General features: G+C 53.7%; 83 protein-coding genes and 3 pseudogenes (2 of these 86 cut by a window edge). 45 read left to right on the top strand and 41 right to left on the bottom strand.

All coding sequences use genetic code 11. The annotated features are described in order from the left end of the window. Positions 1 to 1,142: the 3' portion of a hypothetical protein gene (locus MK110_11465; protein ID MCH2211912.1), read on the top strand. The gene continues 1,927 nt to the left of window position 1, outside the view; 1,142 of the gene's 3,069 nt are visible here — the last part of the coding sequence; its start codon lies off the left edge, out of view; it ends in the stop codon at positions 1,140 to 1,142. 96 nt (positions 1,143 to 1,238) lie between these two features. Here MK110_11465 and MK110_11460 read toward each other — a convergent pair whose 3' ends face one another. Beyond that, positions 1,239 to 2,390 carry a glycosyltransferase family 4 protein gene (locus MK110_11460; GenBank protein MCH2211911.1) on the bottom strand — a complete coding sequence of 384 codons (1,152 nt, stop codon included), beginning with the start codon at positions 2,388 to 2,390 and terminating at the stop codon, positions 1,239 to 1,241. A 207-nt stretch (positions 2,391 to 2,597) separates the two neighbouring features. On the opposite strand from MK110_11460, the gene MK110_11455 reads away from it, so the two are divergent. The 4 genes from MK110_11455 (at position 2,598) to MK110_11440 (ending at position 6,039) form a co-directional block, all read left to right on the top strand. Next, positions 2,598 to 3,218, top strand: coding sequence for a DUF1080 domain-containing protein (locus tag MK110_11455; protein MCH2211910.1), 621 nt, complete (start codon positions 2,598 to 2,600; stop codon positions 3,216 to 3,218). Positions 3,219 to 3,368: 150 nt separating this feature from the next. Continuing rightward, positions 3,369 to 3,767 (top strand): bifunctional nuclease family protein, encoded by a 399-nt coding sequence (locus tag MK110_11450; GenBank protein ID MCH2211909.1) that lies wholly within the window; start codon positions 3,369 to 3,371, stop codon positions 3,765 to 3,767. A 92-nt stretch (positions 3,768 to 3,859) separates the two neighbouring features. Next, the gene (locus MK110_11445; protein ID MCH2211908.1) at positions 3,860 to 4,894 is read left to right on the top strand and encodes a hypothetical protein; all 1,035 of its coding nucleotides are present in this window, start codon (positions 3,860 to 3,862) and stop codon (positions 4,892 to 4,894) included. A gap of 251 nt (positions 4,895 to 5,145) precedes the next feature. Further along, positions 5,146 to 6,039: a GNAT family N-acetyltransferase gene (locus MK110_11440; GenBank protein ID MCH2211907.1), complete on the top strand. Its 894-nt coding sequence runs from the start codon at positions 5,146 to 5,148 to the stop codon at positions 6,037 to 6,039. A gap of 336 nt (positions 6,040 to 6,375) precedes the next feature. On the opposite strand, the gene MK110_11435 is transcribed toward MK110_11440, so the two are convergent. The 3 genes from MK110_11435 to MK110_11425 all read right to left on the bottom strand — a co-directional run bounded on the left by MK110_11435 (position 6,376) and on the right by MK110_11425 (position 10,248). Beyond that, the gene (locus tag MK110_11435; protein ID MCH2211906.1) at positions 6,376 to 7,998 is read right to left on the bottom strand and encodes a long-chain-fatty-acid--CoA ligase; all 1,623 of its coding nucleotides are present in this window, start codon (positions 7,996 to 7,998) and stop codon (positions 6,376 to 6,378) included. 29 nt (positions 7,999 to 8,027) lie between these two features. Continuing rightward, positions 8,028 to 8,525: a thioesterase family protein gene (locus MK110_11430; GenBank protein ID MCH2211905.1), complete on the bottom strand. Its 498-nt coding sequence runs from the start codon at positions 8,523 to 8,525 to the stop codon at positions 8,028 to 8,030. Between the two features lie 193 nt (positions 8,526 to 8,718). Beyond that, positions 8,719 to 10,248 carry a long-chain-fatty-acid--CoA ligase gene (locus tag MK110_11425; protein ID MCH2211904.1) on the bottom strand — a complete coding sequence of 510 codons (1,530 nt, stop codon included), beginning with the start codon at positions 10,246 to 10,248 and terminating at the stop codon, positions 8,719 to 8,721. Positions 10,249 to 10,431: 183 nt separating this feature from the next. Between MK110_11425 and MK110_11420 the strand changes: the two genes are divergently transcribed. After that, positions 10,432 to 10,752 carry a hypothetical protein gene (locus MK110_11420; protein MCH2211903.1) on the top strand — a complete coding sequence of 107 codons (321 nt, stop codon included), beginning with the start codon at positions 10,432 to 10,434 and terminating at the stop codon, positions 10,750 to 10,752. 301 nt (positions 10,753 to 11,053) lie between these two features. Then, complete coding sequence (locus MK110_11415) at positions 11,054 to 12,463, top strand: DUF1501 domain-containing protein (protein ID MCH2211902.1); 1,410 nt, start codon at positions 11,054 to 11,056, stop codon at positions 12,461 to 12,463. Positions 12,464 to 12,488: 25 nt separating this feature from the next. Here the strand turns inward: MK110_11415 and MK110_11410 are convergent, their stop codons facing one another. Continuing rightward, positions 12,489 to 13,877 (bottom strand): hypothetical protein, encoded by a 1,389-nt coding sequence (locus MK110_11410; GenBank protein ID MCH2211901.1) that lies wholly within the window; start codon positions 13,875 to 13,877, stop codon positions 12,489 to 12,491. A gap of 216 nt (positions 13,878 to 14,093) precedes the next feature. On the opposite strand from MK110_11410, the gene MK110_11405 reads away from it, so the two are divergent. From MK110_11405 to MK110_11350, 12 genes are all read left to right on the top strand, one after another. Continuing rightward, on the top strand, positions 14,094 to 14,249 hold the full coding sequence (locus MK110_11405) for a hypothetical protein (protein ID MCH2211900.1): 156 nt from the start codon (positions 14,094 to 14,096) through the stop codon (positions 14,247 to 14,249). Between the two features lie 291 nt (positions 14,250 to 14,540). Then, complete coding sequence (locus MK110_11400) at positions 14,541 to 15,494, top strand: hypothetical protein (GenBank protein MCH2211899.1); 954 nt, start codon at positions 14,541 to 14,543, stop codon at positions 15,492 to 15,494. Between the two features lie 285 nt (positions 15,495 to 15,779). Further along, complete coding sequence (gene rpmA / locus MK110_11395) at positions 15,780 to 16,034, top strand: 50S ribosomal protein L27 (protein MCH2211898.1); 255 nt, start codon at positions 15,780 to 15,782, stop codon at positions 16,032 to 16,034. A gap of 1,480 nt (positions 16,035 to 17,514) precedes the next feature. Beyond that, the gene (locus tag MK110_11390) at positions 17,515 to 18,372 is read left to right on the top strand and encodes a carbon-nitrogen hydrolase family protein (GenBank protein MCH2211897.1); all 858 of its coding nucleotides are present in this window, start codon (positions 17,515 to 17,517) and stop codon (positions 18,370 to 18,372) included. 675 nt (positions 18,373 to 19,047) lie between these two features. Continuing rightward, entirely contained in the window at positions 19,048 to 19,758 is a 711-nt protein-coding gene (locus MK110_11385; GenBank protein MCH2211896.1) for a DUF6268 family outer membrane beta-barrel protein, read from the top strand. A 294-nt stretch (positions 19,759 to 20,052) separates the two neighbouring features. Further along, the gene (locus tag MK110_11380; GenBank protein MCH2211895.1) at positions 20,053 to 21,642 is read left to right on the top strand and encodes a DUF3604 domain-containing protein; all 1,590 of its coding nucleotides are present in this window, start codon (positions 20,053 to 20,055) and stop codon (positions 21,640 to 21,642) included. Between the two features lie 875 nt (positions 21,643 to 22,517). Further along, positions 22,518 to 23,645 (top strand): Gfo/Idh/MocA family oxidoreductase, encoded by a 1,128-nt coding sequence (locus MK110_11375; GenBank protein ID MCH2211894.1) that lies wholly within the window; start codon positions 22,518 to 22,520, stop codon positions 23,643 to 23,645. A gap of 17 nt (positions 23,646 to 23,662) precedes the next feature. After that, on the top strand, positions 23,663 to 27,142 hold the full coding sequence (locus tag MK110_11370; protein ID MCH2211893.1) for a c-type cytochrome: 3,480 nt from the start codon (positions 23,663 to 23,665) through the stop codon (positions 27,140 to 27,142). 117 nt (positions 27,143 to 27,259) lie between these two features. Further along, positions 27,260 to 28,027, top strand: a complete 768-nt coding sequence (locus tag MK110_11365; protein ID MCH2211892.1) for a ThuA domain-containing protein — start codon at positions 27,260 to 27,262, stop codon at positions 28,025 to 28,027. A gap of 9 nt (positions 28,028 to 28,036) precedes the next feature. Further along, entirely contained in the window at positions 28,037 to 28,261 is a 225-nt protein-coding gene (locus MK110_11360; GenBank protein MCH2211891.1) for a hypothetical protein, read from the top strand. 141 nt (positions 28,262 to 28,402) lie between these two features. Continuing rightward, entirely contained in the window at positions 28,403 to 29,302 is a 900-nt protein-coding gene (locus MK110_11355) for a hypothetical protein (protein ID MCH2211890.1), read from the top strand. 142 nt (positions 29,303 to 29,444) lie between these two features. Continuing rightward, positions 29,445 to 29,906, top strand: coding sequence for a hypothetical protein (locus MK110_11350; GenBank protein ID MCH2211889.1), 462 nt, complete (start codon positions 29,445 to 29,447; stop codon positions 29,904 to 29,906). Here MK110_11350 and MK110_11345 read toward each other — a convergent pair. Next, positions 29,888 to 30,109: pseudogene (locus tag MK110_11345) on the bottom strand (DUF1501 domain-containing protein). The gene MK110_11350 and the pseudogene MK110_11345 overlap by 19 nt on opposite strands. Positions 30,110 to 30,826: 717 nt before the next feature. Between MK110_11345 and MK110_11340 the strand changes: the two are divergent. Beyond that, positions 30,827 to 33,052: an SUMF1/EgtB/PvdO family nonheme iron enzyme gene (locus tag MK110_11340; GenBank protein MCH2211888.1), complete on the top strand. Its 2,226-nt coding sequence runs from the start codon at positions 30,827 to 30,829 to the stop codon at positions 33,050 to 33,052. A 75-nt stretch (positions 33,053 to 33,127) separates the two neighbouring features. Here MK110_11340 and MK110_11335 read toward each other — a convergent pair whose 3' ends face one another. The 3 genes from MK110_11335 to MK110_11325 all read right to left on the bottom strand — a co-directional run bounded on the left by MK110_11335 (position 33,128) and on the right by MK110_11325 (position 38,869). Continuing rightward, positions 33,128 to 34,567, bottom strand: coding sequence for a DUF1501 domain-containing protein (locus tag MK110_11335; protein MCH2211887.1), 1,440 nt, complete (start codon positions 34,565 to 34,567; stop codon positions 33,128 to 33,130). Between the two features lie 11 nt (positions 34,568 to 34,578). Continuing rightward, entirely contained in the window at positions 34,579 to 37,245 is a 2,667-nt protein-coding gene (locus MK110_11330) for a PSD1 and planctomycete cytochrome C domain-containing protein (protein MCH2211886.1), read from the bottom strand. 493 nt (positions 37,246 to 37,738) lie between these two features. Next, positions 37,739 to 38,869, bottom strand: coding sequence for a lactonase family protein (locus tag MK110_11325; protein ID MCH2211885.1), 1,131 nt, complete (start codon positions 38,867 to 38,869; stop codon positions 37,739 to 37,741). A 204-nt stretch (positions 38,870 to 39,073) separates the two neighbouring features. On the opposite strand from MK110_11325, the gene MK110_11320 reads away from it, so the two are divergent. Continuing rightward, positions 39,074 to 40,018: a DMT family transporter gene (locus tag MK110_11320; GenBank protein ID MCH2211884.1), complete on the top strand. Its 945-nt coding sequence runs from the start codon at positions 39,074 to 39,076 to the stop codon at positions 40,016 to 40,018. A 111-nt stretch (positions 40,019 to 40,129) separates the two neighbouring features. On the opposite strand, the gene MK110_11315 is transcribed toward MK110_11320, so the two are convergent. Further along, positions 40,130 to 43,396, bottom strand: a complete 3,267-nt coding sequence (locus MK110_11315) for a PQQ-dependent sugar dehydrogenase (protein ID MCH2211883.1) — start codon at positions 43,394 to 43,396, stop codon at positions 40,130 to 40,132. Positions 43,397 to 43,989: 593 nt separating this feature from the next. Here MK110_11315 and MK110_11310 point away from each other — a divergent pair. From MK110_11310 to MK110_11285, 6 genes are all read left to right on the top strand, one after another. Next, the gene (locus tag MK110_11310) at positions 43,990 to 45,702 is read left to right on the top strand and encodes an Nramp family divalent metal transporter (GenBank protein MCH2211882.1); all 1,713 of its coding nucleotides are present in this window, start codon (positions 43,990 to 43,992) and stop codon (positions 45,700 to 45,702) included. Positions 45,703 to 45,828: 126 nt separating this feature from the next. Then, positions 45,829 to 46,968: an LLM class flavin-dependent oxidoreductase gene (locus tag MK110_11305; GenBank protein MCH2211881.1), complete on the top strand. Its 1,140-nt coding sequence runs from the start codon at positions 45,829 to 45,831 to the stop codon at positions 46,966 to 46,968. Then, a complete protein-coding gene (locus tag MK110_11300) occupies positions 46,965 to 48,032 on the top strand; it encodes an Ldh family oxidoreductase (GenBank protein ID MCH2211880.1) in 1,068 nt (355 codons plus the stop codon). Before MK110_11305 ends, MK110_11300 begins: the two co-directional genes overlap by 4 nt. After that, the gene (locus MK110_11295) at positions 48,029 to 49,138 is read left to right on the top strand and encodes an LLM class flavin-dependent oxidoreductase (protein MCH2211879.1); all 1,110 of its coding nucleotides are present in this window, start codon (positions 48,029 to 48,031) and stop codon (positions 49,136 to 49,138) included. The genes MK110_11300 and MK110_11295 overlap by 4 nt, the downstream gene beginning before the upstream one ends. A gap of 315 nt (positions 49,139 to 49,453) precedes the next feature. Next, positions 49,454 to 50,233, top strand: coding sequence for an aldolase/citrate lyase family protein (locus MK110_11290; protein ID MCH2211878.1), 780 nt, complete (start codon positions 49,454 to 49,456; stop codon positions 50,231 to 50,233). A 248-nt stretch (positions 50,234 to 50,481) separates the two neighbouring features. Further along, entirely contained in the window at positions 50,482 to 51,552 is a 1,071-nt protein-coding gene (locus tag MK110_11285; protein MCH2211877.1) for a glycoside hydrolase, read from the top strand. A 477-nt stretch (positions 51,553 to 52,029) separates the two neighbouring features. On the opposite strand, the gene MK110_11280 is transcribed toward MK110_11285, so the two are convergent. The 5 genes from MK110_11280 to MK110_11260 all read right to left on the bottom strand — a co-directional run bounded on the left by MK110_11280 (position 52,030) and on the right by MK110_11260 (position 58,644). Continuing rightward, complete coding sequence (locus MK110_11280) at positions 52,030 to 53,379, bottom strand: SAF domain-containing protein (protein ID MCH2211876.1); 1,350 nt, start codon at positions 53,377 to 53,379, stop codon at positions 52,030 to 52,032. Positions 53,380 to 53,385: 6 nt separating this feature from the next. Then, complete coding sequence (locus MK110_11275) at positions 53,386 to 54,186, bottom strand: phytanoyl-CoA dioxygenase family protein (protein ID MCH2211875.1); 801 nt, start codon at positions 54,184 to 54,186, stop codon at positions 53,386 to 53,388. 187 nt (positions 54,187 to 54,373) lie between these two features. Further along, positions 54,374 to 55,786: a DUF1501 domain-containing protein gene (locus MK110_11270; GenBank protein ID MCH2211874.1), complete on the bottom strand. Its 1,413-nt coding sequence runs from the start codon at positions 55,784 to 55,786 to the stop codon at positions 54,374 to 54,376. A gap of 611 nt (positions 55,787 to 56,397) precedes the next feature. Then, on the bottom strand, positions 56,398 to 57,231 hold the full coding sequence (locus MK110_11265; GenBank protein MCH2211873.1) for a glycosyltransferase family 2 protein: 834 nt from the start codon (positions 57,229 to 57,231) through the stop codon (positions 56,398 to 56,400). Positions 57,232 to 57,288: 57 nt separating this feature from the next. Then, positions 57,289 to 58,644: a hypothetical protein gene (locus tag MK110_11260; GenBank protein MCH2211872.1), complete on the bottom strand. Its 1,356-nt coding sequence runs from the start codon at positions 58,642 to 58,644 to the stop codon at positions 57,289 to 57,291. Between the two features lie 84 nt (positions 58,645 to 58,728). On the opposite strand from MK110_11260, the gene MK110_11255 reads away from it, so the two are divergent. The 5 genes and pseudogenes from MK110_11255 (at position 58,729) to MK110_11235 (ending at position 65,149) form a co-directional block, all read left to right on the top strand. Continuing rightward, positions 58,729 to 60,555, top strand: a complete 1,827-nt coding sequence (locus MK110_11255; protein ID MCH2211871.1) for a redoxin family protein — start codon at positions 58,729 to 58,731, stop codon at positions 60,553 to 60,555. Between the two features lie 13 nt (positions 60,556 to 60,568). Further along, on the top strand, positions 60,569 to 60,709 hold the full coding sequence (locus tag MK110_11250) for a hypothetical protein (protein MCH2211870.1): 141 nt from the start codon (positions 60,569 to 60,571) through the stop codon (positions 60,707 to 60,709). 128 nt (positions 60,710 to 60,837) lie between these two features. Further along, on the top strand, positions 60,838 to 61,449 hold the full coding sequence (locus MK110_11245) for a superoxide dismutase (GenBank protein ID MCH2211869.1): 612 nt from the start codon (positions 60,838 to 60,840) through the stop codon (positions 61,447 to 61,449). Positions 61,450 to 62,858: 1,409 nt separating this feature from the next. Beyond that, positions 62,859 to 62,987 (top strand): annotated as a pseudogene (locus tag MK110_11240) (sulfur globule protein CV1). A 1,097-nt stretch (positions 62,988 to 64,084) separates the two neighbouring features. Beyond that, positions 64,085 to 65,149, top strand: coding sequence for a hypothetical protein (locus MK110_11235; GenBank protein MCH2211868.1), 1,065 nt, complete (start codon positions 64,085 to 64,087; stop codon positions 65,147 to 65,149). 7 nt (positions 65,150 to 65,156) lie between these two features. Here the strand turns inward: MK110_11235 and xseB are convergent, their stop codons facing one another. The 8 genes and pseudogenes from xseB to MK110_11195 form a co-directional block, all read right to left on the bottom strand. After that, positions 65,157 to 65,480, bottom strand: coding sequence for an exodeoxyribonuclease VII small subunit (xseB, locus tag MK110_11230; protein MCH2211867.1), 324 nt, complete (start codon positions 65,478 to 65,480; stop codon positions 65,157 to 65,159). A gap of 28 nt (positions 65,481 to 65,508) precedes the next feature. Next, entirely contained in the window at positions 65,509 to 66,252 is a 744-nt protein-coding gene (locus MK110_11225) for a hypothetical protein (GenBank protein ID MCH2211866.1), read from the bottom strand. A gap of 167 nt (positions 66,253 to 66,419) precedes the next feature. After that, on the bottom strand, positions 66,420 to 67,409 hold the full coding sequence (gene epmA / locus MK110_11220) for an EF-P lysine aminoacylase EpmA (GenBank protein MCH2211865.1): 990 nt from the start codon (positions 67,407 to 67,409) through the stop codon (positions 66,420 to 66,422). Then, complete coding sequence (locus MK110_11215; protein MCH2211864.1) at positions 67,409 to 68,689, bottom strand: PLP-dependent aminotransferase family protein; 1,281 nt, start codon at positions 68,687 to 68,689, stop codon at positions 67,409 to 67,411. Before MK110_11215 ends, epmA begins: the two co-directional genes overlap by 1 nt. A gap of 318 nt (positions 68,690 to 69,007) precedes the next feature. Next, on the bottom strand, positions 69,008 to 69,829 hold the full coding sequence (gene map / locus MK110_11210) for a type I methionyl aminopeptidase (GenBank protein ID MCH2211863.1): 822 nt from the start codon (positions 69,827 to 69,829) through the stop codon (positions 69,008 to 69,010). Positions 69,830 to 70,475: 646 nt separating this feature from the next. Further along, positions 70,476 to 72,350 carry an acyl-CoA dehydrogenase family protein gene (locus MK110_11205; GenBank protein MCH2211862.1) on the bottom strand — a complete coding sequence of 625 codons (1,875 nt, stop codon included), beginning with the start codon at positions 72,348 to 72,350 and terminating at the stop codon, positions 70,476 to 70,478. A 293-nt stretch (positions 72,351 to 72,643) separates the two neighbouring features. Beyond that, positions 72,644 to 72,841, bottom strand: coding sequence for a hypothetical protein (locus tag MK110_11200; GenBank protein MCH2211861.1), 198 nt, complete (start codon positions 72,839 to 72,841; stop codon positions 72,644 to 72,646). A gap of 132 nt (positions 72,842 to 72,973) precedes the next feature. Continuing rightward, positions 72,974 to 73,490 (bottom strand): annotated as a pseudogene (locus MK110_11195) (AMP-binding protein). A 693-nt stretch (positions 73,491 to 74,183) separates the two neighbouring features. Here MK110_11195 and MK110_11190 point away from each other — a divergent pair. Next, entirely contained in the window at positions 74,184 to 75,569 is a 1,386-nt protein-coding gene (locus tag MK110_11190; GenBank protein MCH2211860.1) for a hypothetical protein, read from the top strand. Positions 75,570 to 76,142: 573 nt separating this feature from the next. Then, positions 76,143 to 76,703 carry a ribosome recycling factor gene (frr, locus tag MK110_11185; protein MCH2211859.1) on the top strand — a complete coding sequence of 187 codons (561 nt, stop codon included), beginning with the start codon at positions 76,143 to 76,145 and terminating at the stop codon, positions 76,701 to 76,703. 280 nt (positions 76,704 to 76,983) lie between these two features. On the opposite strand, the gene MK110_11180 is transcribed toward frr, so the two are convergent. The 4 genes from MK110_11180 to argB all read right to left on the bottom strand — a co-directional run bounded on the left by MK110_11180 (position 76,984) and on the right by argB (position 84,441). Next, positions 76,984 to 80,289, bottom strand: coding sequence for a UTP--glucose-1-phosphate uridylyltransferase (locus MK110_11180; protein MCH2211858.1), 3,306 nt, complete (start codon positions 80,287 to 80,289; stop codon positions 76,984 to 76,986). A gap of 128 nt (positions 80,290 to 80,417) precedes the next feature. Next, the gene (locus MK110_11175) at positions 80,418 to 81,257 is read right to left on the bottom strand and encodes a hypothetical protein (GenBank protein MCH2211857.1); all 840 of its coding nucleotides are present in this window, start codon (positions 81,255 to 81,257) and stop codon (positions 80,418 to 80,420) included. Between the two features lie 1,023 nt (positions 81,258 to 82,280). Then, the gene (locus MK110_11170) at positions 82,281 to 83,495 is read right to left on the bottom strand and encodes an aspartate aminotransferase family protein (GenBank protein ID MCH2211856.1); all 1,215 of its coding nucleotides are present in this window, start codon (positions 83,493 to 83,495) and stop codon (positions 82,281 to 82,283) included. A 70-nt stretch (positions 83,496 to 83,565) separates the two neighbouring features. After that, positions 83,566 to 84,441 (bottom strand): acetylglutamate kinase, encoded by an 876-nt coding sequence (gene argB, locus MK110_11165; protein ID MCH2211855.1) that lies wholly within the window; start codon positions 84,439 to 84,441, stop codon positions 83,566 to 83,568. A gap of 315 nt (positions 84,442 to 84,756) precedes the next feature. Between argB and MK110_11160 the strand changes: the two genes are divergently transcribed. The 6 genes from MK110_11160 (at position 84,757) to MK110_11135 (ending at position 93,513) form a co-directional block, all read left to right on the top strand. Further along, the gene (locus MK110_11160) at positions 84,757 to 85,662 is read left to right on the top strand and encodes a DUF1559 domain-containing protein (protein MCH2211854.1); all 906 of its coding nucleotides are present in this window, start codon (positions 84,757 to 84,759) and stop codon (positions 85,660 to 85,662) included. A 68-nt stretch (positions 85,663 to 85,730) separates the two neighbouring features. Continuing rightward, on the top strand, positions 85,731 to 86,459 hold the full coding sequence (locus MK110_11155) for a MotA/TolQ/ExbB proton channel family protein (GenBank protein MCH2211853.1): 729 nt from the start codon (positions 85,731 to 85,733) through the stop codon (positions 86,457 to 86,459). After that, entirely contained in the window at positions 86,459 to 87,280 is an 822-nt protein-coding gene (locus tag MK110_11150; GenBank protein ID MCH2211852.1) for a hypothetical protein, read from the top strand. Before MK110_11155 ends, MK110_11150 begins: the two co-directional genes overlap by 1 nt. Continuing rightward, positions 87,277 to 89,775, top strand: coding sequence for a CehA/McbA family metallohydrolase (locus MK110_11145; GenBank protein MCH2211851.1), 2,499 nt, complete (start codon positions 87,277 to 87,279; stop codon positions 89,773 to 89,775). The genes MK110_11150 and MK110_11145 overlap by 4 nt, the downstream gene beginning before the upstream one ends. A 157-nt stretch (positions 89,776 to 89,932) precedes the next feature. Further along, a complete protein-coding gene (locus MK110_11140) occupies positions 89,933 to 90,865 on the top strand; it encodes a metallophosphoesterase (GenBank protein ID MCH2211850.1) in 933 nt (310 codons plus the stop codon). An 86-nt stretch (positions 90,866 to 90,951) separates the two neighbouring features. Then, positions 90,952 to 93,513 (top strand): excinuclease ABC subunit UvrA, encoded by a 2,562-nt coding sequence (locus MK110_11135; protein ID MCH2211849.1) that lies wholly within the window; start codon positions 90,952 to 90,954, stop codon positions 93,511 to 93,513. Positions 93,514 to 93,630: 117 nt separating this feature from the next. On the opposite strand, the gene MK110_11130 is transcribed toward MK110_11135, so the two are convergent. From MK110_11130 to eboE, 5 genes are all read right to left on the bottom strand, one after another. Further along, positions 93,631 to 94,284 carry an RNA pseudouridine synthase gene (locus MK110_11130; protein ID MCH2211848.1) on the bottom strand — a complete coding sequence of 218 codons (654 nt, stop codon included), beginning with the start codon at positions 94,282 to 94,284 and terminating at the stop codon, positions 93,631 to 93,633. A gap of 8 nt (positions 94,285 to 94,292) precedes the next feature. Beyond that, entirely contained in the window at positions 94,293 to 95,459 is a 1,167-nt protein-coding gene (truD, locus tag MK110_11125) for a tRNA pseudouridine(13) synthase TruD (protein MCH2211847.1), read from the bottom strand. A gap of 168 nt (positions 95,460 to 95,627) precedes the next feature. After that, positions 95,628 to 96,155 (bottom strand): hypothetical protein, encoded by a 528-nt coding sequence (locus tag MK110_11120; protein MCH2211846.1) that lies wholly within the window; start codon positions 96,153 to 96,155, stop codon positions 95,628 to 95,630. Between the two features lie 96 nt (positions 96,156 to 96,251). Continuing rightward, a complete protein-coding gene (locus tag MK110_11115) occupies positions 96,252 to 98,174 on the bottom strand; it encodes a type IIA DNA topoisomerase subunit B (protein MCH2211845.1) in 1,923 nt (640 codons plus the stop codon). 73 nt (positions 98,175 to 98,247) lie between these two features. Continuing rightward, positions 98,248 to 99,438, bottom strand: coding sequence for a metabolite traffic protein EboE (gene eboE, locus MK110_11110; protein MCH2211844.1), 1,191 nt, complete (start codon positions 99,436 to 99,438; stop codon positions 98,248 to 98,250). 306 nt (positions 99,439 to 99,744) lie between these two features. Here eboE and MK110_11105 point away from each other — a divergent pair, with 306 nt between their 5' ends. Then, the gene (locus MK110_11105; protein ID MCH2211843.1) at positions 99,745 to 102,639 is read left to right on the top strand and encodes an isochorismatase family protein; all 2,895 of its coding nucleotides are present in this window, start codon (positions 99,745 to 99,747) and stop codon (positions 102,637 to 102,639) included. On the opposite strand, the gene MK110_11100 is transcribed toward MK110_11105, so the two are convergent. After that, entirely contained in the window at positions 102,640 to 102,921 is a 282-nt protein-coding gene (locus tag MK110_11100) for a DUF493 domain-containing protein (GenBank protein ID MCH2211842.1), read from the bottom strand. Positions 102,922 to 103,144: 223 nt separating this feature from the next. Here MK110_11100 and MK110_11095 point away from each other — a divergent pair, with 223 nt between their 5' ends. Continuing rightward, positions 103,145 to 104,290, top strand: coding sequence for a hypothetical protein (locus MK110_11095; protein ID MCH2211841.1), 1,146 nt, complete (start codon positions 103,145 to 103,147; stop codon positions 104,288 to 104,290). Positions 104,291 to 104,322: 32 nt separating this feature from the next. Here the strand turns inward: MK110_11095 and MK110_11090 are convergent, their stop codons facing one another. Then, positions 104,323 to 105,426 (bottom strand): hypothetical protein, encoded by a 1,104-nt coding sequence (locus MK110_11090; GenBank protein MCH2211840.1) that lies wholly within the window; start codon positions 105,424 to 105,426, stop codon positions 104,323 to 104,325. A 182-nt stretch (positions 105,427 to 105,608) separates the two neighbouring features. After that, the gene (locus tag MK110_11085; protein MCH2211839.1) at positions 105,609 to 106,079 is read right to left on the bottom strand and encodes a RidA family protein; all 471 of its coding nucleotides are present in this window, start codon (positions 106,077 to 106,079) and stop codon (positions 105,609 to 105,611) included. Positions 106,080 to 107,383: 1,304 nt separating this feature from the next. On the opposite strand from MK110_11085, the gene MK110_11080 reads away from it, so the two are divergent. From MK110_11080 to MK110_11070, 3 genes are all read left to right on the top strand, one after another. Further along, on the top strand, positions 107,384 to 108,745 hold the full coding sequence (locus tag MK110_11080; protein ID MCH2211838.1) for a DUF1501 domain-containing protein: 1,362 nt from the start codon (positions 107,384 to 107,386) through the stop codon (positions 108,743 to 108,745). Positions 108,746 to 109,033: 288 nt separating this feature from the next. Continuing rightward, positions 109,034 to 109,408: a cupin domain-containing protein gene (locus MK110_11075; protein ID MCH2211837.1), complete on the top strand. Its 375-nt coding sequence runs from the start codon at positions 109,034 to 109,036 to the stop codon at positions 109,406 to 109,408. 147 nt (positions 109,409 to 109,555) lie between these two features. Further along, positions 109,556 to 109,972 carry a hypothetical protein gene (locus MK110_11070; GenBank protein ID MCH2211836.1) on the top strand — a complete coding sequence of 139 codons (417 nt, stop codon included), beginning with the start codon at positions 109,556 to 109,558 and terminating at the stop codon, positions 109,970 to 109,972. Between the two features lie 454 nt (positions 109,973 to 110,426). On the opposite strand, the gene nqrF is transcribed toward MK110_11070, so the two are convergent. The 6 genes from nqrF to MK110_11040 form a co-directional block, all read right to left on the bottom strand. Next, the gene (gene nqrF / locus MK110_11065; GenBank protein ID MCH2211835.1) at positions 110,427 to 111,650 is read right to left on the bottom strand and encodes an NADH:ubiquinone reductase (Na(+)-transporting) subunit F; all 1,224 of its coding nucleotides are present in this window, start codon (positions 111,648 to 111,650) and stop codon (positions 110,427 to 110,429) included. Between the two features lie 103 nt (positions 111,651 to 111,753). Beyond that, entirely contained in the window at positions 111,754 to 112,371 is a 618-nt protein-coding gene (gene nqrE / locus MK110_11060; protein ID MCH2211834.1) for an NADH:ubiquinone reductase (Na(+)-transporting) subunit E, read from the bottom strand. A gap of 10 nt (positions 112,372 to 112,381) precedes the next feature. Then, a complete protein-coding gene (locus MK110_11055) occupies positions 112,382 to 113,005 on the bottom strand; it encodes an NADH:ubiquinone reductase (Na(+)-transporting) subunit D (protein MCH2211833.1) in 624 nt (207 codons plus the stop codon). Positions 113,006 to 113,023: 18 nt separating this feature from the next. Next, positions 113,024 to 113,905 carry a Na(+)-translocating NADH-quinone reductase subunit C gene (locus MK110_11050; protein ID MCH2211832.1) on the bottom strand — a complete coding sequence of 294 codons (882 nt, stop codon included), beginning with the start codon at positions 113,903 to 113,905 and terminating at the stop codon, positions 113,024 to 113,026. Further along, positions 113,895 to 115,160 (bottom strand): NADH:ubiquinone reductase (Na(+)-transporting) subunit B, encoded by a 1,266-nt coding sequence (locus tag MK110_11045; protein MCH2211831.1) that lies wholly within the window; start codon positions 115,158 to 115,160, stop codon positions 113,895 to 113,897. Before MK110_11045 ends, MK110_11050 begins: the two co-directional genes overlap by 11 nt. 68 nt (positions 115,161 to 115,228) lie before the next feature. Next, positions 115,229 to 115,343 carry the 3' end of a Na(+)-translocating NADH-quinone reductase subunit A gene (locus MK110_11040; GenBank protein MCH2211830.1) on the bottom strand. It continues 1,337 nt past the right edge of the window, so 115 of the gene's 1,452 nt are visible here — the last part of the coding sequence; its start codon lies beyond the right edge, outside the window; its stop codon occupies positions 115,229 to 115,231.

Here is a 115,343-nt window from a genome sequence, read left to right as displayed (position 1 = left end):
GTGGGGTACTGATGCGCATGTCGCGGAGGCACGTGCAGCGCGAGTTGAGTCGCTGCGGGTGGGATTGGTGTCAGCTGGCAGCATTACCTGTGGTTGATTCCGCCGATCCGATCGGACTGTGGAACCACTATGATCTTTCGCCGGGTTCCGCCGTCAACACCGGGTCATTAAGTCTGCGTCTGGGCTGGGAGACGGTGCAGTCGGTGAATCATGCAGGAAACGTTCACAAATTGCTGGCGCCGCATCAAATGAGAATCGCTCAGGCGGTGCCGTCGGGGCCGACTCACGAAGAATTTCGCCGCAGGATCAGTGCTTATGCTCAGCAGGTTGAGATACTGACCGCTTTTCCCGATCAACCAGGTGTGTATCGTAAATCACTGAAATCAGAGATGCAGCGAAATCCGCGACGACCAGTGGAGGTGTTTCGTGACGGTAAACTGCACCGTCTGCCGCATCCGCTGGATGAGCATCGCAAAGCTTACCTGACGACCCTCGGGGAAGTGCTGAAACAGGTTCGTTCCGGCCCGGTGTCGCTGTCGGAACTGCAACGTCTCAGTGATTTTTCAGTGGATTATGAGCCTTTGATCTCGGATTTTGTTCATCATGAACTGGTGAGCATCCATGAACGGGCAGGACATCCTGAACCCCGGGTCGAATTTCAGCATCGTCTGCACACGATCCATTACACACAGCCTGGCGACTATTCCGTTCGGAACGTGGTCGCAGCACTGAAACAGCTCACTGAACAACCTGAAATTGTGGACAATGATGTGGAACGGTTTGATCACCTGAATGATCTTGTTCAGGAGTTGATTCTGCGATGGGAGGCTCGTACGGAATTTGAGCCGACATCCGCTGTTCGCATGCAGCGTGACGTTGAATTGTCGATTCAGGTCACGCAGATCGCTCTGCAGCAAATGGAGAAAATTTTCGCTGTCGCAGGAAAGAAACGGGAGAGATTTCTGACTCGCCGACAGTTTGTTTCCAAAGCCCTGATTGGTCCGCTGCGGGACTATGAACAGCAGGTACTTGCACACCGGGCAAAGCATGAACCACTGGTGCGGTCCCGGGAGGAACCAGGTGAAACTCTGATGCGGGACGATGAACTGCCCGCGATGCTGGACCAGACTTTCACCAATTGACTTCGCGTTGACCAGACGATTGGTCAATGACGCGTGAGATACGTTGCGGCCGTCGTGTCGTGTCGTGTTCGGTGAGTTCGGGGGCTGTTTTTAAACTCAATTCAGAATGGTGCGGTACACGTCCCGAATCCGCTCTGTCATGTATTCGTGGCGAAACTGTTCGGTAAACCGACGGCGGCCTTCTTGCCCAAGTCGTTGCCTCAGACGCTCGTCTGAGGCAAGGCGGATAATCGCATCCGCGAGAAGTTTGACATCGCGTGTCGGCACCAGAAGTCCGGTTTCCTCATCGATGCAGACTTCGGGGGCGCCGTCGATATCGAAACTGACCACTGGTTTTCCTGCGATCAGACCCTGTGGTAACACACGGGCCAGGCCCTCCCAGACGCTGGTGTGGGCCACCAGTTCCGCCGCGTGAATGTAGTTCGTTACTTCAGCGGGCGGTACCAGTCCGGCATACACAAAATGATTTGACAGTCCCAGGGCGGCAATGCGGGACTCAAATTCGCTCCGTAAAATTCCATCACCAACAAGTAAGAACTTCACTTTGGGAATCGCTGCCGTAATCTGTGAAGCAGCGTCAATCAGATAATCATGGCCTTTCAGATTAAAAAGCCGGGCGACCTTAACAATAACGATGTCGTCATCGGCAATCCCCAAACGTGTTCGAACTGCTTCTCTCGATTCAGTCGGATTGAGGAAACGGTCAACATCCATTCCGCTGTAGACTGTCGTGTATTTTGACCGAGTCCCGATACCTGCATCGAGGTATTGCTGAATCATCGCGTCGCAGACGGTGATGAAATGCTGGCACCAGCCATTAGCCACATTCTCTGCGCGTCGATAGGCCCAGTGCAACATACGTGGCTGGCCGTAGTGAAAGGAAGCGCCATGAATTGTGTGCACACATGGAATTCCCAGGTCGTATGCGGCCCGACGCCCGATGATTCCCGCCTTGGAACTGTGCGTATGAACCAGATCCGGTTGGTAGTCACGGAGTTGTTTTCTGACGGCAAAATAAGCCTGCAGATCACTCAGTGGATTTAGATTCCTGTGAAGCTGAGGCACCAGTCGAACATCCAGCTGTCGCTCGCGGGCACGGTCTGCCAGAGTGCCTTCGGGCCCGGTTGCCGGACCGGTAATCAGGCATACCTGGTCTCCGTGCAGATGGTGCTGATCATCAACACTGAACAGTGTGTTCTCCTGAGCACCGCCAATGATCAGTCGGGTGATGAGATGGGCGATTCGCATGAAAAATTCGGTTGCCGCCAGTCAGCCCGACGCACAGAATTGTCGGCCGATTCAAAATGAATGAGTGGAAAGTGCGGAAAGATTTTCGTAGAAACAACAAACAACGGTGCAACCGTCGACGTGAAGGGACGGACGATGTATTCCGTCAGTATTCCCAGTGCGGAACTTCACTCAAATGCCACACCTGTACCTACCGGAGAACGACGAATGTATCGAATATCCATCCTGATGTTGACTGCTTTGCTTTCCGCGCAAGGTGCTGCCGAGGAAACCGGCGAGTGGAAATCAATTTTTGACGGAACCATGACCGGCTGGAAGGTTGGCGAAAACGCAGATTCCTGGGGCATCGAAGACGGGAAACTGGTGTGCAGCGGACCCAAGGCACATCTGTTCTACGTTGGAAACGATGAACCGTTTACCAATTTTGAATTTGAGTGTGAAACGATGACAACTCCGGGCAGCAATTCCGGAATTTACTTCCATACAGATTATCAGATCGAAGATTGGCCTCGGTGGGGTCATGAATGCCAGGTCAATATTTCGCACCGGGATCCGATTAAATCCGGCAGTATCTATGGCGTTGTCAAAGTGACGGAACCACCCGCCAAAGACAATGAATGGTATACGACAAACATTCGCGTCCAGGGTCAGCAGATTGTGATCACCGTGAATGGTACCGTTGTCGTCGACTACACAGAACCTGAAAATAAGCCCGCATTTTCAGAAAAGTTTGAGCGACGGCTTGGGCGCGGCACATTTGCACTTCAGGCTCATGATCCAAAGAGCACGGTCTATTACCGCGGGATAAAAGTTCGTCGCCTGCCGTAGACCAGGCTTTCTGGTTTGCCCCTCCTTTCGTCAATTCCGGTTTGGATTTGAGCCGGAGGGAACCTGCCGTACTCCTGGTACGTCCGGCAGGTTACCCGGTAGATCTGCGTGTGTCCTGGTGCTGTAGAGGCCAGGGTGATAGGAGTTTTTATGCTGGTTCCGATGCAGCTGAGTCGTGTGATTGTTTCTGACCTCAACGATCAAAGAGCCATCTATCTCAGAGAAGTCGATGGGTATCGAGTGTTTCCGATTTTGATCGGCGATTTTGAGGCGTCGGTAATCAATCGTCGGTTACTTGAAGAATCACCGTACCGCCCGATGACACACGATCTGCTGCACAACTGCATTGCAGCGATGGGTGGTGTGATTCAGGAAGTTGTGGTGACTCGAATTGAAGATCACACCTATTATGCGCTGCTGCGCGTCAGCCAGGGTGACGAGATTCACGAGATCGACTGCCGTCCCAGCGACGCAGTGGCTCTGGCTATTCATGATAACCCGGCAACTCCAATTTTGGTCGACGACAGTGTTCTTGAGCAGGTGAGCTGATGCGCTCGGCGTTCCGGATTGCTCCCGTTATTTTTAACCGCCCGCTGTTTAGGTTTTGTTGCCGGCCTGTTGTCAGGAATGCCGGCCGTTTGATGGTCACCCTGATGTTGCCGGCGATTGTGTGTTGTCCTGGCCTGTTGGCAGAGGACGCCATCCCCCTTTGGCAGTTGTCAGACGGACAGAAATTTGCCGTCGAGGTTGCGACTCATCGGGTTACAGAAATCAGTATCGGCGATCACACAACCGACAGCGATATCACAGATCGAGCTTTACTTCATTACCAGATGTCCGGATACGACCGGTCCGGCAGAGCCCGGCTGCAGGTGCAGATTCAGTCACTGGACCGGACCACCATCGACAAACATGGTGAAAAGAGCATTCGATCACTTGATGTACCTAAGGCTTTCAGGTTTCCGGCTGTGCTGATGCTGGTATCTGACCAGGGAAACGCAGTGAACGTGGTTGCCGAAGAATCTGTTTTTCGTCGTGACACCGGGCCGTCGCATCATGTGCTCACGCAGGTCTGCAGCGATGTTGTGTTTCGGTCGTGGTTTGATCTGCCGTTTTGTGTTCCGGTGACAGTCGGTCGTCCGCCGTTCAGACCTTTTCCCGCAAGAAATGTCGGCAAACCGCCCACCAGTTCCGACTCACAGAATCCACCGAGGCAAAAGGCCGATGACGATTCCGGACTGACATTGGACAGCGAGTGGACCAGAACGCTGGTTGTGTCGCTTGGACTGCCCGGGAACGTACGTTGCGATTATGTCTGTTCTGTGGATTCGATCGAAAAACCGGAAGTACGGTTTTCCATGCAGGGGCCGGTCGGCCTGGTGTCGCATCAGTTCAATGACGACCTGCCTCTGACATTTCAGGATTTTCAGCTGACCGGATCGGCGTTCACGGGATCGGGGCGAATACTGCTGGATGAAATGACCCGGGTGCCGAAGTCGATTCAACTTGATCAAAACCTGACATTGGCAGGACAGGCCATCGTATCTTCCGGGGGACGGTCTCGTGAGTTTCGGTTCAAACAGTCATTGACGCAGACGTTGAATACGTCAGAATTGGGGCTGACGGATCTGCCTGACGGGGTTCCACTCAAGCCCGCGTCTGCAGACCAGAGATAATCCGGTTTCTTTTCTGTTTTTTGTCCGATTCTTCAGGGCAAATGTCTGAGCCGTCCCATGCCGATCTTTGAATACTCCTGCACTCAATGCGACTCTGAATTTGAACTGCTGGTCGCAGTTCGAGAGACACCGGAATGCCCGCAGTGCGGTTCGCAAACGCTTGAAAAACTTATGAGTGTTGCGTCCGGCCGTGTGGCGAATGCCTCGCCTCTGCCGATCAATGCAGGCTGTCCACCGCCCGAAGCGGGGCCATGCAGTCCCGGTTGCTGCCGTCTGCCACAGTGAAAGACGGGTTCCGGATCGTTGCCGATCATCAGGACGGTTATTGCTGGACGGCGTTGCATGGAAATTACGCAGTACTGCAGATCCGCGGGCTGCTGAATCCTGACGGTCCGGTGGACCTTGTTTGTGCTCAAAACGCCGAACTGTCATCTGATGCCATTCAGGACATTTGGGATCAAGTACTCGTGGAAACGTTGATTGTCGCGAGTGACAGTCGACGCAACTCCGTGCGGTGCCTGGTAGAAGCCGGGTGTCCGGTGGTGTCAACGGTCAGTCTGGCGGCTCATGGATTTGAGCCGACTGTCCGTTTACAGGCCTTGAGGCATCGGAGCGAATTGAGCGGGAAGGAAGATCCTGGAATTCACTGTCAGCCACTTGCAGACGCGATAACGGGCTACGGCACCAAAAATATCGAGGAATTGATCGCAGGTTGCCTGGATGGATCGCAAGACCTGCAGGCGCTTGATCCAGTGACACCTCATGGGCTGCTTTCCGGATGGATCTCGTTGCCGGATTCCGAATTACTGGTGGCACAGGATCAGAACAGGCTGGCAGGTCTGGCCGTCGTCACCCGGGACACTGATGCTTGTTTGGTGACCGTGGAGTATCTCGGGGTTGTCCGACATTTTCGACGACAGGGAATTGCCGGACGTCTTCTGAAACAGGTGAGTTCGGGCTGTGTTTCCGATCTTCAGCAGTCAAAGAGTAATGACATCGTGGCGTATTGCGACCGGGAGAACGAGCCGGCAGTGCAGCTTTACAGGGCCGGTGGATTCAGTCCCGGTGAGACTCACACAATCTGGCAACATGATCTTCGGGACAGTGGACTGAAAAATGTTCAGCAGCAGCGCATCAAACGATAGGTTTTCACTTTGAGTACTGTTGTCGCCAGGGCCGGATGCCCGGGCGCGCCACTGTGATCTGAAGCCGGAGATGCCTTCGTTCGGCAGCAGAGCACTCATGCCGAAGTTGCTCGGGGCGGTGTGTTTCGGTTCAACAGTGTTCGCGTGGGTTCACGCGATGGGCCGTTTCCTGCCGACTTCAGCTGCCGTACCAAAAAACAGGCTTTGATTACGCCGCCGTTCAGACAGAAATAAAAGAAACCTGTGTGTAACAACTTTGTCGTGTCCCCGGAACGGCTGATGAAACGGTCTGTCAGCCGTCTTTACCATCCGTTGCGGTACGGGGGGAGCCCTTCGTCACGTCGGTTGATTCGGCAGTCTGTAGTCTGAGAGCTGTTCCCGTAAACGTAGTTTGCTTATTTTTCCGGTTGCGGTCATTGGAATTTCGTCCACGAACACCACATCGTCGGGCAGCCACCACCGGGCAACTTTGTCGCTCAGATACGTTAGTATCTCGTCTCTGGAAAGATCGGAATCCTCTTTGCGTATCACCACGAGAAGAGGACGTTCTTCCCATTTGGGGTGAGAAACGCCAATCACCGCCGCCAGCTGGACTTCGGTGTGGCCCATTGCTTCGTTTTCAAGGTCAACAGAACTGATCCATTCTCCTCCGGACTTGATGAGATCCTTGGCACGATCGGTGATCTGCAGATATCCATACTGGTCGATGTTGGCGATGTCGCCGGTATCGAACCACCCGTCTGCGTCGACAGCATCATGCTCGTCTTTGTAGTAACGACGAACAACCCAAGGGCCTTTCACCAGCAGTCTGCCCACTGCCTGACCATCGTGCGGGAGCTGCTTGTTGTCGTCGTCAACAATTTTCAGATTGCAACCGAAGATGGGTTTTCCCTGTTTCAGTCGTACTGCGATCTGCCGTTCGTACGACCAGTCGATCATGTCGGCTTTCAGGCGACAGACCGTGCCCAGCGGGCTAAGCTCCGTCATTCCCCACGCCTGCAGTACGGTGACACCGTAGTCTTTGTCGAATGTTTCGATCAGGTGTCGAGGGACCGCCGAGCCGCCGATTAAAACTTCGCTGAGATACGGCAGGTGCAGTTCATTTGTCTTCATGTACGACAGCAGCATATTCCAAACCGTCGGTACCGCAGCGGAAAATGTGACCTTTTCACTGTCCAGTAGCTCGTGGATGCTTTCGCCGTCCAGCCGGGCTCCCGGAAGGATCAGCGGTGCGCCGGCCATGGGACATGCGTAGGCCAGTCCCCAGCTGTTCGCGTGGAACATCGGGACAACCATCAGAACAGTCTCTGTTGAACTGATTCCTGCTCCATCGGCACCACTCACGCCATAAGCGTGGAGTAAGTTAGAGCGATGTGTGTACTGAACTCCTTTGGGGTTGCCGGTCGTGCCGGAGGTGTAGCACAGTCCGGCCGGTGTCTCATAGGAAAGTGTTGGCCAGTGGTAGTCAGCAGACTCGGCGGAGATCAGTGATTCACTGGGAACGGCATTTCGCAGATTTGTGTCTGGCATATGCTCATTGTCGGTGAGCACAATGTATCGCTCCACAGTTGGCAGCCGTTCCTGAAGCTGTTCAAGCAGAGGGACAAACGGCGGGTCGATCAGCAGAATACGGTCCCCGGCATGGTTGACAATGTATTCGATCTGTTCCACGAAAAGTCGCGGGTTGATCGTGTGACAGATCGCGCCCTGGCCGGAGATTGCGTACCAGGCTTCCAGATGTCGCTGTGTGTTCCAGGCCAGTGTGCCAATTCGATCACCTGTCCGGATATTCATCCGTTTCAGTGCGTTGGCCAGCTGTCGCGTTCGTGCTGCTGCTTCTCCGTAATTCGAACGCTGAATCGAATCGTCTTCCACACACCGGGTAACAATTTCCACCTGCGCATGAAACCGGCCTGCGTGTTCCAGAATCTGTACAAGATTAAACGGATCATTCTGCAATTTGAATCTCCTGGTGACTGGTCAAAAGATTACGCCGACATGATCCCGCACACCGGAGCCTCCCAGGTAAGTTGTCTGCTTTGAGTGAGCAGACTGTCCATGGGGTCAGCCATCTCAGGCGGAATAGGAGCCGTACGCCGCTGTGACAGATTTACGTAACTGCTGACGATTTCCTGAGTGGCTGACACATCCTGCTTCTGGTCATTGGTCATGAAATGCAGCACATGAAACCGTTTTTCGGACCGGCCAATTATCCGTGAATAAATCCGTATTGTGTGTCCCGCGCGCACTTCTGACAGATACCGGATGTGTGACTCCAGGGCAAATGTGCCTCCATCATTTCGGCCGTCGAATACGTCCGTCATTCCCACGAGTTTCATGAGCCCCATGAAACTCATCGAGAACAAATGTGTGTACCACATCACATTCATGTGTCCCATCGAATCCAGGTAATCTTCCGCTATGGTGTGACGGTACGTTTCAGGCAACTGGCTCACAGTCGCCGGGTCAAGTTTTATTCTGGTCATAGTCCAGCCGGCTGCTTTCCTGCACGTTCTTGGGTCTGAATCGGGCCTGCATATGATGCTGTGTTATCCACCCGCTCCCATGTTTACAGACCTGCTGACAGGACCTTGGTTCTGACAACGATCAGTTCGGGTTCCGATAACACTGTTACTTCCGGGCGAATCTCAGCCATGCGAAGCAGCCACGTTGATGATCCTATTTTACCGGGGTCCGTCTCTCCAGCCACATTTCGCGCAGAGTGCGTTTCACAATTTTTCCGTTGGCATTCCGAGGAAGTGTATTTGTGAACTGTATGTATTTCGGGATTTTAAATCTGTTGATTCGGGTCGCAGTCGCTGTGCGGATTTGATCCTCCGTCAGCTCTGCACCGGGCAGCAGAACGACCGAGACCGCGATCTCTTCCTGGAATTTTTCATCGGGTACCGCGTAGACGGCTGCCTCAGCCACCTGAGGCATGCTTGAAATGACTTCTTCAATTTCGCGAGGAGAGATATTCTCACCCCCCTTGATGATGATGTCTCTGATGCGGTCAGTTATGTAAATGTAACCCCGCTCATCAGTATGCCCCGTGTCACCGGAATGCAGCCATCCGTCAACCACCGTTGAGGCTGTTGCCTTTTCATTGTTCCAGTAGCCTTTCATGACGTTGGGACCGCGAATACAGATTTCTCCGGTACGGTAGGGGCCCAGATGATTGTTGTTTTCATCCTGGACGCAAACATCCACGCCGGGCAGCGGCCGGCCGACGGATCCGGGTACCGGCTCTTCGGCATCGGCGTAACCGGAAACCACACAGGTCGCTTCCGACTGTCCGTATCCGTCGACCACACGACAGTCGTAAAGTTTTGCAAAGGTGGTCCGGACTTCTTCGGAAAGAGGCGCCGATCCGGCAGTCACTGTCTTCAGGCTGGACACGTCGCAGTGTTCGCGGGCCGGATGATGAATCATCGCCACCTGCATGGCCGGAACCAGTGAGCAACGTTCAATCCTGAACTCCTCAATTGCCTGCAGCACTTTTTCCGGATCAAACCGCCGCATCAGTACGTTTTGTCCGCCAAGAACGACACTAATATTCATCAGCATCATGCCATAGACGTGACTCATCGGCAGCACCATCAGTGAGCGATCAGATGCTCCCGATGAAAACAGAGTTGCGGTTGCCTGGATATTGCCTGCAAGGTTGCCGTGAGACAACATGACTCCTTTGGGATGGCCTGTGGTTCCTGACGTGTAGATGATCACAGCCGTGTCATTATCACTCGCATCGTACATTTCGGCCCGCGGAGCCGCCGACGCCGCCATTGAGGAAATGTTTTCGGCACCGTCAGTATCTGTCTCACCAAAGACAAGAATCTGTCGAAATCCATCGATGGTCCCGGTTGCCTCAGTAACCTTCTGAGTCAGGTCAGCTGCCGTAATCACTGTGGCGGCACCTGAGTTTTCCACGATGTAACGGACTTCTTCGGGAACCAGCTGAGGCATAATCGGTACGGCCACGGCACCGACTCGGGCAATCGCCTGAAAAGCCTGTGGAACTTCGAGACAGGATTCCATCATTACCACGACGCGGTCGCCGGCCTGAATCCCTCGTTCAGTCAGTACTGTCGCCAGCCGGCAGCCATGTTCAAGCAGTTCACGATTTGTGTGCCAGCGGTTTTCAAAATGCCAGGACTCGTATTCTCCAAATTCTGTAAGCCCGTCGACCGCAAGTTGCGCGATATTCATGCCGAACCTCCGAACGACGTTTTCAGGTCGCTCATAAGCAAGCACACTGAAGAGGCAGGGAACCTAACGTGCGCGTTGCACAGTGTCCAGCAAATGTATCGATTGCGACCGGCACCTTGTATCAGAACAGGGACAACTGGAGTCGCCTCCTGTTCCTGGCATGATGCCGGACCTTATTGTGCCGTGACAGGGGAGATTGATACAGGGGAGATTGATACAGGGGAGATTGATACAGGGGAGATTGATACAGGGGAGATTGATACAGGGGAGATTGATGAGGTGTCTGTTCTTCGAGGGGACTTTTTCGGGAGGAGAGGCTTGGTGATTTTCAGTTTCACGTTAAGCCGCAGCGTTCGTGGTTGGTGTCGTTGGAGCGTCGATAAATTTCCCGGCGGAGTTGAGTCCGACGTTGAGACGCATGAAAACCACCATGTACTTTTGGACAGTGGTGGAAAAACGATGACCGGAAAATGGCCGGTCGTTACTAATTCCCTCTCCTTCTGAATACCTCGAGAGAAGGTGAGTGGTCAGTATTTTTTGATTCTGCATGCCTTCTTATGCAGGGTGAACTGTATATGGTATAATTAGGCAGTCTTTTGACCTGCACCCGGGAAATCAAATGTGTGCTGAGAAAGTATGGTCAGGAAACACGCGTTCAGGAATACTGAGGTTGGATAAGACTGGTTTTTCTGACGCTGCACCTGATTGAGCTGTTTTGTGTTTCAACAGTTATTGTCAGTAGTTTACGAGTTGGTTAATATGAAGTTTTGGTGTGGATTTGATCAATAAACCGTCGGAGTTCCTGATGGCCCCCAAGACCGGATATGACGTGCAGCCCCCACGACGTTCACGTCGTGGATTTCTGCAGTCCAGTCTTCTGGCTGGTGGTGCCGGTCTGGCACTGGACGATGTGCTGAGACTTAGATCACAGGCCGTGGCGGAGACTCAGGGCAAATCCGATACGGCGGTTATTCAGATCTGGCTTGGGGGCGGGCCCAGTCAGTTTGAAACGTTTGATCCCAAACCACAGGCTCCGTCCGAAATTCGGGGGCCGTACTCGCCAATCGCCACAAAAATTCCCGGGATTTCATTTTGTGAAATGATCCCCAAAATGGCTCAGATTGTTGATCGTGCTTCGATTATTCGAAGCGTGACACATACAACCAACGGCCATTTTACCGGGGCACACTGGTGTTCAACGGGATATCCGGGAACCGCAGAACGGGCGACGCATCCGTCGGCAGGAGCAGTCACTTCGCGTTTTCGCGGTTCGAATCGGCCCGGGCTTCCCGGATACGTCCTGCTTGCTGATGAACAGACAAAAAACCTCCAGATCGGCGAAGTCATGGGGCCTGGTCATCTGGGGGGGCAGTATTCCCCGTTTACCGTTCTACAGGATCCGTTTTTTGACGAGTTTAATCCTCAAAAGATTCGTCAGGCCACAGCAAGTCTGCAACTGGCTGATGACATGACTGTAGGGCGGGCCGAGGACCGCAGGTCACTGCTGGCCGGAGTCGATCGTCTGGCACGCAGCGCCGATATCGGCGGATCGTTCGAGGGGGTTGACCAGTTCACCCGCGCGGCGCTCGAAATGGTTGCGACGGGTGAAGCGCGTCAGGCGTTTGATCTCAATCGGGAATCTCCGGAAACGCGTGACATGTATGGGCGCCATCGCTGGGGACAAATGGCGCTGCTGGCACGGCGTCTGGTGGAAGCCGGTGTCACGTTTGTTACCCTCAATACGGCGCCGGACTCGTTGTCGTGGGACTGGCATCGCAATATCGTTAATGATCATCGACCGTCAGACGGCTCGCAGGGGCCCAACCGTGGAATGGAAGTGACCGGTCCGCCGATGGATCAGATGGTGTCTGCACTGGTGACGGACCTGTATGAACGCGGACTGGATCGCAGGGTACTGCTGGTTGTGTGGGGAGAATTTGGTCGCACTCCCCGAGTGAACAAAACCGGAGGTCGCGATCACTGGGGGTCACTGATGAGCATTTTGCTGGCAGGTGGCGGCCTGAAAACCGGTCAGGTTCTGGGGGCGTCGAACGACAAGGGTGAGGTGCCGGTTGAACGTCCGGTGAGTCCCGGCGACGTGCTGGCAACGATTTATCGTCACCTTGGAATCAATCCGACTCAGGAGACGATCACGCCAGCCGGTCGCCCGGTTCCGGTTCTGCCGGAAGGTTCTCCGATTTACGAATTGATCTGAACCACCGCCACCGGACGGATCGCTTTCATATCAGAACGTATTTTTGGTTCTCAGTTGCGGTCCATGCCTTTTGCCAGGCCGGGTCACTGGTGTCGTCCCACCAGTCTGTTCGGACTTCGTTCATGTATCCGGGAACCGGACCAGGCAGATTCGTTTTTTGCCCAAGGAGCCTCGTAAGCATTCTCATGTCGTCAGTATGACCCTCAGTGCCTGGAATGTGCCGGGCGACAATTGTGGGACCGTGCTTGTAGACAATTCTCACCAGATAGGGCGCCAGACTCGGTTTTGGCCGACTTGCTACCTGCTTCAACTTTTCAACATCGACGGTGACCCCCAGTCCCGGACCGTCCGGTACTGAGATGCTGCCGTTTTCAATAGGCATGGTTTCGTTGGTGACATGATCGTCCCAGAGTTCTGCCAGATTGACCTGATCCATTGTCGCGGTCGGGAAAACGGATGTTTCGTGTGCCTGAAAGGCCTGGTTGATATAGGTGCCGGCCTGCTGCAGCATGATCGGTTTGTTGACGTGTTCCGCCACACTGGCCACGTTCATGGCCTGGCCAATCGGAGCGTGTCCTGCCATATAACCGTCTGCTGATCCGTTGACCATAAAGTTGACCGGCGCATGATGTCCGACAATCGGAAAATCATACTTGTCACAGAAATATTGCCAGTCCTCGGGCTTCGCAGTGCTGATGGGATCCTCAATGCGTCCAACAATTGGAAACTCCCGGAGAGCGTCGAGTACCGGTTCAATGGCCGCCCGATGTGAATTGACGTTGAAATCGTAATGGACCCTGAAGTCCGGCGGGGCCACCGCCTGCATAGCCCGCGTTTGATCAACGACATTCTGTGTTTCGTCGATGTGATACTTTAGCCACTTGTATCCCATGGATGCAGCGTGCCTGACTTCTTCGGCCATCTTCTCGGGAGCAAACGAAGCCGTCCACGCTGACACCGGCATTCGATCACGAACCTGTTCACCGATGAGTTTCCAAACCGGAATGTCCAGATATTTGCCCATGAGATCGTACATTGCCATGTTGAACGGCAGATCGGAACGCGAAGCCAGCCAGTCAAACGGACTTGTTCCAATGTACTTCTTCCGCTGTTCATCGGAGACGTTGTAGATCCCCCACGACTGTCCCGCACCAACAAGGCCTTTGTCTGTCCTGACCAGTATCACAGTGTTGGCCTGAAGCCGGTAACTATGGTACCGCAACACATCTGTTGAATTGAATTTGTGATAGGGAAGGTAGAATGTGTAGCTCTCGATTTCGGTGATCCGCAGCCTGTTGCGAACCCGTTCCGCAGCCATCAGCCATGGATTGTCACGGAATCGCGGTAAGAGCATCGCGGCGCCGGCTCCCGCAAGCTTCGTCAGAAATGTTCGACGATGTTGACGGTGAAACATGAGATTCCTCTGCGTGGTTTCCGGATCATTCGAAGATCAGTCAGCAACAGCATGCTAAGCGATGATTCCGGGAGATTGACCCTTCACGCCGTCGGAATATGGGTGTATTCGCGGAATACCAGGGAACCATATTGTGGTTGACATTGTTACCTGGTTCAAAACGCTGTGAGCATTATCCGTGGTAGAATAAATAGTCTGTCATAGAAATCACGCCGGATGATCGCCTGGAACGGTGACGAGAGAGACCATGCTTCGCTTGATCTCAAAGAGTTACGGTACTTTGGGGAGCGAGGCACTCGGGTTGTCACCGCGACTGCGAAGTGGATGACTCTGTCCCAGCTGAGATCGGATGACACCCGCAATCTGATCTGAAACATGATGTCCGGGAAAGGTGAGACCCGGCAGGCGACGACAAATTCCCACCGGTAATCCATTGTCGAAACAAAATCTGGTTGATGTACACGCTTCGTCGCTGGTAATTTCCTTGCTTTTGCAGAGCTTGCGCAGACGATAGAGCAACCTCCATCCGGTATCCGGTCGATAACTTCTATGGGACCGTCGCAGAATTTCGACTGACCGGCATAATGTGCCGGTTCTGCCGGTAAAATTAGGTGACGGACGTTTTTAAGTTCGCGACCAGTTCAAGTCATCAGGATCTGTTCAATGTTTGGCCGAACCTGTCATTTCTGTTTGGTGCTGCTCACGTTTTTTGCGGGAATCAGCCAGCAGGCTGCATACAGTCAAACGATTCGGGCCGAACTGAATCGAGGCTTTGCTCGCAGCAGTTCGATTGTTGTCAACGTGCAGGAAATGCTCGGGACACAGCTAAACCGTACGGCAAACGATGCGATCCTTGGCCCGGGATTTCCAGCTTTGTGGATTGCCGAAGTTCAGTACAAACCGGTTCGGCTGCTGCGACTGCCGGTCACAGATCCACAGACTCAGCAGACAAAGCGTGAGCTTGTCTGGTACATGGTGTACCGCGTCATACCACGGGACTACACGGAATTGGCAGGGTCTGAAGAATCCCGGTCGAACCTGCTGAATCGTCTCCGGAATGAAGCTGTGGATCCCCAAAATAAACCGGATGAATTCCGTACTGACAGCCTGGTGATGCCACGTTTCGTGCTGCAAACAACTGATGAGGGTGCGGAAAACACCTACGTTGATGAAGTCAACCACGGCATTCAGCAGGCGGTCTTGAGGCGGGAATTTCGTGATAACGCCAAAGATCGGCAGCTTCTCAACAGCATCGAGGCCATTTCTGCTGTTGGGACTCAGGTTTCTGTAGATGACCCCGACGCTCTGGATCACGCACTCTACGGAGTTGCCATCTGGCGCAATGTTAATCCTGATACAGACTTCTTTAGAGTGATCATGTCCGGGTTCAGCAATGCTTATCGGCTCACTTCGCATGATGACGGAAAAATCATGGTTGAGGACAAGTGTATTGTGCAGGAATTTGGCAGGCCTGGAGATCGCTTTGAACAAAGTGATCGAGAGTTTCGTGTTGTCGGTGAACCAAAATGGATCTATGTGCCACGCGAAGCAACTCTGGATTTTCCCGGTGTGCTTTCTGTTCTCGGCAACAGAACGAAGGATGCGACTGTCAGGTAATCACCCAGGCCGGACGTTCACCCTGTGGACCTTGTCAATCGTCTATTCGCCGGTGGATTGTTATGTGCGTAACGGCCGTGATGTCCGTTTAACGCTCCCTGAACATGCTGCTTCCTCCGGGAATCCATGCGAGAGGTAGTGAGAGATCTCTTGCATATTTAGCTCCGGACGTCAAAATAGGGAATTAACCTATTCGGAGATCGCTTGTCCGCGAACTCAAAGGCTTGTCCGAGAGACTCCATTGCTGCGTCTCTCCGCGAATATCATAGTAAATGGAACGGTAATATGGCTCACAAGAAAGGACAGGGATCGACCCGTAACGGACGTGATTCGCAGGCTCAGCGACGGGGCATCAAGAAGTACAGCGGCGAGAGTGTGGCTCCTGGTAACATTCTGGTTCGACAGTGTGGCACCAAATGGCATCCGGGCCGCAACGTAGGTATCGGTAACGATTACACGCTGTTCTCGCTGGTTGAAGGCGAAGTGTACTTTGACCGCAAGGGGCGAAGAATCAATGTTGCTTTAGCTGAGAACAATTAGCTCTCGTGAACCGTGCAAGGCTATTCGACGCCTGTTCGAAGCTCCTCAGTTGGGTTTGAACAGGCGTTTTTTATGCGCGGGGATTGTCGTTTCGGCTGAGATAAGTGAATTTTGTGGCGGGGCAGGTAGTGTTGAGTTGTTCAGATGCCGATCTTCTGTGTCCTGCCGCAGGCCGTGAACGTGATGACGATCGGCCAGCGAAGTTGAGGTCTCTGTCAGTTCGACAGTCTGCCCCGGGGGACAAGCTGGTCTGATCTGGTCGGTATCAACTTGATTTGTTGCAGCTGCATCCAAAATGACGATGACCACGGGATATACGCCCCTGGGCAGCTTTTGGAAAAGAGACGGGAATGAACAGTCTGTTCGGGAGCACATGGCCATGAATGGAGACGGCCCGACAGGTCTCCGGCGGTTTGTTTTTCGTGGTTGAATTCCCCTCAGTGCCGGATTGATCCTGAGAGTTCTTAATCTGTTCGATGGCGAATTTGAACGGGCCTCTCAGGGAATTGGAACGCTGGAGTTCCTGATGCGATCCAACGAGTGTAACCGGCCTGATAAACAGTGCCGGACGAATAAGCGATACTGATGCATAAATATGCAGCTGTTTCCATCCAGTTATGCCTGCGTGCAGAATTGTGTGAAACGTTCCGGTCCATGGACTGCTAAATTCGCTGACCATTTGAGAAAAACACTCAATGAGATTGTGTCTCTGCTGTCGATTTGGCGCGCGTGTTGCCTAGTCAGCGGTGGAAGGCCTATCCGCACACAAGTTGGGCGTTGTTCAAAACTCGCGTAGTTAAGTGAGCGGATGAAGGATAAGTTCACACGCCATGAATGCATGGCCGGATCAAGGCCTGTCTGAGAAATTGTGAGCAAAAAGAGGAGATGGCAGGACCGGAAGTGGTTGAGCACGGACGTGGTCTATCCACCAGGACTCGTCGAAGGAGCACCGGTTTCCGGACCAACATCGGGAGCAGTAACCCCTGGGCTGTCTGGTTCGCCTGTTCCCACTCATAAAAGGGCTCGTTGCCCGAGTGGGAGCTCCTGTCGTGTTGTCTGTCTGGCAGACGCTCGGCGGAAAGAGGGAAGGATTTTTCCTTCCCTCTTTTCATTTGTACCGCCGTGAACACACACGAGGGTTGTGATTGCAGAAGACCGGGTTGTAACAGGAGAATATCGGACCCTGCCGCACATGCGGCAGGACTAAAAGGTTCGTGCCGGACTCAACAGCATTCTCCATGTTTCGGATATCATCCTGCCTTGATGAACGTGTTTGAGTTCACGGTACAGTTCATTTCTGTCATGAGACCGGATTTTCCCCGCTGACGTGTTAAACCGACTTTTGTGTTGCCGGACAGGACTCCTTTGTAAGACACTGTGTGTGCGTCTGACATACGGTAGACCAAACCGTGTGCGATCAGCTCTGCAGTCGGAGGTACACGCATCCTTGTGTGTTTTGTGATTCAAGTGAGGCTTTGGCGTGACCACATTAAGAATCGGGCTGGCTCAGACCCGACAGACGTCCGATTTTGATCAAAATTCCGAGACGATTCTGCGATTCCTGGACGAAGCGGCTCGTGAGAGTGTGCAGATCGTTTGTTTCCCGGAAACACAGACGGTTGGCTATCGTGTTGATATTGCCGAAACCCGTGCACCGTGTCCCGTCGCGAAGTTGAATGAACTGCACGAAGAAGTGGCGCGGCGTTGCGCCCGCGCACACATGGCCTGCATTTTGGGAACGGAGACTCCTGTTGCCGGTCAGCCAGATGCCAGACCGTACAATTCAGCGCTGGTGATCAGTGAGCAGGGTCAAGTATTGGGTGTTCACCACAAGACGAAGCTGACACCCCTCGATGCCGTAGCGTACTCATCCGGGAACACGATGCAGACGTTTGAACTGTGCAACGTGTGTGTGGGCGTGGTGATTTGCTTTGAGGGATTCCGTTTTGCGGAAACAACGGCCGAATGCGTCCGTCAGGGAGCACGCCTTGTCTTTCACCCACAGAATAACACCACGCGTCCCAATGCCTGGAAGATTCCCCTTCATCATTCCATGATCACGACCCGAGCGGCCGAAAACACGATTTGGTTTGCATCGTGCAACGCGTGCCTGGATCCGCATCAGAACTGTCGTTCAATGGTCGTTGCTCCCGATGGTCAGGTGCATGCTGAATCTGAACTCCGGCAGGAACAACTACTCGTGACTGAAATTGATCTCAGTCTGGCGACACAGGCGATGTTCCACTTCGACATGGAAGACTGTGCCCCGTTGCTGTTTTCAGACACCGTGGATCCTGACGAATATGCGTCAATACCGGACGATGCCGGAACCAGTTAAGCAGGGTTGTGCTGGATCGATATTGCCATGATGCCGGTTGTTTAACACGTCAGCACACTCGCCGGCGTGACCGGACACATTTCGGACAGGCATCGCCGATAACACCAGTGGATTAGAAACTCGTGGAGCGGAGACGAGTTCTCATCTTTTGTTCATGAAGTCCGGCTGAATTGTTCGTTGTTTCTGAATGCGATGAACGTGGAATCCTGTGGGGAACGGCACAGACACGCGTGATTGGTGATGTTAACCGCAGGTGACGACATTGCAGGCTATGGCCGTTCGTTTCCTGTTTCAACCTGCCAGACCCACTCCACAATCAGTCAGAAGTTCTGAAACTTATTCAGCACGATCGGCAACTTCTGCTATTGGGCATGACGATCCCAACAATTGACCTGGAAGTCTCACCAAAATCGAATTCTTAACGCAGGTCAGTCTCCATGAGATGACTAAGATTCCATCGTGAAACCTGTCCACTGTCTTATCCTAATGTTGACGTCGTGCGTTCAAGCGCAGCATGCGTCTATTGAGCAGTCTTCCCTGCAATGTGTTCCCCACGGATTGGATTCCACACCGCACGTAAACATCACCGAGATTCCTGTCAGACGGTTCAAGAAACAAGCGGTTCAAAACATCAAGTTTTCTGCCGGTTGGTTAGAAGCCATTGGCCACGACGATTTGAACACACGTTTTGTTGAAACATCTGTTGATTTGGGCATCCCACTCGGTAGTTTCCAAAATATTCTCGGAGTCACTCCTTCCTTTCGAGCTGATGTTTTTGACGTGGCACCAACGCTGGACGTTCCCGCTGAACTGTTTGAAACCGGGTTGAGTTTTTTCTACCGCAGGCCAATTCATAATCAGCTAAGCGCGATGGCTATCCTGCGTCCTTCAATCCGCAGTGATTTTACGACGAGTGATCAGGCGTTTCGTGTTTTTGGGCTCGGTTTACTGAACTGGGATTATCAACCGGAGCTTCTGTCACTGTCGTTTGGTGCCGTCTATCTCGACCGTGCCGATCTACCGCTGCTCCCGGCAGTCGGCCTGACATGGACTCCGAAGCCGACGGTCAAACTCGACCTTCGCTTTCCGGAATCGAAGCTTGCATGGCGACTGGACAAAAACGGCAGCCGGTATGAAACGTGGAGTTATCTCACAGCCGGTATCGGCGGTAATACCTGGGCAGTGACGCGGAACTCAGGACTCACAGACGAATTGTCTCTGCGGGATATCCGAGTGATCTTTGGAATTGATCACGTCACCGATGGCGGAGGCGGCTGGTTCGCTGAATGTGGCTATGCATTCAACCGGCGCATTGAATATGAAGTGACGGCCACAGAAATACGGCTCAGCGACGGTGTTCTGTTACAGGCGGGCTGGCGTTATTGATTGATGCACGCAAAGCCGCTACTGAACATGTTGTCTGCCCGCAGGATTTGTGCGCGACCTGGCGCTGGACTTTTCGTTCCGATTCGTCAGATCCGCGTTTTGCATTGAACCTGCCAGGCCTTTCCGTGGTTGATACGCCGTCGCCACGTTTGGTCTGCTCCCAAAATCCTGACACATGTGTTATGAGTTTTCACAGCATGAGGAGACTTGAACGATGACACAACGACCTCGGTGTCATCCGCAACAGACAGTTGAGTTACCGCAGGGAGGCGAAGGCATACTTTCGGCCTGTCGGTGCCCGAACGGGGCGAATCGGAAGACGGAGACCAGTGGGACGAGAAGATGAACGGTGACCCCTACAGCGGTTTGCGCCCTTTGTTTGGTGATATTCACAATCATTGCGGGATTTCCTACGGCCACGGTTCATTGGAAGACGCATTGTCCAACGCACGCGAGCAACTGGATTTCGTGTCGATCACCGGTCACGCGCACTGGCCCGATATGCCTCAGCCCGAGGAACGAATTCAGTATCTCATCGACTTTCACGAAGAAGGGTTTTCCCGTTTGAAATCGGCCTGGCCACAAATGATGGAGACGCTGCGGACCAGGAACGTGGAGGGTGAATTTGTGATTTTTCCGGGCTTCGAAGTTCACTTCAGTGCCACCGGGGATCGTAACATGCTCTACAAGACTCTGGATGGAGAAATTCTGTATCCCGACGATCTCAACGATCTGCAGCGGTTGTTACAGGACCTTCGTGACAATGGGAAAGACAGCATTGCGCAGCCACATCATGTTGGTTACCGCGCCGGTACCCGCGGGATCGACTGGAGTACGTTCGACCCGACGTTTGCCCCGTTCGTCGAGTTGTTGTCGATGCACGGCTGTTCGGAAAACAGTGAAAATACGCGTCCGTTTCTGCATTCGATGGGGCCGTCGGACTGGGAGAGTACGATCGCCTGCGGTTTGCGCCACGGACACGTATTTGGCTTTTCGGGCAGTACCGATCATCACAGTGGACATCCCGGAAGTTATGGACATGGTTGTACTGGTTTGTGGGCGGAGGCCTGTACACGGGAAGCGATCTGGGATGCGTTTTACGCGCGGCGCATGTACGCGTTGACCGGTGATCGGATACTGCTGGAATTCGCGGTCAATGACGCAGCGATGGGCGATGTGATACCTGTCACGACACGTCGGAAAATCGCGGTCAACGTTGCGGCCGGCGGCGCGATTGACTGTGTGGATGTGATCAGGAACGGCAAACTCATACGGCGGCTGTCGCAAATGGATGTCGCTCCGGTATCCGGGGCGAGCGACTGTGTGAGGACAAAACTCCACCTCGAACTTGGCTGGGGCGAGAAGCACAGAACGACCGACTGGTGTGTCGAATTTGGAATTCACTCCGGTCGTGTTTTGAACGTCGAGCCACGCTTTCGTGGTCTGGAAGTCGTGGCGCCGACGGAACGTGAATCAGACAAAGGAGAGTCATTTTATTGCTCCAGAATCCTTGAGAAAACGGAGCGGGCCGTTCTTTTCGAAACGCAGTCCGTTGGCAATCCAACGAACTCAACGTGCACGACTCAGGGGATGTGCCTGGAAGTTGAAATGCAGCGAGACGCGCGGGTATTCGCGGTGATGAACGGTGTTCGCGCCGAGCATACGCTTGAGGAACTGATGCTCGGGGCGCGATCGGGTTCACTCGAGCACACGGTCGCGCCGAGTTGGCGTTTCAATCGTGCGCCCCAGCCCGGGGAGCTGAATTGGCGCTGCGAGTTTGTCGACGTGGATGACAGCGGGGAGGAAGGGTTTTATTACGTCAGGGTGAGACAGACCAATGGACAATGGGCATGGAGCTCGCCCGTGTTTTTAAGAAAGTTCTGACGTTCCTGCGTAAAGTCAAGATGTGAACCAGCGGTCTTCCGAAGATCCGGAGAACGTCGGGAATCTCCAACAAATCGGCGAACCACCCGCGTCCGACTTACCGGGTTGTGTCCGCGGATGCTTCGTTGAGGATCAGGCCATACGATCGTTCCGGCTGCACGGCAGCCGGCAGTCAATCATGAGTAGGCCAGGACGCTGAGGACATTTGTAAGTTATGTTTCAGGTCGGATCCAGGGCTGTCGAATGTTTCGGCTGGCGAACAGGACGCGCTGGAACGTTTGCGGAAGGATGTTGGTTGCGTTTTCAGGAGACGGGATGTCTATGCAAACCGACAGCCGTGTTTGCGGAAAAAAGACTCAGTGGTCAGCTCATCGGACCGTGCGGGGGAGGGGGGAGAACAGGAGGTGACAGTCCTCGTGCTATGCGGTCGGTGAGTCGAACGGGGTTCTGTATGCTGAACGGACTCATCGTTTTGGAATGTTGGAAATTCAGGTATGTCGTATTCGGACGTTTTATCCGGAGTCGGGAATCTAAATCAAGCAATGATTGCAATGAATGGCGGGTCACGCATGATGAGGAAGACGAATCCGGCTAACGTGTTTCACGAATAGCATCAGGATCGACTATACGATCATTGTGTTGGGAACGCGCTGAGACGAGTGAATGGTGACGACAGCAGTTGACGGTTCGCCTGTCCTGAAAAAACTCATTGGTCAAGGCATACCTATACGTGCGCAAGGGCGTGATTTGTCGAAACGTTTGTTATATTAAGCGAATCCCTGCATCCGTGCAGTTTCCGCCGGTACCACCGCAGGGTGGTGATCTGCCGGTCAATCGAACGGCCTGGACCGTTCGCAAATAAAATAGGTGATGGAATGAATAAGATCCCTCAGGGGGCGATGATTGGACTGGGTTTTGGTGCTGAGTTTATCCCGATTTATCAGGCGCATCCCCAGGTCGAGATCAGCGCGATCTGTCGTCGGGACGAGGCGGCGCTGAATAAGTGTGGCGATCGATTCGGGATTTCCAGGCGGTATACCAGTTACGATGACGTGCTGGCCGACAGTGAAATTGACTTTGTGCATATCAACAGTCCGATCCCGGATCATGCCTGGATGTCGTTGCAGGCTCTGGACGCGGGCAAGCATGTGATGTGTACGGTACCGATGGCGACCACCATCGACGAATGCCGACAGATTGTCGAAAAGGTACAACAGACCGGTTTGAAATACATGATGGCCGAAACGGTCGTGTACAGCCGGGAATTCCTGTTTATCAAGGAGCTCTACCGGAAAGGGGAACTCGGAAAAATTCAGCATCTGGCAGCTTCACACCCACAGGATATGGACGGCTGGCCGAGTTACTGGGAAGAGATGATCCCGATGCACTACGCGACCCACGTGGTCAGCCCCTGTCTTGGTTTACTCGACGGGCTTGCTTCGCGGGTCAGTTGTTTTGGCAGCGGAACAGTGAGGGATGATATTGCCAAAAAATCGGGCAATTCTTTCGCGGTCGAATCGTGTCACATCCAGATCAAGGACTCCGACGTGACCGCCCATATCTGGCGATTTCTGTACGATGTTGCTCGCCAGTACCGTGAGAGTTTCGACGTGTACGGAACCAGGCAAAGTTTCGAGTGGACCCTGGTTGAAAACGAACCACACGTTCTGCATACGGCAAAAAAACAGGAACATGAGATTCCCCAAAAGATCGAAGTGCCTGACTTTGCCCACCTTTTGCCCGAACCAATCCGGCGGTTTACACTTCCCGCAGAAATCCATGATGCGGATCACCTGTCCTTTATTCAGGGCGGCGGCCACGGTGGCTCCCATCCACATTTGGTCCACGAATTTGTCAGCGCCTTACTGGAGGATCGGGATCCGTGGCCAAATGCGGTCACCAGCGCCAACTGGACCTGCGTTGGGCTTTGCGCTCATGAATCGGCTCTGAAACAGGGTCAAGTGGTTCCTCTACCGGAATTTACCCTGCAAACTTCGTCTTAATCAGCGGACTGATCGGAATGAAAATTTTTGCGACCTGCGCGTGGGGTCGAACGCTTTGTCATGGTCTGTTGTGGTGCTGGGCAGCGACTGCCTGGGCTGTGCAGGATGGTGAACCGGACGGCTCGTTGCCGATGCTTATACAGGCGATTGACAGGACGGACGATCCGCTGGTCCAGGCCGCTCTGCTACAGGGCGTTCTGGAAGGTCTGGAAGGCAGACGAAATATTCCTGAACCGGACGCCTGGAACCGATTGAACGGCCGTTTGACCTCAAGTTCCGATTCGCAGGTCCGACAGCGTGCGCTGCAGCTGTCTCAGATGTTTGGTGATGAACTGGCGGTTCAGCGGGCGCTGGACAGGATTGCGGATCCGGCCACTGATCCCGGTCGGCGCCGAACGGCGCTGGACCGGTTGTTGAACCAGCAAAATCAGCAAGCCTCCCGGCAATTGGAAACTTTGATCGATGAACCGGTGATGGCGCTCGACGCGATTCGTGGCTTCGCGATTGTGGAAAATCTCAAAGCGCCCGACATTTTGCTTCAACGTTATTCCGGGTTTGATGTGTTGCAACGTCGCGCCGTACTAGACACATTAGCTTCACGCAGGGTTTATGCCCGGGCATTACTGGAGGCAGTTCGGGAGGGGCAGATCCCGCGTGACGAAGTCCCGTCCCAGGTTTCTCGTTCTCTGCACGGCATTCTCGGACAGGAATGGGTCAATGTGTTCGGCCAAAACAATCAACCGATTGCCGAACAACGGGAACAGCTGCTGAAAAAATACCGCCAAATCTGCAATCCGGAAGCAATGCAACAGGCCAGTCCGTCGCGGGGTCGGGTCGTTTATGAGAAAACGTGTGCCGCCTGTCATCTGTTGTACGGCCAGGGTGGAAAAGTTGGTCCTGATCTGACCGGTTCCAATCGTGCCAATCTGGATTACATCCTGCTCAACAGTGTTGATCCGAGTTTCGACGTTGCCGACGGGTACAGAACCGTGGTGGTTGGAACGGTGGACGGTCGGGTCGTGACCGGAGTGTTGGATCAGGAAGATGAAACTCGACTTGTATTGAGAACGCCCGACCAGCCCAGGATCGTGATTGCCAGAGCCGATATCGAATTTCAGCGGACTTCTGAAAAATCAATCATGCCTGACGGGCAACTGGACCGGTTAACCGATCGGCAGGTGGTCGATCTGGTTAAATACCTGCAAACATCGGAACAGGTTGGTCGGGAAGCCGAACAACAGCGAAACGAACTGCCCCAGAAAAAACACAAAATCAGTGATGCACCCTTCCTGGATCCCCAGCGGGCGGTTGCCAAAATGTCGATCCCTCCCGGTTTCGACGTATCAGTGTTTGCCTCCGAGCCTGACATTGCGGAACCGATCGCGTTTTGTTTCGATCATCGGGGCCGAATTTGGGTGGCCGAGAATTTCAATTACCGGACTCGCCGCAAACACACTGACGATCCGGTCAGTCGTATCCAGATCCTGGAGGACACTGACAGCGATGGTGTTTTTGACAAAAAGCAGACGTTCATCGATACACTGACGTTTACCTCCGGCATCGCCGTTGGCATGGGGGGCGTTTTCGTCGGATCGCCGCCTCACCTGACATTTATTCCCGACAAAAACGGGGATGACCAGCCTGACGGCCCGCCTCAGGTACTGCTGGACGGCTGGGGAATGAATGATCGACATGAGACGCTGAACAGTTTTATCTGGGGGCCGGACGGTTGGCTTTACGGATGTCACGGTGTGTTTACGATGTCGAAAGTCGGTAAACCGGGCGACCCGGACGGCGACCGGCAATTGATTGACGGAGGAATCTGGCGTTACCATCCCACGCGGCAGACTTTTGAAATTTTTGCCCGCGGTCTTTCCAATCCCTGGGGATTTGATTTTGACGATCAGGGCCAGGGGTTTGCCACTTGTTGTGTGATTCCGCATCTATTCCACGTGGTGCAGGGAGGCGTGTATCACAAACAGAGCCGACCGCACTTCAATCCGCACATTTACGACGACATTAAAACGATCCGGGACCATACCCACCTGTCTGCGCACGGGGGGGCCCGTTTTTACCTGGCCGATGTTTTTCCGGAAAAGTATCGGGGCCGTTTGTTCATGTGTAATATCCATGAACATGCCGTACTGACCGATGTGATGGTCCCCAGTGGATCGAGCTTTATCGGACAGCATGGTGACGACTTCCTTCCCACCAACGACATGGCTTGGGTTGGGTTCAGTGTGGAGATCGGTCCGGACGGGGGTGTTTACATCCTGGACTGGCACGATCAGGACGTGTGCGGGAATTCGGTTCAATTCCCGGATTCCGGTCGTGTCTATCGAATCATGCCGACCGATGCGCAGGCGGTCAATCGGCCAGATTTGCGGGCGTTGTCTGACAGCGAGCTGGTCGATCTGCAAACGGATCGCAATGACTGGTTCGTCCGCCAGGCGCGGACCGAACTGCAGTATCGTGCGTCCGAAGGGACACTGGATCGTTCGCGTGTGCATGCAAAATTAAAACAGCTGCTAAAAACGGAAACTGGTTCTGCGAAGCAACTGCGGGCGCTGTGGGCTCTGCACGTGAGCGGAGGGACCGAACAAGCGTATTTGACCGGGCTGCTGAACCATTCCAATGAACATGTTCGGGCCTGGTCGATTCAATTACTGGGCGACGCCAGTTCCATGAATGCGTTCCTGCCTCTCTCGCCGTCTGCCGGCGATTCGCCCGTGATCTTCCCGCAGTCGGTTCGGAATCGTTTTGCATTGCTGGCCCGGATTGATCCGTCACCCGTAGTTCGCCTGTACCTCGCCTCGGCCGTTCAGCGGATGCCGTTCAAACATCGCTGGCCGATTCTGGAAGGTCTGTTGACGCATGGAGAGGATGCTGACGATAACAACCTTCCCCGCATGTACTGGTTTGCTCTGGAGCCGATGGTCCCAAACTTTGCGCCTCAAGCGATCGATCTGGTGACTTCCGGTTCGATTCCGACGCTCAACCGGTTTGTAGCCCGACGTCTGATTACGGGTGACGGAAGTTTGGACGAAATTGAGTATTCGAAGACCGCCGACCGATACAAAAGAACACTTCAAAAAGTGGCGAAGGGATTCAACGTCAGGTCGGTCGGTGAACTGGGAGTCGTGTTTCACCGCGAATTTCGAAATCGAACGGCCGTTCAGACGCACCCTCAGGATCGCCACATCCCCTGTCAGCTCAAACGTCGGGTTGAGATTCCGAAAGAGAAGCGAACCACGTTGAATCTGTGTGTGAGTCATCACCCTCACGGTGACTGGCAACTGCGGGTTCTGGCCGATGACCAGCTGATTGCCGACACCATGGTTGGCCGGCGGACGGTGGCCGGAAACGAGTGGCTGGATGTCGAAGTCGATCTCACCCGGTTTGCCGGGCAGAGCGTTTCACTGGTCATTGAGAATCGGGCCAACAACTGGCGCAATGAATGGGCGTACTGGAACCGGGTCGAAATTGTTAGCGAGTAGGTTATGACATTCAAAGGTGGTTTCGTCTTCTGGGGCCTGATGTTATGCGCCGCCCTATGTTCTGCTCAGGACAGGGCACAGGTTGTTTTCATCCATGGTTCACCGAGTCACGGTACGATGAAACACGAACACCGTGCCGGCTGCCTGCTGCTGGCCGACGGATTAGAACGTTCGGGACTGCCGGTCGATACGTATGTTGTGCCCCATGACGGATATCCCAAAGAGACCACCTGCCTGGAAAACGCTGACAGTGTTGTCATTTTTTGCACCGGTCACCGTCGTCACCTGTTGAATCCTCACCTGGATGAATTCGATGAATGGATGAAGAAAGGGACAGGAGTGGTCATGATCCATTGGGCGACCGAAGCGGAAAAGGGGAGGCCGGGTGAAAAGTTTCTCGAATGGATGGGAGGTTTTTGTGATCTCGACTGGTCGGTCAATCCTCACTGGAAACCGACGTTTTACAGGTTTCCCGATCATCCGATCTGCCATGGTGTACAGCCTTTCAGCGTACAGGATGAATGGTATTACCACATGCGGTTTGTGGACGGCTTAAAGGGTGTCACTCCGATCCTGTCTGATGTGCCACCCCCCGAAAGCCTGGAACGTCCCGATGGTCCGCGCAGCGGGAACGCGACGGTCCGTGAGGCAGTTGCCCGCAGGGAACCGCAGCATGTGGCTTGGGCCTACCAACGCCCGGGCGGAGGACGGGGATTCGGTTTCACCGGCGCCCATAACCATGTCAGCTGGCAGGATGACAATTTTCGAAAAATCGTGCTCAACGCGATCCTGTGGACCGCGAACGTGGAAGTTCCGACAATGGGCTGTCCGTCAGCTTCAGTCACGGATCACCGAATTAAACAAAATCTGGACGAGGAACGATAAGCGTTCGGAATGCCTCGCCTGGTTCCAGGGGCCTGTTTGCCGGGAACCGGTACGGTTGTTTTCACTTTGCCGGTGGTGTACCTGAAACAGGCGAAGTTTTGGGACGCGGAGTCGGACCGTTTGAGACAGTCATTCTGTGGTGGAAAACTAATCAAGGAGGATTTACCTTTGTCGCAGCTGGTCCACGATGAATTCACATCTGCCGTGTGTGATGACAATGACCTGCCGAATTGACGGCCAGGGCGGTAGCATTGTGGTAACTTCCCCGGCGGCCGCGCAGTAGACATTGTTTTTGCTATTATTCTTCGGGCAGTCATTTCAACACGAACTGCGTATGCGTTTGGCAAGCTCAGGAGAAACAGAGGAGCCGGATCCATGAAGCACATCTTAATCGCCGTCAACATGATCGTCGTGCTGCAATTGACGGCCCACAGTTCGGAGCCTCGCGTAATCAGTGTTGGCGAGAAACCGGAAAGTGTCTGCCGCGGGTTTGATGACAAACTGTTTGTTTCCATTATTGACGGTGATGAACCTGGTGATGGCGGCGTGAATGTTGTTGATGGCGACAGTGTGAAAGAATTTTGTCGGGGCATGAATTCACCGAAGGGAATTGTATTCGTCGGTGGAGTTCTCGTGACGGCCGACGAAACCACGATTTGGCAAGTGAATGCCAAAGGGGAAATTCAGGCAATTGTGACCAGGGAGGACTTTCCGGGGCCGATCGAGTTTTTAAACGACGTGGCCGTGACGCCGGATGGTACCGGTGTTTATGTGACCGAGATGAGCCATCCCAGGTGGATGTTCGATCCGGACGGTGAAAGGAAGCTTTGGCCGGCGGACAGTACTCGGGCAAAATGCCCCAAAACCGGCTGTGTTTATCGAGTCGGACTGGATGGCACGGTGACTCAGGTCGTTCCGCCCGGCGGCAAACTGACCGGTCCCAACGGGGTTGCGGTCGCGGGCACCGGTGACCGCGACCGAATTGTACTGGGCGATTTCTTTACCGGAAATATTCTGTCGTGGGACGGTCAGCAGCATACGATCATGGCTGATGGCATGCGCGGGGCCGACGGGATCGAATTTGGTCAGGGCGTCATGTACGTTTCCAGTTGGCCGCTGGGTAAAGTCTGGAAGTACGATTACAGGAAACAGTCATTGACCGTACTGTCCGACAGGTTCACTACGGCCGCCGACCTGTTCTTCGACCGGAAAAACGAGCAGCTGATCGTTCCTGACATGATTGAGGGAACATTGACGTTCCTGCGAACGGACTGACAGCATAAAGCAAACCAGGACGGGCACGATAAGCGTTCGGATTGTCGAGCACGTTGGTTTCCAAAGATCTGATCTTTGGAGAACCCGCCGGTCATGGTCTGACGGGGCTCAAAGTTAGCTTGTACGAATCAGGATCACACTGATGGCTGACGTACAACCCGAACCGGAAAAACGCTCCAGGCTGCCGACCGTTTGTGTCGTGCTCGTCATACTTTGTCTTGCTGGTGGATACTGTCTGCACCGCCTCAACCAAGGAGTCCGCAACGCCTATGCGGTTTGGTGGGTCGCTGACCTGGTCGTGGAACACATGAAAGCTAACAACAATCAATGGCCGACAGGCTGGGATGATCTTCGGGACGATTATCAAACTTGTACCGAACGGTCGCAACCATTCTCCTTCGACGAGTTGTCAGGTCGCACACAAATTGATTGGCAAGCCATCCCGAGTGTGCTGGTGGCTGAGTCAAAAGGCCATCAGATCGCGAAATTCCGTGTCATCACGCTGACCGATGGTACTGAGAGTCACTGGGAAAAAAGCGAACCCAATCAAATTGTCCTGGATTACCTGCGTTCGCAGATGTCGGGTCAGGTCAGGATACCCTGAGCAACTGTGCCTTCGACGTCGGTCAGGCGAAAGTCGCGACCGGAATGGCGGAAGGTGAGACGCTCGTGGTCGAGGCCCATCAGATGCAGAATCGTGGCGTGCAGGTCGTGAACATGCATGCGGTTTTCGATGGCACGCATGCCGAATTCATCAGTGGCTCCCCAAGTCATGCCGCCTTTGACCCCTCCGCCGGCCAGCCACATGGCAGCGAATACGATCTTGGGTGGTACTGTCTTCATTGATCGTCCAATGTCGCAGACCGCTGCTGAGTGGTTGTTTTGTGGTTCCTGCGGGGCACGCCGATGAATCGCCGACCCGGTAAAAGGGAAGTGTGTGACGAGGATACTTAGAGGACGAGAAGCACAGGCACCGTCTCGCCGAGACGATGTGAACCTGCCACGATTCCAGGCTGAGGCAGCCTGAGAGTATCGATCATCAGACCCCGATACACAACATCTTTGGGAAATGACCTCGGTTCGAGTGTCCGTATGGGAGTCGTCGGGATTCTTCAATACCTTAATTTCTGAAACGATTTCAAATCGAAATCGCTTTGAAATGTTTACCGCAGAAGTTCGTCAAACGAGGTGCCGCAGGCAAGTTTTCCTGGCTGAGTATATATCTGTGAGTGTCAGTCCCCGGTTTTTGCGACAGTAAAAACGAATAATTGGCAGGCATCAGACCCGGTCGGTGCCGGCGGGCAGTTCTGCGGACATGGTCGAAACATGGGTTTTACGAATTTCGGTGTACATTTGGTGTGCAAGCATCCGGGATTGCGAAACAAAACGATCGCCCGGGATTGGATTGAAGACTCAGCATCGAGTTAGAATCATAGCGAGAAATGTTTGTTTCACGTGCCGTATCTGAGACTGACAGTGAAACCTCACCTGAGCACTCAACAGATTTTCAGCCGGACATGCAGGATGCCCAACTCTTTCCATATCGCGTGGATCATTTCAGTCGGAATGGTTTTGACCGTGGCCGGCTGTGACGACATCAGTGCCCCATCGGAAAATACCTCGGAGACTTCAGAGCCGGCGACGCCTCGGAAGGAAGAATTCAACGAAGAAGTGGTCACAACGATCACAAATTCGATCGGTATGAAGCTCACCCGTATTCCCGCAGGTGAGTATCTTATGGGATCGGCCGAAGCCGACCCCGGTGCTCGCGAAGACGAACAGCCACAACATCAGGTGCGAATCAGTAAGCCGTTTTATATGGGTGTCTATGAAGTCACCCAGCCGGAATTCGAGGGGTTGATGGAGATCAATCCCAGTTCGTTCACCAGAAGTGAGCAGCCGAATGATGCATCGGACGAGGCTTCACAGGTTCCGGTTGATGGTCTCACGTGGTATCAGGCCATTGAGTTCTGCCGGCGACTGTCAGACCTGCCTGCGGAAAAAACGGCCGGCCGTGTGTATCGGCTGCCCACGGAAGCGGAATGGGAATATGCCTGCCGTGCTGGGACGACCACCGTTTTTCATCTGGGTGAGACACTGTCTTCCACACAGGCCAATTTCAATGGGGAACATCCGTTTGGAGATGCGGAGCCTGGTCCCTTTCTGAAACGCACCACGGTCATTGGTTCGTATGAACCCAACGGGTTCGGACTGTATGACATGCACGGCAATCTGCATGAGTGGTGTATGGACCGTTTTGACCGTGATTATTACCGGGTGTCACCTGAGACAGATCCGCTCGGTTCGGAACAGGGAACATCTCGTGTGATTCGCGGCGGCGACTGGTACAGTGACGGTCGTGACTGCCGCAGTGCATTTCGGTATGCGGATATTCCGGATGGTCGCTTCTACGCGCTGGGGATGCGGGTGGTTTGCGAACTGACTTCGGAGGGGGCCACACTGAATCCGGTCATCGCAGCCTCCGGGTTGTCGGATGCAGATGTTTCGGCTCGAGCCATGACAGCAGATCCAGCCGATGTGCCGCTGCCTGAAAACGGTGTGGACTGGCCGCGCTGGCGGGGCCGCCTTGGCGACGGAACGTGGCAGGCTCCCCGGCTGCCTGCCGTATGGCCGGAGGACGGACTGAAACGCGTTTGGCAGCGGGAACTTGGTGGTGGCTATGGAGGGATTGCTGTTGCAGACGGTCGTACTTATGTCATGGATCGACAGCTCGAACCCGAAGACACTGAACGGGTGTTGTGCTTCGATGCGGTGACAGGTGAACCGTTGTGGTCCCACGTATATCCGGTCGACTACAGTGGAGTGAGTTACGATAATGGTCCGCGTACCACTCCGACCGTTTTTCAGGACCGAGTGTATACTCTGGGGGCAGTCGGACATTTGTGTTGTTTTGAGGCTGTCGACGGGACACTGGTGTGGTCACGCGATCTTGTTGAAGAGGCTGGAGCTCGTGTGCCGCTGTGGGGACTCAGTGCGTCACCGCTGATCTATGAGGACCTGCTGATCGTGCATCCCGGCGCCGATCCTAACGGCTGTCTGATGGCCTTTGACCGGGAGACCGGCGAGGAACGCTGGAGGAGTCTGTCAGATTCTGCGGGATACTCGACACCAATTCTGATTGAACAGCAGGGGAAACAACAGCTGGTCGCATGGACTCCCACAAACGTCCAGGGGCTGGTCCCCTCTACTGGCGAACTGTTGTGGACGGTCCCGTTCCAGGTGGTGAATGGTTCGTCAGTCTCCTGTCCGATTTTTCAGGAAGGCTTAGTGGTGGTCTGCAGTTACTACGACGGCAGCAAGGCGATTCGCCCCGGCACTGACTCCCTGTCGGCAGAAGTGGTGTGGCACGATCGACGTAATCTGCGTGGTTTGATGATGCAGCCACTGTACCGCGACGGGTACGGGTACATGCTCGACAAACGACACGGACTAACCTGTTTTGAACTTGCCACCGGGACGAAGGTCTGGGATGACGACAATCGTCTGACTCCCAAGGGACGGAATCCTCAGGCGACACTGGTCTGGCTGGGAGACGGGAATCGGGCGATCGCATTGAATTCCGATGGGGATCTGATCCTGGTTCGTCTGAACCCTCAGGGGTATCAGGAAGAGACTCGCACGAACATCATTGGCAGAACCTGGGCTCATCCGGCTTATGCCGGCAATTGCGTTTACGCCCGCAGTGATACAGAGATCATCTGTATCGTGCTGCCGACTGCAGACGACTGACAGCCCGGTCCTGTACCGGGGCCGGACGCCAGTCTGAGCAGAAGATTCAATCGGCCCCGTCGGCTTACATGTGTTTTAAACGACTGTCGGTGCCTGACTAAGCAATTCGCCGACGACTCTCGCCTGAGTGACTTTTGCGTCAGTCAGTGTTTCTTCGATGTTGTTGTGGCGGTATGACAGCTGATTCTGGTCCAGCCCAACCTGATGCAGGATTGTCGACAACAGGTCCAGGACACTGACTTTATCGACAACGGAACGATGCCCCAGTTCGTCGGTGGCGCCGTGAATGTGACCCGATTTGAATCCGCCTCCCGCAATCAACGCCGTGAACGCATGCATATTGTGGTCTCGTCCCGTACCTCCCTGCGACGTCGGCAGGCGGCCGAATTCTCCAATCCAGACGACGATTGTCTGGTCGAGCAGACCCCGCTGTTTGAGATCTGCGATCAGGGCTGCAGACGGCCGGTCGATCGATGCACACTCCTGCGGCAGCCGCGAACGCAGATTGCCGTGGTGATCCCACGGATTGTGCGGCTTGTTCATGATCTGCACGAAGCGAACTCCCGCTTCGATTAGCCGACGAGCCATCAGGCACTGTGTTGCGTATGCTTTGGTGACAGGATCATCAATACCGTATTGCTCTCGTGTTTTCGCCGTTTCCTGCGTCAGGTCCAGGTGTTTTTCGGCGGCTATCTGCATCCGTGCCGCCAATTCATAATTTCGGATCCGCGACTCAAGCTCCAGGGCCCGGGGATAACGCCGACGGTATTTTTCATTTAGTCTGCCGATCAGCGTGAGATCATTGACGTCGGCGCCTTTCGGCATCCCGCGCGCGGAATGCAGATTAACCACAGGTGAACCGATCGGTCGGAACTCTGTGCCGCCGTACAAAGCCGGAAGCCACCCGTTGTCCCACAACGCAGAACCTGCCGTGTTATGTCCGGCGATATCCGGAAGTACGACATATGCGGGCAGATCCTGATTCTCTGTTCCCAGTGCATAGCTGACCCACGCGCCTAGGGTCGGGCGTCCGAATTCCAGTTTGCCTGTGAAGAGAATCAGGGGGGCACCGGCATGGCACGGGTCAAAGGTATGCATCGAACGAATCATGCACAGGTCGTCTGCCAGGGCGCCAAGGTGCGGAACCAGCTCGGAGAATTCCATTCCCGATTGGCCTCGCCTGGAGAAACGAAACGGGCTGGCCATCAGAGGCTCACGCGGCCGTCCCTGCAGACTGTTGATTGCAACGGTGGTCCCGTGACGCTTCTGCAGTTCGGGTTTCGGGTCAAACAGGTCCATATGACTCGGCCCGCCGGACTGCATCAGGACCACAACATTTTTTGCACGTGCCGGGAAGTGTCCCTGCCTGGGCTGCAGACTGAGGGCAGGCCGCGAGATCTGATCGGCTGCCAGCAACCCATCCTGTTTCAGCAGAGCCGCCAGTGCCAGCGTGCCAAATCCAAGACCGGACTGCTCGAGAAAACTTCGCCGGCAAAAATCGAGATTGTTATTCATAAGAGGAGGAGTCACTCGATGTAGAGGAACTCAGTTGAATTGAACAGGACGCGACCGAGGTGCATGAGCGACTTTTGAGTCGCCTGTTCGGGGATGGTCGGTTTGGAACCGCTTTGTGGATCTTTTTTGTACAGTTGCAGCTGGTGACCAAGCAGCTGTTTGCTCCACTCACGTTCTTCAGGTTGGGGCGAACGGCCCAGAGCAAGGAGAAATGCCGTGTTGATCTGCAGTTCACGGGAGTCTCCGGCAAGTTGATACACACGTTTACCAAACTGTTCTGCTAGCTCCAGAGCCAGATCGTCGTTCAGCAGAGTCAGAGACTGAAGTGCAACGGCGGAAGAGGCGCGTCGACAAGTCGGTCCGGCAACACTCGGCTGGTCAAAGACGGTCATCAGCGTCAGGTGGTAGACCCGCCGCTGAAACAAATACACACTTCGTCGCCATCCTGCCGTTGGTGACGGAAATTTCTCCACATCAAAAGCGGCCAGTCCGTCTTTCCTGTACTGAAGCGGTACGGGCGGGCCGCCGGGGGTGGCGTCAAACACGCCGGCTGCCACGAGCATGGAATCGCGAATCGCCTCTGATTCGAGCCGTCGTAAACGGCTGTGCCACAAAAAACGGTTTTCCGGATCAACATCCAGCGGGTTGACCTCACCGGCCTGAGTGGTCTGAAGCTGTGTGTTCGGTCGCGATGTCTGTCGGTAAACAGAGGAAGTTACAATCTGCCGAATGACAGGTTTGATCTGCCAGTCTCCGTCTACCAATTCGGCCGCCAGCCACTCCAGCAGTTCGGGATGTGTGGGCCGGGAACCGGACATCCCGAGGTTTTCTGACGAGGCCACAAGGCCGACTCCGGTCAGGTGTTGCCAGATACGGTTAACGAAAACGCGTGCGACGAGTCCGACAGCCGGCGTCGAGGGTTCCGTGAGCCACCGGGCCAGTGCTGTTCTGCGTCCACTGCTTGCGTTGAGCGGTTTGAATTCGGGTTTCCGGTCCGGGTCCGCCAGAACGCTCAAAAAACCGGGAGTGACTTCTCGTCCACGACGTGTGTAATCGCCACGTTTCAGCAGGTATGCTGCCGGTGGCTGACCCACATCGTAGACCGCCTGGATCCAGCCGTGTGTGCGGAGTTGAGTTTCTATTTCCGCACTTTGCGCTTTTAGATCTGCTATCTTCTTTTTTTCTGCATCGGTCAGTGCTGATTCAACGGTGTCCTCTGTGACATTGAGCCGGTCCGTGTATTGCTGAACAAGTGTTTGCTGTTCAGGTGTCCGGGCCTGGACCTCGATGTCAAATGCTGCACGTACCGCCTCACGTACCTTTACAGGAATGCGACCGAAGTTCTGCTCCCGAAGACGGTTTCGACATGCGTCACGGAGTTCCGTCACCTGACGCGTCAGTTCCTCTGTCTGTTTGTTGATTTCCGCGTTGTGTGCATCAATCTGTGTTTTTTCGGCTGCCGACAGGGCCGGCAGCGCACGTTCCTCCGGTGACTTCCAGTCCTGGATATTGAACGCCGGAGTAATCAGCGACAACATCCGATAATAGTCTTCCTGCGGAATCGGCTCGTGCTTATGACTGTGGCATCTCGCGCAGCGGAGAGTCAGTCCCAGGACACTGGTTCCAAACGTCTGCATGGTGTCGTGGAGCAGCGACCACTTGTAGACGATTTCTTTCGCGGCACCGCTTCGGTCTTCACTGTTTCGCCAAAAACCGGTGGCGGCCAGGGTGCTGATCACATTTGCGTCAAAGGATGCATCGTCACGCCAGTCAACAAGTTCGTCACCCGCAATTTGCTCCCGGAGGAATTCATCGTACGGTTTATCGCTGTTGAGTGAATCGATTACGTAGTCGCGATAACGCCAGCGCCCCTTGATGAAACCCGGAATAAAGTTGGTGTCTCCATCGTAAGAAACCGTGTCGGTATATCCCACGGTGTCCAGCCAGTGCCGCGCCCAGCGTTCACCAAAATGTTCGGAAGCCAGCAGGCGGTCGACCAGTCTCTGGTAGGCGTTTGGCGTGGTGTCGCTGAGAAAAGTCTCCAGCTGTGCGGGGGTCGGGGGGAGTCCCAGCAGATCGAAGTAAAGCCGTCGGACAAGACGACGGGGCTCCGAGTCCCCCGAAAGCGTCAGTCGGTGTTTGTGGAGCTGTTCCATAACGAACGAGTCGATTGGCGTCTGCGGCAGACCGTTCACGTCCGGTACGGCGGGACGCTTCAGTCGCTGAAATGACCAGAATTCACGATCGGTACTACTGATGACTGACGTTTCTGCGTCAGGTGAGTCAGGCAGGGGCTGTTCGTCGGCAGGCAGGCCGGCTTCGATCCAGTCGCGGATCAGTGTGACTTCAGCGGCCGTTAATTTTCCTTCGTTCTCCGGCGGCATTTCCTCATCGTAGATTCGTCGGAGCAGCAGGCTTTCGTCAGGCAGGCCTTCTGTCACCACGTCTCCACTGGCGCCGCCTCTGCGAATGGCAGCCATGGAGCGGAGATCGAGCTCGCCGGTGCGTTTTCTGCTTCCGTGACACCGAACACACTTGGCGTCGAGAATTGGCACAATGTCTCGTTCGAAACGAGGTTCCTCTGCGGTGACAGTTGCAGGAACACGGAACAGCAGAACACACAGTCCGAAGATAAGCCTTGTTCCGTCAAGTTGGCTTCGTCGATTGAGATCGTGCATCACCGAATATCTCCACTCGTAACCCGAGTCGGGCTTATGACTGATGATGTTCCAGCGCTAAGTTGGGTATCCCGTTCCCGTGTTGAGGGCATTGGATTGGTAATCTGTCTGATATCAGCGCGAACCTGTGCAGAGACATACCTGGAGATGGTTGCGAAACATTCCACAGGGCACAACACGGTCTGTCAAGTACGGACGGTGTTTCGGAGTTCGGTGAGACACAGAACCGGTTCAGTATCCGGACATCTGTTGTGATGGACCATTCCTGGACATGTTTTGCGAATGAACGAGTATGCCTGGTTGTTCACCCCGCCGAGTCGTGTTTTTTGACAGTGGAACAGGATCGTGCGGCGCCTGGCAGGTGATTTCGGTGTTGGTTCGGCGGGAGTGAGAGGTTGATGCCATCAGTGTTGGGTAACACGGCTCATCTCTGTGGTTGTTCGGACACCGATGATCTGCGGACGCGTCATGGATAATCACTGATGACTTGAGATCAGTCAGCCTGCACAGAACCACACATCACCCAGATCGTCCTGCCGTCGGATTCGTATTTTTTCAGCAAACTGAGTTCGCCGGTTGTCTGGTCGATTCGATACGCAAATAACTCCCTGGTCTGCTGTCCGCCGGCAAAGAGAAAGTTGCCTGTAGTGTCAATACAAAACGATCTTGGAAGCTCCACTGTTGCGATGTGTCCGGTCAGTTTCATTCGGCCGGTTGTTTCATCGAGGGCAAATCCCGCCAGTGTATCCTGCTGAGGGTCTCCTTCGCCGCGCTGAGTCACGTCACGATTGGAAACGTAGGCGAACCGACCGTCGGGAGTGATGTGAATGTCGGCTCCGGCACTTTGCCCGTCGAATCCGGGAGGAAGTGACGACAAGGTCTGCACAAGTTTGAGTGTGCCGGTTTTGGGATCGAACTTCCATGCAGAAATCCCTCCTCCGTTTTCATTCGCTGTGTAGGCCATGTTCAGTCGGGGATGATGAGCGTAGTGTCGAGGTTCATGATACAAATGGTTTTCATCGGGGCCTTTGACATGCGGCGGGGTATTGGGTGTCAGCACACCGGAGTTCGAATCAAGTCGAAACTGATCAACCCGATTTGGTCTCGTATGAGGTACGAACACAAACTGACCTGACGGATCCAGTTCAATGCAGTGTGCAGTCCTCGCGGTCATTCTGTGATCCAGCAGCTGTTCTGTGCAGACGCCGTCGGTGATACGATAAACGGTGACCTCACCTGCCCCGTAATGAGCTGCCAGCAGACATCGTCCGTCCAGGCTGCAGCAGATATAAGGGGACCCTCCCATGACGGCGGCCGTTCCCTTCAGGGTCAATGAACCGTGTTGATCACGTGCGACTGTCGCGGCGGCCGCACCGCCGTTTTCAAGCCCCGACAGCAGGACGTAAATCATGGATTCATCGGGGGAATACGTCATCGCGCCCGGAGTGCCTTCCATGTCAAACTGGAAACGTCGTGTCAGTTCACCGCTGTCGTTACTGATCTCATAGGCAACGATGGCCTTCTGCTGCTGTGACGCCAGGTACAGTAACTGTTTGTCGCCCGCGCGGGTGACGGAGCAGCTCATGATGACCACCGGAATCAGAATCATTTTGAGGTAGTTCATGCTGTTTTTCCGTTTCCTTAATTTGATGAATCCACTGATCGTGGATGCCGGTCAGGTGGTGACTTTGACATCGTGGAGTATTCACGCTATTCCCAGCGTACGGATTCACTGACGAAGACGCGAATCGCAGCGAAAATTGGCAGCCGTTTCAGACAGTCAAGTCCCTGAACCGACACAGTCTTTTTCGTTTTTCGGAATCCACCGATGGATCAAACGCAGCCGCTGAATGCACGAGCCGTCCTGCTCATCCTGCTGACAGTCGTGTTATGGGCCGCTACACCGGTGGCTATTCGTTATTCGACCGATCTGCTGCGGCCAATGACGGTGTCCGGTTTGCGGTTTTTACTGGCCGGAATTTTTATGCTGGGCTGGGTGAGGGTCCATAAAACTTCACTGCGTCTGCGGGCTGGTCAGTGGAAGCTGCCATGCATTGGTGGAATTCTTCTGTTCTTCCAGATCGGAACCTTCACGGCAGGTGTGGATTTGTCCAATGCGTCGCACGGTTCGATTTTCGTGAACACCTTCATCTTCTGGATTGTGGCCATCGAGCACTTTGTGACTCGAGTCCATCGAATCACTCCGCTGCGATTTACGGGGCTTTTCCTGGCTGCTTTCGGGGTGACCCTGATCCTGTTTCCTGATTCGGATCAGCCGGTTGATTTGCTGGAGCGGGCCTCACTGGAGGGAGATCTGTTGCTGTTGCTCAGCGCATTCATTCTGGCCGTCAAGCTGACCTACACCAAATACGCGGTACGGAATCTTCATCCGGATTCGTTCATCTTCTGGCACGGAGTGTTCGGAACATCACTGATGCTGGGCTGGGCGTTTCTGTTTGAAGATTTTCGGCCCGGGGTGCTGATGCAGTTCGAAGATTTACGGACTCAGCATGCAGTCTGGTCACTGCTTTATCAGGGGTTTGCTGTTGCGGGACTGTGTTTTGCGATTCAGGCTCGGCTTCTGGAAAAGCACTCAGCGTCGTCGGTTGCTGTCTTCAGTTTTGCAACCCCGCTGTTTGGAATTCTGTTTGCTGTTCTGTTTCGCGGCGACCCGCTTTCACCCTGGTTGTTCGTATCCGGAATCGCGGTTGCCACGGGGATTCTGCTGGTCAACCTTCGTTTGACCCCGCAACCTCTGACGCACCGTCGATAATCCCGGGACAGAGTCTTGGATGATCCGATGCCGTGGCAGACTGGAAAATAAAATTCCCGTCGATCGCGTGCAGAACACGAATTGGAACTCGTGTTTCTCGGGTCTGCACGACTACTCCGATGGTTCCTGGTTCAATGAACTCAGAAACGCCAGCAGGTCGGCGGCCTGCTGCGGGGTGAGGTCACGAAGCATTCCCTCCGGCATCAGCGACGTTTGCTGTGGAACCAGTTCCTCCACGTCTTCGGTCAGTACCCGGACTTCGACCGACCTTCCGTTTTTTAGAACTTTCAAAACCACGTGCTGTGCAGAATTTTCGGTAAGAATGCCGGTATAGCTTTGTCCCTGAGTGGTCACCAGAACATGTGTTCTGTATTTCGGATCGATCCTGCGCGACGGTGCAAGCAGTTCTTCCAGAAGTTCGCGCTGCTTGTATTTCCGACCAACCTGACTGAGATCGGGACCAATCGTTCCGCCCTTCCCTTCCAGTCGGTGGCAGCCGCTGCACTGCAACGCGGTTGCCGTGAAGAAAAACTCCCGTCCATGTTCGGCATTACCGTCCAGTGCCAGGATCTCGGCCGGGGCGATCACATTTCCCAGCCGCCGGGTTCGCTGGTTTTCGGGTAGAAACCGCTCGAACAGATCACGCACATTGGTATCGGAGTGAGCAGCGCCCCGGGCGATCAGCTGACGGCGGACACCATCAGACGTCATGTGTTGCTGAACAAGTTGGACGAGTTCCAAAGCCGTTCGGGGTGACGACAGCAGTTTGTCGAGTTCTTCAGTCTGGTGTTCCGCGGTGAGTTGTTCGGCTCGCTGCAGTTCTGCCGTCACGGAACGCAGTTCGTTGTCCACCGATTTTCTTCGCACCGCTGCCTCGGCAATACGATCTTTGCTGATCAGTTTGTTCCGGATCCGCAGTTGCTGTGCTTCTTCCGCGTCCGGTGTTTGCGATGTTGGAGGCGGATTGGCTGATGCACGTCCGGGATCGTCTGATACATCCGGAAGGTGCGTGATCCAGTTGTGAATCAGATGCAGTCCCTGTTCATCATGCAGATTTGAGCCGACATGCGGCATTCGTCCGCGACCCCACTTGGCGAGGCGGTAGAATAATACAGATGCGTAAGGGTCACCGGGGACGACGAGTCGGGCATTGCTCAGACCAAACGTGCCGTGCATCGGTGAGTCGGTCAGGCCGGTGTCCTGCAGTGGTTGATGGTATTTCATGTCCATTTTTGCATTGCCTCCGCCGTCAGCCACATGGCAACCGGAACAGTTGACGTGCAGGTAAGCCCGAGCCCGGTCGTTCAGGTCAGCTGTCGGATCGTACGCATCAGCAAGAGACTCGAAATCTTCCGGGGGCTTGTTTAGCGGCTCGGCAAACAGACCGATGTGATTCAATGTCCGCAGTTGGTTGTCGGTGCCCCGGAGGTAATCATGGTCACGGTTCATCTGTACCGTCCTCGGGCCCAGTACAAATCCGGCCGCTCGTGAGTGGCAGACCATGCACTCATTACGACCTGGAACGTGCCATGTCTGCTGTCGAGTTCCCTCAGCAGCCAGTGAATCGATGATGATGAGGGGAATGTCCCGGCCGTTGGCTTCGACAAGAGCGGCATCCGTCTGTTCGTCATTCCACAGATACGAATAACCAAGCCAGAATTCTTCCTTTCCGGACTGTTTGACCATGATGCGCGTCTCAATCCTGCGTTTTGATGCGGGATTGCCGGACTCCATTTCAACTGAGATGGTTTCAAGGTTCACGGTGCCATCCGGCAAGACCCACGTCTGAGCATCTTTACTTCTTTCGACGAATTCGATTTTTGAGTCACCCGGGATTGCCATGAACCGTTCCTTGGTTGCGCCATCGATCCATTGTGGTGTGTTTACCGAATAACCTATGACTCCTGGAGCGACCTGGTGATTGCTGAGCGAGGTGAAAAGACCTGTTTCACTGAGCTTGCGGGGAAAATGAGGACTTTCATCGTTATGCTCAGCGGGCATGAGTTCATAGATCGAAGAAGTGAGGTAGTCGAGCATATAGATGTCTCCTGCCCGACTCATTGTGAAACTGGAAATCTGCAGCGGCGTGCTGGCCAGCACCTCATGCCAGGTTACCCGCTGACCGTTGAGACGAATCCCCCAGAGCATGCCGTATTGATAGTCACCATAGAAATAGGTGCCGTTGAGTTTCGGGAATTTTTTACCGTAGTACACATAGCCACCGGTAATCGATCGACATTCCACATGGTGATGTTCGACGACAGGCGGCAAAATCGGACCAGGACCGGTTTGCTGATTCGGATGGAATGGATGGGACCCCTCCTGAACGCTCCAGCCGTAGTTGCCGCCTCGTTGCACACGCCAGATCATCTCCCACAAATCCTGACCGACGTCGCCGACCCACAGGTCACCCGTTTTCCGGTCGAAACTCATCCGCCACGGGTTGCGGAAACCGAAGGCCCAGATTTCCGGTCGGGCTCCCGGGTAATCGATAAAGGGATTGTCGGAAGGGACAGAATAGGCTTTGCCTTCGGCAGGATGATCCACATCGAGCCGCAGGATCACGGCCAGCAGGTCGTTCACGCCCTGTCCGGTTACCTTTGCGTCTGACCCTGACGAACCGTCACCGGTGGAAACATATAAGTATCCATCCGGTCCAATAATCGCTTCGCCGCCGTTATGTCCCCCTGACGGCCATTCGATGATGATCTTTTCACTTTCCGGCAGGCAGCGGCGGGATGTGGTGCCCACCGCCTGAAAACGTGACACGCGACTCCGGCGATGAGGTGGCAGATCTTCCGGTTGAGGGACCGGAGGGTCTTGTTTTTCGGTTTCCGGTTCCCGGCTGGTGTGTTCAGTTTGCCCGCTGTCTGAATTGTCGTTTTCGGTACTGTCTCCACTGCTTTCGTTTTCCGTTGAGGAACCCGGTAGGTCATCCGGCTGCGGTTCAGCGGGTTTTGTTCCGTTTGGACTGTGTGTGAAGACAAAGCCGTTTTGTTCGTAGTTGGGGTGAAAGGAGAAGGCGTACAGATTGCGTCCGGCGTCAAGGAACAGTTCACGAGACGCCGTGTCGGCCGTGTCTTTGGTGAACGCATAGATTCGGCCGCCGTTTTCGGCAACCATGAAGCGGTTGGTGCCAGGCTCCTGTGCGATGCAGACCGGGTTTTCAAATGTCAGGTTAGGGAAAGCCCGACTGACCGTATAAGGTGGAGGTGGTTCGGGCGTGCCGGCAATACGTGAAGTGGTCCACGGTATGCGGTTTGTAAGGCCAAACGGCGTGGTATCCGATTCGGCGGCTTCAGATGTTTCCTCATTCGCCATGATCTGGCAGGCCGGCAGAGCCATGATCAGGACATTCAGCAGGGACAGTGCTCGCATCAGGACTTCCTGTTGGCCGGGACAGCTTGTGCAGACCGGCAGAACGTTCGGATCAGGTTGCAGAGTACTCCACTATACCGGGTCTTCCGTCAGAATGTTGTCCTTTTGCACAGACGTCGAACGCTTTGGCATCACCGATGCGGTGTCTTCCCGTCGAGAGTGTGGAAGTTCTTCATGCGGGTACCGTCAGCTTTACTCAATATCCAGTGTGTTTGGATTCAGGAACCGGGCCCGGTTCGAACTGACCGTGTTTTGCAGATTCGGTATCGTGTCTGCAATCTGACAGCAGTCGGATCACACCAATTGCGGTCCGGAGTCGCTTCTGTGGATGTCTGAACAGATCTGAATTGTCGGTCCAGCTTGATTGTCTGTTTCGGGCGTTGTGAGGCACGACCGAAGTGTGGCAGAGCTGAAACCGTTTCGACCTGGATCGGAACTGCGTTACGGAGAGTGAACAGTTTGTAAGTCTTTGATGGTGCAAAGAAGACTGGTGAATCAGGGAAAACGATCGATGTGGGAGGCGGTCGTCAACGGGTTACGTTAGCATGAGCTGACTCCACCGTATGTGTCCTTTTGAAGTGATAGAGACGCACATGTCACAAGTGGCGAACGACGATGCGGCTGACCGTAACGAATCACTGCCGGACCTGCCCAGAGCATTGACCTCCAGAAGTCCGCTGGCTTGGTTAACGTTGTTTGGTCCGGGGGCCGTCGTTGCCAGCGTAACGATTGGTACGGGCGAACTCATTTTCTCAACCCGCGGTGGAGTTCTGTTCGGCTACAACATCCTGTTTCTGTTTCTTTTTATCTCAATGTTGAAGTGGGTCCTCGTATTCGGGACTTCCAAACATTTGCTTCTGACAGGTGTTCACCCGTTTCAACGCATGATGGAGTTGCCAGGGCCTCGCGGGTGGCTCCCGATGATGCTGTTGCTGATGATTTGTGTTGTTCAGCCGATCTGGGTGAGCTTTCACAGCAGCACACTCGGAAATTACGTAGCTCTGCTCAGTGGTACGACTGACAGCCTTTTCGGTGGTGCACAGTTTATGTGGGCCCTTTTGCTGGTTGGTCTGGTCGTTGCGCTCTGTTTCAGTGGCGGTTACACGTTCATGGAACGCATCCAGATTGTGGTGGTGTTCGCGTTGATGGTTGCGGCGGTTGTCTCTCTGGTGATGTACGATCCGAATTACACTGAAATGATGCGCGGTTTTATCTCGCCCCGGTTCGGTGATTATCCGGCATGGATCGAACACAAATATCAGACGATCTGGGAAACCCCTAAATGGGTTGAACTCACAACATATGTCGGAGTTATCGGAGGAGCGGCGTTTGATTACATGGCCTATACAACCTGGCTGAGAGAAAAACGTTGGGGCTATGCGGGGGTGACACCTCCAACCCAGGTTGATCTGAAGAATATGGCGGATGACCCGCATCATCCTGCCAGGAAATGGTTAAAAGCTCCCGTCATCGACTGTGGCATTAGTTTCACTCTTATCGTGGCGTTCAGTGCGGTGTTTGTGGCGTCAGGTGTGGAACTGCTTGCTCCGGCAGAAGAGATTCCGGACAGTGGTGATATGCTCGGACAACAGGCCCGGATTCTTACCGAAGTTCATCCCTGGCTGTATCCGCTGTATGTGATTGGTGCGATTCTGACTATGTTCGGAACGCTGTACGGGACCGTCGAGATCGGGGTTGCAGTGGTAACGGAGCTTCTCCGTTCGTTCAATCGGGACTGGGTCAATGTGCGTCGTCAGTCCATCGCCCGAGTGGTGCTGATCTGGCATGCCGTTTTTTCTGCCTTTGTGATTCTGCTGATGTTCAACCATGTGTTTGCTGCGGGGCGTGAAAATGCCAGGACCGTATCCGCACAACAGACGGTGCCGTTGAATTCAGAGAGCAGTGACGCAGCAGACCGTCCGGGCAGCGTGGAGGAGCAGATGCCGGCTCAGGAAACCGAGTCCCGGTCACCGAGTCCAAAAGAAGTGATTCTGATTGTTTTACGACCGGTGAACCTGTTCACGGGGGTACTTGCGTGTGGCATCTTTTGTCTTTCGAACCTGTGGATCGAAATGAACCACGTGCCGGCAGGCCTCAGGTCATCTCTCCTGATAAGAGTACTGTACGTTAGTTCCGGCTTGTTGTTTTTGGGCCTGGGGCTGAAAGGTTACTGGGACAATCACGATCCGGACGGCGGTCTGTTGCAGTCCAGATGGTTTTCGATGTCAGGAATTTTCGCCGTTACGTTGTTCAGTCTCATTGTCGTCAGGCCGTTTCGTCAGTGGATGGAAAACAGGGGCACGTAGTTCCGCGGATATGAACGACCCGTTACCATCTGTGGCCGATGTCAATTTTGATTAATGCAGATTAGTGGGTGTCTCCGATCGGTCGATACGACCGACTCAGTTATCAGGAAACGAGGACCCGGGAAAATGGCTCAGAGCGTTCAGCAGATCGATTACGGCATGTTCATTATGCCGTTTCACGTACCCGAAAAACCACTTTCGCAGGGTTATGACGAAGATCTTGAACTGATCATTCGCGCTGAGGAACTGGGCTTCAGTGAGTTCTGGATCGGTGAGCATCACACGATGAAATATGAAACGATCGTGATGCCCGAGATGTTCATTGCGCGGGCCCTCGGTGAAACCAGCAGCATTCGTATGGGGCCCGCGCCTCTGTGTTTGAATCAGCATCATCCGGCCATGGTTGCCGGTCGTCTGGCAATGCTGGACCATCTTGCAAAGGGACGGCTTAATCTGTGCATGGGAAACGGCAGCGTCACAGCTGATCATGAATTGTTCGGAATCGAACCCAAAGACGGCGGACGTATGGCACTTGAGGCGATTGATGTGATACTTGATCTGTGGTCGCATGGTCCCCCCTATGAATACAACGGTGAATTCTGGAAATTTCGGCTGGCGGACACGGTGGATGAGGAATCTTTGATTGGGTACATCCACCAGCCGTTTCAAAAACCGCATCCGCCGATATCGATGCCGGGTACAAGCCGCAATTCGTACAGTATGACAGTGGCGGGGCAGCGGGGTTTTCAGCCGTTTGCCCATTGTCTGGTGACCGGAAATGTGGTTGCCGATCAGTGGAATACTTATGCGGCCGGAGCGAACGAAGTTGGACGCACGCCCTGCCGCTCTGATTTCAAAGTCGCAAGATCGATACTGCTGGCGGATACAACCCGGGAAGCAGTTGAACTTGCCCGGACAAATTCAATGGGAAGAAATTACGAATACATCGGCGGGCTTTTTGACAAAGGCTTGGGGCGTCAGATTTACAAACGTGATCTGGACATGCCCGATTCGGAATGCAATCTGGACTTTTTGATGACCGAACAGATCATTGCCGGCGATGTGGATGAGGTTCTGCGGCGGTTGCTGATGCTGGTGGAAGAAACCGGTGAGTTTGGGACGCTGATCCTGATGAGTTACGACTGGGATGACAAAGACGTCTGGATTCGCAGTATGGAACTGTTTGCCAATGAACTGATGCCCGCCCTCAACAAAGCCGTTTGTGGAAGTGACGTAAGGGAATCAACATCACTGGAGTCAGTATGAGTCAGCTTTATCAGTCAGAGGCCGTTTCACATGCCGGAATGGAGCTGTTTGCTGCGGCCGGTGTTGAAGAGTCTAAAGCCCAGGCAACGGTTGGAGCACTGGTTACCAGCAGTCTGATGGGGCATGACTCGCATGGAGTGATGCGAATTCCCGAATATCTGGGATTTGTAGCCGATGGTTCGATTGATATTGAAGCGCCGGTATCGATTCAGCAAACGGGGCCGACCACTGCCGTTGTCGACTGTGGTCAGGGATTCGGTGCCGTGGGAGCGGAACGTGCTGTAAATGAGGCCGTTCGTATGGCGCGTGAGCAGCGAACGGCCTGTGTGATTACAAAACGCTGTAACCATATCGGACGCATCGGTGCGTGGGTTCAGCTTGCAGCCGACAGCGGTATGATAGCGCTGTCGACATGCAACTCCCCGGTTTACGGACACTTTGTTCTTCCGTTTGGCGGGCGGGAAGGTCGACTGGCAACCAATCCCATCGCCTGGGCGGCCCCGACGGGAGCAGATCCGATTGTGGCCGATTTTTCCACCTCGGTAGCGCCGGAAGGAAAAATTCGATTCCATCGCAATGAGGGGCAGTCAGTTCCGGATGGCTGGATCCTGGATGCCGGCGGAAACCCAACCAATGATCCGAATGAGTTTTACGGGCCACCACGTGGAGGCATTATGCCACTGGGCGGTGGCGTGGGACACAAAGGATTCGCACTCAGTCTTCTGGTCGAAATTCTTGGCAGCGCACTTGCCGGAATCAGTTGTCAGGACACGGAAGTGTTTGGCAACGGAGTCTGCTTCATCGTCATCGATCCTTCCGCGTTTTGTCCGATCGAGACATTTAAGCAACTGATGGACGAGACCGTGGCGTATATGAAATCCTCTCCACCCGCCCCCGGGTTCGATGAAGTCCTGGTTCCTGGCGAAATCGAGTTTCGTGTCCGGAGGAGACGTGAGATCGAGGGCATTCCGGTTGACGACAGGACTCTGCAGGAATTCTACGCTCACGGAGATCGCCTGGATATTGACCTCTCCGGCATTCTGAACGGAGGAGTAACGCAATGAACCAGGTGACACCGCTGCGACTTGGAATGTTCGTGATGCCGATTCACGATCCAGGCAAGCCTCTGGCGCAATGTATCGATGAGGACCTTGAACTGGCAGTCAAGTGTGAGGAACTCGGGTTTGACGATTTCTGGGTTGGCGAACATCATTCTTCGTCGATTGAGAACATCGTTATGCCGGAAATATTTCTGGGAAAAGTACTTGGCCTGACGGAACGAATTCGAATCGGTCCTGCGCCGGTCTGCCTGCAGTATCACCATCCTATGCACGTAGCGGGGAGGCTCGCATTTCTGGATCACATGTCACGTGGACGCCTGAACGTCTGTTTTGGACCGGGTGCGATCCCGACCGATATGGAGGTTTTCGGATCGGCCCCAGGTGAAATGGGAGCGAGAGTTTCTGAGTCAATTGGCATGATCATGCGACTGTGGGAGGAGGAGCTGCCCGTTGATATGGAAGGCCGGTTCTGGAACGTCAGGATGAAGGACAATCTTCATACTGAGCTTGGGGTTGGGCATCTCCACAAACCGTTTCAGCAGCCGCATCCGCCGATCTACGTTCCAAGTATCAGCCGCAGTTCGGTCGGACTGCAAAAAGCGGCGGAACGAGGATTTCGTTTTATTAGTCACCACATGCTCCACACCGACTGCCTGCAGGCACAGTGGCAGACCTATGCTGAGGCGGCAGCCGGCGCCGGTCGAATGGCAGACCCTTCCGACTGGGCGGTTGCGAGAAATGTGCTGGTGGCAGATTCGACTGAGGATGCGCAGCGACTGGCGCGAAAGAATTCGCTGGGATCGTGTATTCAGTACATCCTTGATCTGACCCAGGCAACAGCCCCCGACGGTGTGGCTATGTGGAAACGCGACGAACAACAGGCGGATTCGGACTGTACAATCGATTACTTCATGGAAGATGTCATCATATCGGGAGATCCCGAATGCGTGACCGATCAGTTGCTTCGGCTGCGCGAACAAATTGGTCCGTTCGGTACACTGATTCTGACTGCTCACGACTGGGATGATCGGGAGCAATGGATTCACAGTCTCGAATTGTTTGCGCAGGTGGTTGTTCCGGCATTTAATCGGGCCATTGGTGCCCAATAAATGTCCACAGCGGACAACAATGGCAGGAGCTTAAACGTCAGGTTCAGGAAATGTTTTCGTTCAGGGTTATGTCCCCGCGGTCCTGTGTGACACGGGGATCGCTGAGTGGTCACTGGCTGCTTCAGCGAGGCCAAGTTTTGGCCGTCCTGGTGCTAAACACGGCAATACAGCGTTTTCGGGCCTCGAAGTCCTTAACGGCGTCGCCAGGGCCGGTTAGCCTGTGTCAAACTTCGGATTTTGCCGGTGGCAGACTGTGATCAAACTTTTTGCCGGAACATCCGGCGCGTTAGGTAAACGAAAGAGAATTCCAAAGCAATGATCAGCACAAACATCAATCGGATGCGCGAAAAAATTCGTGCCGGACAAACTGTTCTCGGTGCCGGGATCACACACACCGATCCCACCGTGACGGAGGCTCTGGCCCCCAGTGTCGACTTTTTCTGGTTCGACATGGAGCACAATCCTGCAACGACGGAGTCAATGCTGGGACATTTGATTGCCGCACGGGCGGGCGGGGCTCCTGCAATCGTTCGTATCCCCTCCAATGATGTCGGGTGGGTGAAACGTGTGCTTGATTCGGGTGCGGAAGGGATCATTCTTCCCAGAGCCTATTCAGCAGCTGATGCCGCGAAATTTGTTTCTGCGTGCCGCTATCCCCCCATGGGCACTCGTGGCTTCGGACCGCGTCGACCGATGCAGTATGGACGTCTGCAGCAGCAGGAATACCTGCAGCAGGCCAATCGTGACGTCTTTGTGACGGTCCAGGTAGAAACAATGGAACTGGTCGAGGAGTTGGATGAGGTATTGAAAATCGAAGGTCTCGATTCGCTGGTACTTGGCCCTCAGGATCTGTCCGGTTCGATGGGGCGGCTCGGTGATACAACACATCCCGAAGTTGTCGAAGTCATGACAACGGTTGCATCCAAAGCAAAAGCGGCCGGAAAGTTCATTGGTTCGGGACTGGATGCGGATCCGGAGTTTGCAAAACTGCTGATCAGCTGTGGTGTGCAGTGGCTGCAGGCTGGAAACGATTTCCAGTTCATGATCAACGGTTGTGAATCTGCATATTCAGAAATTCGTAAAGCGGTTTCCTGAACACGATCGAGAGGGTGCGTCACGACGGTCCGCCGTGAGGCACCCTCTCATAGAACCGTATTTGCGAGGTCATACACGGCTCCTGTGTTATCGTGCGAAATAACATCGGGAAGCGGTCCGGTATCGACCGCGTCAGGCCCTGACTTCGAAGAAGGTCCGAACTTTACGGTGTCAGATGCAATGGTTGGGTTGAGTGAAAAATATCATTATTTCAATCGATCGCGCATCGCATTATGAAACAAAACGCGATGTGTACAATTGAAATACTGGCTAGTGGGATCATTGATGATCGCGATTCCGCATTTCCGATGACGGTACAACTTGGCAATGACGAACTACTCTGTTCCTTTAGTGTTGGTAGCGGCGCACTGGTTACCGGGCAAACAGAGTGTGCCCGTTCAGCAGACGGAGGCAACAATTGGACACCTGCCGGAGTTGTCCTTGAAAAAGATCACGCGCAGGGGCGAGCTAATTTTCTGAAGCTTACGACCAATGCCAAGGCGACTACCATCTATGCCTACGGTGCCTGGATCGAAGACTGTGTCGATCACCAGTTTGGTCAAAGACCAACGACGGCAGTACTATGTCGTAGTAATGACCAGGGGCGGTCGTGGTCACCGGCCGTCGATGTTCTTTTTCCGATGGATTGTCCGTTAGAGGTGTCACACGGATTGCTTGTTCTGCAATCCGGCAGGCTATTGGCTCCGGCCGCAGCCTTGTCCGGAAAAGATACGTTGGGCGAACGAGTCTATTTGGCCGTGTCAGATGACGATGGACAGACATGGCAATATACGATTGCGTTTGAGGATGCGGTGGGATTGAACGGCCGCCGGGGGTTCTTTGAACACAAGTTTGTGGAACTCGCACCGGACGTTGTCATGGGCGTTTGTTGGACCGTAACCCTGGGTGATTACGTTGACCAGCAGAATACGTATGTCATTTCACGAGATGGTGGCCGCACATTTGGTCCAATGACGTCGACGAAAATACAAGGTCAAACGATGACGCCGATTTCACTCGGTGATGACCGATTACTTGTGCTTTATAACAAACGTCATGGGCAGCAGGAAATCCGCATGTGCCTTGTGACCTGGACTGACCAAACCTGGACCGTCCATCATGAATCCACCATGTACAATGCCGCGTCTTTTGTCGAACGTGATAGTAGTGTCGAATCGAGAATCGACGAATTCGATGATTTTGCGTTTGGTTATCCAACGGCCATCAAACTTAGTGATGGTACATTCCTGGCGACACATTGGTGTCATGAGCAGGGGCATTCTGTCATCCGCTGGACTCGACTAAATGTCGCCTGGTAATTCTTGACGATTATTATTACAGGGCATTTGGATACGAGAACAGGTCTGCCATTTGTTGTTTAGTATTCTGCTTTTCAAGACCTGCGGGTATCAATATCGATCCAGTGCATGGTCGGATCTCAGTCTCCGTCCGTAGAATCGTTGTGGTGTGTGCAACGCCTCGACGCAGTCGTCGGCCTACAGCCGGAACTCCACGGTACCGCACCACCCGTCGTCAGCGGACTGACATCCATTGCCATTGATGAAACGGATCGAGAATCCGGAAAGAACTTCAGACGGATCGTAAACAGTGGGGATGTTTATGTTTTTTTCCGGCAACGCTGGACCGTCGTATGAAAGTGGAGTGAGGGAACTTGTGACGTGGTGAGAGCAACGGAGACTGGATCGGTCTCGTGTTTTTGGCTTTTGTGATTGATGATCCGGCAGATGCGTCAAAAGTCCCGAGCGATGTGATGGTGTTTGCTGTTTTGAAAATCGTTACGCCGGCGGTACAGCAACGACAGATTCACAGATGTTCCACTCGGCACGACAGGACTGCTCCATTGACTGCCGCAGACGCACAATTTTGTTCGCGTCGTCGATTGAAATGTCAGGCCAGCACAGCGGCTGGCCTTCGGCCACATCACGTGTCAGCTGCACACCGTGTGCGAGTCCGATCGGCAATCCTCGTAATTGCAAACTGTCATAGGCGGGCATCAACCTGCCGCGGACGGTGAAGCCTCCTTCGCCGTCCAGGATCTCACCCGCGGTCAGGTCTCGCTTAGCAGTGGCCACGACATCGGCTCGAAAATCAGTCATGCAGCCAGTGGGCTCCTGCCGCAGTACGGCCGAGAGAATCGAAATATTCAACTCCAGTCCAATGAGGTGATACGGTTTGTACATCGCGGCATAACGCCCGGTGTCGTCGGTCAGCAGGCCGTATTGTCGGAAACAATCGGCTGCATAGTCGTTTGGAGCTTCCAGTACCACATAGACACCCCAACGCAGATCGCGATGCACCGGTTGACCGTCTCGTTCCAGTGAGGAGACCACTTCCACCTGTCCCTTATGGTGCAGGAGTCCTCCCCTGTCGCGCGGTTTCAACACATGCGGCAAATCATCCGTTCCACAGGGAGGGAAAGTGAGGCCGTGGGGGGCGGGTGTCAACCCGGTTGCGTCAGCCGTTGCCGCCATCTCGATTGCCGATTTGGTTCCGTCGAGAAATGAGTTGAACATCTGCGAATTCATTCGGGCGCCGGCGGCCTGTTCTGCTGTGATGCCGTAGTGATCCCAGACCGTGTCCGGAGTGGAGTCATGATAGGATGGTAGATATTTTGTTCCCTTGCCCGCTGCCACCACGTCAAAACCGCATGACCGGGCCCAGTCCACCAGTTCACAAATAAGGGCCGGCTGATCACCATAGGCCATCGAGTAAACGATGCCTGCTGATTCGGCCTGTCGGGCGAGCAGCGGTCCGGCCAGAACGTCCGCCTCAACATTGACCATGATGATATGTTTGCCCTCATTCACAGCGGCCTGTGCGTGTGCGACACCGGCTGCAGGGTGTCCCGTGGCTTCAACGACAACATCGACATCATCGGCCTTTGCGAGCACCGTGCCGTCTTCGATAAACCGAGTCCGGGAAAGTGTTTCGGCGTCCCAGCCTGCGACACCGCAGGTTACTTGAGCCTGCGGTGGATCGAGATCAGCAATCACTGTTACTTCGATGCCCGGTGTTGTCGGAACCTGAGACAAAAACATAGAACCAAATTTACCGGCACCGATCAGCCCCACTCGGATCGGTCCGATGGATTCCATTCGACGCTGCAGAAGCTGCATCAGGCTCATCAGAGATTACTCCTGCGTCGTGTCGAAAGAGGGGGACAGATTCAGCAGGCAGTCATCGTCCAGTGGTTCAATGGGTGTGAAATCCCGGTGAGCGATCCACTCTTCACGCTGAAAACGACGAATGTGGTTGCTGACTTCACATAAGCTGAGGTAGACAATACTGCGGTGCCACGGACTGATATTTGACGGACTCGCGTGAACGAGATTGCTGTGGAACAGGATGACGGAACCAGGCGGACCCGTCGGGACTTCGATTCCTCCAGCGTCCGCCAGTCGCTTTACGGTCGTACGATCAAGGGTCCACAGTGGATAGCTGGTGGTTTGCAGATCATGCCCGGCATTAAAAACGCCGTCCCGGTGGCTTCCGGGAATAAACATGAGCGGGCCGTTGGCGGCAGTTACCGGATCAAGGAACACAGCGATGTTCATCGCATGGGGGGTCGGCATCTCGTCATCCCGCTGCCAGGTACCGTAATCCTGGTGCCACTGCCACACATCACCGTCAAATGCCGCTTTGGCGTTGACTTTGTACTGGTGCATGTAGATCTGACCGCCGAGGAGCTGCATGACCGGGTTGATCAGTCGCGGATGACGTCCCAGTCGGCGAAAGCCTTCGCTGTATTTGTGTGCAGCAAATGCCGTGCGTGCAGCACCATTTGATTCCCGCCACACTTCTTTGCGATCCAGCTGGTAGATGCGGTCCGCTTCCGCACGCAGTAACGCCGCTTCCCCTGGTGTGAACTGCTCGGGCAGAAACAAAAGACCAAACTTTTTGAATTCGTTGATTTGTGCTTCGGTAAGCTGCATAACCCCGGTTTCCGGATTTCGCCGGGATAATCCGAGTCAGCACACGTTCGGGACTAGGCGAATGCAGCTGGAAATCGGATTCGGCCCAACAGTAACGGAAAGAACAACAGAAGACGTGCCGCATTCAATGGCCGGAGTACGCCTGTGTCACACGGTCTGCTGTGAATCATTCCACAGAGGTGCTGATCTATCCCGTGAGTTCGGGCATTGGTTTGTGGCCGTCGACCAGATACTGAGGTCGACCCGCCAGATCGACGAGCTGCGTGGTTGCGACATCGATCCCCAGCTGTTTGTAGAGTGTTGCAAATACTTCCTGAAAGTGCACAGGGCGTGTAAGCGGCTCTTCGCCCCAGCGTGTGGTTGACCCGATGACCTGACCTGTTTTTAATCCGCCACCGGCCAGCAGGCCTCCTGCCACTTTCGGCCAGTGGTCACGTCCCGCGTTTGCATTGATCTTTGGAGTTCGACCGAATTCACCCCAGACAACGACCATTGTCTCGTCCAGTAAGCCTCGCTCGGACAGATCTTCAATCAGTGTGGACAGGCCCAGATCAAAAAGTGGCAGCGCACCGCGGGCTTCGTTGAAGTTGTCTTCGTGCCAGTCCCAGTTGTAATCACCCTGCAGCATACGACCAAACGGCCAGCGACTGAACGAAAGTGTCACGCAGCGGGCACCGGCCTCAATGACCCGTCGTGCCAGCAGGAACTGATCCAGGTGTGTTTTGCCGTCGCGTTCACCGGAATAGTTCCTGTCCAGTCCGTAACGCGCTCTTGTCGCCGGATCTTCGCGGCTTAAGTCAAGAGCCTCTGCCAGACGCGGGGTTGTCAGAACCTCAAACGCTCGCTGATTGAATTCGTCGAGGCCGTCTGAAAAATCGGGTTGATCAAGTTTGCGACGCCACTGGTCAAAGCTGGACAGCAGAGCCCGTCGATTTGATAGCCGGTCCAGGCTGGCACCGTTGAGCACCAGGTTTCCGCGTTCCACTGCCTTTGCTTTAAATCCGGCGTGACCGGGACCAAGGAAACCTGGCTGTCCGGGGTCTGTCCGAATAATGAAACGCGCGTCAGGGTAAACCGGGATCAGGTCCACGCAGGCGGGGACGCCGCTGACTTTTGGGCCGAACTGTTTGGAGAGTACTGCGCCCAGCGAAGGCCAGTCACCCGGAGGAAAACCCGGCTCAATGGGTGAAGACGGCATCGGTGGATGAGATCTCCACCCTGTCGAACACCAGTGAGTATTGTGGTCGTCTTTGAAGCCCATCAGCGAACGCAGAAACGTGAGTTTATCGGCGTTGCCCGCAAGACGGGGCAAAAGTTCGCAGATGTCGATTCCAGGCACGTTTGTTGAGATCGGCTGAAATTCTCCTCGAATCTCAGAAGGCGCCTCCGGTTTGAGATCGTACATGTCCAGGTGGGAAGGACCGCCCGGCAGTAGCACCATGATGATGCTTTTGGCCTTTGCGTTTCGACTTCCGGAGGACTCTGCACGCAGGACTTCCGGCAGAGCCATACCACCCAGTCCCAAAGAACCGATCTGCATCCATGTCCGTCTGGAGATGCCGTCGCAGTAACGCGATTTTGGACCTGCAATTTTCAGCATCATCGAGTGCCTTGCTGTTGCAGGCGGTCTCCGAGCCAAACCCTGGGGCATTCGGAAACTGCGTGCACGATAAGCAGATGACTATCTGTTAATGAAAATGACCAGGAACGAAGCTGCATCATATCCTGTTGATCGTCGATTCCCAAACGTTTCCGCTGGGTTCGTCATGGAGAGAAAAAAACGGGGGATTGCAGAAAAACAGCAGGAAAAGATGAGTGGAACACGGGAATTGAATTCTCTTATCAGCTTGAGGAATCACGTCGATATTGCCGGATATTAGGAAGTTCGATGACGAGCCAGTTTGGACATCCGCCCGGACTGCCGGCACAACAGTCAATGGTGATTAACTCCATCACCGTCATTGATCGGCGTGCAACACCGGGTCAGCTTCAGTCATCCTGAGTCTGCAGACGTTTTCTGTCAGTCGGGGCGAGGTTAATGCATTCCCTGCAAACACTTGTCCTTGAAGTTAAAAAAATTCTGGATCCGTTGTCCGGTCGCACATTTAAAACTCAGTTATGCCGGTGTCTTTACCATCGTGAGTTGGCATTCGGTAAACACTCCAAAAATCAGGTATGCATCAGCTGTGAACTGTGATGCCCGACGAGGCATTAGTCTTTCAGACCGTAGCGTACAATGCACCAGAGGGCAGAGATTCCGTCCCGCCAGCCGATTTTCTTGCCTTCTGCGTAGGTTCGTCCTGAATAGCTGACAGACATTTCAAAGATGCGGTAGCGACCTCGAGCCAGACGAGCGGTCACTTCCGGTTCGAAACCAAATCGGTTTTGCTTCAGTCGAGGTACGAGATCGTCAATGACGGATCTTCGGAAGACCTTGTAGCAGGTTTCCATATCGGTCAGATTCAGATTAGTGAACCAGTTTGATATCATTGTGAGGAAACGGTTGCCGACATAGTGCCAGTAGTACAGGACTCGGTGTGCCTGATCGCCCAGAAAACGACTGCCGTAAACCACGTCAGCCCGGTCCTCAATGATCGGGCGCAGCAGACGAGGGTACTCTGACGGATCGTACTCCAGGTCTGCGTCCTGAATGATGACAATATCACCCGACACATTAGCAAATCCAGTCCGAAGTGCGGCCCCTTTCCCCTGATTGATGTCGTGGTGTAACGTACGAATCCGGTTAAAGTCATCACCTGTTGACTCTTCTTCGAGATCCTTCATGACGTTACGTGAGTTGTCAGCACTGCAATCGTCTATCAGTACGATTTCTTTCCGCACGGGAACCTCGCGCACACGCTCAACCAGATTTCGCAGAGTTTCCTCCTCGTTGTATACCGGAATCACAACCGACAGTCTGAGTTCATCCGGAATCACGTAGAATCCGACATGGCGGCAGGCAGCTTCACCCATATGCTGCTTTTGAGTCTTAAACCATTCGAAAGACCAGGGGCGAAACTGGTCCGGATTTGTAGGGAGATTCATAGTCAGGTTCCTGGCGTCCGCAACAAATGTATTTGTTCTGCATCGTCAACCACTGTGCTACTTCTGCATGCCAACGTGCCTTCGGAGAGAGAGAACCAGCTTTGCTGCTTCTTCATGACCGCTTGTAACATACAATTTTGAATCAACTGCTGTTGGCAGACCTCCGATTATTCGGGGGCTCACGTTGATTACGTCTACGACGTCTGCACCATCGAATGTCGGGTGTTTTTCGGTTGTTGTGTGATGTTCCTGTACAGATGAGGCGGATGAATGGAGCCAGACGCCGGCATGTTTTCCGTGAAGTCGCGGGCTTAGCTGCATGGCCAGACGACCCATCGTGAATCGGGCATTGATGTCGTGGCACAACCGAAGCAGCAGTTGTCCGTCCGGTAACCTGACCTGCATACAGTCGATGCCAAGCGGCCCGAAGTAACCGAGTTCTGATGCCCGAAGTCCAATCAAGGCCGCGTGGTCAATGGCCGGAGACCACAACGGGTCGAGGTGATCGGTAATCATGCTGCCAAGATAACTTCCGCGGCGATCTGTGACGAGTTCAGTGGCCCCCAGCAGGTTCACACGAGAGCCTTTCGATACGAGGGATGAGATTTCCAGCTGGATCCCGCATTCCCGCACAACGGGCAACCAGGGTTCCAGGTAGACATAGCCTGCCCGGTCCAGCTGTTTGACCAGCCAGCCCCGCTGCTGTTCGCTGAGTTCGCTCGAGTTTCCGGTGATTCGATTTCGGCCGGAGGCACTCCACGCGGATTTGGCGATCCATCGGTTGATTCCCTGGTGTGACAGCTTTTCAATGGCGTCCTGAAGTACGGAAGTTTCATTGCAGACAATGCCGAATCCACTGTCAAATAATGTGATGCGGGTCTCACCGATTGTTCTGTCAAAACCAGCGAGAAACCGTCGACTGTTGAGCACCTGAACCGATTCCGCGGATGGCACAGGATCCGCCGTCCCGACTGACTTCGCCAACTGTCGTGCAGCCGTGTCCCAGCCCCAGGGCGTCACGCTGACACGGAAGGGGGCGCTGTCGATTTCCTCAGAAATTCGGTCTTTTGTGATGTAACGTATGTTTGTCAGTGGTTCAGGAATGGCTGACGGGATTCCGTCAGCTGCGACGAGAACCATATCTCCGTATTTGCCAATCAGACCAGTCAGCGGCGCGAGTGAATCCATCACTCGCCGGAGTGCGGAAGTTCTTCTGACGTTTTGTCCGGAAAGCGTGTCGTCAAAGAGGAGATTGGGAAGAATCAGACGCAAATGATCACCAACGAGTTCAGTTGAGAGCCGGGTTTTGTGAATCCGAGAGTTGTCGAGTGATAAGGTTTCCTGTTGGTGTGCGGCAGTTGATACCGGGTGAAAACGTGGTTCGGGCAGACAGCAGTGTTGTTTTGTACACACAATACTACGACACTTGAGGACATAAAACCGGTTCATACAACTTCGATTTGCCGGAAACGCACCCGTCTGTTACTGGAGTTGGGAATGAAGATGGTGTTGACACCGTTCGTGGTGCTATTGGTAATGCTGCCGGTGTCCGGATGTCAGAACACTGCTGAACAGCCGACTGTCACTAAAACGGCGGCAGAATCATCAGGGGTTGAGCAGCTGCCTGAGACGAATGGCGACGAACAACGGGCGTTCGAATCCCCTTTGGCAATGCTCTCCGCAGACAACGTCGCAGCTGATGAGTTTGCACCAGGCAGCGATGCACCTGCAATCGAACTGTCAGCCGTTGTTCACGGTCCCGATGTCAAATCGTTTTCCGGCGATCACGTGACTGTTGTGGACTTTTGGGCGACCCGGTGTGTGCCGTGTGTTCGCAATATGTCCCACCTTAGTGCTTTGCAGCAGCAGTACGGGACTCAAGTTCAATTCATCGGTGTAACCGATGAGGATCAGACAACAGTTGAAGCATTTCTTGAGTCCCGCACCGATGGTGGTGAGACATGGAAGCAAGTTCTTTCGTATTCCATCGTCCTGGACCGTGATCGGCAAACGTACAGAAGTTTCATAGAGGCAGCTGATCTCAGTGTGATTCCGCGTGCATTTATTGTTGACAGGAATGGCAAAGTGGCCTGGATTGGTCATCCCGCCTTCATTGATCGCCCGCTTGCCCAAATTGCCGGTGACGAATGGGATCTCAGTGAGGCTCGGACACAGTTCCTTGCCCGAACGCACGAAGAAACGTCAGCGAGTCTGCAAAAACGGGAACTTGACGTGACAACGCTGGGTCCGGGGATGTCGGCTCCGCCGCTTCAGATCGAATCAGTGGTCCACGGGACACCGTTTAACGGTGAATTCGTCGAAGGCATAACATATGTGCTTCATTTCTGGACCACATGGAGCGGGCCGTCGCAGAGGAGTCTGAGCCAGTTAAGTTCAGTTCGTGAGTTGTACGGAGACCATGTTCACCTGGTAGGGATTGCTGCCGAGCCTTCAGAAACGGTCACTTCGTTTGTTGTCGCGCGTGAGCGACAAAAACGCTGGACTGTACAACGTCGAAGATGGTGGCGTCGACGTCAAAGACAGTCGACCGGTGGAAATCCAACGGAGGATTTTGAAGACGTGAAGTATACCGTTGCTCTGGATGATGATCGTTCCACGACAACTCGATACATGGAAGCAGCCGGTCAGAAACGACTGCCATGTGTGTTCATTATCAATCAGACCGGTCACATAGCGTGGATTGGTCGTCCATCGGACAGTCAGGGGCCGCTAAGAAAAATCCTCGCAAAACAATATGACATTGAACAGGCCGCACGCCTGTTTAAGACAGAACGCGATTTACGCAATGCGGTTTTCGAAAATGACATTGAGACCACTCTGGAACTTTTGTCGGACACTGCAAGAAGTCAGACTGACAGTCAAAAGTTCGTAATCATGCAGCTGGAGCTTCTGCTGTCTTTAAACAGGCAGGCCGAGTACAGTCAAATTGCGGCAGAACTTGTTGAAGCGAACCTCGAAAATAACGAACTGCTGAACCGGATTGCCTGGGAACTTGCTGCCGTAATGTCTGGCGACATACGGGATCTTGATGTTGCCATGAAAGCAGCAAAACGGGCCAATGAGGGTACAGGGCATTCCAATGCTGCGTATCTCGACACCCTGGCTCGCGTCTACTACGAACAGGGAGATATAGAACAGGCACTGATTTGGCAGCAGAAGGCTGTTGATATCGGTAGGGGAAGTGTACACATGCCTGGTTTGATCGAAGTTCTCAGGCACTACCAGCATGAGTTGTCGGAATCCGGTGCTGAATCAGGGAATCCGGCCAGAGACCGGTTGAACACCACAGACGACTCAGTTTGACACGAGATGCGAAATGAACCATCCCCCAGGTTTTGCCGGTAATCGACTTGCAGATCGTCAGTCACTGCAGGAGTCCGTAGGTTTTTCGTTCATTGAATGTCTGATCTCGATGATTCCGTTTGAGACCAGTGCTGACATGGTTGTGGTGTCGTGAAGGACATCTAGAATGTGTCACATAAATGTACTCAGCCAGGTGATCCCGCGTTATACGTTGATGTTAATGTGCAGGTCACAGATTTAACCGAACACCCAGATCAGGTTACGATTGCAGGAGTCAAACTGATGCCGTATTCATTGCCGGAACTGCCCTACGCCTACGACGCGCTCGAACCACATTTCGACGCACAAACGATGGAAATCCACCACACAAAACATCACCAGGCTTACATTAGCAAAGCAAATGCGGCTCTGGAGGGTTCTGATCTGGCTGATAAATGTATTGTGGAACAGATGAAAGATCTTTCATCTGTGCCGTCCGCCATTCAGGGGGCGGTTCGGAACAACGGCGGTGGCCATGCCAATCACTCGTTATTCTGGACTGTGCTTTCGCCGAATGGAGGTGGCGATCCTTCCGGAAAACTGGCTGATGCCGTTAATAACGCTTTTGGCAGTGCTGATTCCATGCGTGAGGAATTCAACAATGCTGCTGCGACCAGGTTTGGCAGCGGCTGGGCGTGGCTTAGTGTTGCATCAGACGGCACACTGCTCATTGAGAGTACAGCAAATCAGGATACACCACTGTCGGAAGGACGAACGCCAATTTTGGGGCTGGACGTTTGGGAACATGCCTATTACCTCAATTACCAAAACCGTCGCCCTGACTACATCGCTGCATTCTGGAATGTAGTCAACTGGGAGGAAGTCGCTCGCCGATATGATCAGGCGGTTGCCTGACGAAGTACATCAACTGTCACAGTTGTTCTTAGCAGTTCCGGAGCTCTTCACGGAGGAAGTGCTTTGTGAAGATGGTACTTGTGTGCCGTCACGGTCGGGATTATTTTGTGGGATATCGGTGGACGGTTCGGGAGTCCAAATCTCTCCGTCTGCGTTACTATGGTTTTCGGGACCCTGGCCAGATGCAAAACTCGAATCGCGTTGTCCTGGTGGGGCTGACGATCTGCGTCCTGTGTGGTTGGGACGGAAGCGAAGGCTTTTCCTCCTTTGTTGTGGCTGCCGAGCCTTTCAAAAAAAAAACGGAGTCTGCGAAGGCTGCAGCTGACGTCAGAGAGGAAGGTCCGTCAGCGAAATCTTATGCAGGGAATTCTGTTACGAACGGGCGAAGTCGCTTGTTCCGAGGTTCGTTCCTGGATCCCGGGTTGTTTGCCGCGGTGATTCCTGGACTGGGGGCAGGTAAAACACCGTCTTACCTGCGTTGGCAGGATCAGCACTTCGAGATGGCCGTGCGGATGCGCAGTCCGCTGTTCACCGAAGCCATCAACGCGCGGGCTGAATTGGCGGGACGCGAAGTTGAGTTTGTCCGACTGTTGCGGAAACTTCTGGAGGTGTCGCTGGAGCCGCCAATCGCAGTTCAGGTGTCCGAGAGGGCACCAGTGAATGGAAGCCGCGGAAACTCAAACTACGAAGATTACGATGAGGAAGAGGAGGAGGAAGAGGAAGAGGAGGAGGAGAGTTCTGTTGCTCTCGGTGCTCGTCCTGTCCAACCGGGGCAAAAGTTCCCTTGGGGTAATAATCCGAATGCCATGGCCAAGGACCAAATGCTTGCGCCACCGGTCGAAAAACCGTCCTCTTCTGATCCTAAAATCAAGTTGCCTGTGATCGCAAAACGTGTAATCAGGCCTCGTCTCAATGATCGACAGGTGCTGCGGGTGATCGTTCGGGGACTTTTGGCCGGTGGTTCGGAAGAAGCCGGAAAAGTGCTGCAGGCAGTCGTGAAGGATCAACAAAAAACGCCGTTGGGTCTGAAACAGGCGTCTGTCGTGGTTTTTGAAGAAGTGTTTGGAGGCCCGTCGGTCAATACGGAGATGGCGCAGGGACTAGCCGTTTGTGTCGTCGACAATGCAGACCAGAAGTCTCCATCGATGGATCTTCTCTTGGCGTTGGGCACTCGTGTTACACGGAGTGACCTGAACCTGAAAGACGTTGCGTTTGATGTGAGTCCTCCACCATCACGGCGCACCTCAAGCAGGAACTATGATCGTGATTATGATGATGAGGAAGAGGAAGAGGAAGAAGAGGAGGAGGAAGAGGGTTACAGCTACCGTTCTCGGTCTGGTTCATCGAGGGGTGCTCCGACTGGTTATGGCGCGGGTGCTCCAACCGGTATGGTTCAGGGTGCTCCGACTGGTTATGGCGCGGGTGCTCCAACCGGTATGGTTCAGGGTGCTCCGACTGGTTATGGCGCAGGTGCTCCAACCGGCATGGTTCAGGGTGCTCCGACTGGTTATGGCGCAGGTGCTCCGACCGGTATGGTTCAGGGTGCTCCATTACCGGGACAGGTCACAGGGGTGCAGAGCGGTGCTGCTTCATCGGGTGCAGCCGGTTTATCATCACGGACACGCAGGGGAATGCACCTTCCACCCGGTGCGATCGAACGTGTGATACCGGTGTTTCGGGACAGGACTCTGATTGCGGCCGTTCAACAGCAGCTGAAATCTGTCACAGATCTGTCAACCGGCCAGTCTGTGTTGTTGCTCGCCAGCGTGTTACCTAATCGCGCGTTGCGACATTCAACATTTCAGCTTTTTACGGAGTACCACGACAAAGGCGCATACGCCCTGCAAAATTCAGGGTTCTATGGAATGCGAACGCGTGACCCTGGACATTTGCTTGTCCTGAAGTCGTTGCCGCGCCTGCGAAAACCAACGCCAGGAAAAAGGAAGACACAGTCGCCTGATCCGGCCCATGTATCCTGGGTCGAAGCGACATGGGACGTGGTTCGTGGTTTGCGTGAACAGTTGAGCGAATCTTCATCCGATCGCGAAATTGCCAGAGATGCTGCGTCGGAACCGAGACTCTACCGGGATGCAAGGCCTCAGTTAGCGACTGAGTTGGTGATCAGAGATGAAGTTGGAGAGAGTCAGGATACTGATGTTGGAACACGGGTCTACTATACGCTTTCCACGGTCACACCCAGGGATGAACGTGAGAAGAAGGCAATCAGTGACCACTATCGCAGAGCCGCACGGGCCATCCCTCGTAAAATACCGGGCCAAGATATTTGGTGGTTTGACGGAGTCCGTACTAACTCGGACGGACTTCGAACCTCGCTTGATGTGATCATTAGCAGTTCCGGTACTTTCAGACGTCAGGTAAATAGCGGAAACAGGAGTTACCCTGTCAGTAGTACTCCCGACCGTCCTGGACAGACGTTTACCGTCGAGACCATCGCCGTCGTGGCCGCTGATCCCCGGAACCCCGCCAATGTGGTGGGAGAGGTGGCGCAGTCCAATTGAGCCAGCGGCAGATCGGGAGACGTTCAACAAAACGTCCAAAGGAACGGGGCGGTGGACTGACGTTTTTATGAAATCAGCCGTGTTTTTGTTCATTATCCCCGGTTACACTTTTACGGATGTATCCCACACAGAGCATTTTGAGCCTTTCACTGTCACTCGGTGAACCGCGCGGTGTCCGGGTTCGTCTAAGTCTGCTGATGTTCGTCGTGATCGCTGCGATGATATGGCGTCTGGGCAGTGTGACGCTGGGACTTCTAGCCGGCGCCGTTCTTCTGTCGAGTGTCGTGATCCACCAGTTGGCACAGATCTTCGTTGCTCAGGTGAACGGTATCAAGATTACAGATGTGGTGTTGTGGCCGCTTGGCACTCTGACAGGTCAGGCCAGCGGTGCAGCCCCTGCCGTCCGGGCACGGGTCCAGATGATCGGTCCGCTGGTTAATCTTGTGATTGCCCTGATCTGCCTGTTGCTGCTCCGACATATCGGAGCTCAAGCAGAAGTGTTTGGCTATTTCTCAGGTACGAATCTGCGGCTGGTACCGGAAACGGATTCTCTGTCTGTGACCGTCGTACAAATGATCTATTCTGCCAGCCTGCTTTTGCTGTGTGTGAATCTCCTGCCGATCGTCCCCTTTGATGCCGGACGCGTTTTGCAGTCGTTCCTTTCGGCGCGGTACGATTCCGTTGATGTCAACGCTGTTCTGCTGAGGCTGGGACTTGTGTTCAGCCTGTTTGGTTTGATGGGGGGATTCATTTTCGATCAGAGTGCCATCGTTGCTTTGGCCAGCTTTGTCATCATCATTCATCTGCAAGAGATTGGTCTGAACTCGGCCCCGGCTGGCTATTTTCGGTCTGGATCCGAAGAAGATGATCATGATGGATACTCAGAGATGGAGACAGAAATCGAATATTTCGAATCATTTCGAAGTCACAGCCAAGATACCGATACAGACGAATTGATTGCTCGATCCAGCATGCTGGATCGAAAGGAATCTGAGCGGCAGCGACAGCAGGCAGCAGATCGCGAAGATGAAGAAAAACAGGTGGACGCGATTCTGGAACGTATTCATCGTGATGGTGAGAAGTCGCTTAACCCGACGGAATTGCAACTGCTCCGCACGGTGAGTCAGCGTTACCGGAAACAAACGCGGCCGCGCGAGCACAACACCGAAACCGGACGCTGATCGGATTCTAAAACAGATTTCCGGAGCCTGCAGTGTCGGTGGATTCTGACGGCTTTTGATCAGCTGTGGCGGCTGCGTCGAATGGTTCGACGTTCACCCCGTCCTCATCCATACGGCGGACGATTTCAATGCGACGGACCGCATTTTCCAGCTGACAGTCGCAGTCTTTGAGTAATCGCATCCCACGTTCAAATCTGTCCAGTGCGTTACTCAGCGGTTGCTGTCCTGATTCCAGTTCATTAACAATCCCGTTCAGTTCGTCCAGGGCGGTTTCCAGAGAAACCGGGTGTTTATCCGCAGAATTGTCGGCCTTCTTTTTTCGCGACGGCATTTAATCAGTATTCAGCTTGAGGGTGTGCTTACGAGTGATCGTGGTCGTGACGAACACGTACCTGCAGTGCTCCCAGCATGCGCGTAATCCGTTCTTCTTTCTGACTGATGAACATTACGTTTTCAAGCACGATGGCCCGCCGCTCCTGACTGGGATGCAGAATTAATCGACCGGACCGCAGCAGCAGATACTCAAAGACGTCATTGATTTCCTTGTCGATTCGCAGATTGGGTGATGAAAAACGTTCCAGGTCGCTGAGTATCCCGTGATGATGCAGTAGCTCGTTACCACGGACTTCCCAATAGTCAAACCGACGACTCACCATTACACACAGGAACAGGAATATGATGCTGAGCGTAAAGATGACATAAAATGCGGCATTAGCCCCGGGAGTGATCCGTGCAAGTTGTTTGCTGACCCAGGGAGCGATTTCGGCGTTGAGATGGAACATGGTCCACAGTCCCACGCACATCGCGAGTATTGCAAAAAACCACGTCAGCGAGGTGGTTCTGGGGAAGTCGAAACTAATGACCACAAGGTTGACTGAAAGAGTGATCAGGAAAATTCGAGCAGGCAGGGTCGCGTATTCGGCAGCAGGATCGTTGCCTTTTGCCCACATGTAAATCACGCCGAAAATCGCTGCAAACACTGTCGGGTAAAGGAAGACGATTTTGGGATAACTGACCAGGAACACCGGTTCAGGATTCGTGCCGGTGGCGACACGCATGTGTTCGGGACGGGTTTCGCCGCCGGATGTGTGCTCATCAGCCATGAATGATGTTCCAGTTCTGAGGCTCTGCCGTTTGAATCTTTCGATCCGTCCATCGGCAAATGAGATCTTTTTCCGTACGCAGGGTAACGATCACGGAAGTGACACGCCAGAGAGCAAACGACCGGTCAGGCGTGACGGATCATTGAAATTCAGGAATGAATGACCGGTCATGCCCGTTCTATCGGAAATGGCAGGCATTCATCCAGTGAGTTGCATCCGGACAGGACCATCAGCAGTCGGTCAAACCCGAGTGCAACGCCCGAACAGTGTGGCAGACCGGATAACATGGCGGACATCAGGCCTGGGGCACCGGACAGCGGCGTCAGATTGAGCTGCCTGCGCCGGGCCATTGCACGGATGTTCCTCCAATGTAATTCTTCGGGATTGGTGAGCTCCTGGTATCCGTTACAGATTTCGGTTCCCGAGACATAAAGTTCGAACCGGCGGGCCACGCGAGGATCATCCTCGGAGGTTTCGGCAAGTGCCGCCTGCGAAACTGGATAATCGATCAGGAATTCCGGACCGCGTCGTCCCAATCGGGGTTCAATTTTAGCTGCAAGCAGGAGATTCAGCAGGTCATCCCGATCGTCCGGCATCGCAGAACCGGGCTGAATATCGGCCACATATTTCTGCAGTTGACCGGTCGGGGCCGTCAACGCATCAATGTTCAGAATCGTTGCAAATGCCTGTTGGTAGGTGGTGACTTCAAATTGATTGGGGCTGAGTTGAGTAGGGAACTGCTCCGAAATGCAGTCGGCTGCTCTGCGGATCAGCTGTTCTGTAATCGCGATCTGATCCCGCCAAGAGGTCTCCAGTCCGTACCATTCAACCATTGTGAATTCCGGATTGTGCAGGACTCCCCGTTCTGCCGCACGGAACGATTTTGTGATTTGAAAGATGCTGCCACTCCCGGCCGCCAGCAGACGTTTCATTGCCGCTTCCGGAGAGGTCTGCAGATACATTCTTTCTCCGGCGACCGACAGTTCGAACGGATCCAGATTTGCATCAATAATGACGTCATGTGAAAGCAGAGGTGTCTCGACTTCCATGTACGCATGATCGCTGAAGAAATCACGAATGCACTGCTGCAGACAGGCACGAAGCTGAATCATTTCGATTGAGCAGCCTGGTTTCCAGTTTGTGGCACCGAGTGACATCACGAATGATCCGTCACATGGCGAACGGCACAGGCCAGACGCCGCAGACCGTCTCGAATAGCTGCCGGAGACTCCACACCAAAACTCAGTCGCATCTGGTTGCGAGGGCGGCCTTCCCACGATGTCGGATAGCACAGTTCGCCGGGAACATAGATTACCTTAGCTGTTTGGGTGGCGTATTCGAATAATCGGCTGTCGAAGCCGGTGCGAATTTTCGGCGAAAGTGTCATCCAGAGGTAGAGTCCCCCGGAAGGACGGAACCAGTCGACATCAGGAATATCAGAAAAAAATTCTGCGGCTGCGGACAGCATGGCATTACGTTTAAGCTCATAACCGGCAATGACCTGCTTCAGATGAGCAGCGTAGGAACCGGATTGCAGAACATCGGCGATGAGATGCTGATTGAATCGTGACGATCCGAAATCTTCATTTCCCTTGAGGTCACAGACCGGTTTGATCAGGGTTTCCGGCAGCACACTGAAGCCGACTCGAAGTCCCGGGGAAAAGGATTTGGAAAACGTCTGAGTCAGGATCACTGTTTCCGCACTGTCATCGAATGACCAGAGACTTGGCAGTACGGGGCCCTCATAGCGTAACTCGCGGTACGCTGCGTCTTCCAGAAGGAACAGTGGCTGTTGGGGCGATGACCACTTCTGCACCATTTGTACCAGTTGTTGACGTCGGTCACCGGAAATACTGATTCCCGACGGGTTGTCGTAATAACTCACTGCATAGACCAGCTTGACACGATGGCGTCGTCCCTGATCCGTGAGATTGCGGAGAATGGATTCGAGTCCGTCCGGCTTCATTCCTTTGTGATCTGTCGGAACAGGAATAACTTCGGCTCCTGTACCTTCCAGGACGCTGAGATAGACAAAATACGTTGGAGCTGCGACGAGACAGATGTCACCGGGTTCGAACAGCGCCTGAGTCAGTAGACACAGCAACTGCTGTGATCCTGTGGTCAGCACAATGCGGTCCAGTGGCAGACTGTTGATGTCTGGATTGTTTTCGAGTTCCGACAGGTGACTGCGAAAGATGGCACGCAGAGACTCGACACCCGGTGTGGTGCCGTATTGCAGTTTCGATCTGCCGTCCGCATCCTGTGTTAAAATTCGCTGTGTCGAATCAATCACGAGTTGTGTCGGCAGGGTCGACTCATCGACGAAACCGGCCGCCAGGGAGATACAGTCCGAGTGCTGAAAGAGGGCCTGCATCAGGTAGCTGATTGCCTGGCCTGACGCTCGTTTTGCGACGGTGCTCAGTCCTGGATTGTTCATCAGGGGTACGCGCCTGGCAGGTGTCCGGTAAACAAACGGAGGTGGGGATTACGCCGAGTGTCGGCGTAGCGGATCGAGCCGGCATCAGCGGTGGTGCAGTGTGTTTTAAGATCTGGGCTTTTCATTCCGCGTAAGCCACGATCGACTGCCATAACAGGAGTCATGTACAAACAATACAGCGGTGCTGTGCCTCGTGCACCACGGTCAAACTAAAAACTGAACTGAATCAATAAACAGGCCTGTCGCATTTCGACAAGCCTGAATGCAAAAACTTTGATGTGAATGAAAGAGGAAACATGTTTTTATTTATTCTCGGGTCTAACGGACACTCGGTTTGCCTGTGATGTCGCCCTCCTGAGGGCCACCCTGTGTCAGTGTCAGAATTTCCGGTCCGTCTTCAGTCATCAGGATTGTGTGTTCAAACTGAGCCGACAGCGAACCATCCATGGTTCGTACCGTCCAGTTGTCGGATTTATCCACACGTGTCTTCCATCGACCCGTATTCAGCATGGGTTCGATGGTGAAGCATGTTCCCGGATTAAGAAGATTCCGACTGGATGCCAGGTCAAAGAAGTGCGGAATTCCAGGATCCTGATGGAACTCTCGACCGATTCCGTGTCCCTGGTATTCACGTACAACCGAGTATCCGGCCTTCTGTGCGAACGTCTGAATAGTTCGCCCGATATCGGACACCCGGCATCCAGGAGTACAGGCACGAATTCCTCTAAACAAAGCCTCAAACGTCGTTTGTACAAGGCGACTGGCCTTTTCAGATACAGGCCCGATCATGAACATTTCTGACTGATCGCCGTACCAGCCGTCAACGATCGTTGTGAGATCGACGTTGACGATGTCGCCCTCCTTCAGTGGAATGTCATTCGGGATCCCGTGGCACACGACTTCGTTGATACTTGTGCAAATCGTATTGGGATAACCATGATAGCCGAGACAGGCCGGCGTATGACCATGGTCCCGCGTGTAGTGATAGGCCATTTTATCGAGCTGGAGCGTCGTTGTTCCCGGCACGACGTGCGGTCGAAGAGAATCCATCAGTTCTGCATTGAATCGGCCTGCAGCGCGCAGTCCATCACGTTCGTGGTCCTGCAGGTACAGAGGAATGCGTTTCCTGAGTCGAGTCAACGGCTGCTCCGGTGCTTACTTTATTTCTGAAAATCCTTCGGTTGCTGCTGGATTATTGCGCCCCGCTCACCCTTGTCAATCGGCCGGCTTTAAAGAGCGTCCTGGAGGCGGTCCCGTTCATTCCCCGCCACGAACAGCATCGTTAAAACCACGGCCATGATTAGCGGTTCTGGAGAGGGGTGAACCAGCAAACTAATTGGAACCGCTGAGGTTGCCTGGGTCTCCGGTTCCGATGACACGCTTAAGAAAGTAACTTGTCTTCTGCGCTGCTTCAAATCCCAGTCACACCCTGATATTCATAATTGTGTCGGCTGTACCGAAACTCCTCGGGGCATCGACCTCCCCGGCGAGCACCGCATTTGAGTTTGGTTTCTCGGACAGTAGCCTGGACTCCTTTTGGAGATGACGAGCTGTGCGATGCGTCTTTGTGATGAAACGGAGCCGGAAATGTCCGACGCTGCACCACACATGCGTTACCTGAATCTCACGGCCGCCGTGTAAGAGTTGCTGGTCAATTGTGTTCCGGAAATACACTCTTCAGATTGTGATTGAAGTGTCCGGAAGACGCACATAATCAGCGTCATCATGCCCTGATTGAGTAGGCGTCGCAAAAAATGAAGTCTATGACCGGAAACCTGTTTCGGTTTCAGGCTCGGTGTGTGTCCTCTTCCAGGGTTTCGGGCATGGACTCCATGAATCGGTATGAGCCGTCCAGAACTTTGCGACTAACGGCTACTTTTGTCGCGTCATCATTGTTCCAGAGTTCCTTAAACCGGCGTTTAACGACGCGCCGACTGCTGCGGCAGAACGCGTCAGCCAGTTCAGCCGCCTGTTTAGCTTCTGCAGCCCCTCGTTGCTCCAGGGTGATTGCTCGCGAAATTGTCGCGGACATGGCGAACAACTCATTGACGACATCGACCAGACGGAACAGGAACATCTGGCGACGTTCCAGCTTTTCCCGGAACAGGGCCATCCCGTGGAAGCTTTCCCTGGCCAGTTTTGCCGCCGATCGGTGGATGAACCGCAGATGTCCGCTCCAGCGTCCGTATGCTCCGTACCATGGTGTGAACACGCCTTTCAACCATCGAGTGGTATACCAGCCGGAGTAAAAAGCACCGATTGAAGGCAGGGCCTTCAATCGGTCGGCCGCGGTTGATTTTGGATCGATCATGGCTCCGGCCACCGACAGATGCTTGTCGACTGCTTCTCTTGCCATCAGCAGATGCATGATCTCGGAGGATCCTTCGAAGATCAGATTGATGCGGGAATCCCTCATCATGCGTTCCACGGGAATCGGCTCTTCGCCCCGATCACGAAGACTGGTTGCGGTTTCGTAACCGCGTCCACCACGAATCTGCATCGTATCGTCGATTATCTTCCAGGCTTGTACGGTATTCCATTCCTTGCAGGCAGCGCTTTCAAGGCGAAGGTCCAGCTTCTTGTCGTTTGCCAGGTAGCTTGTCAGCTTGACGATTGATTCCATCGCGAATGTCGTTGCAGCAATTTCACTGATTTTGTGTGCAATGCTTTCGTGCTTACCGATGGGAACACCCCACTGAACACGGGTGCTTGCCCACTCACGAACGATTTTTAGAGCGCTTTTGGACAGTCCAACACAGGTGTTTGGAATAGACAGGCGACCGTCATTGAGTGTCGTCAGGGCGATCTTAAGTCCGCGTCCCTCTTCCCCGATGATGTTTCCGGCGGGAACTCTGACGTCTTCAAATGTGATGACCGCGTTCCCCAGTGCTTTGAGTCCCATAAACCGGCATCTGTGCTGAACCGACACACCGTCCCAGTCCGTTTCCACAACGAATGCAGAAATTCGGCCGGACTCTTCATGCTTTGCCATGACGACCAGCAGCTTTGCAAGCGTACCGTTTGTACACCAGAGTTTAACTCCGTTGAGAATGAACTCATTACCGTCCTCGTTCATGCGGACACTGGTCGTCAGTCTGGCAGGATCAGATCCCACATCCGGTTCGGTCAAAGCGAATGCAGATATGTCTCCGGCCGCACAACGTGGCAGGTATTTTTGTTTGAGCTCATTGGATCCAAATAGTTTAAGAGGCTGCGGTACTCCGATAGACTGATGTGCCGAAAGCAGAGCTGTCAGGTTTCCGTCGTAACAGCCCAGCAGTTCCATAATCTGTGCGTACTCAAGCTGATCGAAACCCAGTCCACCGTACTCTTTTGGGATTTTCATGCCGAAGGCGCCGAGCTTTGCCAGTTCGGCCAGATGTTCCGTGTTGTATTCACCGCTGGCGTCCGTCTGAACAGGATCCCACGAGTCCCGCAGAAAGGAGCTGAATTTCTCGAAGTACTCTTCGAATTCAGGACGCCATTCAGTCCGTTCAGGATACGGGGCAATCAGGTTAAACCGGAAATTGCCCAGAAACAGTTCCTTCATGAAACTTGGATGAACCCATTCAGTCTCCCGTGATGCTTCTGCAAGAGCCCGGGACTGCTGTTCTGTGACTTCCGGAGCTGTCGACGTGCTTTCTTCAACAACGGTGCTCATCAGGCTCATCTCCGGCTTGTAAGTCAGTGAGGCATTTTATTTCAGTGTAACAGACACACCTGGATGCATCGGTGTGCGTCACGGTCCACAACTATAGAGCATAGAAGTAATAACATGAACATCAGGTGAGGGTCGGAGATCCGTGAGCAATGTAACGGTTGTTGAGCAGCATTTATGCTGTGACCATACCGGTGTATCAATTGTAGCAATCCTGCTTGTAATGATGTTTTTATTTGTTGTGAGTGACCCTGTTTTCAGATTTCGGTGCTGGCTGTGTACTCTACTTTCCGCAGTTAACGCCGCAGGAGTTTGCCAAGGGATTTTGGGGGCAGGCCGTTCGGAAAATGTTCGATGACACGAGGCCTCTTCTGAGCGGACAGGTTTTCTCTGCACCATGCGTGGATCTCCTCCGGTTTCCACTGTTTGTTTGATTCCATGAGGAAGCAGGCATTGAGGATTTCACCGCGTTCCTGATCGGGAATTCCTACCACGGCAACCTCCTTTACACCGGGGTACGTGAGCAGGGCTTCTTCGACTTCCTGTGGATACACGTTGATGCCGGATGTGATAATCAGGTCTTTTTTGCGTTGGACAATCCTGTAGAAACCGTTTGGGAGCTGTTGTGCCAGATCACCTGTATACAGCCATCCGTCGCGAACAGCATGTGCGGTGGCACTGTCGTTGTTCCAGTACCCCAACATGACCTGTGGCCCTTTGATCAGCAGTTCACCGGTCTCCCCTGGCAAAACGTGCGTTTCTTCGTCATCAGTGCACACGATCGGGCATTGGCAGTCCGATGGTTCCGTTTTCGGATGGGATGTTCAGCGGGCCCGCGTGTGTGACAGGAGAAGCTTCTGAAAGTCCGTAACCTTCCACGACCATACCACCGGTATGCGATGCGAATTCTTCAGCGACTTCAACCGGCAGACCTGCACCACCGCTCATGACCCATTTGACGGAAATGAGATCCGCCGAATGTTTTCGGAGGTGATTGTTCATGGCAATCAACATCGTCGGGACGGCATGGAAAATGGTTGGACGTTGTTTCTCGATTCTTCGAATCACCTGACGAACATTGAATCTGTGATCGATGTACAGTGACGCGACACAGGCCGCACCACTGAGGACCGTGGCCGACATTCCGTAACTGTGGTAAAAAGGAAGAACGGCCAGCATTGTTTCCCGGCCGATCACGCCTCCGGATTTTTGTAGTGGCACGCCAAACGCCCGGGAATCAAAGTTGCTGCGCGGTTCAGGAGTCCCCATGCAGGTATTTCCGGGTACTCAATTGATTGCGGTACTTCAAAATCGGGCTGCATGGATTCTGTGGCACCATCGGGCACGTGCGAATAGGCGGTCGACTCAATTTACCCCACTTCCACAGTTGCCCTGGCAATTGTGCAACAGGGGACAGTTGAAACGCCTGTCTGCATTCTGTCGCTGTTCGTCGAAGGACAAACAGTTGGTAATCAACAGATTGCCGGGTGAAAGCCGGTCGCATCTTTTACTGTTCCGTCAGAGGTCAGTCCTTGACAGGTCCTGAAGTGCCTTAATTATGAAAAAAAACGGTGTTTTCGTGACTTGAAGGGACCGTTAATCATTCCTGGCCAACTCGCCAAAATCCTCCGTCAGTCTTAATTCCGGGACCGTTCAATTCAATCGTCTGACAACAAAGACCCCTTGTTGTTCCGTGGGATTGCAACCGACCGGACGGGAAACTCCGGATGGTCCGGTCCGTACAGGGATTGTCGGTTGGAGGAATGATCTTGTCGAAATCAGCGTCCCAGGGCTAAAACTCAGGTGCCTGAAGGTTCTGTGGGCAGGAACAATCTTATGAAATGCTGGCAATGCAGCACGGATGCTCCGGCTGAGACCGACCCCAAGAGTGGACGGTTGCGCTGTGCCAGGTGCCACGCTTTGGTTGGCTCCGGGACAACGGAATCGACCGCTGTACGCCAGGCACGCGACATTCTGCAGAAGTGGTCAACGACCGATCTGTTGGATCAGATTTCCAGTTTTCCACCGGTGCCACCTCTCCCGGAACCGACACGTTCTGCAGAAACCGTAGAAGACTCAGCGGTCGCAGATTCGGCGTCCGGGGACTTGGAGCAGATCGGGCAGTCGCAGTTGCACCCACCGGGGGTGTCTGCGGTTGCAACGACCGGGACCACGGAATCTGTTCCTGATGACGGAACTAATTCGGAGACTGCCGACGAACCTGCGCACATCATCCGTATGGAACCTGCCAATCGACAGTCGGAATCGGCTGCATCTGTGCCGGAACAGGAGCTGAAAACTTCCGGCGATGATCCCGAAACGCAGAACATTCCTCGACTTTCAATGCTGCGTACTGACCAATCAGTTGAATCGGCAAACTCTCAGGAGCAGGGTTCCTTTGCAGAATCAGAAAAGGCTGATTTTACCGGTTCTGCTGAGTCTCAGGATCGTAAACAGTCGATTAAACAGAGAAGGCGGCGGCAGATCAGACCCACACTGAATCGTCGGTATGCGTCTTCAGCGTTACCGACCGTTCAGCTGCAGTCGGAAACTCCACAGCAAGGAAGTGACCTCGTGCAGAAACACCTTCGTGTTGACCGTCCAGGCAAAGCGAAGCCGGACAGTGACATACGCATACCCACAGAAGAGACTTCCGTTCACGATCAGCGGATACAGGGTGCACCGGTGACTCGTCGAGTTCGTATTGATTCTGCCGAGGAATTATCTGATTTGACACATGTCGGCGGTCGTATACGGGCTGAGGGCCGCAATCGACAGCGTTACGTTGATGAATCACACGGGCCTGAAGAACTCCGTGGACCACACTTCGATATCTCACCTCCGCAACGGTCAAGTCTTACGTCACTAACAGGACAGTTTCTGGCATATGTCGGAGTCCTGGGACTGACGGTTGGCACTGCGATTGTTATCTACGGCCATTTTGGGGGCTATTCGGAATACACACCTACAGGCTGGTTGGTCACGACTGTGGCCCAGATGATGCTGTTCCTCGGTATTATCAACCTGGTTTCCGGCGGCATTGAGCAGAACAACAACGATGTGTCTCGCCGCATCAACGTGCTGGGTGATCAGTTGATGCGTATTGAGCAGGTGACCGAGTCAGCCATGCGCGGACCGAAAATTCCGGTCGATCGTTACTCCGAGGAAATATCGTCGGAGCAAATGTCTCAGAATGAAACGGTGCAAGTGGACGACAGGTGACAAACGGTTCTTCGGGACTCTGGAAACGTGACCTGTGTTTGTCCCGCGGTGACAAACCGGTGAAGCCTGGCTTCGACTGATGAAATCTGACTTGTCCGCCTTTGAGGTTTCAGCTCAGGATTCAGCAGGGGCTGTTGAGCATGTCGTGCACTGGAATGAGTCATTCCCGGGGTACTGCGGTTGCGCAGCAAACAGACCGGCAGATATATCGGGTGTGTGGATTTGTTCGGGCACGCTCCGGGGACTCATTTAGCTTTGGGGATGTTATCCAGGCCGGCCGGAGCAGACTTCGTCAAAACATCCTGCTGTTCAATTTCAGACAGTGCAGTAGCGAGCTTCTGCTGTGAAAACCATGTAACAACCCGGCTGTTAATCTATGTGGTGTCTGTACCGGGGATGTTGTGATCAGGAACACTGCGCAAATATGGATTGGGGCCGTTACGCACGACGTGTTTGGAGCTGGCGTTCGCTGAGTCGGAAACTGCTTCGAATTGAATCTCAGGCTCTGTCGGATACGATAGTTATCGGGTACAGCAGGTGTCTGGAATACTTTGGGTAAAGAGGAAGATATCAATGGACCAGGATGAGATATTACTGGATGCAGAAGACCGGATGGAGAAGGCGGTGGACCATCTGGCTGCCGCGCTCACTGGTATTCGCACAGGACGTGCCAACCCTGGGCTGGTGGATTCTGTTAAAGTCGACTACTACGGATCTTCCACACCGTTGAAGCAGATAGCAAATATTAGTGTTCCTGAACCTCAGCAGATCATGATTCGGCCTTTTGATACGTCCTCGCTCGACAGCATCGCAAAGGCGATTCAGGGAAGTGATCTGGGGCTGGCTCCAAATAACGACGGGCGTGTCATCCGTTTGAATATTCCCCCGTTGTCCGGGGATCGCCGGAAGCAGCTGGCAGGTCGTATTAAAGAACTGGCCGAAGAGGCGCGCATTTCGATTCGCAATATCCGACGCGATTCAAACAAGCAGGCTGACCAGGCACAAAAGGACAAGTCCATGACCGAAGATGAGCGTGATCAAACGAAAGAAAAAGTCCAGGATTTGACCAAAAAGCATGAGGGTCTGGTGAACACCCGGGCGGAGGCAAAGGAAAAAGAAATTCTGGACGAGTAATATTTGTCCGTTGTTGTCGGGCATATGCAATCTGCCGGTTCCGGGATTGCTGCTTTGTTGATTCGTTCAAACACCGAAGGCGTGTGAGAGGTTATCCGGCGGTTGCATAAAGGCAGTCATGTGTTTCTGTGTCCGTAGTCGAGCGGTCAATGGACACTTCCATCCTGCCGCAATGTCCTCAAACGGGATTTTTCATATTTCCTTTTGCGGAACAAAGCCGGAAAATGCTGCGGCGGTGCGGCATAGGGAGGACGTCATGCAGGGTATGTGCGCATCGGAATCACTCCCATACGGCGAGTGATTCGACATGGGCTGCCGTGCCGTCTCGCAGCCAGCCGTCGAGTTGAGCAGGATCCTTCAGCTGTTGTCCGCGCATTGTCGGTACAACCAGAAACTGACAGTTCACGTCATTCAACGCGGTCATGTCGCCCCAGAGTTTTTCGAACTGAGAGACGAGGAAGACATCTTCCTGACCGCGTCCCCAGCGTTTTTTGACTTCTTTAAGGGTGATGTAGGTAGGGATCCGATCTGCTACCTCAGCAACGGCATGACTGATTCGATCGGGACTGTTCAGATCTTTCCGTGAGAGACCAAAAATATTCAGCAAACGATCGATCGTGATCCAGGTCGTCAGTGAGTTGTAGTACGACAGACTGAATTCATCCTGTTCACGCGGCATAGCAAGACCTTCCACCAGTCGAACCTTTCCGTCGACCCGCGCCAGACCGCCACCTCGATCTTCCAGTCTGCGACTGATAACTTCAAACGACAAATCACAGTCCGCACTGATGTGCTGACCCAAACAGCCTGGATCAAGATTTGCGCCCAGTGTGTCGACGTTGTGCAGCATGAGATACTGCAGTTCCGGCTGCCGTATCAGCATTCTGTGCAGTGTTCCGTTCAGCAGGAGGTTTGGAATTTCGTACCAGTGTCCCACCGGATGCAGACGCTGCAGCGGGAGATTATCGGTGTAATCCGATGCTTCGCCTGAGATGCGGGCCCAGCTGATAAGTGCCGAACGAATACTTGAACGCATTTTCTCCTGTCGTTCATCCAGAACCTGCTGCGGCATTTCTTCCCAGGCAAACTGCAGATCCCGAACGGTAGGAATCATGCGGTGTCCTACGGACACACCTTTTGAGACAAACACCTGACTGTCCGTAGCGTTGTTTTGAACCCAGCGGCGGATCGACATGTCGGTGAGATATCCGGTAGTAATTACGTGCAGTGGCGTTGCAGAGTAGTCACCGGCGGTTTGGCGTGATTTTGCTAGATGAATGTCGAGAAAAGATCGAAATCGACCGCCAAGTCGACAGAACGGGTTCAGGGCTTTGACCACTCCGGCTCCCTGGGTCCAGCGACTTCCCACGCCTGCGGCGAGGGTAATGACACCGGCCTGTCCCTGACGAAGTGCCTGACGCCCCGCAGCAATGACGGATTCGGACTGAGTTTTTCGAACATCAACAACGTCTTCATCCCGGACATCTTCGATAGTCACAGCTGTTGATAGTCGATTTTGTGCGAGACCCAGCCTGCCTGACCTGATGTCGTCCCGGATTTTTTCATGAGTCACCCGGTCAAATCCATTCTTTTGCAAAAGTTGTTCAATGGACACCGTGGTGCCGGATTCTGTTGCGGAACCAGGCAGGATTCGGTTGATCAGACGCATCGGCAGACCGGCGTGATTTTGTCCCTGGCGGCAACGGTCTCCGGCGCGTTCCAGCAATCGTCGGGTCATTGGGGTAAGAGAGTTGATGTCCTGTCTCAGCAGTTCCGGAATCATCAGTGCGGAGTAACCGTCCGGCATCTCATCACACGAGCACAGCTCAGCCGATGTGCCGCGGTCGTTGATCGAAAAATCATACACGACCGGGTCCATTGCAAACGGCACGGATTCCTGCATGGATGTTTTCACCTCCATCATTGTTTGATGCAGCCATGTGCAGGCCTGATCACGGACAGCAGGGTCAAAAATGAATCCCATGCCCCCCCCTGCCATTCCGCCCAGCATCCAGAATCCATGGAACTGTTTGCCATACTCCGTTTGACACCGTGCGATGATTTCCTCGGTGTAGGCGTTTGAACACCACGGAATAATCTTTTGGAGCGGATCGTGAAAATTTCGATGAGTCGCATGTCCGACAGCGGGGATATCTCCCGTTCGCAGCGCCGAATCAATCTGATTCAGCAGTTCGACGGCCTGGTGTCGTGCCTGCCATTCCGTTCTGCTCCTCAGCAGATACTTTTCGGTTACCATTTCGAGGATCGGTCCGACGTTTTGGGCCATTCCGCCGTGCACAAGTACCAGACTTTTTTGGAGCTTATTTCTGGCGGCTTTACTGACTTCCGATTCATCGTAGACCGAGTGTTGAGGCATCAGACGACCTCTGCTGATGCCGAATTCCGGATCACCCTGTCGGGCAACGGCTCCTTCAATCAGTTTGATGCCTGGCCAGACGCCCCCGGAATCCTGCCAGCCGCCGCCGGAACCGCCCAGCCATTCGCCAAGTATGGCGCGAGCGGCCACGATGCGCCGATCTGATTCGGTCAAAGCGCCTGTCAACCTGGAAACCTGACCAGTGGCCCGCATACAGATTGAGATCAGCGAACCCAGTAAATTTGTACTGACAGCCAGACGCGATCCCTTGGGGATGTCATTGACGCGGCTGACGATTTCCAGCCCCCTGCCGGGACCGGTGATTCGGGTGAAAACGTCAGAGACCCGGGCTCCACCACTTTCCATACCAGGAGGGATCAGGCCAGATGCGATCACGGCAGCTTTCAGCAGTCCGAGGTGATCCCGTGCGAAGTCGAAGATCTCATTGACATCGTGGATGTCTGCCTTTGAGTTAAGATCAATGCTGACCAGTCTCAGCAGCGGTTCGTCGATGACGCGAAGACAGCAGTCGATGGGAGGTTCGGGAGTTGCGTGGCGTCCCTGTACGGCCAGATCGACACTGGCATTGATGACTCGTGCTCCTTCGGGAAAATCCATGCCCAGAAAAAAAATATCGCTCCAGCCTCCATGGGTAAAATCCATGCGAACGGCGGTTCGTTCCTGCAGGACCGGGAACATGCCGGTTGAAGCGTTGATTTGGAGTAACTCCGGACGGATTCTCAACGGGACATCGTCCGGGTGTCCGCAGCGAAACATCCACTGATTTCCCCGGAAAGTCCTTACGCTTCTTCTCACCTGGTCTGCAAGAGTCTGGAACGCCAGACGGCGGTATGCTTCTGCCAGAGCACTGGCCAGCGTCGTCGTCAGCCCTTCTTTCGACTGCCACGCCGTCAAGGTGTCAATTGCTTCCGGATAACGCCGGTTGAGCATCTGCTCGTAACCACGGAAGGGGATATGTCCTGTTTCGCGGTCTGTTAATTTCGGTGGAACATGAAACCGATAGATCGCATACAAAAAAAACAGAGCCCGTACCCGCTGATAAAGATTGTGGCAGCGGCGACGAAACTGATCGAGCTCTTCGCAGCCGCTTAGAAGTTCGTGCTCCCCAAGATGCTCACAAATCACGTCCAGTGAGCGGTTCCGGACATCCGGATCGGAAGACGTAATGACCTTCAGGAATTCAGACATAGTGTATTTCTGTCAGACTCTTACCGGACTGCTGAAAGTGAGAGGGACACCACGGACACCGGGTTGAGCTGAAGTAGTGAATCCTGATCGAACCAGTGTAACCGTACTGAATGGTTAGGAATCACCGTTCACCTGCGGGCCATCAGTCTGACCAGTTCAGTCAGTATCAGATCCCGATCGACCCCTCCCAGTGAAATGGCCAGCTGTGCCAGCATCAGACCGTACTTATAGCCGGTATTGAAACGGGATCCTTCCACTTCAAACGCAAGGTAACGCTCCGTCTGAGCCAGTTGATCAAGTGATTGTGAAAGGTCAACAGGTTCTTCGGCGGGGGCATCTCTGAGATTTGATTCGAGGATTCGAAACAGCGTCGGTGTGAGAACATGCATTCCGAACAGACACAAATAATAACCGGAACGCTGACCGGCAACGATGAGTTCCTGTTCCGCAATCGTCGGTGTCGGCTTTTCGACGACCGTGGTGACCTCGTAAAGGTGACTCTGCTGAGCAACCGGCCGGCCACCAACGGTGCCAAAATGAATGATTTCATTTTCTCGGGTGGCCTGAATCGCGGAAATCGAACATTCATGAACGGCTGCGACCTCACACAACTGAGCCGCACAGCTTTTCTGAGTGCTGCTGACATACAGATGATCAGATACCAGGTGCAAAATTGCTTCGTTGCCGACGAAATCGGCCGTTCTCAGGATCGCATCGCCATAACCGCGAGGACTGTCCTGCTCAAAGAATACGAGGCGGGCGGCGTGAGAGCCTGCTGCTGAGAGATATCGATCGGACTGTCCCGGACGGACGACGATGGCGATCTGCTCAATGCCGGCTTCAACCACTTCGTCGAGAGTTCGATGCAGAACAGTGCCAGGCTGGCCTTCACGGTCGACGACACTCTGCAGCGGCAAATTCGAATGATATTCTCCGGCTGCCGTAATTACTGCTTTTCGAATTTTCATCTGGTTTGGCCTGGGACACGTTGTTTAGTGCTGTGTGTTCAAAGCAGATCGTCGCTGACCTGATCATCGACTGCCTCGCGAATGTACTCGATGTCGCAATTCATGGAATGATCAGCGAAGTGGTGGATTTTGAACTTCTACAGCCATTCCGAAAAATTCATGGCGCGGTCGTGAAACCGTCGGACTCCGGTCCAGGGACAGTTTCCGACCGGAATGCCGATCACCCATCCATGCAGGCGGAACGCAGTTCACGATGTCGTTGTTATTTACCCGGCATGTAGGGTTGGGTGCAACAAAATTCACGAAACGGTGGTTACCCACCCGGGGACTTCCATACGTGTAAAGAGTCCTGGGCAATGAATCAATTTCCGAGAGATAGCATCGACCGGCACAGATTGTTGCCATGGAACCGTCCTGTTAATGGCCGGTCAGCCACAATGTTCGCTGATCAGCTTTTAGGGGATTTTCCAGACGAGGCAGGAGATCGTGGACTTGGTTATTGAATCCACGACGAACTGTTCCAAAGGGACGGGTGATGACTGCGACAGCATTTACACCGGATTTAGTGTCATTCCAGTCAGGGAGTTCAGTCACCAGACAGGTAACGACGCAGGCGTGTTTATTGCCAAAAATCCACGCCTAAGTACCTCTCGGTCGAAAAAATAAAGGGCGTTCAACGAATCCTGGGCCGATCAGGGGGCGTTCAACGACATTGGGGCCATACTATGACAGCGAGGCCGGTTCGGAAAACAGCCGTGACTGTTGCATGAATGACCTGTTTTCGATCGGCCCGTGAATCCGGGAGTGGATCAGGATTGCGTCAGCCGGATTGATCTGCGTATTTCGATCAGTCGTTACAAACACTTCGCGGATGAGCGACCGCTCGGAACAGATCCGCATGCAGCGACTGTACGAGCGTCAGACATCCCGTACGGAAAATAACTGTTCTCCCCCCGTTTTGTTGGCAGAACGGATTGCTCCGTCAGAGTCTCTGTGAGACAGGTCACTGAGAATTTGCTGTTATCATTCTCCCTGCTGTTCGGCCATTAGCTGCAGAACTTCGGTGACAGTATCAAGGCCTTGATCGAATTCTTCACGTTCGATATTCAGCGCGGGCAGCAAACGAACGACAGTTTCCTGAGTTGCATTGATCAGGACCCCCCGTTCCATACACAAACCGACAGCCGGACCGGACGGAATGTTCAGATCGATTCCGATCATCATTCCGCAGACACGAACTTCACGTATGATGGGCAATTCTGCTTTCAAATTCGTCAGTCGCTCTCGGGCATGAGACGCATTGTCGGTGACATGTTGAAGGATGTTTTCCTGTTCAATGATTTCCCCGGTTGCCAGTCCGGCGGCCATTGCCAGTGAATTTCCGCCGAATGTACTGGCATGCATTCCAGGTCGCAGATCGGCAGCAATACTTTCGTGCGCAATCAATGCTCCGCAGGCCACACCACCTGCGATGCCCTTGGCCATGGTGATGATGTCGGGCGTGACGCCGGTCTGCTGATATCCGAACCAGGTCCCGGTACGTCCCATGCCTGTCTGGACCTCGTCGAAGATCAGAAGGATCTCGTTTTCGTCACAGATCGTTCGCAGTCCCTGCAGGAAATCTCGATCCGGAATTCGGACACCTCCCTCACCCTGGACCGGTTCAATCATGATGGCGCAGGTCTCTTTATCGACCAGTGATCGCACCGCATCCAGGTCATTGAGGGCCGCGTAGCGAAAACCGGACATGAGGGGGCCCAGGCCTTCGTGGTGTTTGGGCTGAGCTGTCGCCGTGAGTGCACCCAGAGTTCGGCCATGGAAACCCCGTTCGAACGTAATCATCCTGTAGCGGCCCCTGGACGATCCATGTAGTCGAGCAAGTTTGATGGCTGCTTCACTGGCTTCTGCTCCGCTATTGCAGAAGAACGCTTTTCCAAAGCTGCGCGAACAAAGAAACTCAGCGAAACGGCCCTGTTGTTCGATGTACCATGTGTTGGGAACGTGAATCAGCCGGGCGGCCTGTTCCTGAATCGCCTCCACAACGGCCGGCGGAGAGTATCCGAGGATATTGCACCCCCAGCCCGGAAAAAGATCCAGAAAACGCTGACCCTCGGCATCGGTTACCCAGGAACCGGTGCCTTCGACCAGAGACACCGGATATCGGGTGTAATTGGGGATGACAAACTGATCGAAAAGTTCGATGGTGTCTTTGCTGCTGCGGGGCGTCACGGTTGCCATTTTAGATCTTTCCGATTCTGTGTTTTGTGTTTGGTGTCGCCAGCATTCGTTCCGGACCGTTCAACGAACACTAACCAACGATCTCAGTTCCCACTCCTGTGTCAGAATAGATTTCCAGCAGGACGGAATGGGGCATGCCTGCATCAACAATGTGGATTTTTCTGACCCCCGCCGTCAGCGCATCGAGCGCCGCCTGAACTTTGGGAACCATTCCTCCGGCGATTGTACCGTCAGAAATCAAATCACGTACCTCTGTCGCGGTGACGTGGGAAAGTCGGGTATTTGGGTCATGAATGTTCGTCAGGATGCCAGGAATGTCACTTAGAAAAACGAGTTTTTCGGCATCGAGTTCCTGAGCCACGGCAGCTGCTGCGGTATCGGCGTTGACGTTGAGCCGATGGCCGCGTCGGTCCAAAGCAATACTCGGAATGACGGGAATTGTGCCTGTTGAGCAGACCCGCGACAGCAGGTCGTGGTCGACGTGGCTGATTTGGCCGACATGGCCAAGATCAGTCATGCCGCCGTCCGCTGTGGAAACCTTCAGCCGGTCGGCAGTGAGTGCATTCTCAGATCCGAAGTGAAGACCTGTTGCCTGGGCGCCCCGACTGCTGATTTTTTCAACAATTGACGGACAGATTTCATGGACGAGTACCCGTGTAGCGATATCAAGTGTGGCTTTGTCGGTGTAACGGCGTCCTTCGACAAACTGTGGTTCGATTCCGGCATCGCCCATCGCACGGCTGATGGCGTTACCTCCACCGTGAACCAGAACAGGACGCATTCCCACAGTTGCCATAAATACAAGGTCAGTCAACAGGCTGTCGACAGCATCACTGTCACTGAGCGTACTGCCGCCCAGCTTGATGACGATATATCGATTTCGAAACCTCTGGATCCAGCCCAGAGCTTCGATCAGTGTTGATGCCTTTCGAATGGCTTCCTGCATGAGTGTGTCAAATATGTTGGCGGATTTGAAACAGGGTGCTTACGACAGGCTGCAATTCTATGGTGCGAAATCTCTGAATCAAAACCAGAAGCTCATTGCAAACGGATTCGCGACAGGTAGGCTGCGCCGTAAACACGTCCGATGTGCTGTTGCGGGACTGGCATTCTTACCCCCCCCCTCTCCCCCCGCGGATTTTTACTTAGCTGACGATCTGCTGCGTCAGATGTTTAAACTCGGACGTTGGGCCATGGTGGCGACGAAGTGTATCGGGGCGTTGTTAAGTTTCAGGTGAAGGTGTTGAACAGGTCCAGATTTATGGTACAGCGATTTACCGGAATATCAGTCCGTCGCCCAGCATTTACACTGGTGGAAGTACTCGTTGTCATGGCTGTTATCGGCATACTGATCAGTCTGATGCTGCCGGCCGTTCAACAGGCCCGTGAAGCGGCACGTCGAACCCAGTGCCGCAGCCGGTTGAAACAAATGACTTTGGCACTTCACAATTACGCAGAAGTCTACCAGGAAAACTTCATACCCTATGTTGTGGAAGATCAGACACGTCTGAGCTTTTTGAATACATTTTCCGGAAGCAGAGGAACATCCCGTTTTTGGTTTGGGGTCCTTGACTACGACGAACCCGACCCGTTTCAACAGCTTAATTTTTCGGAGGGGCCACTGGCTCCTTACATGGAAACCAACTGGCAGGCTTTTCAGTGTCCAAATTTTGGTCCGGCACAGATGGATAACGTAGCTTATGGACGTCCGGTTTCCGGGTTTGGCTACAACGGCTATTTCCTGTCTCGGTCCAGTGGAATTGATTATCCGCCGCCAACGTATATCCCCGTACCCAGTTCAGAACGGCTCACTCGCCGGTTTCGGGATCTGAGCTCAATGTCTCAGACAATTGCCTTCGCCGATGCCGCTCAGGTTAAGACGGTTACTCTGACTCCCCCCACATTCAGTTTCGAAGAAACCTGGCTGCTTGAGCCTCCTTCCAATAATTTTCCAAATGTCCATTTTCGACACAGTGACAGTGCAAATGTTGCCTTTATGGATGGAAGCGTCAGGTCATTTGGATATATGTCCACGATCGATGTTCCCGGGCCGAATTTTATCAATCCGGACCAGGCTGCTCGTATGAATCAAGAACGCCTGGGATATGTGAGTGAGGGAACTCTGGATGATCCCGATCGCCGAGACGAACTCTACGATCGACGGTAGCAGACGTTCAGTACCCCGGCGCACTGGACGAGATCGCATGATTCCCATTAAGGTTCATTGTCGGCATCGTGACAGCTTTCGATCAGGCCGGATGGATGAACATCGATTTCACGAAACTGCTACCGCTGCTGGAGTCTCTATCCGGGTTCATGGTCCTCATTATTCTGTGTGCTGCTGCGCTCCATCTGTGTGCGTACATGGTGTTGTGGGTCTGGTATCGTCGGGATCTTAAAGGTATTGCCGGATGTCTGGATGATTTTACCCGAGGGCTGCAGCACCGCAGTGTACTGGGAAGGACATCGCCACTGATCAATCAAATCGATGCGTTTGTGGCCGACGTTAACGATGTTATTAATGATCCGTCTCGGGACAAGGACCGTCGGACGTGTCTTCAGAGAATGCACATTCTTGATGAACGCCGCAGTTATCTGGAATCCCTGTCGTTCGAAACTGCCGGAAATGTGACACGGACAATGATCGAGGCTTATCCTCTGGCCGGAGTTCTCGGAACGATTCTGGCCATTGGAGCCGCACTGCAGAGTCCCGAAACAGCAGATATCTCCGAAACAATGTCGGGCATTGTGTCACGGTTCGGAGATGCGATTTGGTCTACGTTTTGCGGACTGTCTGCAGCGATCGTGCTCATGTTCGTTAACAGCATACTGGAAACACGGTTCGAACGATTGACGCAAATTCGGAGTCATGTACGTGACATCGTCGCCGGAGCCAAACGGGAACTTGCCATGGTGGGCAGCCGTTCGGAAGATGTTCACTGTGCTGAGCAGGAACCTGAGTGATGGGAATTCCAAGGCGACTTACGTTTCAGTTGACTCCACTGCTCGATCTGCTTTTGATCGTGATATTTGCTCAATACATGGAAGTTCAGCAGGCAGCACAGTCCGGTGAATCCCGGATCGATGATCAAATGGCCCAAATGGAGAAAGAGTATCGACAACGTCGACAGGAACTGGAATCGACCCACGCGTCGTCCATCAAAGCCCTCGAAGCGGGGCGCCGGCGAGATTTAGAGCAGTTGCAGAGCATTATCGATCAGCACCAACAGGCCGGAATCGTGCTGTCAGAAACATTTGATCTGCCTGCCCGAATGATGGACGAAGTTCTCAGGTTACAGGTGACAGGGCGGTCCGGAGACGCTGATCGCGTGTTTCAGGCCGCAAATCATCTGAAGAAACTGCTGAACTCGCGAAGCTCCGAATTGTTCCGGTTTGTTGTGGGATACGATGAAATGCGAAAGCACGTATCCGTGTGGGAACTGCACCTGCTGGACAACGGTCAGGCACTGTTCACCGACGGAGCTGTGGCGCAGCGATTTTCATTCGAATCCTCCGACGAGTTTGCGAGTCAGTGTTTCGAAGCCAGCAACGCGTTTGAGGAGCCGCGTCCTCTGACGTTGATTCTCATGACGTACGCGGATACGCAGGCCGGGTTTCGCCGAAGTGCCGTAAATGGACTTCCGGTGGCCGTTCAGAAACTCCGCGATGGTGCCGGCGGGACACGATGGTACGATTATTCTTTGATAGGTTTTCGTCCGGATGGTCCGGTCATTCATTCGGGTGAAACCCGCGATGCAGAAGCCGTATTGAGCCACGAGCCATGAACCATGTCCAAAACAAGCGAAGAAGTGTTCTGTGCCTGGCGTTGTGCGCGGCTGTTGTGTGCGGCAATGCTGTGGCAGATCAGCCGCTCGCAGCGAATGCAAAGCGTCTGATATTGGGCATGCGAAGCCTGGGGTCACCGCTTCCGAAAGAAACCACAGTTGCGCTGCAGGCGGCGATTGTGGCTGAGGATGGGACGAGGATTCATGAATTATTGAAGCCGCTGACTCTGTTTGAAGTGACGATCAATCCGGAACTCCGGGTGAGGACCGTGCGCGGAGTTGCTGATCCGAAACTTCAGCAGTTCGGTTTTATGCCGTTTCTGGTACGGATCACGAATGATGCAACCGTTACCCGCAAACTTCGAATTTCAAGTCCGCAGGCGGGACCTGTCTATGCGGGGACGTCGCTCGGGTCTCTTAAACGACAGGTTCAGGAGGAACTGCAGGAGAATGAGAACGTCGAAAGTCAGCGTCGGTTTCTGAGTGTTGAAATGATGGATCGTTCCCCGATGTCATCACGTCTCAGTGGCCACCGGTCGGAATATCAGATTGCGTTGGTTTCAAGCAGTCAGGCGGGCACGCACGAAGCAACTGTCGCGTTTGATATCGGCCAGGGAACGCAGGATCTCGGGTTTCGCAGTGAGGTTCCGGTTCTGTTCAGCACGGCTCAGGCTGTTCCGACGGTGATGCGCATTCGGGATTTTGACGGGCGTCCAACAACAGCAAGGCTGGAGTTTCGTGATTCCGCGGGAGGAATTTACCCACCGCAGGCAAAACGACTTGCTCCGGATTTCTTTTTTCAGCCTCAGATCTACCGAGCTGATGGCGACACCGTGTTTCTACCTCCGGGCGATCTGGTTTTGACTTCCAGTCGAGGTCCTGAGTACCTGCGACAGCGGCAAGCTGTCTCGATTCCGGTGGCTGAAAATCATGAGATACTGGTGCAGCTTGAACGCTGGATCAACCCCGCTGAGTACGGTTTCTTCAGCGGGGATCATCACATTCATGGTGCCGGCTGTTCGCACTACACGAACCCCACGGAGGGGGTGACACCGCAGGATATGTTTGCTCAGGTCAAGGGGGAGGGGCTTAACGTGGGATGCGTCCTCACCTGGGGGCCATGCTTCGACCATCAGCGTCAGTATTTTTCACCTCTCGCCGCAGATGTCAGTGAAGATCTTACGCTGCTGAAATATGATCTGGAGGTCAGTGGATTCGGGTCGGCAGCTCTGGGACATGTCTGCCTGTTGAATCTCAGCAACCAGACCTATCCCGGGTCGGAAGGTACCAGCACTCGTGGATGGCCAACATGGACGGTCCCCGTACTTCGCTGGACACGCGAGCAGGGTGGCGTAACGGGCTACCCGCATTCATCACTGCGCGTTGTGCCTGAATCTGCAGCAGACTGGCTGTTTGACATGCTGGACGATGATCAGGACGGAACACTGGCGTTCAGAGAGTGTCGCGGACAGTTACTGCCCGATGATTTCCGTGAGGTTGATACGGATGATTCGGGTGTTCTGACACATCGCGAACTCGTACGCAGTGCGAAACAGGCAGCCGGAGAACTTCCAAATACAGTCATTCCGGCAATGGATGGCGGGGGAGCGATGGAAATTTTTGTCAGCACAGCCGAAGGTGTCTGCGATTTTATTAGTGCGATGGATACACCTCGAATCGGAGAATGGAATCCCTGGTATCACCTTCTCAACTGCGGTTTTCCACTGAAGCTTAGCGGCGAAACTGATTTTCCCTGTATGAGCAGTCGACGAGTCGGACAGGGGCGAGTGTATGTCGATCTTGGACAAACTCCGAAAGTCAGCTTTCCGGAGTGGTGTCGGGGAATTGCCGACGGCAGATCCTACGTTTCAGACGGATTTGCACACGCGGTTCACTTCGAAGTCAACGGTACAGCTCCAGGAACTGTTCCGGTCAGCCTGAAAACGGGCGGAGTCGTGTCAGTTTCTGCAACAGTGGCGTTTGCTCCCACGGTGCCGCGAGCGGTTGCTTATGGAACACATGCATTTGACACGGCAAGGGAAGTTGTGGGTGATACAAGAGTTCTGCATGCGGAGCGAAACAGTGACTGGGTTAACGGCGGAGACCGGAACGTGGAAATTGTGGTCAACGGGACAGTTGTGTCTCATGCAGCCGTGCCGGCGGACGGTGAACCTCATGATTTACAGTTTTCTGTACCGGTCGATGTCAGCAGCTGGATTGCCTTGCGCCAGTTTCCTCAGCTGCACACGAATCCCGTGACCGTTGTGGTCGGCGAACAGTCCGTTCGGGCATCACGGGCGAGTGCATTATGGTGTGCCAGGGCAACAGAATTGCTTTGGCACAACCGGCAACGATTCATTGCGTCTGCCGAACGTCCGACTGCGAAAAAGTCGTATGAACGTGCGGTGGCACGGTTTTTGACGATAGCGGAGTCATCTCCGGATGACGGATTGCGGATACCTGTGATTGAACTGGATCCGATTCTGACGGAATAGTCCGACATGTGCAGGCAGAGGATTCAGCTGCAGCAGCAAATGTGCGTGGCTGCTTCCGCACCGTGAACCGGATCGGTTCTGTGCCGTTTTGTTGATGGTTCTTCGGAAAATGAATTAAGACGCTGACAGCTGTAAAGAGGTATCTGCTATCTACGACGTGATTGGTGACATCCACGGCTACGCAGACGAACTGGTACAACTGCTGGAAATGCTTGGTTATACGGAGACTCGCGGATGTTTTCGTCATCAGACACGTCGCGCCGTGTTTTGCGGTGACCTGATTGATCGTGGTCCGCAGATTCGCGACACCGTCAAGATCATCCGTAATATGGTCGGACATGAGTCGGCCTGTGCGGTCATGGGCAATCACGAGTTTAATGCGATCGCTTATCACACACCCCATCCGTATCAGCCTGGTCGATGGTGTCGGGCTCACAGTATTCGCAACACAAAGCAGCATCAGGCAACACTGGAGCAGTTTAGTGATCAGGAACTCAGCGAGATTCTGGATTGGTTCCGCGAACTGCCAATAGCCATTGATCTGGGTGATGTTCGGGTTGTTCATGCCTGCTGGGATATGAGCCAGATTGCAATTCTGGAAAATGCTCAGCCTGCAGGAGACCGCTTCAACGCTGCGTTTGTGGCAGAGGCTGTCGATCCGATGCACCCTTTTGGCAAGGCGATTGAGCGCGTACTTAAAGGGCCTGAAGTGCTGCTTCCCGGCAGTATGACGGTCACTGACAGAGAAGGTCATGCGCGCCGTCGTGTTCGTGTTCGCTGGTTCGATTCCCCTGATGAGCACAGTCTGGGAAGTTATATATTTCCGGACGTGCCCGGGCTGCGCGACGTGCCGGTTCCGAATGTGGCTGCATCAGTTCCGTATTCGTCGGATGCGCCGCCTCTGTTCATCGGACACTACTGGCTGCGGAATGATGACCAGTTGATCATGCGGCCCAATCTGGCTTGTGTTGATCTCAGTGTGGCGAAACAGGGGATGTTGTGTGCTTACCGTTTTAACGGTGAAACCGTACTCAACAGGAAGTCATTTGTCAAAATTCCGGCACGCGATCATACCTCCTGCAGGTCATAACAGAATCACAAGGCAGTGGGCGTGAATTGTTTCAGTTGCAGGACGTGGTTCGTCCGAGTTGAGTCAAGAAGTACAGTAGTCAGATCATGCAGCCGAACTCTATTCGAATACGCGGGGCACGCACTCATAATCTCAGGTGTATCGATGTGGACATTCCGCTTCGGCAGATGACTGTGATTACAGGGTTGAGTGGTTCAGGCAAGAGTTCTTTGGCTCATGATACGATGTTTGCTGAAGGTCAGCGCCGGTATCTGGAAAGTGTGTCGATTCCGTCACATCAGGTGATACGGGCCATCAGGCGTCCCGACGTGGATGAAGTGAGCGGTATGCCCCCGACGGTGAGTGTCGACCAGCGGGTCAGTCTGGTGCCGGCTCGAAGCACGGTTGCGGTGACCACCGAAATCTACGACTACCTGCGACTGCTTTATGCCCGCTGTGGTGTCGTTCACTGTACAACCTGTCATCGCCCGGTGCAGTGCCGCACCATCGATGAGATTGTGTGTCAGGTCATGCGTTATCCGGACCGAACCCGGTTTATGCTGCTTGCGCCCCTGGTGCATGATTGTCGGGGAAGTCATCAGCAGGTGCTGGAGCGTGTGGCACGACACGGACTGGTGCGGGTTCGTATCGATGGGGAATTATTTGACCTGGGAGATGTTACTGATCTGGATGCATCGCAAAAACACAGTGTGGATGCCGTGATTGATCGTCTGATTCTGAAAGACGGTGTGAAGTCACGTCTGCATGAGTCGATTTCACTGGCGATACGTGAAAGTGGTGGTGCCTGTATTGTCAGTGTTCAGCGGGACGGAGAATGGCATGATCATTGTTTCAATACTCGCCACGAATGTCCTGAATGCGGCGTCGGTTATCCGGAACCGGATCCCGGGATCTTCAGTTTTAGTTCCGGACGGGGAGCCTGTTCGCGATGTGAAGGACTGGGGGTGGAAGGAGTCGCAGATGATTCCGAAGACATCACCGTATTCCGAAAGAAAATATGTGCGGCGTGCGGGGGGACCAGGCTTCAGAGGCTGGCGTCGGGAGTCTGTTTTGGTGATATGACTCTTCCGGACTTCACAGCCCTGTCAGTGAGTCGTGCACAAAGTGTGGTTCAGCAGTGGCAGGGTTCTTTGATGGAATCGGAGCAGTCACCACCGGAAGGATTCACGATTCGATCGGAATCACGGGCGGCCGCACTGCGCATTCTTCCGGATCTGTCGCGACGGTTGGCAGGCCTGGCACGGACAGGTCTGAAGTATTTGACGTTGAATCGGTCGACGCAGTCCCTTTCCGGTGGAGAGTATCAGCGTTGCCGTCTCGCCGGCTGTCTGGCCACAAACATCCACGGTGCCTGCTATCTGCTGGATGAACCCACCAGCGGTCTGCACCCTCAGGATACACAGCAACTGCTGAACATCCTGTTCGAACTGCGCGACGCGGGTGCAACATTGGTAGTTGTGGAACACGATCCCGAGGTGATTAGCGGCGCAGATCATCTAATTGAGATCGGTCCCGGTGCCGGCGCCGAAGGCGGTCAGCTGTTGTATTCGGGACCACCTGCGGCACGGTCTGGTGCTACGCCGACCGATCGTATGCTGAATGATCCGTTCAAACGTGTCTCACCGGTTGAGTCAGCCGTCGGCAACACGCCCGAGGATAATGTGACCGTCCGCGGAGCGCGTACTCACAATCTACAGGATGTGACGGTATCGATTCCGCTGAATCGTTTCGTCTGTGTCACCGGAGTCAGCGGTTCGGGCAAGAGTAGTCTCATTAAGGATACAGTTTATCCGCTCGTGCGGGCTTCGTGCGATTCTCTGAGGCAGATAAAGACCACGCTGGCGGATGTGGAATGTCGGGATATTGAGGGACTGGAAAACGTGGAACGCGTTATCTTCGTTGACAGTCGTCCGGTGGGTCGAAATCGCCGAAGTTGTCTGGCTACTCACTGCGGCGTCTGGAATGAAGTGCGTAAACTGTTTGCCCGGACCAGAGAAGCACGTTCACGCGGACTGGCTGCTGGACAGTTCAGCTTCAACACCGGCAGCGGACGCTGTACGCTCTGCAAAGGAACGGGAATTCAGGAATTCCGAATGAGCCTGCTCCCGGACGCGGAGGTGCCGTGTCCGGAGTGTCACGGGCGGCGATTCGGCAGTGAAGTTCTTCATGTTCAGTTTGGCGGTCTTACAGTCCATGACGTACTGAACCTGCGTGTTGACCAGGCACTGCATGTATTCAGTGAAATCAATTCAGTTGTTCGGCGACTTGTTCCGTTTCAGCAGGTTGGCCTGGGTTACCTGACGTTGGGGCAGCCGACGGCCACCTATTCCGGGGGAGAAGCACAGCGTGTGCGTCTGGCGGCTGAATTACACGAATCGGTTGACCGCAAAACATTGTGCATTTTGGACGAACCCACACGCGGTTTGCACGAGTCCGATGTGGAACGCCTGTTGAACATTCTTCGAGGACTTGTGGATTGCGGTCATTCTGCCATCGTGATCGAGCACAACATTCAGGTTATTCGTGCTGCCGACTGGATCATTGACATGGGACCAGGCGCGGCCTCTCAGGGCGGGACTGTTGTAGCCGAGGGGACACCGGAATCGCTGCATGACAATCCAAACAGTGTGACAGGCAGGTGGCTGTGAATTGTTCGGTCAGAGGCGATTCAATGCATGTCTTTTCTAAGCAATGCCTGACAGTCTCACGGTTTCAAAAATCAGAGTCAACAGAATCGGTACTGCGGACTGTATGACTCCGCTGAGCTATGGCTCAAATGCTTCCGGAAGGTGGCAATCAATCACCGTGTCCTGTTTAAGAGTCGGGTGCATGAATTCCAGGCGAGATGCGTGAAGCATGATGCGGGAACCCAGCTCGTCGGCCGCTCCGTATCGCAGATCACCCGCGATTGGATTTCCCATGTGGGCCAGCTGTACGCGAATCTGGTGGCTGCGTCCTGTCAGCGGATGAATTTCAACCCGTGTATATGTTTGGAAAGTTTCAATAGCGCGATACCTCAGGCGGCATTCCCGGGCGCCTTTGGTTGTGCGACCGACAACGGAGACGTGATTCCTCTGTTTATCTTTTATGAGCCAGTCCACCCGTTCGCCCTCCGCTGTTGTCAGCTGGCCTTCCACCAGTGCGGTGTAAGTCTTGCGGATGTGTCCGAGACGAAACTGATCCGACAGCCGTGACGCGGCTTTACCTGTTCGCGCGAACAGCAGTGTTCCTGAAACCGGACGATCCAGGCGGTGGACAATCCCGAGGAATACTTTTCCCGGTTTAGCGTACTTCTCTTTGAGATATTCTTTGGCGAGATCAGCTGCTGTCACATCACCTGTGCCATCGCCCATTGTGAGTAAACCGGCCGGCTTATCAATGATCAGACAGTGATTGTCTTCCAGCAGAACGGTGGGCATTTGATATTTCATGGTTGATCGGGCTGTGGAGGAGCGATCAGGCCGCGAATCAGCATTGTGGCATAACAACCTGGCGGCAGCCGAAAATCCAGGCAGATGCACTGATATCCCGGATACAGTTCATCCGGGCGGGTTTGTGCGGACAGATCGGATGGTGAGATCCAGCAGCGGCGGCTGCCTTTGGAGAAAAAACGGTCTCTGGGATAGGCCACTTTCATCTCGTCAGATCGGAGGCCATAGTGACCGGTGGCCTCATCCGCTCGGTGTTGTTGTTTCTCGCTGAGGTTGCGGTTTCTCGCGGAAATTAGTGGAATCGTACTGTCCACGGTGGAAGTGACGTTGAGAGGCAAAATGCCAAACGGCAAGAGTGCATCAGCGATCGGGGTGGTTACCAGGCGGAGCGGAAGCTGTAGAATCACCTGACCCAGCACGCGGTTCCATACCGCACTTTGAAATGCGGACAGATAGAGGCCTCGCAGATGCGGGCGAATCAGCGCAAAGGCTTTGCGAAATCCCTGGGGATGATCAACAAGATAAGTGATAATGCTTCGTCGGTGAGACCGGTTGAGCTGCTGTTTGCAGAGCTTCCAGTCGCCCCAATGATCCCGCAGAATCTGTTTTTGTTTCTTTTCAGTGGCACGGTCATGGCGATTTGGATCGGCCAGTGCCAGCCACGTTGCTCGTTCGTAGTCCTTCCGACACCATGCTGCAGCAATATATTCTCCGGACTGTCCCAGCGAACCGAATCGCTGATCGTCAAAGTAGTTGGGAATAACGAGCCCGGTTGGAGTTGTGATCCGTCGGATTGTTTCTGACGCAGATGCGGCAGTCACTCGGCGCATCACGATCTGAAACCGGTTATTCCGGAGTTGAGCGGCCGTTAGTTCCGAATCTGTCTGACCCTGATACTCTAGACGAAAAGAATTCTGTTGCAGGTCGACGGGAGGTCCGTGGCGGATTGTTATCGATTGGTGTGTAATCGCATACCGGTCCTTGAGTCCTGCGTGAGCAATACGATTGACAGGCAGATTCCAGACACGACTGATTTGCTCAAGGGCTTCCAGTGTCCCGATATTCGTCTTAACCAGACGATAAAGGGCCCAAGGGCCGCGGCCTGAACGCAGGTTCAGGTTTTCGGTTACGACGAAATCCTCGGGTTGGCACTTCAGCTTCATCTCTGCATTTGCCGCCCGAGAGTATCCCCGAATAACTGCTATCGCTGCTAATTACGCGCTCATCAGAAGGACGACCGCTCACACTATCTGATTTCGACCAGCGAAAGAAAGGGCAGTGTGCTGTCAGCTGCTGAAACGGTTGAGTAACGAGTGATGGTGTGACCTGATCTAATCGATCAGTTCTGATGATTCGAAGATCGCATCGGGGCCGATACCGACGCTGTGCAACTGGTCAATAATTCGTTGTTCAGCGGACGCGCGTGCTGTGCTTCGCTTATGAATTCGGACCCGGATCCCGTTGCTGTCGCCGCGGATCTGCTGAGCGAGCTTTAGCAGTCGTTGCAGATCGATCTCATTCCACGACTCAACATTGTTTCCTGGAACACGCATCAGATAATCATATTCGTCAATCAGTATCACCAGCGTGTTTTCCTGAACGGCAGTTTGCTCTGTTTCTGTCAGGCCGTCTGCCTGTGTGTCCGCAGAGGACAGGACCATTCTGTCGGTCGGTACGGCTGTAGCGAACTGACTGCTGCGATCCGCTGAAATGAAATCGGCAGAAATATCTCCGTCGCCCGTCCCTGTGCCCGGTCCCTGCATAAACAGAAGAGCGAAAAGGACTACCACGATGATCACACCGCCGGTCACAGTCCGACCTGCTCTGCGAACCAGTCTGCCTGGTCCCCCTGAAATCACGTTATGTTACTCCTTAATGAACACACAGCCTGCCTGATCCTCTGGTGTGGTTCTCGTTCCTTAAACAAAACAATCGATATGATTTCTTTGTTACATCTATAGATCAATGTCGTCAGCGAAACACGCCTGATCCATAATGATTCTGTAACGTTCGGCGGCGTCGCGTCCAAGTAGCTGATGAAAAGTAGCGTCTGCTTCGAGCTGACTTTCAATATCGACTCGCAGCAGGACACGGGCTTTGGGGTTCAGCGTGGTTTCTTTGAGTTGTGAGGCGTTCATTTCTCCCAATCCCTTGAAACGCAGGACGGTGGCCGAGCGACCCGTCGGCAGGCCGGCCAGGATCTCCTCCTTTTCGGAGTCTGTTTGAGCGTAATACTTTTTCCTGCCAACTTCGATACGAAACAGCGGGGGCTGGGCAATGAATAGTCGGCCCTGACGAATCATTTCCGGCATGTGACGAAAGAAAAACGTCAAGAGCAGCGTTGAGATATGGTAGCCGTCACTATCCGCATCCATCAGCAGGATGACTCGACCGTATCGCAGGCGATGAATATCAAAGGATTGCCCGATTCCGGCCCCCAGTGTCTCCACGATGTCGCTGATTTCCTGGTTTTTCAGGACCTTGCCCAGTCCAAGCGATTCGGTATTCAGAATTTTTCCGCGCAGTGGCAGCACCGCCTGAGTTTTTGAGTTACGACCCATAACCGCAGTGCCTCCTGCCGAATCTCCTTCCACGATGAACAGTTCTGAATCATCTGAGTGTTTGGACTGGCAATCGACCAGTTTTCCCGGCAGCGTGCTTCTTCGTGTGGATGCCGATTTTCGTTTGACTTCAGTGACCGCATCACGACTTGCCTGACGAGCGCGGGCCGCGAGGACGACGCGACCCAGGATGGCGTCTGCAATGGACGAATTGTTATTGAGCCAGTTTTCCAGTGCCGGCCGAATCACGGCATCAACAGTAGACGCCATTTCGGGATTGTTCAGTCTGTCTTTCGTCTGTCCCTGAAACATTGGATCACTGACAAAAACTGACAAAATGACTACAAGTCCCTCACGGATATCGTCGGCCGTAACTGTAACTCCTCGTGGTTTGAAATTGTGTACGTCAATATAGTTGCGGACTGCTTTGACCAGTCCGGTTCGCATTCCGTTTTCGTGGGTTCCTCCGCCATGTGTCCGAATGCCGTTTACGTAGCTGCGCAGATGTTCGTCTGTGGATTCCGTCCATTTCAAAACGATTTCAATGCGCGCTGCTGAATCATCCCGCTCAACTGCAAACAGAGGCTGATGAACGGTCTTTCGATTGCTGTCTTCAATCAGGCGACCAATGTAGGAGGAGATGCCGTCCGGGTGAGAGAACTCATGAGTTTCGTTCCTCTGTTCGTCTCTGAAGATAATCTTCATGCCGCCGTGAATATAAGAAATGTCTTCCAGGTGCTGGCGAATCGTATCGGCGTTGAACTGAATTTTTCGAAAAATCGATTCGTCGGGTCTAAAAAAAATAACCGTCCCCCGTCCTCGGAATTTTCGCACCTTTCGGACATTTTTAAGCGGGACACCCTTTCGATATTCCTGGATGTATTCATGTCCGTTGCGGTAAACCGTCGCTGTCATCTCTGAAGATAAGGCATTGACCACCGACGAGCCGACACCATGAAGTCCTCCGCTTCGGGCATAATTCTTATTGCTGAATTTGCCACCGGCGTGAAGTGTGGTGAGGATGACCTCTAAAGTTGATTTTTTCATCCGTGGATGTTTGTCAACCGGAATTCCCCGACCGTCGTCCTGCACGGTACAGCTACAACCGTCCCGATGCAGCGTAACCACGATCCGGGTACATTCCCCGGCCAGAAACTCATCGACAGAATTGTCGATCACTTCCCATAACAGGTGGTGCAGGCCCCGGGAATCGACACCTCCAATGTACATGGACGGTCGTTTGCGAACGGGTTCCAGACCTTCAAGAACCTCTATGTCTTTTCCGGTATAGGCTTGGGGAGCCGTTGCTGCGCTCATGGATTGCCGGGGGTTGATATGGTTTGGAAACTTCTGGATCGAAAGGCCATCGTCTCAGATCGATCAGTACTGCTCAACCCATGGTGCATCTGGTAATGATTTCCGTCGCAGCATCGAGCTCTTTGGCAATTCGATCAGCCGTATTTAGTGAAGGAAGGGCGTCTTCACCAGGCATCACCGGCCATGTGTAGGTTTCCACCTCAAGGTGAGGCGAATATGGAAGATCGGCGATTCGTGAAATGGCCTGTTCCAGTTCATGTCGTGTTGTATGCAGTGGTCCCAGGGTTTCCGCGAATACGGGTACATGGAAATGGATTCGCCAGTCTTCTGCCTGCAGGAACTGATCGGGCGGTGAACAGTTGATATGCTCGACTGTAAGGTCTGTCCGTTGTTCAATATGTCCGTCAGAGAATTTTGCGTAAGTTTGATGCAGGTAGCGAGGTTCCACATACTGAAGGAGTGCCTGACGCCCGGCTTCGTTTTCCAGCGGGTGCTGAAGTTGCACTGCGTTGGTAATGTGCAGCTTGTTGATGCGAATCGAGTTCGATTCCAGCAGATTGATGCTGTGCGTGAGGTCCTCGAATTCAACTGCCTGGTGACAGACGTCCAGACAAAGACCAACGTGTTCCTGTAAAATGTCCAGCTGATTTGCCGATCCTGCTTTCTCACGGAGTTGTGCGAACCACGGGATGACATCGCGCGAAATTGATGAAAGGTGGCACATCGGTTCCGGTTCAATGGCAAGACGAATCAGCCGACCGGTGGATTCGTGCAGGTCGGCCAGATGTTGGGCTGCTTTGATTACATTGGTGAAACACTCCTCGGCAAATTCCGGCCGGGTTGGATTCATTCGGCCGCCCAGAGGAACTGTTGACAGGCTTCCCTCTGCTGCCTTTGGCAACAGTTCGGCCAGCAGTTGAGCACATTCCTGTGTGTACCGGAGACGATCCGGTGTCGACCAGTCCGGCAGATACACATTTTCTTTGACCCGGTCGGAATGAAAATTTCCGAAAGGAAAAGCATTGAGTGTGTAGCAGGAAAGATCGTGCTGCCACAGGACCTGTCCGACCTGTTCCAGTTTCGATTGCGAATCAAGCAGTTCCGTGACGACGCTCCGTGCCAGCCACAATCCGGCGGCAAGCGGTCGGTTGAATGTACGGGCCGCTGCAGCCGTACATGTGTTGATGCCGTCAATAACTTCATCTGCGGACTGTCCGGGATGGACGTTGGTGCAGTAACTCAACGGAAGATTTGAGATCGCCATGATGTGATCGTTGGTTTTGGGCTTACGCTAATCATTGGGTGACTCGGGCTGTTATACCGCAGGCGGCTGTTAAGATGAAGCTTGTGCCGGTCTTGGGTTTACATTCGAAGCTGCGGCGAATCCCGTTGTGGGTGTGTTGAAATTATTTCACCTCAGTTAGGCCGGACCCAAATGCGGATCCCGTGAATCGGGCTGCACTGGCGGGGGCGAACGCAGCAGTTGAAGTGGTTCAGTTGCAGTTGTTCAGAAGTGGCATAACACTGTGTGACAGTCGTTTTTGCAACGCTGTGCCGGAGACCGAACGGAATGTATTCACATTTGTTATCACTGTTGGCGATCATCGGGATGATGTCAGGATTCGACACAGTTCAGGCCGGCGAAACAATTGACATTCAGCTCCGATACCAGAAGGAAACTCGTCTGCACAGTGGTCGATTCCATCGTCTGATTCGTGACAAAAAGTGGAGGCCGAAAGAAACTGCGATCATTGTGTGTGACGTGTGGGATCTGCACCATTGTCGCAATGCCGTCAGACGGGTGGAAGAGTTTGCCCCGCGGCTGAATCAGGTGCTGGTCCGGGCGAGATCTCTGGGTATGACGATTATTCATTCACCCAGTGGTTGTATGGCAGCCTACGCCGGTCACCCTGCGCGAACACGCGCGGTCACGGTACCGAACGCGGATTTTATCCCGTATGAGTGTGATGAATGGTGTTCTGTGATTCCCTCTGAGGAACGTGCTGTTTATCCAATCGATCAGTCGGACGGAGGCGAAGATGATGACCCGGTCGAACATGCCGAATGGGCTGCCTATCTGTCCAGACTGGGCCGGGACCCTCGGTCTCCCTGGATGAGTCAGTCGGATCTGATCACGATTGACGGCAGTCAGGACTTTGTGTCGGACCGAGGCACAGAAGTCTGGAATGTTTTGCAGTCAAAAGGAATTCGCAATGTGATTCTGACGGGAGTACATACAAATATGTGTGTGCTGGGACGGCCGTTTGGACTCCGGCAGATGTCTCGTAACGGGCTGAACGTTGTGCTGATGCGCGACATGACCGATACGATGTACAATCCGCAACGCTGGCCCTATGTCAGTCACTTCACGGGTACAGACCTGATTGTCTCTCACATTGAACGCTGTGTGTGTCCCACCGTCACCAGCGACCAGTTTATCGGTGGTAAACCGTTCCGTTTCTCACAGGACTCGCGACCCCATCTGGTGATGCTGATTGCTGAACGGGAATATCGGACCAATGAGACGTTGCCTGCATTTGCTGCAACACATTTGGGGCGTGATTTTCGGGTGACAACCGTATTTGGGAGTACCGCCGATCGCAACCTGTTTCCCGGAATCGAAGAGGTCGGAATGGCTGACCTGCTGCTGGTCAGCGTCCGACGTCGTCTGCTGTCGGGAGTACATCTCCAGTGGGTTCGTGACCATGTGGCAGCCGGAAAACCGGTGATTGGAATCCGAACTGCGAGTCACGCGTTTTCCCTTCGGAATCAGGCCCCTCCTGCGGGACGTGAGGAGTGGCCTGAATTTGATGCGGAGGTGTTTGGCGGAAGTTACAGCACCCATCATGGCAACGACCTGATCTCAAACGTCTCTATCATCGGAACGGAACACCCGATTACTGACGGACTGGATGCAGATCCTTTTCCACAGGGCGGGTCGCTGTATCAAACATCTCCGCTGGACGAAGGAACGGAGGTGCTCAGCACCGGAGCCATCGAAGGACTTCCCTCAGAACCTGTGAGCTGGACATTCACCCGGGCGGACGGCGGGAGATCGTTTTACACGTCTATGGGGCACGCAGATGATTTCATGAATCCACAGTTCACACGGCTTCTTTATCAGGCGCTCTGCTGGGCGTCGGGTACGGAACCGTCTGAATCTAGGTCGACCAGCGACTGGATTATCGGAAACATACCGTCCGCCAGTGTGTCGAGTGAGTTCTCCGAAGAAGGCGACATCTGGCTGCGCTGTGTTTTTCGAGGTTTTGCTGACCAGGCCGATAATCAGTCGTTCCTGAACCTCAATGTCCGGACCGGTACTGAAGATGTTTCTGTGTGGGCTAACGGACATCTGCTCTCACCCAATTCTTCCGCGTCGGGGCAGTTTCGTAATTACCGAATCGAACATGATCATTTGGAGAACGGAGAAGCTGTTCTTTTAGTGATTCGTGGCTCGTTGGAATGGCTGACAGAACTGACATCCGCTCCTGTAATTGAATCAAACGATTACCGACTGTCTTTAGAGGGACGCTGGCAGATGAGGACCGGAGTGGGCGAAGATTTTTCCGGTATTCCTTTAGCGGTTAAATTTGCCGCGCCACCCGAAATTGTTTTTACGCCCTCCGAGCCGCTCTGGACCGCCCGTCCATTAACAAAGCCGAATGCATTTACTTCGGGAATCGAAGGCCCAGCCTGCGACCCGACCGGAAATATTTTGGCGGTAAATTACGAGAAACAGGGGACCATTGGGCGTGTCAGCCCGGAAGGTTCCGAAGAACTCTACATAACCCTCCCTGAAGGTAGCACAGGGAATGGAATTCGGTTTGATCGCACCGGGGAGTTTTTCTTCATCGCTGACTATACGGGACACAACGTACTGAAGGTTGATTCGAACAGCCGCAAAGTGACGATTCTGGTCCATGACGATCGAATGAATCAGCCGAATGATCTTGCGATCGCGCCGGACGGGACGCTGTATGCCAGCGACCCTGCCTGGGATCAACGCACCGGACAACTCTGGCGAATTGACATCAATGGAACGATTACACGACTGGCCGAAGGGCTGGGGACGACGAATGGAATTGAGGTCAGTCCGGACGGAAAAACGTTGTATGTCAATGAATCCGTTCAGCGTAATGTTTGGGCGTTCGAGATTACCTCAGAGAAACGCTTAAGGAACAAACGTCTGGTCAGAGAGTTTTCGGATTATGGTTTCGACGGGATGCGATGCGATGTCGACGGGAATCTGTACATAACGCGTCCTCAGGAGGGTACTGTGGTCAAGATGTCACCACAGGGAGAAATCCTTCATAAAGTAAATGTCCTGGGATCTCACCCAACCAATCTGTGTTTTGGCGGACCGGACGGCTGCACGGTCTACGTGACTGAGGTAGACGGTGGCAGGCTGGTGAGCTTCCGAACAGATCGGCCCGGTCGTGAGTGGGCCGAACGACTGAGACCCTGATCACAGAATCAGGACAACGCCATTCATGCCGGTGAGGCGACTGTAGATTGCCAGAACCTGTCGTGGTGATTCACAGTTGGGCTCCAGAGTGATGGCAATATGTGAGCCGTTCCTGGTGGATCTCATAGAGTACACCGGATCAGACTCCATATTCAATTCGTCGCGAACTGCTGCAATCACCCTCGCCAGGAAATTGTCATCTACCGAACCAATGACTTTGAACGTATATGCACATGGAAAGTCGTGTCGAGATTCCAGAAGTTGTACGGACGGCAGCGACATATAATAATCTCAAATCACCGAATACCGGACAGAGTCACCCTGAGAACTCCGACAATTATAATCAGACAGCCGGGAACGCAGATATAAATTTCCGGATTCTGTGTGTGACTTCATTCTCAGCAGACTCGTGCGATTATCAATCGCTCTGTTTCAACAGATGGAATTATGGTGAAATGACGACCTGGATCCGTTTTTTTGCCAGTTTCAGTACGGACGCATGTCAGTGAACCTGCCGAATTCGACACAGATCAGGGTCGCCTTTTGGAATTTGCAGAACCTGTTCGATATTGAACCGTCTCCGATTGCGTCAGAACTTGGTGTTTCGGCTATCAGTGGTTGGGATCGCCGGGCGCTGGAAGCCAGGCTTGAGACAATCGCTACGAGCATTCGCGGTATGTTCGGCGGTGACGGTCCTGAGCTGATTGGACTGGCCGAATTGGAAAACGAACGTGTCGGACAGCTGTTGTTGACGGCGATCGGCCGTGATGATTATGTGTTACTCACCGCCGGTGGTTCACAGTTCCCGGCAACCGGGACTGCATTGATCTGTTCGAAGCGGATTTTCGAAACAGATTCAGCATATGTTCGGGGGCATTTGGTCCATCTTCGATTTCCGACCGCTGATATTCTTGAAGTACGCCTGAAACTTGTCGAGGCTGATACGGAGCTGACTGTCCTGGTGAATCACTGGCCGTCACGTCGTGAGCCGAATTCAAGTGCCTTTCGTCAGACAATCGCCAGCTATGCTGCTAATCTGGTTGATCGATATTTGAGAATGAATCGGCGGGAATACCTGGCACTGGCAGATACGGAACGTTCACGATACCTCCTTCAGGAACGCTGGAATCGAAATCTCCTGTTAATGGGCAGCTTCAACGATGATCCCTGGGATCGAAGTCTCAGCGAGATTCTTAACGCCGGCTATCGGCTTCAGGCGACACAGCAGTCGGAGCCGATTGCGAACAAGGCGTTGCTGTCGTGGCGTGCTTATGCGGCACGCCGTCCCCAACTGTTTAATCCAACGTGGTCGCTGCTTGGGCTTCCTGACCAGGGAACCTGTGTTAATCCGATCGAACCCGGCAGATTAAGCGTCTTTGACCAAATGGTTTTGTCCCGTGGCCTGATTGCCGGCAAGTCAGGTTTGAAGGTCATGGAAAACGAACGTCGAGTTCCACACCTCGAGTGTCTTTCATCGAACGCTATGACTGATGACTGCGGGTACCCGATCTCGTTTAACAGCGAGACGTGTGAAGGATTCAGCGATCGTCTGCCACTCGGGTTGACACTGGAAATGACGACGCTGTCGAGCTTTGATACCGCGGTGTTGAGTACGAGGCAGGGAGTGAACCTTTCCGGCGAATCAGCATAACAATTTGCCCACTTTGAAGTGGTTACTGCTGATCATACGTCAGCAGCTTTGCTGAATCCGCAGCGGTTTTCATACCATCGGTATCCGGAAAGTACCACTTCCTTCGGGGCCGCGGTACGAAATTGAAACTGCTCACGAAGCAATGCGGCGGCTGCTTCCGGGGCGACAGACACGACATCAACATCGGTTGCCAGTTCGTAACCCGCCATTCTTGCCGAACGAGGCATCAGGTCCAGAAACCAGCCTTCTGTTTTGTTCTCAATCGGCGGCTGGACAAGCAGTAGATTCATTGCCAGCTGGCCTGCGCAACGATCGATGGCCGCTGCCGCTGCGTGCAGCTGGCCCGCAACGTTGATCAATTGCGAATCTGTACAGCTTGAGAACGAATCAAACGGGGACTGGCGGGGCACGATTCGCATTTGCCAGGACACGCGTCCCGCGTAGGGACACAATACGAGACACTGGGGATCGGAGAAAACAATTCTTGAACCGTCAGCAACTTCCCAGGTGCACAGGTCTTGCAACAGACGATTGCCGCAGAGATTTCGATGATGTGAACTTTTTTTCAGACGGGTTGCTGTTTGAGGAGGAACCACGTTTGTTGCCAGAATCTGGGAATGAACATGGGGCAGCGACGCTCCTGCGCTGAATCCTTCGTTTCGAAATATCGTAATCGATTTGAGCTGCGGATGTTGTTCGAGATCTCGTACGCGTCGTTGCCAGGCCATCAGAATTCGTGCTGTCTCAGCCACAGAGAGTTCAGTTAGCCGACGATGTGTGACGGGTGATTCGACTACAATCTCATGAATCCCGCACAGTGGAAGTGACTTGAAGGGACCGTCGACGGATTGAGCTGAATTGTCGCATCGTGAAAATACAGAGGGGAACTGATTTGGAACCACGCGTATCAGCCAGCCTGTAGTGTTTGGAAGGCTGTCAGCCTGACGAAGCGCGAGTCGTTCATTCGGTGTATGGCTTTCGTTTCCCTGTACGAACGGGTTGCCCTCCGCAGGGTCTGTCAGATCCGGATCACTGCTTACGGCTCCCGGTCGCTGACTGCGACCGGGAGCAACGATCACACGGCGACCGGTGAGGATATCAACTCGCAGAGACGAATCAGGTATCTGTAGAACCACTGGTCCTGGGTACTCCGTATATCGGGCACGGTGGCAACTGTGAGTCTCTGTAATTCAGTGATCGGTCAGGGAAACGGAAACAGTTGTGTGTTGTGGTGCAGTATACGAATTACGAACCTGCGTTTAATCCGACTGTACGACAGCGCAGATATCGGCAGATGTGAAGCTGATTACGATGAGTATTACCCGGCAGAAACACAGACTTCCGCCCACACACTCAACTGTACCGGCGCATCAAGCGGCATTTCGTTGATTCCCAGCGCGGTGCGTGTGTGTCGACCGCGATCGCCAAACACCTCGTTAAACAAATCAGAGGCGCCGTTAAGTACCTGAGGATGTCCCCGAAAGCCGGGGGCGCTGTGCACATTTCCTTCAAGACGAACAATTTGACGGATCAATTCGAGTTCACTAACCGCAGCCTTAAGCTGTGCGATGGCATTGATCGCACACAATCGTGCGGCCTGATATCCCTGGTCTTCGTTGAGCGCATCACCAAGTTTTCCGGAAAATCCCAGTTTGTCACCGTCCCACGGCAGTTGCCCTGATGTGACAACCATGTTTCCGTACCGGACCCAGGGTTCGTATGCCGCTACCGCCGCAGGGGCCATCGGCAGAGTGATTCCCAGTTCTCTCAGTTTGCTTTCGACAGTCATTTGCGCTTCCTACCATAATCAACGTACGTCGTCGACGCTGCGCGGAGAGTGTTGTCAATCTGCTTGTCGACACGTGCATGCTGGACAAGTGCTAATCGGCTGAAATCTCCCGACAGAAGTCAGCGGAAGCCGGTGTGCATACCGCAGGCAAATGAGTCACTGCTTCATGGTCGTTAATGTTCAGATGCGGAAAGGGGGAGTGACCCGGAACAACGTTCCTCGTCTGAATGATTGAAACTCGCAATTACGCCCACGACGGCGCCGCTGTTGTGGGTGTTCTTTCCTGATGCAGCGTCACGCTGAAACCGGATGTCCAGCATCGCCTGACCGGCCGGGAGTTAAAAAATACAATCATGGTCTGCTGCGGGCAGACGTTTTGTCCTGCCTGGCCACGAAAGACAGATTCGACCTGCCACGCGGGTGTCTGCCCTTTTGATACAAAACTGTCAGAATCCACCGTCCCCAGACCGACCGATCAGCGATGTGAAAAGCCGTGTCGCCATGTTCCGTCCTGGTAACGTGACTGCAGTACCGGTTGTTTGAGCTGGTGCTACAGTGATGACGCCGGGTTGAAAATTGCGGGAGACCTTCAGGTCTTCGAACCAGTGGGCATAGGCTTCCCGTAGTCGGGAGACTCTTTGCGGACGACTGGCTGACATGTCGTGCTGTTCGGACGGATCCGCACGGACAGCGTACAACTCAGATTTTGAGTCGTCAGTCGGGATTGGCTGACGGCGACCAACGGTGTCGGGATTTATGATGTGTGCCCGGCACTGGTTGACCGTCGGTCCGCCGCGGAAATGACTCGGCCACTGCGCAAAACACGGAACTTGAATTCCGCCTTTTGTAGAGCTGCGTCTTTCGGCTCCGTAGACCAATGTTGTAGCGAAGCCCCGCAGGACCAGTGTCAGATAAAAAGATAATGAGTGTGTTGTCGTGCAGGTTCAGTTGTTCGAGTGGGGGCAGCAGGTGCCCGAAATTTTGTCCATGTTCTTCAGTATGCCGTATGCACGTGCCGTGTTTTCGTCGAGACCGGACTCACGAAACGTCTCGACTTACCTGACGTTAATCTCCGGTGGTTCTTGGGGCTGTGCGGGACAGGTAAACGAAAACGAACATGGTGTGTGCATTGAGTCATGAATGTTTTCGGAGGCAAAATGGTCTGTACGCAGTAAAGGATAATATCGTCGTTACCTGCACCACAGATAGTTCGCAACGAATTCCGGAATACCATTTGTCAGAACGACGGTATCAGATATCATACGCTCGCATTCGCAGATCATGCCCTGAGACTGAAGGCTGCCATGCTTAATCTGACTGCTCCGTTCCGCACAGCCAACGGTGGACATCGTCGTCGCAGTGTCCTGAAAGCCGGGATCCTGGGATTGGGAGGCCTGACTCTCTCGGACCTGCTTCGGATCCGGGCCCAGGCCGATCAAACGTCCGAATACAGGGCGAGGCCGACACAAAAGTCGGTGATTCTGTTGTGGCAGCAGGGCGGCCCCAGCCATCATGAAACTTATGACATGAAACCGGAGGCTGTCCGGGATATTCGGGGTCCGTTTTCACCGATCCCCACCAATGTCAGTGGCGTCGAGGTCTGTGAACTCCTTCCGATGCATGCCGCAATTGCGGACAAATTTACAATCATTCGTTCATGTTCTCACAACTGGAATGGCCACAACGATGGAATTCCGATGATGGTCAGTGGGTATCCGGGATGGGACGAACATCGGAACGAATCAACCAATCCTGAGTTGGGTGCTGTCGTCAGCAGGGCATTGGGGCAGGTTCACGAAGGGCTTCCGGTTGCTGTGGGTATGGGAGCACGGCATTACGGATACGTTCCTACAACGGCCACGGGGTACTGGTCTGATACATATCGTCCACCGACTGTCGATAATGGGTTGAATACGGGAGTTAATCTCGATGTCCACCGACTGGATAATCGCAGGCAGCTTCTTGGACAAATTGATCAGCTTCGATGTCGTATTGATTCCGGCAGTCTTCAGGCCGCCGACAATTTTCAACAGCAGGCTTTTGATATTGTTACCGGTGTCAAAGCAAGAGATGCTTTCGACACTTCTCTGGAGGACAAACGTACTTTGACCCGATATGGCGATGGCTGGGGCCGGCAGGCATTACAGGCACGTCGGCTGGTGGAGGCTGGAGTAAGTTTCGTCACCGTTGGAGTTCCGGGGGACAGTGAAATCTATAACTGGGACGACCATGCAGTAAATGGCGATCTGCCGACAGCGATGAGACAACGGTTGCCGCGATATGATCGTGTCGTTACGGCGCTGATCGAAGACATTCATGAGCGAAATCTTGACGAGGATGTCATGATCGTTGTCACCGGTGAATTCGGGCGCACTCCCAAAGGCAACTATCGTAAGGGAAACAGCGACGGAAAAATCAACTGGGGGCGTGATCACTGGGCGAATGCCATGTCAATTCTTGTCTCGGGGGGTGGCAAGCCGATGGGCAGGATTCTTGGAGCAACGAACTCAAAGGGGGAGCACCCCGTTCACGGCGAATTGAGTCCGCAGGACATCCATGCGACCATCTATCAACACTTGGGAATTGACTACAAACGCACGTACAACAACTCCGCCGGACGTCCAATTCATATTTGCTATGGCGATCATATTGCCAGTTGGGGCTGATCACAGTCAGTTGCTGCAGATCCGGACAGTCTGAGAGGCATCAGATTCCACTCTGATAAAGTTGATCGCTGCTTTTGTTCCGACTGTTCCGGAGAGACTATGCCTGTGATGCGGGATTCAGAAACCGTGACAATTCAGTCGTGTTTTTGATACGAAAGCTGCTGAAACATGTGGCCAGCTGTTCATGCATTGCACACGTTTTAGTATGAGTTTGAGACTGAGCCGATAAACATATGTCGAACCTGGCGTTCGGAGTACTACCAGCATTTCAGATTCAGGAGCAGCATGTTGTCCACGTTGAGTCTACAGGTGGCATCAGGAGTCAGAGACGAACTTCCTGACATGCCGATTCCACCGTCGCTAATTGTAGAAGGCAATCCGGTTGCACGAGGGGCCGTACTGACGCAAAGTGAAGATCGGAAAATATCTAGCGGAATCTGGTCATGTGAGCCCGGAAAATTCGAGTGGACGTACGACTGGGATGAGTTTATTCATGTGCTTGAAGGCGAAGTGGAAATCACAGCGGACGAAACTGAACGTATCATCTTACTGCGTTCCGGTGACACCGCACATTTTCCGCTGGGTATGAAGGCACAGTGGCACGTGAAAAAACGCGTTCGCAAATTTTTTGTGATTCGTACGCCTGAACCGTTTGCGCTGTAAGGCTGGAATGTCATAACGTCATTCCACCTTGTTTGGTTTATTGCCCGCAGTGGAGTTGGCTCATCCTGTCGGGTGAGTCACCGTTCACTTATTCCGATCTCGCATGTGCACGGGTGAACGTCTCGTTTCCCGGAGCTAAATCCGTCAATGATGTTTCGGCCCCTGTCGGGTCAGTGGCTGGCACCGGAGAATTTCGATGAGTTCCGGTTGTCTAATTCATCTGAGGAGACGGAAGTCTGGCGTCAAAGTTTCCTCGCGGGCTCCGGTTACAGGATTCGTACGAACGAACGGAGACGTTCCTTGTGGGTTTGTGAGCGGCTTGTAATGAATATTTACGATGTGTGTGCTGTGTCTGATCTGGATATGACGTTTGGTCAACTGGTTCAGGGGTTGGAAGTTATTGACGAGATGTGCGTCCGCCGTGCAGGCGCGGCGGAAGGAAGTCGGGAGATTCGGAGCAACTCGCCAAGAGTAAGCGAATCCTCCTCACAAAAAACAGATGCGCGAGTCCGGACCGGGGATCGCAAAGTCCAGGGAGTCGGTACGGGACCTGATATTTCTTAACAGGCTGCCTGCCGGTGAATAGCGACGTCGATCGATTCCACCGTCGCCTGGGGAGGAGTTCCCTGGCCGCGGACTGTTTGACGGTGTCCAAATGGCTCCGGTACGGGGCACCGACTGCCAGGCTCACCGGTCACCAACAAAATGCACACAGCATACTGCGGTACCGTCTGCTGCAGTTTTTCCGATTGTGTTTGTCTGCAATCGCGTGCCGGACAGTGCTCTGGCCGACTGAATTCCGAATGTGCGGTGTTACAGATTAAATACGGATGTTTTCAACGTGACAGGCTGCCGGCAAATCGTTCCATGGTGGAACATGCTGGGAGTGAACGAACATGCCGGCATACGACAACAGCCGTATTGATTACGGACGAGTTGTAGAAAACAACGACCGATACTCATTGCTGACAAGACCACCGGACTCGTCACCTATGGTTCTGCCGCAACACGCGGGATGTCAGCCGCCAAAATCGTCGTAGGCGATGTTTTCGGGTTCAACACCCAGGCTGGCGAGCATGTCCTGACAGCACTTGAGCATGATGGGCGGTCCGCAGATGTAGTATTCGCAGTCTTCGGGGGCTGGATGATTTGCAAGGTATTCGTCGTGCAGGACCTGATGAATGAATCCGGTCAGTCCGGTCCACTTGTCTTCCTCCATAGGATCCGACAGAGCGATATTAAGCTTGAAATTGTCGTTGGTACTTTCCAGTTCCTCAAATTCGTCCAGATAAAACAGCTCACGTACACTGCGTCCGCCATACCAGTACGTGACATTGCAGCCGGTGTCCATACTGCGGAACAGTTCAAAAATATGCGACCGTAAAGGTGCCATACCAGCACCACCGCCAATGTATATTTTTTCCGCCGGGGTGTCTTTAATGTAAAATTCACCGTACGGTCCGGAAATTGTCACTTCGTCGCCTGGTTTCAGGTTAAAGATGTAGGATGACATCTTTCCGGGCGGTGTCTCCGGTGGATCTTTCGGTCCGGGACTGGCGACGCGAACGTTCAGCATAATGATGCCTTTTTCGCCCGGGTAGTTTGCCATCGAATAGGCCCGCACGACTTCTTCTGTGACAACCGATTCGTATTTCCAGACATCGAATCTGTCCCAGTCTTCGTGATACTCTTCTTCGATGTTGAAGTCACGATATCTGAGACTGTGAGGCGGACATTCAATCTGAATATATCCGCCGGCTTTGAATCCTACGTCTTCTCCTTCCGGCAGTTCGAGAACCAGTTCCTTAATGAATGTGGCCACATTCCGATTGGATCGAACCTTACATTTCCATTTTTTTGTCTCAAACACTTCCGGTGGAACTTCAATCTGCATGTCCTGTTTAACACCGACCTGACAGGACAGACGACACCCCTGCCGTTCTTCCTTCCTGTTGATATGGGTTTTTTCTGTGTCGAGGATTTCACCTCCACCTGTATGGATGTGAACCTTGCACTGAGCGCAGGTGCCTCCACCACCACAGGCTGATGAAACGAAGACTCCGTTGGATGCCAGAGCATTCAGCAGTTTTCCTCCGGCGGGAACAGAAATTTTCTTTTGATCGTTAATCAGGATCGTCACATCACCGTCGGGTACCAAAAGTTTATGGGCCTCAACAATCAGGCCGACCAGGACGACGACGACTCCCGTAAACATCAGAACGCCGAGCAGAATGGTTAACATGACGATATGCCAGTAATGAAGTCTGCGGTTAACGGAGAGCCCGCCGCTCTGCGTCGGCAGGGGCGACGCTTTCGTCACCAACGGTCGGGCCGTCTAAGATTGTCTAAAGTTTGATACCGGAAAACGCCTGGAACGCCAGAGACATCAGGCCTACCACAATGAATGTAATCCCCAGTCCCTTCAGACCGTCGGGAACGTTGCTGTAATTCATTTTCTCGCGAATACCGGCCAGGGCCACAATCGCCATGGCCCAGCCAACGCCTGAACCAACTCCAAAAGCAACGCTGTCGTCGAAGGTCATTCCTCGTTCCACCATAATCAGTGTTCCACCGAGGATCGCACAGTTAACGGTAATCAGTGGAAGAAAGATTCCCAAGCTGTTGTACAACCGCGGAAAGAACCGATCGAGCGTCATTTCGAGGATCTGCACCATTGCCGCAATCACTCCGATATAACTGATCAGTCCGACGAACATCAAATCCTGTTCAGAAAGTCTGTCGCTTCCTGTCCAGCTGAGTGCTCCCGGAGACAGCAGATACTGGTAAATCAGGTTGTTGACCGGAACTGTGATTCCCTGAATCACGATCACGGCGACTCCCAGACCGAGGGCGGTTTTTACGTTCTTTGAAACCGCCAGGAACGTACACATGCCCAGGAAAAAAGCCAGTGCGAGGTTCTCGATGAAAATCGCTTTGACAACGATGCTGAGGTAGTGTTCCACGGGACCTGTCTCACTTGCCAACTTGTTCGGGTTTGAATGTTCGGATCACCCAGATAATCAGTCCGATCAGCACGAAAGCGCTGGGAGAAATCAACAGAAGTCCGTTGGTTACGTACCAGCCTTCATCAGTGACCGGGTGAAGCACCGTGTATCCCAGCAGTTTACCTGATCCGAAGAGCTCTCGAACAAATCCAACAAGAATCAGGATCAAGCTGTATCCCAGCCCGTTTCCGATTCCGTCCAGAAAGCTCATCCACGGTCCGTTTTTCATGGCGAAGGCTTCAGCTCTGCCCATGACGATACAGTTTGTAATGATCAATCCCACGAAGACCGAAAGCTTTTGACTGACGGAGAATGCAAAAGCCTGCAGTAGCTGGTCCACAGCGATTACCAGCGAAGCGATGACCGTCATCTGTACGATGATCCGGATTTTGTGAGGAATCACCTGGTTGATCAGACCGATGGCCGCTCCGGAACATCCGGTCACCAGTGTGACGGCCAGTGCCATTACCAGCGACGTCTCCAGCTTTACAGTTACTGCCAGAGCGCTGCATAGTCCGAGCACCTGCAGCGTAATTGGATTGTCATTAATTAATGGGTCGAAAAGGACCTGTCTGGCTGTCTTGTCGGCCATGAATTTCTCCTGGAACCTTTACTGCGCGGTCGTTGACAGCGTCTCTGAGGTGGGACCGTTCCCTGGACTGCCGGAATCTGAATCAGAATTCGCAGCCGAGTCGGAGAGGAATTTCAGATATGGGCCAAAACCGTACTCGCCGAGCCAAAACTTCAGCATTCCGGTGACGCCGTTGGAAGTGATTGTTGCTCCGGACAGCGCGTCTACCTGATAGCCGGTTGTCGCTGTCTTGGAAACTTCAACGCGAACCTTCCAGTCCGCATCGTACACCATTTTTCCCGGCCATTTGGCGGTCCAGAGCGGGTTTTCAACTTCTCCGCCAAGTCCAGGTGTTTCGCCATGCTCGTAGTATGACAACCCTTTGATCGTGATTGACTCCGGACCCTGTGTTACCTGTGTCAGATCAAGCGCAATGAATCCCCAGAGTGTGGACCACAGCCCGTAACCTCGAATCGGCAGCACGAGAGTCTTCAGTCGACCGTCTTCTTTGACTTCATAGACGGTAGTGTATTTTTCACGTTTGCGGATACCGGCATCGTCGCGGACCTCCACATTCCTGTCGAGTTCCGATATCAGAGTATGCCATCGGGAGTCACGGGCGGCGGCTTTTGGATCAAGTTCACCGGATCCTTCCTGGACTCGATTCGTGGACCGACTTCGTTCCAGATCAATGAACACCGGCGTGATGTACTGGCTGTAGAACGCCTCTGCTTCCTGTTTTGTGTTTTCGGATTTGTTCCATAACCCGGCAGCCGTCAGAATGTTTTGTTGTCGAAATGCTTCCTTTTGTTCCTTCTGAACGCCTCTGAGTCCCACAGCGAGTGAAGACACAACTACAGAACAAACCAAACACAGGACCACAGCGACTTTGAATGTATACAATGTAGATTCACGTTGCATCGCGGGCGGCCCTCCGCTTGACATTTTGGTCCTTGACGAAATAGTCAATCGTCGGAGCAAACACATTGCCGAACAGGATTGCCAGCATAATGCCCTCCGGAAACGCGGGATTGACGACTCGTATGATGATTGTCATCACTCCGATCAGGATTCCGTAAATCCAGCGTCCCTTGTCCGTCACGGCGGCGGACACAGGATCGGTTGCCATGAAGACCAGACCAAAGGCCAGACCTCCCGTCATCAGATGCATATGCGGCGGAACCTGAAACACGGCATTGGTGGTGCTGGCGACTCCGTTCAATGCCATAGACAGTCCAGTGGCTCCTGCCAGCACTCCTGCCATGATTCTCCAGGAGCCGACTCCCGTGATCACCAGGAAACCGGCTCCCAGAAGACACGCCAATGTCGAAGTCTCACCCATTGATCCCGGGATCCAGCCCATAAACGCGTCAAACCAGCTCAGGTTCAGCGTACTGACAACGTCTTTGTATGAGTCAGCGGAGACGTCACGAACGGAACCCATCGTTGTCAACAGCGTCGGACCGCTGAAACTATCGACAGCTGCCACCCAAACCTTGTCTCCGATGATCTGTCCTGGATAGGCAAAGTAAAGAAATGCCCGGCCGGTCAGTGCGGGATTCAGAATGTTGCGACCGGTGCCACCGAAAACTTCTTTACCAATTACGACTCCGAAACTGATTCCCAGTGCTACCTGCCACAGAGGTATTGTCGCAGGGAGTGTCAGTGGAAACAGCATTCCCGTTACCATAAAGCCTTCATTGATTTCATGGCCTCGTGTACAGCTAAAGATGAGTTCCCATGTGCCACCAACGATATTTGTTACCAAAAAGACCGGGAAAAAATACAGGGCGCCATGAATCACATGCCACAGCCAGTTCCCGCCGGATCCGGGGGACCAGCCCATATTCCGAAGCATTGCGGCTCGCCAGCCAAGTTCGGCAACCAGATCATCCGGGGACATTCCGTTTTCAATGACGGAACGAGCGGCCAGATTGGTCTGGTAGCCGGTGTTCCAGCACGCCATATAGATACACGGGGTCAAGGCAATGACCACAAAAATCATCATCCGCTTCACATCCATGCCATCACGGACGTGAGCAGCACCGTTGGTCACGATTCCCGGGGTATACAGGAAGGTGTCGAGTGCTTCGTAAACCGGATAGAGCTTTTCCAGTTTTCCACCCTTGTGGAAAAATGGCTCCATCTGATCCAGTTTGTTACGCAGAAATTTCATCGCGGTTGAAAATTCTCACCCGAGCAGTGAGGCCTTGTTGATCGGACATCGTGTGATGTGTGTAATGTTCAGCCTTCGCGCTCGATTGTCGTCAGACTTTCACGAAGCATCGGGCCATATTCATACTTGCCTGGACATACAAAGGTGCACAGGGCCAGGTCTTCTTCATCCAGTTCCAGGCAC

The organism is Fuerstiella sp. (genome assembly GCA_022447225.1).
GTDB lineage: Bacteria > Planctomycetota > Planctomycetia > Planctomycetales > Planctomycetaceae > S139-18.
The sequence above is the reverse complement of the archived record's forward strand: the minus strand, read 5'-3'. Positions and strand labels throughout refer to the sequence as shown.

Excerpts from the sequence above, each read along its gene's own strand:
- MK110_11460 (MCH2211911.1), bottom strand. The coding sequence starts at position 2,390 with ATGCGAATCGCCCATCTCATCACCCGACTGATCATTGGCGGTGCTCAG.
- MK110_11455 (MCH2211910.1), top strand. The coding sequence starts at position 2,598 with ATGTATCGAATATCCATCCTGATGTTGACTGCTTTGCTTTCCGCGCAA.
- MK110_11450 (MCH2211909.1), top strand. The coding sequence starts at position 3,369 with ATGCTGGTTCCGATGCAGCTGAGTCGTGTGATTGTTTCTGACCTCAAC.
- MK110_11445 (MCH2211908.1), top strand. The coding sequence starts at position 3,860 with ATGGTCACCCTGATGTTGCCGGCGATTGTGTGTTGTCCTGGCCTGTTG.
- MK110_11440 (MCH2211907.1), top strand. The coding sequence starts at position 5,146 with ATGCAGTCCCGGTTGCTGCCGTCTGCCACAGTGAAAGACGGGTTCCGG.
- MK110_11430 (MCH2211905.1), bottom strand. The coding sequence starts at position 8,525 with ATGACCAGAATAAAACTTGACCCGGCGACTGTGAGCCAGTTGCCTGAA.
- MK110_11425 (MCH2211904.1), bottom strand. The coding sequence starts at position 10,248 with ATGAATATCGCGCAACTTGCGGTCGACGGGCTTACAGAATTTGGAGAA.
- MK110_11415 (MCH2211902.1), top strand. The coding sequence starts at position 11,054 with ATGGCCCCCAAGACCGGATATGACGTGCAGCCCCCACGACGTTCACGT.
- MK110_11410 (MCH2211901.1), bottom strand. The coding sequence starts at position 13,877 with ATGTTTCACCGTCAACATCGTCGAACATTTCTGACGAAGCTTGCGGGA.
- MK110_11405 (MCH2211900.1), top strand. The coding sequence starts at position 14,094 with ATGATCGCCTGGAACGGTGACGAGAGAGACCATGCTTCGCTTGATCTC.
- MK110_11400 (MCH2211899.1), top strand. The coding sequence starts at position 14,541 with ATGTTTGGCCGAACCTGTCATTTCTGTTTGGTGCTGCTCACGTTTTTT.
- rpmA (MCH2211898.1), top strand. The coding sequence starts at position 15,780 with ATGGCTCACAAGAAAGGACAGGGATCGACCCGTAACGGACGTGATTCG.
- MK110_11375 (MCH2211894.1), top strand. The coding sequence starts at position 22,518 with ATGAATAAGATCCCTCAGGGGGCGATGATTGGACTGGGTTTTGGTGCT.
- MK110_11370 (MCH2211893.1), top strand. The coding sequence starts at position 23,663 with ATGAAAATTTTTGCGACCTGCGCGTGGGGTCGAACGCTTTGTCATGGT.
- MK110_11365 (MCH2211892.1), top strand. The coding sequence starts at position 27,260 with ATGAAACACGAACACCGTGCCGGCTGCCTGCTGCTGGCCGACGGATTA.
- MK110_11360 (MCH2211891.1), top strand. The coding sequence starts at position 28,037 with ATGCCTCGCCTGGTTCCAGGGGCCTGTTTGCCGGGAACCGGTACGGTT.
- MK110_11355 (MCH2211890.1), top strand. The coding sequence starts at position 28,403 with ATGAAGCACATCTTAATCGCCGTCAACATGATCGTCGTGCTGCAATTG.
- MK110_11350 (MCH2211889.1), top strand. The coding sequence starts at position 29,445 with ATGGCTGACGTACAACCCGAACCGGAAAAACGCTCCAGGCTGCCGACC.
- MK110_11340 (MCH2211888.1), top strand. The coding sequence starts at position 30,827 with ATGCCCAACTCTTTCCATATCGCGTGGATCATTTCAGTCGGAATGGTT.
- MK110_11335 (MCH2211887.1), bottom strand. The coding sequence starts at position 34,567 with ATGAATAACAATCTCGATTTTTGCCGGCGAAGTTTTCTCGAGCAGTCC.
- MK110_11330 (MCH2211886.1), bottom strand. The coding sequence starts at position 37,245 with ATGCACGATCTCAATCGACGAAGCCAACTTGACGGAACAAGGCTTATC.
- MK110_11325 (MCH2211885.1), bottom strand. The coding sequence starts at position 38,869 with ATGAACTACCTCAAAATGATTCTGATTCCGGTGGTCATCATGAGCTGC.
- MK110_11320 (MCH2211884.1), top strand. The coding sequence starts at position 39,074 with ATGGATCAAACGCAGCCGCTGAATGCACGAGCCGTCCTGCTCATCCTG.
- MK110_11315 (MCH2211883.1), bottom strand. The coding sequence starts at position 43,396 with ATGCGAGCACTGTCCCTGCTGAATGTCCTGATCATGGCTCTGCCGGCC.
- MK110_11310 (MCH2211882.1), top strand. The coding sequence starts at position 43,990 with ATGTCACAAGTGGCGAACGACGATGCGGCTGACCGTAACGAATCACTG.
- MK110_11305 (MCH2211881.1), top strand. The coding sequence starts at position 45,829 with ATGGCTCAGAGCGTTCAGCAGATCGATTACGGCATGTTCATTATGCCG.
- MK110_11300 (MCH2211880.1), top strand. The coding sequence starts at position 46,965 with ATGAGTCAGCTTTATCAGTCAGAGGCCGTTTCACATGCCGGAATGGAG.
- MK110_11295 (MCH2211879.1), top strand. The coding sequence starts at position 48,029 with ATGAACCAGGTGACACCGCTGCGACTTGGAATGTTCGTGATGCCGATT.
- MK110_11290 (MCH2211878.1), top strand. The coding sequence starts at position 49,454 with ATGATCAGCACAAACATCAATCGGATGCGCGAAAAAATTCGTGCCGGA.
- MK110_11285 (MCH2211877.1), top strand. The coding sequence starts at position 50,482 with ATGTGTACAATTGAAATACTGGCTAGTGGGATCATTGATGATCGCGAT.
- MK110_11280 (MCH2211876.1), bottom strand. The coding sequence starts at position 53,379 with ATGAGCCTGATGCAGCTTCTGCAGCGTCGAATGGAATCCATCGGACCG.
- MK110_11275 (MCH2211875.1), bottom strand. The coding sequence starts at position 54,186 with ATGCAGCTTACCGAAGCACAAATCAACGAATTCAAAAAGTTTGGTCTT.
- MK110_11270 (MCH2211874.1), bottom strand. The coding sequence starts at position 55,786 with ATGCTGAAAATTGCAGGTCCAAAATCGCGTTACTGCGACGGCATCTCC.
- MK110_11265 (MCH2211873.1), bottom strand. The coding sequence starts at position 57,231 with ATGAATCTCCCTACAAATCCGGACCAGTTTCGCCCCTGGTCTTTCGAA.
- MK110_11255 (MCH2211871.1), top strand. The coding sequence starts at position 58,729 with ATGAAGATGGTGTTGACACCGTTCGTGGTGCTATTGGTAATGCTGCCG.
- MK110_11250 (MCH2211870.1), top strand. The coding sequence starts at position 60,569 with ATGAACCATCCCCCAGGTTTTGCCGGTAATCGACTTGCAGATCGTCAG.
- MK110_11245 (MCH2211869.1), top strand. The coding sequence starts at position 60,838 with ATGCCGTATTCATTGCCGGAACTGCCCTACGCCTACGACGCGCTCGAA.
- MK110_11235 (MCH2211868.1), top strand. The coding sequence starts at position 64,085 with ATGTATCCCACACAGAGCATTTTGAGCCTTTCACTGTCACTCGGTGAA.
- xseB (MCH2211867.1), bottom strand. The coding sequence starts at position 65,480 with ATGCCGTCGCGAAAAAAGAAGGCCGACAATTCTGCGGATAAACACCCG.
- MK110_11225 (MCH2211866.1), bottom strand. The coding sequence starts at position 66,252 with ATGGCTGATGAGCACACATCCGGCGGCGAAACCCGTCCCGAACACATG.
- epmA (MCH2211865.1), bottom strand. The coding sequence starts at position 67,409 with ATGTCACTCGGTGCCACAAACTGGAAACCAGGCTGCTCAATCGAAATG.
- MK110_11215 (MCH2211864.1), bottom strand. The coding sequence starts at position 68,689 with ATGAACAATCCAGGACTGAGCACCGTCGCAAAACGAGCGTCAGGCCAG.
- MK110_11205 (MCH2211862.1), bottom strand. The coding sequence starts at position 72,350 with ATGAGCACCGTTGTTGAAGAAAGCACGTCGACAGCTCCGGAAGTCACA.
- MK110_11190 (MCH2211860.1), top strand. The coding sequence starts at position 74,184 with ATGAAATGCTGGCAATGCAGCACGGATGCTCCGGCTGAGACCGACCCC.
- frr (MCH2211859.1), top strand. The coding sequence starts at position 76,143 with ATGGACCAGGATGAGATATTACTGGATGCAGAAGACCGGATGGAGAAG.
- MK110_11180 (MCH2211858.1), bottom strand. The coding sequence starts at position 80,289 with ATGTCTGAATTCCTGAAGGTCATTACGTCTTCCGATCCGGATGTCCGG.
- MK110_11175 (MCH2211857.1), bottom strand. The coding sequence starts at position 81,257 with ATGAAAATTCGAAAAGCAGTAATTACGGCAGCCGGAGAATATCATTCG.
- MK110_11170 (MCH2211856.1), bottom strand. The coding sequence starts at position 83,495 with ATGGCAACCGTGACGCCCCGCAGCAGCAAAGACACCATCGAACTTTTC.
- argB (MCH2211855.1), bottom strand. The coding sequence starts at position 84,441 with ATGCAGGAAGCCATTCGAAAGGCATCAACACTGATCGAAGCTCTGGGC.
- MK110_11160 (MCH2211854.1), top strand. The coding sequence starts at position 84,757 with ATGGTACAGCGATTTACCGGAATATCAGTCCGTCGCCCAGCATTTACA.
- MK110_11150 (MCH2211852.1), top strand. The coding sequence starts at position 86,459 with ATGGGAATTCCAAGGCGACTTACGTTTCAGTTGACTCCACTGCTCGAT.
- MK110_11145 (MCH2211851.1), top strand. The coding sequence starts at position 87,277 with ATGAACCATGTCCAAAACAAGCGAAGAAGTGTTCTGTGCCTGGCGTTG.
- MK110_11135 (MCH2211849.1), top strand. The coding sequence starts at position 90,952 with ATGCAGCCGAACTCTATTCGAATACGCGGGGCACGCACTCATAATCTC.
- MK110_11130 (MCH2211848.1), bottom strand. The coding sequence starts at position 94,284 with ATGCCCACCGTTCTGCTGGAAGACAATCACTGTCTGATCATTGATAAG.
- truD (MCH2211847.1), bottom strand. The coding sequence starts at position 95,459 with ATGAAGCTGAAGTGCCAACCCGAGGATTTCGTCGTAACCGAAAACCTG.
- MK110_11115 (MCH2211845.1), bottom strand. The coding sequence starts at position 98,174 with ATGAGCGCAGCAACGGCTCCCCAAGCCTATACCGGAAAAGACATAGAG.
- eboE (MCH2211844.1), bottom strand. The coding sequence starts at position 99,438 with ATGGCGATCTCAAATCTTCCGTTGAGTTACTGCACCAACGTCCATCCC.
- MK110_11105 (MCH2211843.1), top strand. The coding sequence starts at position 99,745 with ATGTATTCACATTTGTTATCACTGTTGGCGATCATCGGGATGATGTCA.
- MK110_11100 (MCH2211842.1), bottom strand. The coding sequence starts at position 102,921 with ATGTCGCTGCCGTCCGTACAACTTCTGGAATCTCGACACGACTTTCCA.
- MK110_11085 (MCH2211839.1), bottom strand. The coding sequence starts at position 106,079 with ATGACTGTCGAAAGCAAACTGAGAGAACTGGGAATCACTCTGCCGATG.
- MK110_11080 (MCH2211838.1), top strand. The coding sequence starts at position 107,384 with ATGCTTAATCTGACTGCTCCGTTCCGCACAGCCAACGGTGGACATCGT.
- MK110_11070 (MCH2211836.1), top strand. The coding sequence starts at position 109,556 with ATGATGTTTCGGCCCCTGTCGGGTCAGTGGCTGGCACCGGAGAATTTC.
- nqrF (MCH2211835.1), bottom strand. The coding sequence starts at position 111,650 with ATGTTAACCATTCTGCTCGGCGTTCTGATGTTTACGGGAGTCGTCGTC.
- MK110_11055 (MCH2211833.1), bottom strand. The coding sequence starts at position 113,005 with ATGGCCGACAAGACAGCCAGACAGGTCCTTTTCGACCCATTAATTAAT.
- MK110_11050 (MCH2211832.1), bottom strand. The coding sequence starts at position 113,905 with ATGCAACGTGAATCTACATTGTATACATTCAAAGTCGCTGTGGTCCTG.
- MK110_11045 (MCH2211831.1), bottom strand. The coding sequence starts at position 115,160 with ATGAAATTTCTGCGTAACAAACTGGATCAGATGGAGCCATTTTTCCAC.